Origin of the sequence: Paenibacillus sp. FSL L8-0644 (assembly GCF_038008165.1) — a bacterium.
Lineage (GTDB): Bacteria > Bacillota > Bacilli > Paenibacillales > Paenibacillaceae > Paenibacillus > Paenibacillus polymyxa_D.
The window spans coordinates 5317532-5432874 of record NZ_JBBOYN010000001.1 but is presented as its reverse complement, the minus strand read 5'-3'; the positions used below and the strand labels follow the sequence as shown (position 1 = coordinate 5432874).

The following is a 115343-nucleotide window of genomic DNA, read 5'->3' as shown; positions in this document are numbered from 1 at the left end:
AAAAGGGGCAACCCCGGAGATGGTGCAGCAATTGGATGCCAATCTTGCCCATTACGCCGATGTGGTGAAGCAGCAACTAGGCAAGGATGTGCGCGATCTCCCAGGCGCAGGCGCAGCAGGTGGATTGGGTGCGGGCTTATTGATTTTCACTCAAGCGGCGCTGCAAAAAGGCATTGAAATTGTGATTGAATACACCGGTTTAAAACAAAAGCTTGCCACGGCCGATATCGTTTTGACGGGGGAAGGCGGTATTGATTTTCAGACTAAATTCGGTAAAACTCCTTATGGAGTAGCTCAGGCGGCCAAACAGTCTGGCAAAAAGGTTATTGCGGTTGCAGGTTATATCGGGGAAGGGATCGACACGTTGTACAAGGAAGGAATAGATGCGGTGTTCGGCATCGTACCGGGAGCCTCGGAGCTCGGTAATCTGCTGGCCGAAGGGCCGCAAAACGTAGAGCGTACGTGCGAGAATATCGCAAGAGTACTTCAATTCAGCGAGAAGTGAACCGAATAATACGAGCGCTCGCCTGTAATCCCGAGCTTAGCTAAAGCCGGATTGACTGAGAAATTGGGAGTGCGGCGAGCGGATACATGATATTTCTGGCGTATGGTCAGGGGCGTGAAACAGCTGTTCATTGATACAGTGCCAATAAGCCGTGCGTAAGCTCAAAAAGCTGAAGGAGATTCCGGGGATCTTTACCAGTTAAGGTATGGATGCGCTTCAGGCGGTATTGCAGCGTATTTCGGTGAATGTTTAATTCATCTGCCGTAAAGGAGACACTGCCGTTATGGTTAATAAAGCTTCGCAGCGTATCCAGCAAATCCACGGTATCCTCCAGCTTGCTCACCAGATAGATCGTGTTCGTCAGGTTCGTTTGACTCAATTTGACCAGAAATTCGACTTCCGCAAAAGAAATTTTTTGCACAGGCGGGCGCAAAGCCAGTAAAACATTCATAGCTGACTTGGCTTGCATATAAACATCCGCAATGTTGTGCTCTTGTCTGCTGACCGTAATCAGCACATCGGGATGGCTGCGCACAAGTGGCTCTAGCAGTTTGTCTGTCGGTTCCTGATTTTGTATTAGGACGAGATAACAATCTTCCTCCATACGAAAGGATGGATGCTGCATGAATATATTGGACAACTCGGCTAAATGAGCTGGATCAGCAGGCAGATACTTTACATATACAGCCGAAGTTTTTAGAAGCAAATCAATGTGATATTGAGCTGCTTCTTTTTTTATTTTTTGCGTATAGGCTCCCTGATGATTCAATAACATTTCCAGCACAGATTTTTTGCGATTGGCTTCATAGGCCAGATGCTCCAATGAGATGCGCTGTTCGATCAGGAGAGATACTGTAGTTTTAACAATATTGCAAAAAGGACGCACTTCATCAGGATTGCCTGAAATACCAATCACGCCAACTAACTCATGATGAATGACAATCGGTTCGTTGGTTCCCTTTTTCTCATAGTGGCCGTCCTGCCACACTTCAATCATTTTCCCGGTTTCGAGCGCCTGAACAGCTCCTTGGTGAATGGTTCCGATTCGTTCACTCTCGCCGCTGCCAATGATGATGCCTCGTTCATTCATAATATTGATATTGTATGGAATATCCTTCATCATTTTGTCTACGATGTCTTGGGCTTGTTTTTCGGAGAGCTGAAACAAATCCGGATTCCCCCTTTATCTATCGTGATATAGTGTACCTTAATGTATTACCTTTATGAAAGGGTTTCCAATTTATTGTGCATCTGAACAATATGATAAGGCAGGTCGCCGAGCATGTCAGTCCATTTTATCATAGATGTGAAGAATCGTTGTACGCAAAAAAACAGGGCTCTAAGGAGCACCTGCTTTTTGTGTCTATCCTTTTTATTGCCAGCCACGCTGACTAATGACGAACCTCGCGGAAGCTATAGATAATGTCGTGCAGTTCTTTCTTTAAACGGCCGTCTTTAGACGCTGGGGCATATCCTAGCACCTGGTAGTAATCCTTTTCGGTCTCTATAATCGCTACGTGGGTGATATATTTATCCACATCTTTTTTACCTTTAATCGCGAACTCAAGGGCAGGATATCCATGAATGGTTGTATTAGAGACAGGTCCTACACTGGACAGGTTCCACTCTTTGGTTAAGTTATTTTCAGCTTTCTTACCATACTGTTGGAGAGTTATATTGCCCAATTGCTTTTTCGAGTGGGATAGTACCACAACGGACTTTTGAATGTACGGATTAAATATCGCAATCTCTGCTTTTCCTTCACGGTCCGGATCTGTTGACCAGTCCAGTGGGGCTGTGATTTGAAATCGTCCATCTTTACTCACATAGCTTTGCTCTTTCTTGCTCACTGGAGCTTCAGGAGGCACGTAACTATTTGCCAGTATAAAAATAGCATTTACAAACGAGGCTCCCAAGATCACTATGGCGGTAAAAAATATAAACAGCGAACGTTTCATTGTCTTTTTGCTAATCGGCTCTAAATCCCGTACCTTTACAACATATGTACCTGCAGCTAAATCACCAATTCGTTGTCTAGATGCAGTTACTAACACGCTGATACCAGCAGGTATCCCACCCATTAGCAACGGATTGGTATCGATTAGCCTGAGCAGCGTACGAATGAGTGATTTAAGAAAACCAGGAGGCTTACCTTCCCCGTTAACCACCTTAATACGAAAGACGAACTTACCCAGCGTATAGCCTGTGTAACCTTCCAAAAGCAAATAATAGCTGAAGAAAGCAATAAGCAGAATACAACGGGATGCAATCGCTAAAGGCCAAAACCATCTATCCGTTATTTGAATGACAGAAATAAAGAAACAAATATACCCAAGATAAAAAAATATGCAATCAAAAACTGTTGCTCCCCACCGTCTAAACAGAGTAGAGTTCCCGTATGTTTTTGATAACGCCGCCATCCTGTTTGGATCTACCCCATAATTTTGACCATGCCGAATGTACATCTGTCTTGAAGATTCCTGCGGGTTGTGTGGTACGTGCTGTTCGTCCAAAAAATACACCTCTTCTTAATAATTAAAAACACACTCCTTATATTAACGGTCATTTTACAATCCATGTTTAGGAAAACATTCTATAAACAAAGAAATTATTATAAATATCCCTTCCTCTCATTTACTCTATAATTGGAAGAAGAAAGTAACGATAGACTCGGGAGGTATGGGTATGCAAGAAGAGCTGGCAAAAGCGAACAAGGCAGCAAGAGGTGAGAATGTGAAAGGTGAGTTTCCGGTTATAACGACCGAACGTCTCGTATTACGAAAAATGGTAGCGACGGACAGCAAGGACATGTTGGAATACTTTTCAGATGAGCAGGTTATGAAGTTTTATGGACTGAGCCCGTTTGAGTCTGAACAGGATGTACTGGATGAGATCAGTTGGTATGATCGGATTTTTGAGACAGATCAGGGAATACGCTGGGCTCTTCAAACGAATGAAGGTAAAATCGTCGGTTCTTGCGGGTTTCATAACTGGGACCAACGTCATCACCGGGCAGAAATGGGCTATGAATTGTCCAGAGACTATTGGGGCCAAGGGTTAATGTTGGAGGTACTTGCAGCTGTAATCGACTATGGGTTTAATACCCTCTCATTGAACCGCATTCAGGCGCTAGTAGAGCCAGAGAATGCACAATCCTTGCGTTTGCTCGAAAAAGCAGGCTTTCGGCAGGAAGGGCTCCTCTCCCAATATGAATTTACGTCCGGGAAATATGATGATCTTTACATGTGCGCGTTGGTCAAATCAGAGTATATCAATCGTTCTCAGTAATGATAGATGTAGGTAAATCAAGCAGGGGAGCATGGATAGGAAGAAGGTTGATCATTGTACAACATGATCGACCTTCTTTTTGGATAAAGCAATAAAAAACCCCTTAAAGAAGGGGATTGGTGCTGGGTGTTGTAGGGTTACAATTCGTGTCGCTAAGATCAGGATTGGTAGAGAGGTCGCGATAATGGCTGAGCTTATATTTAATAATTTTTTGGGTCTCCATCAGTCTGGAGATTTCTTGTTGAATCTTCTGATTATGTTTTTCAAGTAAGGAGTGTCTAATCGGAATGGTGCTGTTGCCTTGCATCGAAAGTTCTCGATAATGCTTCATTTCCTCTATGGTCATTCCAGTGGCTTTTAATCGGGTTAAAAAGATAATCCCCAGAATCTGATCTCTACTGTAGAACCTGTGTCCGTTAGCCTTTCGTTCTGCATAAGGCAGCAAGCCAATTCGCTCATAATAGCGTATGGTATCCTCTGTTAAACCTGTTAGTTCTGCCGCTTGACGAATAGAGGTTATGGTCTCCGGAATTTCCTGCAAAGTATCCCACTCCTTAATTGTAACGATTACCAAGGCACTTCTCCATTCGCGTCGAAAAACCCTCCTGACGGCCCGTCATTATTTAAAGTTGCTAAACGAACAACGACAGCAGCAGCTTGTTGTACCGAACCCGGTCCTGTAAAGCCATTTAAGTCAGTGGCGGTAAAGCCAGGATCAGCCGAATTAACTTTGAGAGGTGAGTCTTTGAGTTCCTTGGCAAGGGTGACGGTGAACATATTAACCGCTGCTTTGCTGCTATTGTAGGCAAGCAAATTAAATTGGGCATGCTCATGTTCAGGATCGCTATTATAGGTTAATGAACCAAGGCCACTCGACAAGTTAACGATTCTACCGCATGGAGATTCTTGCAATAAAGGCAGCATGGCTTGCGTCACGGCGACCAAACCGAAAAAGTTTGTTTCATACGTTTCTCTTAAATCGTCCAAAGAAAACTGACTTGGAGGAGTGGCTCCTCCCAAAGATATGCCGGCATTGTTGATGAGTACATCAAGGGAACCGGATTCTTGTTTGATCTGATGGGCTGCGGAATCAATCGTACTGTGATTCGTCACGTCTAACAAAATCAATCGGGCTTTTACTCCCTCATTAGCCAACTTAGCCACCGCTTCCCGGCCGCTCTGCTCATTCCGTGAGCCAACCAGGATTGTAAAACCCATACCGCCCAATTGTCTGGCTGTTTCATACCCGATGCCTTTGTTGGCCCCAGTAATAAGAACTGTTTTTCCAATGGTCATGAGTGATTCCTCTTTTCATTATTCTTGAATTTGGCGGCCACCATGCTTTAAATGTACTACTTGGAGTATACTTAAAGTCAACACAAAACCAGCAAAAATATAGCTCGAAATGCCCTGGACATTCTTTAACTTGGAAGATGGGAGAATGGAATGAATAAAAGGCAAATGGAAATTTTACGCATGTTGTTAACTGAACCGGACCGGTTGTGGTTAGCGCAGGATCTGGCGGATCTGACCGACTGCTCTGAAAAGACGATCCGCAACGATCTGAAAGTAATTGAAGATTATATCGTCAAGCATTCTGATGCCAATCTGGTGAGAAGGCCGGGACGCGGCATTTATCTGGAGATGGGTGAAGCGGATCAGAATGAATTATTCCATCGACTGTATGCGGACGAGAGTACGGCCCAACATGAGTCAGATGAGGAAAGGGTACTGCATCTCGCCTATCGGCTCTTGATGAATGCCAAGCCTGTGACCATCCAGGATCTAGCTTCACAGTATTATGTGAACAAGACGGTAATTCGTAGAGATATGGAGAAGATTGATGGCTGGCTACACAGCTTTGATCTGGCCTTAATTACCAAGCAGCGCGTAGGCTTGACCATCCTAGGCTCTGAGAAAAATAAGCGCATCGCTTTGGCGCGGATGAACCAGCTGATTGACAGTCCTGAGTTAACAGGACAGTTGATGCGCAAACAGTTTGAATCGCACGAGATTACAACCATAAATCATGAATTAAAAGCATTGCAAAAACGCAATGAGCTCAGCTTTACTGACGAAGCTTTCGAAGCTCTAATGCTGCATATCCTCTTAATGGTCAAACGAACCAAGATGGGACAACCCATTTCCCTCTCCAAGCAGGACATTGCCTTTTTGCAGGAGAGACGCGAATTTACATGGGCTATGTCTTTTTTGCAGCAGTTGCAAAAGTTGTTTGCCGTGCCTTTTTCCAAGGAAGAGACAGCGTATTTAACTCTGCACCTGCTTAGCGGGAAGTTCCGTTACCAGCAGGAGGAAAGAACAGGAAAACAAGGTGAGCTGGCAGATAGCCACCCGCTTTTGCCTGAGTTGATTGAGCAGTTAGTCCGGCGGATGTCCGAGCTGAATATGATTGCCTTTTCCAAGGACAAGATGTTGCTGAAAGGGTTGAATGTCCATTTATATACGACCCTGAACCGTCTTCAATATGGGTTGACCGTGTCCAATCCTATGCTGGCCGAGATCAAGAAGATGTACCCCTACATGTTCGACCGAGTTATTATTACGCTGGAAGAGGTGGGGAGATGGGTCCGGCTATCATTCCCCGAGGAGGAAGCGGCGTATTTAACGCTGCATTTTCAGGCTTCTGTGGAGCGATTGCACCGGAAAGAGAGTCATCCCCAGAGAGCCATTATCGTGTGTCACATGGGCATCGGTATGTCCCAACTGCTGCGCACCAAGGTGGAACGTAAATTTCCGGCTGTACATGTGGAGACCACCCTTTCCAAAGCAGAAGTCCAGGACTATCTGGCAGCCCAGGAGGTGGATCTCGTCATTACCACTGTAGATCTCCCAGAGATGAACATTCCGCACATTCTCGTCTCTCCCTTGCTGGATGCCAAGGACGAACGTCGACTGGAGCAAGTGATCCGACGACTGGATGAGCCGGAACATAGGGCAGCAGAAGAATCGGTATTTTTTAAATATACAACACCTTTTTTGGTCTTTCCCCAGCAGGAAGTGCAGCATCCGGAACAATTGATCTCCAAGCTGGCGCAAATACTGGAGGACAAAGGATATGTGGAGCCCGGTTATGTGGACAGCGTACTGGCGCGTGAGAAAATGTCGGCTACGACGATTGGAGGAGGCATAGCTATCCCGCATGGCAGTTCTGAATGGATAAGGCAGTCCTCTATTGTAATCGCTACCTTGAAGCAGCCGCTTACCTGGGGGACCGAGAAAGTAGAGCTTGTGTTCTTGCTTGCGGTTAAACAAGATGGGCGGGAAGAGATGCGCCAGTTATTCAAGGAATTGTCCCTGATCAGTGAGCAACCTGCTTTAGTTCATGCCTTATCTAAGGAGACCGATGCGATGAGATTATTAGGGAGAATGAAGGGATAAACTAAAATCAAAAAGCTGTGCTCTGGAGCAGGACTTATAGTTAAGTCCTGTTTTTTGTCGGTATAATTCCGTTTTTCCGAAAGTTCCGGTAAAAAGTTCGTCCGATAACAGCAAGATAGGCGTTTATACTATCAATGTAAGCGGAAACACCAGAGAGAAGGGGAATGAACATGAAGATATTGGCGATTACCTCATGTCCTAACGGAATTGCACATACGTATATGGCAGCTGAGAATCTGCAAAAGGCAGCAGCAAAGCTGGGCATTGAGATGAAAGTTGAGACACAAGGTTCCATTGGAGTCGAAAATCAACTGACCGAGCAGGAGATCCGTGAGGCAGATGGCATTATTATTGCAGCGGATAAAACGGTGGTTAAAGACCGTTTCGTCGGTAAGAAACTGCTGGTCGTAGGCGTACAGGATGGCATTCGCCGTCCGGAAGAATTGATCCAGCGGGTGATGAAGGGGAATGTACCTGTGTACCAAGCAGAGTCACGTTCTGCCGAGGGTAGCTCACAGGAGAACAAACCGAAACAAAATCCCATCTACCGACACTTGATGAACGGTGTATCCTATATGGTACCCTTTATCGTCATTGGAGGATTGCTCATTGCTATTGCGTTGACGATTGGCGGTGAGAAGACACCAGGCGGTCTGGTTATACCGGACGGCTCATTCTGGAAGACGGTTCAGAATATCGGCTCGGCTTCGTTTACTTTTATGATACCGATCCTCGCCGGATTTATCGCGATGAGTATTGCGGATAGACCGGGGCTTGCACCGGGTATGGTTGGCGGATTCATTGCTGCGAACGGCAGCTTTTATGGAAGTGAGGCGGGGGCTGGATTTATCGGCGGCATTATCGCCGGTTTCCTGGCGGGTTATGTTGCACTTGGGATTCGGAAAATTAAAGTTGGCCGAGCGTTACAGCCGATCATGCCTATTATTATTATCCCTGTATTGGCATCTTTAATTGTTGGACTAATCTTTGTCTTTGTGATCGGTGCTCCAGTCGCACAATTGTTTGAAGCTTTAACGGGTTGGCTTGCAGGCATGCAAGGTACAAGTTCAATTCTACTGGCATTGATTCTAGGTGCGATGATCTCCTTTGATATGGGCGGTCCTGTGAACAAAGTCGCATTCTTATTCGGTTCGGCCATGATCGGCGAAGGGAATTATGAAATTATGGGGCCAATCGCCGTTGCGATTTGTATTCCGCCGATTGGGATGGGACTTGCAGCGATGATCAACAAACGTAAATTTGCACCTGCGGAACGCGAGGCCGGGAAGGCAACATTCACGATGGGGTTGTTCGGGATTACCGAAGGTGCGATTCCATTCGCGGCGCAAGATCCACTGCGTGTTATTCCCAGTATTATGGTAGGGTCCATGGTCGGTTCTGTCATCGCCATGTTGGGAAATGTAGGTGATAAGGTAGCTCACGGTGGACCGATTGTAGCTGTACTTGGTGCAGTGGACCATGTGCTTATGTTCTTCATTGCCGTTATTGTCGGCGTAGCCGTATCGGTTGTCCTGGTGAGCTTGCTGAAAAAAGATATTGCAGCAACTGTAACTCCGGATGCTGCTGGGGAAGCGATGCCTGGACATTCTACCGCAGGAGCTGGGCAATCTGCGATTACTACAACGACTGCTGCGGCGGAGTCATCTGCATCAACAACTGTCACAAATAACGGGCCAGCAGTGTCTTCGCAAGCCATGCACATTGAGAAACTGACGGATATTGTAACGATGGATCTGATTAATTTGGATCTGGAAGGAACGACACGAGATGCTGTGGTTGATGAAATGATCGGAGCACTTGAGAGAACTGGAGCCGTAAGCTCTGCCAGTGATTTCAAACAGGCGATATTAGCCAGAGAGGAAGAAGGCTCCACAGGCATTGGAATGAATATTGCCATTCCTCATGGCAAATCGGAAGCTGTCCTGAAGCCAAGCGTGGTCTTTGGCATCAAGCAAGGCGGTGTTGACTGGAATAGTGCAGACGGAAGTGAAGCAAAACTGATCTTTATGATTGCCGTACCGCGCAACAGCAAGGAAAATACACATCTAAAAGTGCTGCAAATGTTATCGCGTAAGCTGATGGACGATCACTTCCGAGAGGCGCTCCTGGCGGTTAAAACGAAGGAAGAAGCATATCAATTGCTGGATCAGGTGCATTAATTCAATGCGATAAGAACCTAAATTAAAGAAAAGAGGCTCCCGAAGTTTCAGTCGGGAGCCTCTTTTTTGAGAAGGTCTTTGCATGAGTCAGCGGCGTTCACCGCGTGATATAAGTATGATGCCGAGAAATACAAAGCCTGCACCAGCCAGATGAGCAAATGAGAAGGATTCACGGAGGATGATATAGGACAGCAGCAGTGTGCTGACGGGAATACAACCCGTGTATACAGCTGCTGTACTAGCCGGTACTCTTGATACACCCCTAAACCATAATACGTAGCCTAATGCGGTGACAAAGATACCATAATATAAGACTAGCCCAATCTCCCCTACACCAACGTGGTTAAAGTTGAACTGTTGGGCCTCCACAAAGGAACAAGCCAGGAACATGAGGAATGAAAAGAGTGTTATATACATGGTTCCAAGCAGGGAAGAGACATGGCTGGATAGCATCTTGCGTAACACTGTCAGTGCCGCTTCTCCGAACACAGCAGACAGAACAAGCAGCGGGCCAATGAACGAGGTTGCGTTAGGAGCATTGAACCAGAGCGCCGATATGTGAGGTACTTGTAGTGCCAAAACACCGAGCAGTGAACAGGCAATCCCTAGTCCGGGGCGGAGCGTAATCTTTTCTCTCAGCAGCACATACGAAAGAAGTGCAACAATAGCTGGGGTTAAGCTAGTTAAAATTCCGCTTTCAGAAGCAGAGGCGTAGGCCAGCCCGTACAGCATTAGGACACGGAAGAGAAACATGCCGACCAGTGCTTGAATGAACAGGATTAAGGCATCCCGTTTGCTGATCCTTAATGAATACTTCTTGATGAATACAATGGGTACCAAGAACAGAAGGGCAACAGCCAGACTGGCAGATTGCGATAAAAAAACAGGCAGCTGCATCACGACCAGTTTGCCGACTACCACAGAACTGCCGACAATGGAAGTGGCGATCACTAATTCCATGTAAGTCGAAAAGGTTGGTTTGTTCATTTTATCTCACCTCTTGTACAGATATTGATATATACTGTAGCAATAGAAACTGGGCACTTGTAGATCCAGTTGAAGAGGTTTTCGACAGTACCGCTTGGGGGGTAGCTATGTGGTTATCTATCGATAAGAATGTGACAGTTCCGATGCTGCGTCAGGTATATCAAGCAATACGGGACCGTATTTTAGCTGGAGAACTGAATGCAGGGTATAAACTTCCTTCGACCCGGGTGCTGGCCTTACAGTTGAACGTTTCCCGGAATGTTATCCTCGAAGCTTATGAAATGCTGCTAGCCGAAGGCTTAGCCATTGCGCGCTCAGGTTCAGGAACCTATGTAGCCGAAGGGGCCGTCCTTCCAGGTTATGTATCCGCACCGCCTATCGAGGCGTCTGCGTCTGCAGTGGAATCTGCATATTCAAATGAGATGTCGGTAATTTCCTTCCGGACAGGCCTTCCTGCATTGGAATTATTTCCGCGCAAATCATGGGCTGACTTGCTTCAGAGCGTATGCAAAGAGGCTCCTGATCTGGCACTAGGTTATGGCGATCCTGCTGGAGAGCCTGAGTTACGCAGGGAGCTAGCCGACTATTTGAGTCACACCAGAGGAGTGAAAGTCAGCCCGGAACATATTGTAATCACTAGCGGAGCAGTACAAGCGATTCAGCTTGTCACCCGTCTGTTACTGTCAGCTGGAGATGAAGCCCTGGTAGAGGAACCGACAAATGAAGATTTAAAAAGCATTCTGGCGGCCACAGGAGCCACACTTCGGAGTATGACTGTTGATGATTCGGGAGTTATAACAGCCGATCTGCCGCAAAAGAAACACCCCAAACTGGCATATCTGACACCCTCGCACCAGTTCCCGCTGGGGGGTATCTTGCCGATCCAAAGGCGGATCGAGCTAATTCAGTATGCAGCCCGGACAGGATGTCTTCTGCTCGAAGATGATTATGACAGTGAGTTCCGGTATGACGGGGCGCCCGTCCACTCCTTGCAGAGTCTGGACCCAGAACGGGTGCTATATGTCGGGACGTTTAGCAAAATATTATTCCCCGCGCTGCGGATCGGCTATATCGTTCTTCCCTCGTCACGAGTCGCTGATTTTATCCGTTTAAAGCAACTGGCGGATTACCAGACGGCGAGCCTGGAGCAAATTGTGTTGAGTAGGTATATCAGGAAGCGACTCCTTCATAAACATGTACATAAGATGAAGAAAGTGTATGCCAAGCGTCGTCAAGTCCTGCTTGATAGCCTTGAGCAGCATTTTACAGGGCAATATCGGGTGTGTGGCCGATCGGCGGGTTTACATTTGGTAGCAGAGTTTCAGTTCCCGTTCCGAGAGGATTTGCCGAAATGTCTCCATAGTCAAAATGTATTTGCGGCACAGCTTGAAGGGAACCGGCTGCTCATGGGCTATGGGCATCTAAAGGAAAATGAAATTCGTGAAGGGGTTCGCAGAATCAGGAACGCACTGCAACGGTAGTAAACGCGAAAGCAGCCTATCCTTAGGTGAGGATAGGCTGCCCTTTTCATAGCAAGATATTGTGTTCCATGATCACTATTCATACGAGGTTTGAGCCACGCGTACTAGCATATGGGCAAGCGCATGCTGCTGCTCCTTGTCCCCCGCTTTCCACAGCTCCTGGAGGAGCTTCTCCTCGCGATTTCGCGGTTCTTCTTTGGCTGCCAGATATCCAGCTATCTTCTCAGCTGCTTTTGCGATCAATTCTTCATTCAAACCGATTTTTTGAGCCATTTCAATCTTGTCGCTCAAATAACTTTTGAATGAATCAAAGCTGCCCAGAATGTCATCCTTTTTGCTGTCGTCTATCCGATTTAATACGTCATCTACCTTGTTCAAGGCCACTTCGCCTTCCTTATTCACAACATGATTGTGTTCTGCCATTTCTAATGCCTCCTCAAGATCGTTTTCTAGGATAAGGACTGCTTACGGTACGGTAGTACTTACCCCGGCTAACCAAAATGAAACCGATGAGAAGCGGAGTATTGCGGAGGTAATCGCTACATAAAGTCAAAAAAATAACGAATTACGTGGAAAAAGACGGGTGAGGTGTAGGTCAAACTATCCACCCGGCTTAAATAGCTTTTTTTCAAAGCATCGAACTTATCATCATCGCCGATTAATAAATCCCGCTTCAGCACGGAAACCGTTAAGCTGCCGAAGAAACCGCTCAAGCTGATCAGCATGCCGAAAATAATCCCAAATTTCAGGTCAAACGGCGTCAGATAGGGATAGATGAAATAGGAAGCTGCTATAGTTACGGGAAAAGCGAATGCAAAGCCTTCCCAAGTTATATTGGGATTGGATGTCGGGACGATTTTCCGTTTTCCGAAATAGAGTGATGCTAGATAGTGTACGACATCATTGAGCTGCGTCAGTACCACTAGAAAAAGTACAAGTTTCGCTCCGTATTGTGGCGTAGCAAACTGAAAATAGGCCAGATGACTCAACCCGAAAACCATCAGCATGAGTCCCCACTGGGTCGAGCTGACACTGCGCAGAAAACCAACCGTTCCTTTGTTGATCAATCGTGGGAGCGGTAGCAGTAAGAATACATAGATAGGAATAAAAACAATAAACATTCCGTACCACCCGATATAAATCCAATAAAATTGTACGGGAATCGCCAAGTACGCCCATAGAAACAATCTGCGATCAGCTTTTCTGGATCTAATCATGGAAAAGTATTCTTTTAGCGCAAAAAAGGTGAGTGCCATCAGGGAAAGCAGTGAAACAATCGGATTGAAAAGAGTTGCCAAGCAAAAGATAAAGAACATACCCCACCATGTCTTGATGCGAAGCCCAATCCCTGCATAGTCTTTGTCTGGCTGTGTTTTGACTACTACTATGTAAATCAGATGGATGACCAATAAGGCTGTAAAAATAAGGATTAACGTTAATATCGAACTGTCCATTACCACTCACCAACTTATCGCGAAATAGGGTTCCATTAGGATTCCTATGTTATTATGAAGGAATAATTCCAACTTGATAAGGGGAAATTTCGTAAATGGTAGCAGATCAATCCGTCTTTATCTTGCTTACGAATACGGGAACGTTTCTTACGAGAGTCATTAAAAGCTATACGAGAGCGCCATACAATCACGCCTCCATTTCCTTCAACCGGGAACTTTCGGAGTTATACAGCTTCGGCAGAAAGACCCCTAATAACCCTCTGGATGGTGGTTTCGTGAAAGAGGATATTAAGACAGGTACATACAGCAGATTTCCGAATACAACATGTGTTATCTACCAGCTTCAAGTAACCGACCGTGAAGTTGAAAAAATGAAGCGAGTTTTACATGTATTTATCCGAAGTCGTCAAAAATATATGTATAACTTACTGGGTTTGATTGGTATTGCACTCAAAGAACCAGTCGAGTTCAGCAATTCTTATTTTTGTTCGCAATTCGTCGCGGAAATTTTACAGCGATCCGGCATAAAAATATGGAACAAACTGCCCGCTCTTGTTACGCCAGACGATTTTCGGCAAAGTGATCGATTCCATTTGATCTACGAGGGGAAATTGAGCGAGTATGATCCTCAAGCTTGAGGACCAGCACCGCATGACCTAGACCCCTTCCGGCACAATTACCTCGATATGACGCGGTAAAATACCAAGCTCGATAGGCAAAGACGGCCCTTCCTCACCATCTACATTCGTACTGACCGGTTCTGCGGAGCTGACACTTACATGCTTTGCAGTAAAGTAAACGATATCACTATGATCCTTCAGGTTGCCTAAAAATAAGGATATGCTGGCCGTCACGGTGTTCAATATATTGAGGTTTTTAAAAATAAAGCAGTGAAGCAGACCATCGTCAACAGTCGCATCGGGTGCCAGTTTCTCGAATCCGCCAACTGAATTGGTTAACGTGGCCAAAAAGAGTGGGGACTTTCCTTCCCAGGTCTTGTCATCATAGCGGACGATAAGTGAGTGGGCTGGATGGCTGATAAGCTCTTTCATGCCTTCTTTGAAGTAGGCAAATGTGCCAAACATGGATTTATCGTCTGACGATACAGCTGATAGCGATTCAGCAAGCGAACCTGTAGCAACAACATTGGCAAACATTCGGCCGTTTAAGAGGCCCATATCTACGTTTTTCACGCGGGCAGAAGTCAGTGTACGGATCGCCAGCTCGGGACTTAGCGGAATTTGCAAGGCACGGGCAAAATCATTGACTGTCCCAAGGGGGATAATCCCCAGTCTTGGACGGTGGTCTTGATCCATGAAACCGTTGATGGTTTCGTGAAGTGTGCCATCTCCACCGATGGAAACGACTAGGTCACAAGCTTCCTCACACGCATTAACGCAAAAACGGGTGGCGTCCAGTTCCTTCTCTGTCTCTTTAACCGTAACAACGTATCCTTGATCACGTAGAGTTTCTTCTACGTTTCTGACATGTTGGAGGGATTCCTCTTTGCCGGAAGAGGGATTTACAATGATCATAGCTTTCTTCATATACATGTTCCTTTCTCTAGGGGAAAGTTTGGGTTACCCACTCTTACCCGCAAAGCAGACCTTTAGACTCTAGATTAGACATGTGTTATATTTTTAGTTACTATATAAAAGTAAATAAAATCTGAATGGAGGATTTCATATGAAAATCGCATTAACAGGAGCAACAGGGCAACTGGGTTCCATCGTGGTAGATACGTTGCTTACATCTGTCTCCGCAAACGATCTTATTGTTAGCGTAAGAAATCCAGAAAAAGCAGAGAACTTACGGTCTCGTGGCGTTGACGTTCGTCACGGTGATTTTGATAAACCGGAGACGCTGGATCAAGCGTTTGCTGGAGTAGATCGACTGCTGATTATATCCGCAGACGGGGATAATGATACTAGAATTCGTCAGCATAAAGCGGCTGTTGATGCTGCTGTGCGTGCTGGAGTAGGCTTCATCGCTTATACTAGCGCTGCCAATGCCGCTGACAGCACTCTATTTCTTGCGCCCGTACATCGCATTACGGAGGAGTTCATTCGCGAGTCAGGTATTCCTTATTCCTTCTTGCGTAATAATTGGTATCTGGAGAATGAGACAGGCACGATCCGATCCGTACTCGCGGGTGCTCCTTGGCTAACCTCGGCAGGGTCCGGTAAAGTAGGTTGGGCTACCCGCGCAGATTATGCGCAAGCAGCTGCAAATGTTTTGTCTGGTGAAGGACATGAGAATACAATATACGAGCTCTCCGGTAAGCCGATTACCCAAGAAGAGTTTGCAGCGGTACTTGCTGAGGTTCTGGGCAAAAACGTTCCTGTCCAGCAGGTGGATGATGCTACGTATGCCGAGGTTATGCTCGGTGCGGGAGTCCCAGAAGGAGCAATCCCTATTGTGGTTGGTATTCAACAAGCGATTCGTGAAGGAGCCTTGGATGTCGTAAGCAGCGATTTTGAGAAGCTGTTGAAACGCCCCCTTACACCGCTTAGCCAAGGAATTAGTGAACTAATCAAGCAAATCCAAGCATAATAAACGTGCCGTAAAACGGATGCTGCCTACCTAGGCAACATCCGTTTTTAGTTATATGTTCACCTATGGACATTTTCAGCAGACAGAACGCTTACATATGAGGTGCAACAATACTCAGATTAGTTTCATCCATGAGTGGAATCGTGACGGATTATCCAATATACTTGTAGGGAACTCCAAGGAAGACTTGGAGCAAGCTTGGTCTATCCAGGGAAGCTTAGCACAGCAGTAGAATTTGAAAATGAATGGAGTACATAATACCATGTCTAATTTACCAAATTGTCCTGAATGTAATTCAGAGTACACTTATGAGGATCGCAGTCTTTTCATTTGTCCGGAATGCGCTCATGAGTGGTCTACCGAGTCAGAAGCGGTAAGCAGTGAAGACATTAAGATCGTCAAAGATGCGAATGGTAACATTCTGCAGGATGGTGACTCTGTAACTGTCATTAAAGACCTTAAAGTGAAGGGAAGCTCATCCGTCTTAAAAATCGGCACCAAAGTAAAAAACATCCGTCTGGTGGATGGCGATCACGATATTGACTGCAAAATTGATGGTTTTGGAGCAATGAAGCTAAAATCGGAGTTTGTAAAAAAGAATTAAAATGTAAGAAAGGAGAAGCCGAGGGCTTCTCCTTTTTTTGTTTATAAGGGCGCTAACCATACGGTTCCTGTTCCCCTGTACACATTTACCAGCCCTTCGCCGGAAGCAGCCGAGCCCATTTTGGTTTTTCCAGATTTTTCGACGGTGAACTGTAAGGTATTGGACCACATGAGGGCAAAGTTACCATCCACCTTCAGCACATCATTTTGCAATTCTATAACGACCGCTTCCTCGGAAGGGATTGGCGCTTGAAGTGCCAGAACTCCTTTTCCGCGGGCGCTTAAATTAAATAACCCTTCTCCACCCAGTGCGGCAGAGGAAAGATTACTACGTGCAACGACGGATATGTCCAGCGTCGTGTCACAAGCCAAAAACAAGCCGTCTTCGATGGCAATATCATCATTGTCGACATCAATAAGCCAAATATATTGGTAGGTAGGCTCCAGCATAATGGTACCCGTGCCTTTATAGTGCGGTTTAATGGCACCTGTCCCTGTTACAGCGCCGGACACCAAGTTTCGCATTAAGCCTCCCACGCCTTTTACACCGGTAGTCATTTCCATGCTACCCACAGTATATTGCATGGCTCCCGCCTTCATCATAATCTCACTATTGTTGATTTCGATCATGAGTTGCTTGCGGCGCATGTTACTTTTGCTCATATAGTAATTGTCTTGCGCAGCCGCAACCGAGGTGCAGCTCAAATCTGTTATGTATTCCAGTACCGTAAATCCGCCTAATTGGTCAGTGATAGCAACATTGCTGTTATCCTTTAAATTATTAATAACAAAAGCCATAAATGTAAGTGCCTCCTTGTTGTATTCATGGTGTGGGGATGGGAAACTTCTTTGTTCCATACAATATTCGACAAAGAGACTTCTTTTCCTGCGGCGAATCTTGACACTTCCCTTGGCTGATTTTCAGACTCCAAAAAGGAGAGCTTGAAAAAGATGCGAAAAAGGTTCAATATAAAGATATCGGTTTTTAAAATGATTGGCTTCGAAAGCAGCCGAATGAGAATGAAACATGAAAATAGGGGGTAGAGCAAGTGGAGATAGGGATAAGCACGTTTGTAGAAACAACGCCGGATCCCCAAACGGGGGAGGTTATCAGTCACGCACAACGAATACGTGAAGTGGTCGAGGAGATTGTGCTTGCAGATCAGGTAGGGCTGGATGTGTACGGCGTCGGGGAGCATCATCGTAAAGATTATGCAGCATCTGCACCTGCTGTTATCCTCGCTGCTGCTGCTGCACAGACCCAACGGATTCGGTTAACCAGTGCAGTTACGGTACTTTCATCGGATGATCCCGTACGTGTGTTTCAGGATTTTGCTACACTGGACGGCATTTCGAATGGACGAGCTGAGATTATGGCAGGCCGGGGCTCTTTTATCGAATCGTTCCCGTTATTTGGGTATGATTTGGATAACTACGATGAGTTATTTGATGAAAAACTGGAGCTGTTATTGAAAATCCGAGAATCCGAGAAAGTCACCTGGAAGGGCGGACATCGGCCTGCAATTCACAATTTGGGCGTGTATCCGCGTCCAGTTCAAAATCCGTTGCCCGTATGGATTGGGAGTGGGGGGAATCAGGAATCTGTGGTTCGTGCAGGATTGCTCGGTTTGCCATTGGTTCTGGCGATTATCGGGGGTAGCCCTGTACAGTTTGCCCCGTTGGTGGAACTATATAAAAAAGCCGCGAGGCATGCCGGTCATGATGCATCGCTGCTTCCGGTTGCATCACACTCACATGGTTTTATCGCAGAGACTACTGAGCTGGCAGCGGATAAGTTCTTCCCTTCCACTCAGCAGAGCATGAATGTGCTTGGGCGTGAACGCGGTTGGGGCCCTTACACTCGCTCCAGCTTCGATGCCGCACGCAGCTTTGAAGGAGCGTTATATGTAGGTGATTCAGACACGGTTGCCAAGAAAATCATTCATCTCCGTAAACAGGTAGGCATTACACGTTTTCTGTTGCACGTGCCCGTCGGTACGATGCCGCATGACGATGTCATGAGAGCTATTGAGCTATTGGGAACAGAGGTAGCACCACGGGTTCGTGAAGAGATATCCAAGTGGGAATCCGAGAGTAAATAGGTGGATTGATCTCAGTAGACAAAGGAGAAAGGGGCAGACCATGAGCGATATGGCCGCTCCTTTCTTAACTCTAAAATAATCTATATATGAGCTGATCAGATCATTTTTTATTTTGTCCGTTTTTTATGCGTGATGCGCTTTTGCAACAGGGTTTTACCTTGTTTTAGTCTCTTAGGTTTAGCAGGGACTCTGCGCAGGATAGGTTTCTCTTGGATTGCCTTGGAAGGCAATGTCATGCGGAGTGTGGATGATGCAGGTTTTCTTTGACTGCTGCTTGTTACAAAGTTGATGGTGTAGTCCAAGACGAATGGACTAACTGCGATTCTCCGCAGTCCCACGCTTCTACAAGTGGTACAACCTGTATCCCAGCACCAATTGAAGGCATTCTCAGGAACTTGAGTGAAATATGAACCCCGCCATTCGCGTCCAAAATCATCTTCAGCGTAATAAAAGAACGTATTCCCTCCTGCGAAGCCGCTCCAAACCTGAATAGTCTGTCCAGGGTTAACACGGTACCAGCCTGCTTTAGAATAGTTAACAGGAGTACAGCTGAAGTCCGGATAGGCAAAGACCACAAAGATAGCCGCATTGGTACTGTTGCGAAAATTGAGACCCATTTGTCGTCACTTCTTTCCTCATATAGTAATCCTACAGAGTATTCTATGAGAGTTTTGAAAGAAGGGAACGGACACGAGTCTCTTAATCGCTAAAATTGAACCATTTGCTGATGTCTATTTTGTTATGTTCATTTATAGATCTCCATTCGTTTGATTCTGGTTGATAGGTATAATCTTTTTGCCAGGTCACGATGTTTTCCACGATTGCCCGTATGGAAGAGGCGATATAGGAGACTTCCTGATTCGTCATCATGGGATGGAGCGACAGACGCACCCAGCCCGGTTTTCGAGATAAGTCTCCCGCATGGATCAGGTCTGTCATTTGTTTGGATGTTTGTGGGTCAATGCCCAGCAAATAATGTCCGTAGGGGCCTGCACAAGAGCAGCCGCCCCGGACCTGAATGCCAAACCGATCATTCAATAGTTTTACGATCAGGTTATAGTGAATAGGACCGACAACAAAAGAAACGATTCCCATTCGTTCTTGGCTGCTTCCTCCTAAAATGTGTAGTCCTGGTATGGTACTCAAGCTTTTTAGTAATAATGATGTCAGTTCCTTTTTTCGCTCCAACATGCGGTTGTATCCCATTTGTTCTTTCAGCCGAATGCAGAGCGCCGTTCGAACGGCCTGTAGAAAGGCAGGGGTTCCTCCATCCTCACGGGCTTCAGTATTATCTTTATACTCGTATCCACCCCAAGGATTGGTCCAGCTAACTGTACCCCCTCCGGGCTGATCCGGAGCACAACTAAGGCATAGTCTCGAATCCATAATTAAAACGCCGCTTGTACCGGGACCCCCAAGAAATTTGTGGGGTGAAAATACAATCCCGTCCAGTTTCTCGAGAGGATCTGTGGGGTGCATGTTAATCTCGGCATAAGGTGCGCTTGCTGAAAAATCAATGAAACAAACGCCGCCATGTTCGTGCATTTTGCGAGATAGCTGGTAAATCGGTACTTCGAACCCTGTAACATTAGAGCAGGCGGTAAAGGCGCCGATTTTGACAGGGCGATGCCGGAATTGAAGCAGCAGTCGTTCGAGATGAGTTGGATCGACAATCCCGCCGGGACCCGGAGGAAGACATACAACGTCTCCAACGGTTTCTGCCCAGGAAATATGATTGGAATGATGCTCCATATGTGTAACGAAAATAACGGGGCGCTCTTTTTTGGCGATGGGGTAGAGGGGCTTTAATTTTTCATGTATTTTCAATCCTAATAGCCGCTGAAGCTTATTCACTGCACCTGTCATACCTGACCCGGCGAACAGGATGATATCATGTTCATTGGCATGAACGTGGCCCTTAATGATTTGTTTCGCTTCTTCATAGGCTTGGGTCATCAGAGTTCCTGTCAAATTAGACTCCGTATGCGTATTCGCCACAAAAGGGCCTAATTCATGAGCTATTTTCGACTCGATGGGTCCATACAGACGGCCACTGGCTGCCCAATCCGCATAAATCAGCTTTTTTTGTCCATATGGAGATTCAAAGGTCTGGTGATATCCGATTGTACTTTCACGATACCTTTGGAAATAAGCCTCGTTAGAAGGCTGATACCTACAATTACTGCTTCCAATTCGAGCCATGAGCATACGGCGCCTCCCAAGTCGTTCTGTCTTCTTAGGGTACGTAAGTAGGTCCGAATGGGTTAAAAAAAATAGGCGAGTGTCATCATTTAGTCACAATAAAAGCCTCATCCAACAGCCGGATAAGGCGCAAGTCTATGCTATATAAACAACTGCATATCGGATTCGAGCGCATCTTTTAGATACGTTTTGGCCTCGATAATTTCCAGTTCAGGTATAAATTCTTCCGGTTTAAAACCCATAATATCCACCGATAGCTTACAGGCATAAAATTTGACGTTTTTCTTCCGGGCACCTTTTAGGAAGTGGATCAGCTTTGGGGCTTCATTGTCTTCCAACATTTCCGTTAGCATCAGTTTGCCCAGACCACTAAAATTCATATGGGACAGCGGTAAGGATTCAGGCCCTTTGGGCGTCATCAAGTCCATGAGTTTCTCGTAAATCGTCTTATCCTCAAGCGTCATCTTCTCGGGATCACGAACCAGTGATAATCCCCAGAACGCAAAAAACATCGTCACATCCACATCCAATTCCCGCGCTGTATTTGCCAGAATCAGTCCAGCCATTGCCTTATCATAATCGCCGCTGAACATAAGCAGATTCATTCTTTTATCCACAATTCCCGCCTCCATTACCAACAGATATATTCAGTATGGATTTGGGAATGAAAACTATGCATGGTTCACTGTGTTGTCTGAAGCCGCAAATTTTTCTCACGGCACACTCGACAACTCAGCAAAAGATATCCTGTCTACAATATCAAAACCGTTTCCCTGTCCTTTTGGCTTCACAACTACAGTACCCAAGTTCGGAATCTCGCCCAAACCAATGCCTTGAGGGAAACTGTGAGCAATGATAACTTTGTTGGTCCCAGAAGGTGGAACTTTCTCTATCACAGAAGTCAGTTCGGCTAATGTACTTTCCTTCTCTGCTGCGGTTACATCACCACTTAGATTGTAAATTCTAACCCAGAAGGGATCTACATGAACATTTTCTGCTCCAAAAGCTAATTCTGCCGTTTCCCTTGTTCGACAAAAGGGACTTGCTATAACTGGGGTTTGAATGGGGATTTGTAAGCTCTTTATCCTTTCCCCAAAAAGTAAGGCTTGTCTTTTACCTTCCTCGGAAAGATTCCTTTGGAGTGAGCAATCGCCGAAGACGAGATTAGGTTGATCTTCTCCTAGCGTTGCTTCACCGTGCCTAACGAACAGAATGTATCCACCCTGACGAAGAGAACTTAGTAACTCTGGTTTAACTGGTCTAGCTTCCGCTGTATTTATAGCTGCTCCCACGATTTGTATCGGAGTCATAAGAAGTAAAGAAAGCATGCATGCATAAACTAACCTTTTCATCTTCGCATCTCTCCCCCTAAGAATACAATTTTGAGATATAGTATATGTATTGAGGGAAGAAAAAAAACGGGGAATAGTATAAGTTACTGTTTCCATAGGCTAGGCGGTTGTAACCCTCTAACATTGAGTTTTTTACTATTTAACAATATGCTGCCAATCCTTTTCTGCGCTTTTTCTGCAGTTCCCTACCCAAAACATGACGCTACTTATGCAACGGTTCGCCGTTACCAATGTCATATCTACAAACCGTCCCATTCTGTATAATCTCAAGGGGAATTCAAGACACAAGCCTGAGATCGGGAGGATCATGAGAAAGTGAGTATAGAGAACAAATATAAAGCACTTGAACTGGAAAAGCCGGGCATCTACGAGCTGGAGGGACTGGAAGTCGGGGTCACCTCTAATTGCAACTTCAAGTGTGATTACTGCTGCGCATATCAGCGGAACGATGGGCAATGCATTAGCAGCAAAGAGGTCATTGATATTATTGATGACATTCCAACGTTAAAACGTGTGCGACTGTCCGGGGGAGAAGTGACCCTGAAGTATGAGGATTGTCTGGACATTGTGGCTCACTGTTCGAGCAAAGGAATCGCTACCCAGCTCAACACCAATGCCAGCTTGCTCAGCCCTGAACGAATTGAGAAACTGCGTGATGCAGGTCTTTCCAACATTCATATCTCCTTCAACTTCACGGATGCTGATAAATATGCAGCATATTATCATGTTCATCCTCGCATGTATGAGAAAATTGTTCAAAATATCCGGTTATGTACCGAGGCCAAGCTGGAAACGGTGTTGGAGACGTTGCTGTTTGCGGAGACACAAAACAACATGCCAGCTATTAGCGAAATGGTATATGATCTCGGTGTGCGCATCCATGAAATCCAAAACAGCATTGTGATGGATCATACCAACTGGAACGCTATTTCCACCAAGGAAGCGCTCGTCCGTTCCGTTCATGACCTGATTGCACATAAAAAAGATGATACTGTATTGTATTTCACCTGTATGGACCGTTTCGCAGAAGCACTGGGTTTCAAGGAACAGCCGGGTGTGTATTTTTCCAATTGTGTTGATGGTAAAAAACAGCTCCATCTGCACGGGAACGGGGACATTCTGATCTGTGAGCTATGCCATCCTGTGGTCATCGGCAATATTTATGATGGAACATCCTTAAAGGATATTTACAAAAATAAACCGAAGCAGCTTCAGGAGTTTCTCGACAAACTGCCTTGTCCTGCATATGATGCGCTTTTTCCTGTAGGAAGCAAGTAGACATGATTTGAAATTGTGAAACTAAAGCATCTACCACCCTAACAGTCAGGGTGGTAGATATCCTTCATGTAACTCCATGAATCCTTTATCAATGATTTTAATGAAAGGGTTTACATGTTAAAATATAAAAATATAATTCTCTTATGAAAGAAGGAGTAGATATGAAATATAGAAATGTAGGCAACAGTGGTCTTAAAATTAGTGAAATCGGCTTGGGGAGCTGGTTGACGTACGGTACAGCCGCCGAGCAGGAAGCAGCTCATACCTGTATTGCCAAAGCCTTTGAACTCGGGATTAATTTCTTTGATACCGCGAACGCGTATAACCGGGGAGAAGGCGAAAAGGCTATGGGAGCTGCCTTGAAGTCTTATCGAAGAGATAGCTATGTATTATCTACTAAGGTGTACTTCCCTATGGATTCCGGTCCCAATGACAGGGGACTGTCACGCAAGCACATTATGGAGCAATGTGAAGCGAGTCTGAAGCGTCTGGGTACGGATTATATCGACATGTACTTTTGTCATCGTTATGATCCGGACACTCCTTTGGAAGAGACGCTGCGAGCGCTCGATGACCTTCAGGCTCAGGGTAAGATTCTGTACGCTGCTGTCAGCGAATGGAGTGCTGCCCAGCTCATGGATGCTTATGGGATTGGAAAAAGGCTGAATCTGCGCCCGCTGATTGCCAATCAGCCGATCTATAATATGTTCGAACGTTACATCGAGCATGAGGTACTTCCGGTATCCGGGCAGGTAGGCATCGGCCAAATTGTATTTTCGCCTCTGGCCCAAGGGGTCCTCACGGGGAAATACAAGCCTGGACAACCTTTACCGACGGGTAGCCGCGGGGCTGATGCCTCTGTCAATAATGTCATCAGCAGTTACATGAACGATACCGTTCTGAACTGTGTCCAGGAGCTGGATAAGCTGGCGAAGAATTTGGGTGTTACCCTGTCACAGCTCGCGCTTGCTTGGATTCTGAGAGAACCGGGTATCAGCGCTGCACTTATTGGGGCTACTAAACCGGCACAAATTGAGGAAAATGTAAAAGCAGTCGAAGTGACGCTGCAACCGGAGACATGCGCGGAAATTGAGCGGATTCTTAAGCAAGCAGAGGGTTTTGAACCTTTGCGTTAAGCATTCACACGAGCCTCTGTAGAGGCGAACCATTAACTAGCTCCAAGTATGGCATAAATTCCTGAACCCACACTAAATACAATCCCGCTCACTAGAACGAGGATTTGCTTCTTACTGAGATCCAGCGGATCAAAAAAGATGGGTAATAGCCATTTTAGGGTGATGACAGACCATAAGCCCTCCAGTAACCCTAGCATCAACACCTTTTGTCCCCAGTGAAACTTCATTTGCGGTGTTAGCGGACCTGCTAGCATCAAATCACCTGAGGCACGGATATTCCAGAAAACGATAACCATGAATACAACAAGGGTTAACAATGTGGACATAATATAGGCGATATCTTTTTTAGCCTTTTTCGTAAGTTTCGGCGATTTTTTAAACTCAGGCAAGCCAATCAGGAAAAAAACGATTCCCATAAAAATAGCTGCGCCTATAAAGGAACCGAGTATGATATTGGCCACGATGCCGATGCCATTGATGATTAATAATAAAATAAGCTCTCCCCCTTTGGGGTTACGATGATAGTTATTTTATTGTACATGTAGGAACGAAAATGCTCAAATATTTGGAAAAGCCCCAGCACTTTCGCCTGGGGCTTTTTTGCTTTTTGCCGATTATAATGCTGATTTAATGACCTTTTTATAATACAGGATGGATAGTATCCCGAAAATGGAATATAAGGCGGTGTACAGCACCATAACGATGATCATAGGCATCCAAATTTCGGTTCCAAACAAGAACCAGCCGGATTGAACGGCGAAATAGCTGTGTGATAGGCCAATCACTAATGGAATGCCGAAGTTAAAGAGCTGTTTTATTTTAATGCCTCGAAGCAGGTCACTTTGGGTGAACCCTAACTTTCTTAACACCGTATAATTGGCTTTTTCATCTTCGCTCTCATCCATTTGCTTAAAGTAAAGGATACAGCCTGATGTAATGAGAAAGGTGAGTCCCAAAAAGCCAACTACAAACATGATCACTCCCATGTTCCGCTTCTGATTGCTGCTCATTTCAAGGCGGGATGTTTGTTGATCATTAAAATTCGCAGCTGCAAAGAGACGATTGGCTTCTTCAATCTGTTCTGCATTTATCATATCAATTCCAATATATAAGGATGATTTCTTTTGAATCTCAGGATTTACATCTTTCTTTAACCGCTCAAAGATGGTTTCGTCTACAATGACAGTAGGTACTCCCCCGGCTGCAAAATAGTAGGGAATGACATAATCCTTTTTTAGACCCACATATTGTTGAGGTATGACTTCTGTTTTCCCCTCCAAATCCAAGGGGCCAAAGTCTTTCAAGGACATGAATTTCTGTAACATATCATTATAGCCCGTTAAAACCGCTTGGCCTGGAGTTACATCCGTACCCTCCACAGATTGGTCGCTTACGACAGGCAGTGTCATGGAATCCGTACCATCATTTAATTGTTCCATAGGAGTCTCCATAATTTGCGCTGTCTTCACACTGACTTGAATCACTTCAATTTTCTTTTCACGATACTTTATATCATGCTCATGAAGTAACGCTTTGAATTTCTCCGCATCCGGTACATTCGTCATGGCAAAATGGGAAGGTACATTGTCCTCAGCTGCTTGATCCGCAGAATAATAGGCGATATAGCTTAAGGATAGTAAACCGATGGCAAGTGCCGATACTGTCGTAATAATGGTCAACAACAAAGCATTGGACTTCATGCGGAACATAATGGACGAGAGGGACAGCACCTCATGGATGTTTAAATATCCGCCTTTACTCTTTCTGATGATATTGGAAATAAAGCGGATAGATCCTTTATAAAAAAGGAGTGTTCCGATGATGACAGTGCCCAAAATAAACACCATAGCCATAAACAATTCATTTATGGATGTAAAGTCTCCACCAAATAATTTGGAGGAAACATAGTAACCTAAAGCGATGAGAGAGATGCCAATGATCCCGATGATCATCTCAAAGATCGATATTTTCTTGATTTTCCCTTCGGTGGTTGAGGTCACTCTGAACAAGGACAAAATACTTTGTCTTTTGATAAAAGAATAATTCATGAGCATGATCAGCAGGTAGATGACAACAAAAACGATGAGTGTTTGAGTCAGTGCTTGGTTAGAGAAATATAGAGTGGCAATGGCTTCGACGCCCGTCGTCTTAAATAAAATCATAATCACTAATTTGGAAAAGGAGAATCCAACCCCAATCCCAATGAAGAGGGAACTAAAGTATAAAATTAGGTTTTCAGCACTCAGGATGCGAAAAATTTTACTTTTAGTCATTCCGATCAATTGAAATAGGCCAATTTCTTTGCTTCGCCTTTTTATAAAAATATTATTGGCATACATAAGAAAAATGCAGACAATAGCGACCAGTAAAATGGAAGCTGCCCGTATGGAAGCTGCACCTTTAACAGACCCCTTCACTTCGTCCATGGAGGGATCGTACTGTAGTGTGACAAAAGCGAAATAGAGTGCAACACTGAAAATGAGGGCAAAAACATAAAGGTAATAATTTTTCAGGTTTTTTTTCAAATTTTTTAGAATGAGCAGATTAATGTTCATATTGGACCCCGCCTAAGACCCCTTGGGTTTTCATGATATCCTGGAAGAAGCTTTGTCTTTCCTGCTCGCCTTTGTGAAGCTGCGTATACATTTGCCCATCCTTAATAAAAATAACCCGACTGCAATGGCTGGCAGCGACAGGATCATGCGTGACCATAATAATGGTTGCTTTGCGTTTTTGGTTCAACTGGCCCAGCTTGTTTAATAAATCGGAAGCCGACTTGGAATCCAGTGCACCCGTAGGTTCATCGGCAAAAATAATACTGGGCTCATGAATAAACGCTCTGGCCGCTGATGTACGCTGTTTCTGTCCACCCGAAATTTCATTGGGATACTTATCTTTCAACTCATAAATCCCCAATTCTGTAGCCACTTCCTGAAATCTTCGGTTGGCTTCTTTCTTAGGCGTTTTGGTGATGGATAACGGTAAGAGGATGTTCTCCTTCACCGTTAGCGTATCCAGCAGATTATACTCCTGAAAAATAAAGCCTAAATGCTCTTTTCGAAATTCAGCCAGTTGCTTTTCCTTCATTTTCGTCATTTCGATATCATTGATTCTAATGGAACCTTGGCTCACTTTATCAATAGAGGAAAGAACATTCAGCAATGTGGTTTTACCTGAACCGGAGGCTCCCATAATACTGACAAATTCCCCTTCTTCAATAAGGATATCTATTCCCTTCAAAACCTCCTGCATATTGAACTTATTACCGTAGCTTTTACGGATTTTATGAGCTTCTAAAATGTTCACTTCGATGCACTCCTTATTGTTCTTGTAGCCTTATTATAAAAATAGAGCCGATGTTTTTCCTTTGATTGGGCGAACAATACATAAAAGCATGTGACATCTCTGTCACATGCTTACCACACTCACGAAATCATTTCGTTTGGGAAAAATTAAAGTGAAGGTTGTACCTACGTTCGGTTTGGAGTGCACATCTATATGTATGAGCAAGGTTTGTGCTGCCTTTTTCGTTAAATATAACCCCATACCCGTTGAAGTGTGATCAGAATGTTGGGTTGTGGAGGTAAAACCTTTCTCGAAGATACGCGGTATATCCTTCGGATCAATACCGCGTCCAAAGTCTTGAACCTCAAGCTGTATTCGATCCCTTTGTTCATAGCTGTGAATGATAATATCACTGGCATCGCTATATTTGATGGCATTGGTTAAGAGCTGTCTGATGATAAAAGCCAGCCATTTGGCATCACTCAGCACTTCCATGTGCTCAAGTTGGATGTCAAAACCGATCCCCTTTTGGATGCACCATGACTGTAATGCTTTGATCTCTTTAAAAACCAGAGATTTTAAATCCACTTGCTCGACATACAGATCATTTTCAATAAAAGATATTCGTTTGTGATGGAGCTGCTGATCCAGCAGTAAGTGAATTCGTAGCCATTCATAGGTTAACTGAGCTTTTAGGGACTTGTCGTCCAACCGCTCAATCATCAAATGCATGGTGGTCAAAGGTGTTTTTACCTCATGAATCCAGGATAATAGTTCATCTTTTTCATGTTCAAGTGTCAATTGATTTTGCGAGATGATCTGTTGTAACCGTTCGTTCTGGCCCGTGATTTTTTGTTCAATGATTTGCTCAAACGGACTCTCCGGTTCGCCTATACCCGTTAGTTCAAGAGAACTCTCCCATTTTTCTAGTGTGGTATAGAACTTGGTTTCCTTGGGATAACGAATGATTAAAAAAACCAAGAAAATCATCATAGATAAGAAGACGATATAAAGAATCGGCATTAACGGAATTGCTGCATCCACATAAGCAATGAACAGGATCAGGAATTGCTGACACACAAACAGTAGAATCCAGCTCCGCCTCTCTATAAGGTATTTTTTAATCATAGGCAGGTGCCTCTTCTGTAGCCATGTAGCCTTGCCCGACTTTCGTTTCAATGAAACGGCCCAAATCCAGCTCGTCCAATTTTTTGCGCAGGCGGTTCAAGTTGACGGTCAGGGTATTGTCGCTGACAAAACGTTCATCATCCCAGAGGCTTTTAATTAATTCCTCACGTGCAACAATTTTATTTTTTTGTTCGATCAGCAGCTTCAAAATAAAAATCTCGTTCTTGGTTAATTCGATGGAGCCAGTCTCATTGGCTACTACATTTTTTTCATAGTCGACCGTTGCGCCACACCATGTTTTAAGGGAGACAGGTTCTGTATTGTAATTATATACGCGGCGGAGTGTCGCCTGTAATTTGGCAATGAGTACATCAAAATGAAACGGTTTTTGGATAAAATCATCCGCTCCAAGCTGCATCGACATCACCATATCCGTAGGATGATCCCGTGAAGATAAGAAGAGGATGGGGACGTTAGAGTGGGATCGAATCATTCGACACCAATGAAACCCATCAAATTTCGGCAATTGAATATCTATCACGACCAGATCAGGCTTTATCGTTGTGAATTCCTGAATGACTTTATTAAAGTCCTGGATGCCATACACATCATAGTTCCATTGAGTTAACCGATCCTTCATTTCATGGAACAAAGTTTCATCATCTTCAATTAATAAGATTTTGAACAACGAATTCACCACTTTATATTTTTTTCAGGATTTTGCAAATTCCTCTTTTATAAAGTGTATAGCAAAAATTGTGTATATGCTACATGTGTGAATTCCACTTGATATTGCGATAATCTGCTGTTAATAGTTGAGGTTTATAGTGGGATTTAGATTAACTATCTCATATATATATTAAAGGATGGATGCAATGATGGGGATTCACACGTATTTTCGGTCGCTAAATGAGCTGGAAAGAATCATCCGTTGTCCGGGTAAGTTTAAATTCGAGGAACACAGCGTATCGGCACATTCTTGGAAAGTCGTACAATACGCCAAAACGCTGGCTGATATTGAAGAGAGAAATGGTGTCCGTATTGACTGGAAAAAGCTATACGAGATTACGAGCAGTCACGATTACGGGGAGATTTTTATTGGAGACATCAAAACGCCAGTTAAGCACTCCTCTAAGGAACTACGATTATTAATCCAACAGGTCGAAGAGGGTATGATTGAGTATTTTATTGAAGAGAATATTCCCGAGGATTTTAAGGCTATTTTTCGCAAACAGCTAAGGGAAGGTAAAGATGATTCTGTAGAAGGTTTAATCCTTGAAGTTGCGGACAAGATGGATCAGGTATACGAAGCATTTGCAGAACTTCAGCGGGGAAATACGGAAAAAGAATTTATAGTCATGTACCGTAATGCACTTGTAAAAATCAAGAATATTCAATTACACTGCGTTGAGTATTTTTTGGAAAATATCCTGCCCGATATGGTCAAGGAAGAAACGCCTTCATCCATTGATATCAAGAAGATTACGGAAGAGGCTTTAGCTCTGTAAGTGAATCTCCCTACCGTCCAGAAGCTACCGACCGCTTCTGTTCATACATAATAATTCTCGTTTCAAAACGAGACAATGCTTGACTTCAAGTTAACTTTAAGTAGTAACATACGGAATGTGACGTGGTGCTTAGGAAATACGATGACTATTCTGACAATTTAGGAGTGATAGAAATTGAAAAAGAAACAACTGGGTAACAGTGACCTTCAAGTATCTGCACTGGGTCTGGGCTGCATGGGAATGTCCGAATATTACGGTGAGTTGAATGAGCAGGAGTCGATCAAAACACTTCATCGTGCGCTGGAGCTAGGGATAAACTTTTGGGATACTGCCGATGTCTATGGTGTGGGGGAAAATGAAAAACTGATTAGCCAAGTCCTGCGGAGCCGCCGCGACGAAGTCGTATTAGCCACTAAATTTTCCATTATGCGTGGGGAAGATGGCGCATTTATGGGTGTAAGTGGCCGTCCCGAATACGTAAAAGAGGCATGTGATCGCAGCCTGCAAAGACTGGGTGTAGATGTGATTGATCTGTACTACCAGCATCGTGTTGATCCGAATGTGCCTATCGAGGAAACAGTTGGTGCGATGAGTGACTTGGTTCAAGCGGGAAAAGTCCGCTATTTGGGGCTGTCCGAAGCTTCTCCTGGGCTCATTCGACGCGCTCACAAGGTACATCCGATTACAGCGCTGCAAACGGAATACTCCTTATGGAGCCGAGAAGCAGAAGATGAAGTTATACCGGCGTGTAAGGAACTAGGCATCGAGTTTGTGGCCTACAGTCCACTTGGACGCGGCTTTTTGAGCGGACAAATCCAGAAGTTTGATGATTTTGCAGAAGATGATTTCCGTCGCTCTGTGCCACGTTTTCAACCTGAGAATTTCCAGAAAAATCTGGATCTCGTGCAGCATGTTAAGGACCTTGCCGCCCAAAAAGGGGTCAAACCTTCTCAACTGGCGTTGGCATGGCTGCTTGCGCAAGAGGGAATTGTACCGATTCCAGGAACCAAGCGGGTTACGTATTTAGAGGAAAATGCAGGATCCGTCGATGTTGTTTTATCCGCACAGGAAATGGAAGCTATTAACGCAATTATTCCAAAAGGAATGGCAGCGGGTCTTCGTTATCCTGCAGAACGGATGCCGAATTGGCAAGCCGAATAATTAAGATAACATGTTAATCCCAAAAGCCGCCCTTAACGCGTATCGACGTGAAAGGCGGCTTTGTGGGTTTACATATACTGCTAAGGATGTGCTTTTAAAATTCCCAAGGGACGTCCTACGGTCAGGAATGTACGACCGAAGTGAGCGTCCTATCTTTATAAAACAGGGGCTTGCAATGCAGTATTGATATTTTGTAGATCCATCGTAAGCTGCTCTTTTACGTTCCATGGGTGATACCAGCCACGTTCGATCATGTATGTTGAAATCTGCTCATGCATATCAATAGCCTCATCCAGTTGCTTCGTAAGAATTGCCTTAATTTCTGGAGTTCCCGCTTCTGTTACGGCCATAGCGTAATTTCTCACACCGCTTTTGGCCGCGTTCAGAAAATCGGCTGCAATGACTTGGTCCGTTAAGGTATGCAGTCCGGTCAAATGCTCCAACAGTGTATTCATGGCTTAACCTCCTGTGAGATGGCTTGATCTAAGAGGGTACCGAGTTCTTGTAATTGGCGGGTCGATAAGTCAACATCCTGCTGTAATATAGCTTTGAGAGTTGGATCAGAGATTAATGCTTGCATGGTTTTAGACTTGGTAAGACACACTGTTTTGAACGCTGACAATTCATGGACTTCAAGTGTTTCGTGCAGGCCATACACCATATGACGTTTACCTCCAATGCTCCAATATATAGTTAAGGTTTAAGTACAACTTTGATGCAATTGTCCTGTCTGGTATCAAAAATTTCATATCCACGTTTGGCGTCGCTTAACGGAATGACGTGTGTAACAACGTCTCCTGGGTCCACCTTTCCCGTATCAATCAGCTCATACATATATGGCATATAGTGAATAACGGGAGCCTGTCCCGTACGTAAATTAACATTTCGCTGAAAAATGTCTCCCAAAGGAAAACCGTTATATCGTCCGCCGTAGACTCCGGTAACTTGAATGGTGCCACCTTTGCGCACAGCCTGTGTAGCTATGACTAGTCCTCCTAAAGCTCCGCCGTGAAGCTTGAGACCGGAAGCGAGAGATTCCAGCGGAGACATTTTACCGCTCATGCCGGAGCAGTCAATAACTACGTCTGCGCCTCCTTTGGTTATCTCTTTGAGGTAGTTGCCGACGTTTTCTTGCGATTCTACATTAACAATTTCCACATGATTTGTACGCTTCGCATGTTGCAGACGATAATCCAGGTAGTCTGCCGCAATGACTCGTTTTGCCCCTTTGAACCAGGCGAACTTCTGGGCTAGCAGACCTACCGGTCCACAGCCAATAACAATGACAGTATCCCCCTTCTTTACTCCGGCATTATCGACGCTCCAAAATGCAGTAGTCATGGCATCAGCAATCAGGCAAAGCTTCTCGTCAGGATGTTCACAACTCTCCGGAATTTTGAAGTGAGTGAAGTTGGCAAAAGGCACACGTAAATATTCAGCTTGTCCACCCGGATATCCACCAGTTGTTCCTGAATAGCCGAAAAAACCGCCCATTTCTCCATGCTCATTAGAATGATCACATTGACTTTCCAATTGGTTTTTACAATAAAAGCATTCACCGCACGCTATGTTGAACGGAATGATCACGCGGTCTCCCTTTTTTAAGTTGGTTACGCCGCTGCCAACTTCCTCTACAACCCCCATCGGCTCATGACCAATTACATAATCTTCCTGTAGATTCGGAATCATTCCATGAATGAGATGCAGATCTGAACCACAAATAGCGGTTGTCGTCAGTCTGACAATCGCATCGTCGGCTTTTTGAATACTTGGGTCCGGAACCTCTTTAACCACAACGTTTTTGATACCTTGGTAGGTCACTGCTTTCATGCCTGGTTTCCTCCCATATGTTCGTCCGGCGTGCGATCAAACATACCCTTGCGGGTGGTATCGTCTGGGAACAGTTTCATTTTACTGATGTCCACCGTCTTGTTGGCTGATAGTTGATCCAATTGATACTGCTTTTGCAGATCATAGGGATGAAACCATTTTTTTCGTACCATAAGATCAGTAATTTCCTGATGAAGAGCGATGCCTTGATGCAGTTGATTGCGCAACAGAGTTCTGGCATCTGGAGAGACGGTTTCCGTCAAGGCTACGGCTGTATTTCGAACTCCTTCCTTGACGCGAATCAGAAAATCCATCGCTAAGGTCGTGTCTGCCATTTCTGGCATGTTTAATGAGTTTTTTGGATCCACATAATCCATTTTAGCGGACTGGGTCTGATCTAATGTCACATCATTCACCTCAATTTAAGATTGGTGTTGGTCGGAATTCTGGAACAGGTGCCTGAAACGGTGCTTTAACATACAATGCTTGCAAATCGGCAATAGCTTGTATAGATTGCTGAACATCTTTTTCCATTAAATCCTTTAGCTCTTGATCGAATACCAAGCCCTGCATTAATTTGGACTTGGCTAAGCATAACGTTTTAAAATTAAGCGCTTCGTGGATTTCTAAGGACTCATGCGCCGCTAATGTAGACTGTTGGTTTATCATCGGATCACCTTTCTTTTATGTTTCTCAAAGGTATGTTATCCAGCCTAACTAGGTTTATTCGAAAGGATCGTGCTATTCGGCTTCAACCTTGCCAAGTGCTTTTTTGGCCGGTCCTTCAATGACTTCGCCTTGATATGAAAAGCGAGAGCCATGACAAGGGCAATCCCATGTTCTTTCCGCTTCATTCCACTCGACTTCGCAACCCATATGGGTGCATGTCGTGTCCACTAGGTGCAATGCTCCTTGTGGGTCTCGGTATGCGCCTGCTCTTTTGCCGTTTACCCGGATGACCGACCCTTCGTCGTGTTCCAGTTCTTCGGCTTTTTTGTAGCTGATGTCTAACTTTCCAGCAATCAAATGTTTAGCCACATTTGCATTTTGAGTTACAAATGTTTTAATGTCGGGGTCCATATGAAACCTTGAAGGGGAGAAAAGATCCTGGTAGGGGCTTTCCTCTCTGGTAATCAGATTCGTATTTAATAAGGCTGCCGCTACACTTGTGGTCATCCCCCATTTTCTATAACCCGTAGCAACGAGGATGTTAGAGGTGTTGGATAGTTCCTGCCCAATATAAGGGAGCTTGTCTAGCGTATACAAGTCTTGGGCCGACCAGCGATAAACGATCTCCTTTAATCCAAATGTTTGCTCCGCGAACTTTTGTAAAGCTTCATAGTACTGGAAAGTACAGATTCCTTGTCCTGTTTTGTGACCTTCCCCACCGACGATAACCATTGGTTCTCCGTTTACCATTACGGAGCGAAGTGAACGTTTTGGGGTTTCTGCACTTAGATACATACCACCTGGATAGATTTTATCGGTTTTGACCGCGAGTACATAAGACCGCTCGGCATGCAATCGCGCAAAATAAAGACCGTTGGGATCATTGAATGGAAAATGTGAGGAGGATACGACATGGTTGCAGGTAATTTTCTTTCCGTCGCTGGTTGTAATGATGGCAGGGTTTCCTTTTTCCACATCTACAACGGTGGTTTGCTCATAAATTTCCCCGCCCTGACGGATGACTTGGTTTGCCAAATATCTTAAGAAAGGTACAGGATTAAACTGGGCCTGGTTTTTCATCTTAATAGCTGCTTTAGTTGAAAACGGCAGAGGCGTTTGTTCGACATAACTTCCCGGGATGCCAAGTTGCTCGTAAGCTTTATATTCGTCGTCGATTTTTCCAACGTACGTATCTTCACATGTATAAACGTAGGCATCTTCTTCTGTAAATTGACAATCAATATTAAACTCTTCTACCGTTTGTTTGATAAATTGAAGAGCGTTGTGGTTGGCTTCGTAATAGAGCCGGGTTTTTTCCTTGCCAAAATGGGAAATAAACTCGCTGTAGATCAAATCATGCTGTGCGGTAATTTTGGCGGTAGTATGACCGGTTGTCCCATGAAGTATCCGCCCTGCGTCGACGACGGCGACGTTTAATCCTTTTTTAGAAAGTAAATAAGCAGTGGTAATACCGGTAATCCCCGCACCTACAATGGCAACATCCACCTGAATATCCTCACTAAGTTTGGGGAAGTTAGGGATGTCAGTGGAAGCTAACCAATACGATTCGGGAAATTGCGGAAATGCGATACGAGATTTGCTTTGTGTCATTTTTACAAAAACCCCTTTGAATACAATTTATGTATATTGTTATCATTGTGGGGTTTTATATTCACTAAACGACTCTCTTTAGTATTTTTTTGATACAGGAGGGAGTGATGGAAAGGAAACAAAGCCGTCCTTAACGCGGATCGGCGCGAAAGGAGGCTTTGTGGGTTTAAATATGCAGCTAAGGACGTGGTTTAAAAATGCCGAAAGGACGTCCTACGGGCAGAAATGTTCGGCCAAAATGTGCATTCAGAACGGCAGCTCCTGTACCGTACAGCGAGAGTAGACCAATGCCCATTTCAGCATAAGCGGCGATGGTATGGAACACCTCTGGGGCGATGCCGAATGCATCGAAGCTAAGGCCGAGGAATAGAAAATCAATCAACACAAAAATAAAAAATAGGACCTTGTGCGTCTCCATGGCTCCAATGGTCATGAAGAGCGTGAAGATGAGATAGCCGGCAAAGGCAAAGCCGAGCTGTTTGCCATCTACAGCAGATGCCAGCTCTGAGCCGAATACGCCCATTTTAATCATCCAGCTACTAGCTACGGCTAACCAGAAGAAGGCGTAAGCACCAAATGCCGTCATGCCAAAGGTATTGTTATGCTTTGCATCCTGAATGCAGGCAAACAGCTGTGCAAAGGCACCAAGGAAAATAGCCCAAGGGATAATAAAGCTCAAGCCTTCAGTGAGACCAAGCTTTTGGGATGAAGCTACAAGTGTTACAATAGCCAAGCCAAACAGGCCGATCGCACTCGGATCGGCCGTTATGATTTTTACGTTAGCATGAGATTCATTTTGCATGAAAAAATAGAAGCCTCCAATAATGTTCAAATACGCGTCAATCTGCCGATGCCAGAATCACACTGACATATTGTAACGGAAACCGGCGTGCTCGCATAGTAGGGAATTCATAGATTTCTATCTATTACGGTGCCTGTATTAACGTTATTACGACCATCCTCGATACTGACTGAGGTAAAAGGAATACTTTCAGCTTGCTTTAATCTTGTTTTAAGCTTGACCAGGTACACTCAAGGCAATTTTCCTAGGAAGGATGTATAACAAATGAAGACGAAAAGGGCCGTTTGGATTCCAGCTATGATTGCAGTTACGGTAGCAGTTCTACTCGTCATCTACTATTACTACATGTCATCGCTCTCCGGCGGTGGACCTGGCCCACGGCTATCAGAAGGTGGGTCTACAGGGCCTGTGGGCGTACATCCTCGTGGAGAAGGGCGTGGGGGCAACGGGGAAATATTCAAGACTTTGGGTACGATTTCCGTATTTCTTGGTGCGGCCGCTTTCTCTTGGTTCTGGTTTAAGAAGAAGCTAAGATCGCCATCAATGTTGGTTAGAAGAGCCGGGCGGTTGTTACATTCCCTCCATAAACTTCTGGGTTGGGCGACCTTGATCCTGATTGCCGCTCATGGTATTTATTTTTTGATAACCAAGCTTCAAGATAACAAAACCTATACCGGGATTGCGGGATTTGTCATTCTGCTGGCGATCGCCGGGTATGGCTTCTTCATTAACAAAGTTCGTAACAAGTGGATGCGGACCGTACATCGTTTGCTCGGATTGCTTTGGGTTCCCGTGTTGCTGCTACATGCTGGCGGATCGGCGATTATGGCGGTCATCGCCAGCCTTGCAGTGGGGGTACTTGTCTGGGTACTGGAAAGAATCGTTGAGAAAACGACGAAGCCTGTTCCAGGGGACACTCCCTGATTATCTTGAATGGTGTTACCGCAGGATTTGTGATAATATTTACACCTATATAGAATGAGGAAGTGACATAGTGATTAATATAACAATTCCAACTCCGGATATCACGATTACCAAACAGGTTAACCCTGAGCTCAGCCATATTTACGGGTTTACCGACTTTCACCTGATCCCTAGAGATAAGGCGGGTATCTTTATGTTTTACAATGCGCAGGAGGAACTGCTGTTCGTTGGTAAAGCAAGAAAGCTAAGACCAAGAATCAAAAAGCATTTTGAAGATAACGTATCGCCGATCAAGGACAAGCGGAATGAGGTTGCGATTATCGAGGTTTGTATTGTAGAAGATGCGGTAGAGCGAGAAATTTATGAAACCTACATTATCAATTCACAAAAGGCTAAATATAACGTTGAAAAAGTATTTTTTAAGTAATGGAGTAACTTCCGTATGAAAAAAAGAGCAATAAGTCGCAGTGACTGTACTGCCCTTATTGCTTTTTTGTATTTCTGCATTTTAGATCCTTCCAGAGAGGGGCCATGGTATGAACAAAACAGATCGTTTGCTAGCGATCTTGCTAGAGTTGCAGCGTAAGGATATTTTACGAGCTGAGGATTTGGCAGCTATATTCGAAACGAGTGTGAGAACCATCTATCGGGATATTCAGGCTCTAAGCGAATCGGGCGTACCGATTGTAGGAGCACCGGGCATTGGATATTCCTTGATGGAGGGGTATTTCCTGCCCCCAGTGAGCTTTACCGCAGAAGAGGCTGTGGCGTTGCTAATCGGGACGGATTTTATCGAACAAAAATTTGATACAGACTACGGTATCAAGGCGCAAACCTCCCGCAGGAAAATTGAAGCCATTTTACCAGAGAGCGTCCGCAGGGAAGTTTCCCGGGTGCGTACAACCATGAGATTACTCGCTGTGGGTGAAGGGGCAAACCATAGAGAGAAAACCTACTTGGAAACGCTGCGTCTTGCTGTATTGGAAAAACGAATGGTACGGTTTGGTTACTCCAAAAGAATGCCAGAGGCTGACGGGAATCGTCAAAGTGTGCGTGTGGTCGCTCCCTATGGTCTGGTATTGCTTCGTGGTTCGTGGGTATTAATCGGGCAATGTGAATTGCGGCAGCAGCTTCGCCATTTCCGTCTGTCACGTATGGACGAGCTTATGGTACTGGAGGACAGGTTTCATTTGCCTGTCGATTTTCATTTGCAGGATTATAAGCAAACCGATGACCGTCATGTGACTGTTCGCATACTAGCACGCTCCGATATCGCAGATAAGGTGAAGGAAGCGAACAACTTTTATATGGAGGCTATAGAGGAGCGTGCAGATGGATTGCATATACTTTTCCGCGTTAGACAGCCGGAGGAATTACTGCAATGGATACTTGGATGGGGCGCGGATATGGTTGTGCTGGAGCCTGAGTCGCTCCGGGAGCTGATACGTGCGGAAGTGGAAAAAATGTTGAAATGCTACTGACATAATGCTGTCAGTAGCATTTTTGTATAGTAAAGCTACTTTAATAGAGAGGGGCAGTCACTAATATATGAATACAACCGAAACATTGCAGCGTTTTGAAGAAACGGCACAACACTATCTTCTTGAATTGGACAGCTTTAGCTTGGAGCAATTGCAGTACACACCGCAGGAGGACCAATGGTCGCTTGGACAAATGTATCTTCATTTGGTGAACTCTGCTCTGTATATGCACCTGAAGAACATTGATGTTTGTCTACAGCCTAATGGGGAGACAGGGGTTAAAACGGAGGCGGGTACGGCCGTTTTTAATCTAGGAGGGTTTCCGCCCATACGTATCCAAGTTCCACCATCTCCGCAGTATACTCCCCCACAACCGACGAGCAAAGAAGAAATTGTGGAGGGTTTAAATGCTGTGATCCGTAAAATGAGAGAGATTGAGCCGATCGTTGGGAAATCAACAGGGCTTTCTACCGTCTCTCATCCCAGATTCGGCGCGTTGAATGCTGGAGAGTGGTTTTCGCTCATCGAGATGCATTATCGTCATCATCTTTTGCAGAAGGAGCGCTTGAAGCACGCAATAGCCGATTAATCGTCTCCCGGCGTAGCCCGATAAACTGGCCGATTTCCTCCTGCGTCAGCACGTCCGTTAACGTGGCGGGTGCGATGTAGGAGTGGAACCAGCGTTGAAGCTTCCGAAGCTTTTCGGCAGGTGACACCTCGGTGAGCTGGTCAATTCGTTGCTGCATCATGCGCAACTTATCCTGTAGCTGTAAAGCGATAGCCCGACATTGAGTCGGGTCTTGCTCCAGCGCCTGATACCATTCTTTTTGTGACAGAACCTCAACCTCAGAGGTTACCAGCGCGACTGCTGTACCATAATAAGGATTGGGGCTGATCAGGGAGTGGTGCGGGATGATTTCATCGGGCACAATCACATTAACTAAAATTTGCGAGCCGTCTTCATGGACTCGGACAATTTTTAACAAGCCGCTCTTGAGGTGATATAAAGGGCCAGATTCTCCTTGTCGAAATAAGGTCTCACCTTTGTGTAACATCATGAACGTAATAACCTCCATTCCATGTATTCCAGCTTTTTAGATGAACCCGCCATTGACGCGGATTGTCTGCCCGGTAACCCACTGTGATTTGGCGCTGACCAGAAACTCAATCACATCAGCGATATCTTCCGGTTCGCCGAGCCGACCCATAGCATTCATTTTTTTCATGCCTTCGATTTGCTGCTCGGTTTTTCCAGCTTGGAAAAGCTCGGTGTTCACAGGACCGGGAGCCACGGCGTTGATCGTAATTTGTTTGCTTCCGAATTCCTTGGCTAGCTGACGGGTAAATTGCTCCACTGCGCCCTTGGTACCTGCGTATACGCTATAGGTCGGGAACATTTGTCCGATCACGGATGTGGACAGGTTCACGATTCTTCCGTAATTCTCCATATATTTCATGGCTTGCTGACAGGCAAAGAAGGTGCCCTTTACATTCAGTGCGAATTGTTTGTCAAAATCAGCTTCGGTTACCTCAGCCAGAGGTTGGGTGATCATCAGCCCAGCGTTGTTAACCAGAATATCCACTTTACCGAATTCAGAAATCGTATTTGTAAATAATGCTTCAATATCACTCATTTTGCCCAGATCAGCGTGAAGTGCTATGGCTTTGCCGCCTTTTTGAATAATCCTCTCCACGACTTTTTGAGCTTTGTCCGGACTGCTGGCATAATTGATGACTACATTAGCGCCCAGATCAGCCAGTTGCTCGGCAATGGCACGTCCAATTCCTCTAGAGGACCCGGTGATAATTGCTGTTTTTCCGTCCAAATGCTTCATATGTGTTTGGACCTTCCTTCCATATCTATTTTAAGTGATTCCTTTTTCTAAAAGCATCCACACATCCGAAAACTCCCGATTAATCACGGGATTCTTCCATTCGTAAGCATGAGCGGGATGATGAAAACGGGCTGTGGCATAGAAAAGGGTACGCGCCAGTTGGGCTGGCTGATCCGATGTGATGTCTCCGCGTATAATGATATCAGCGAGCTGATCCACAATGTGGGCGATATGCTGGTCGATTAAGTCAGCCGCTTGCTCGGTGACCCTCGTATACATCTCAAACATTTCCTCGTCGTCGCGGGCATAATACTGCTTAAGTTCGACCAAGGTCTGTATATATCGTTTTAAATGTGGCGTTCCCAGTATAGATGAATTCTGACAGACCTCCGTTAATGGGCCGATAATCTTTTCATTCAGCCATTTTTCGGTCACACCTTCAAGAAGCTCGGCTTTACTTTTAAAGTGTCGGTAAATGGTGCCATGACTTACTCCCAATACTTTGGCAACATCGGTCACGGAGGTTTTGGCTATACCAAAACGCCTAAGTGTGTCTTCTGTAGCGATAAGAATCTGTTCCTTGGTTAGCACATCTGAGGATTTTTCCATAGAGACACGGTCAAGTGCCGTGTGAGTCACCTCCTTAAAGTCAGAATAACATAAAGGGTATCAAATGACAAATATACGTTTTTGTCATTTGATACCCTTTTTTTAAAGAATCCAAAGAAGTGAACAGAAATACTACAATAACGATTCGATGACGGGATCAATGGCCCAGGGCTCCGTTGTTACTTCAAATCTCCCTTGCACATGGCCATCGCGATCGACCAAGAATTTAGAAAAATTCCACTTGATACCGTCGCCAGCGTATATATCCGGATACTTATCCCGCAGGAAATCCTCCATCCATTGACCGTCTTTGGTCTGGATATCGAAGCCTTGAAACGGTGCCTGTTGGGTCAGATATTGAAATAAAGGATGAAGAGATAAGCCTCTTACATCCGTCTTCTCAAATAGTGGGAAGGTTACTCCATGGTTAATTTGGCAAATTCCCTGAACCTCCGAATGGCTACCCGGCTCTTTTTTATTGAATTGGTTACAAGGAAATGCAAGGATTTCAAAACCTTGTTCCCTCCGTTTTTCGTAGAGCTTTTGCAGATCAGTGAATTGACTGGAGAAGCTACACATGCTGGCAGTGTTTACAATAAGGAGAATCTTACCTCTATAGTCTGAGAGTTCAATCGGTTCCCCATTAATTGAGGTTGCTTGAAAATCATAAATAGACATGTTAACGTTCCTCCTCACGTTATTTTTTAATACATCATATATCCAGAATTGTTATTGGTCTAATATATTATTGGAATCAACCTTATAGGTATTTGCAATAATCTTGTCATGTAAAGACACATTGTCCATCTCTCTCTTGAAACCAAAGAAGACTCGACTTGAGAAAGTGGGAGATTTGCCTCTTCATAGCAAACTGTGGCATTCGCCGTTACCAAGATAGAATATAGATGCATATTCATGTAGTGTGTGCAAAAACCCAACAGAATCGAGGGATATTCGTGCCCATTGGAAAGATGATTCAATACAAGGAAATGCGACAACATCCCATTTTACGTTCTCACTTGCCCGAAACCCGCTGGATCAGTAATGCAAGGACTTTACGGATGCTGGATACCTATCGCACAGTCTTCATCAAGCCTAATTATGGGAGTGGAGGGACTGGCATCATACGTGCGAAAAAGCTGGGGAGGAAATATGAGGTTCGTTGTGGCTCCAGTCGCAGAATCGTTAGATCTCACGCCGTAAGAAGAGCAGTTAGAACCTATCGAAGACCTCATCGCCGTTATTTGGTACAGCAAGGACTTAAGTTAGCCAAGTACAAAGGTTCGATTTTTGATGCCAGAGTGTATATGCAGAAGCCGGAATCGGAATGGGTCATTTCAGGAATAACCGGCCGTGTCGCTGCACCTCGAAAAGTCGTTACCAACTATCGGAAGGGAGGACATGCGGCGCCGTTGTCCAAAGTGCTTTTAAGGGTCTTTAAAAATGACAGAACAAAAATGAAAGAGATTCTGGACCAGGTCACCGAGCTTTCTAGAATCATTGCCGACACGATAGATAAAAATCATCCGGTTCGCGAGTTGGGCATCGATCTTGCTATTGAGAAGAGCGGCCAAATTTGGATTATCGAGGCCAATCCGCATCCCGGACATATGTTGTTCAGGCAGCTCCCCAATCACAAGATGATTCGCAACATCTTGAGAAACAAACGTCGTATACATCATTAGGATAAAGTTTGTGAAATCATTCATGGATAAGAAAAGGAGGAGAACGCCCAAGCCAAGGTGCGGGAGCGTTCTCCGTTTTTTTTGGTAAATGACTGACAGATTTAGGACGAAGCTTTTATGTTAAAATGTGTCCGCCATCCACATGAAGGACTGTTCCGGTCACAAACTGATTTTGAATCAAATAAAGTACGCCTCGTGCAACATCCTCCGCAAGTCCAACTCGCTTCACAGGGAGCTTATGCGCGACCGTATCATAGAATTGATTGCGTGTATTTTCAGGCATTTTGCTACGGGAAGGTGTGTCAATAATGCCGGGTGAGACGACATTCACGCGGATGGGAGCAAGCTCTAACGCCAAGGTTTGACCAAGATTCGCAACGGCTGCATTCACAGCACCGAGCGCAGAGGAGCCGATCATCGGCTTGTAAGCCACCACTCCTGAAAATAAGGTAATGGAACCCTCGGCTGAGAGTTGGGAAGCCCCGTATTTAGCTGCATAATACTGTCCCCAAAATTTGTTTTCGAATAGCTTGCGGGCTTGATCTGTCTCCGACTGAAGGAATGACCCACCTGATGTTTCTGCCGCGCTAACGATAAGATGATCATAGGGGCCGACTTTTTCGAAGAAAGATTTTACCTGCTGCTCATCTGACGTGTCCAGCACATGTATTACAGCACGAGGGCCCAGCATTTCCTTGGCCTTGTGCAATTTATCCTCCGAGCGGCTGGCGATTACCACTTCCGCTCCAAGCGAAATGACTTGCTTAGCTGTTTCTAAACCAATACCTGAGCTTCCACCAATAATGACAATCTTTTGGTTTTGCAAATGGATTCCCTCCTAGTATTCATCTGGATTTGTTAATCATGTAATACGGCTTGTAGATGTGTATCAAGATCAGCAATAAATTTGGGTATATTTGGATTTTTAATAACATCGTAGCATGCAAAGCTTTTCAAGGGCTTCATACCGAGAAATGTATGCGCAGAATGCAAATGACGGAGTGCAGCTTCTAGACTAGCCCCATTAAAAAATTGAGTTGGATCATTAAAGGCTTTTTCCGGAGCATTCCAAGTTGTGGAGAACATATATTTCTTGTCGGTTAATAAATCTCCGCTCCCATATTCATGAGCACCCGTGAAGAATATACCGTAAGCATAGACTTCATCCATATAAGTCTTTAATAATCCAGGAACGCTGAACCAGTAGATGGGGGTTTGGTAAATGACTACATCCGCCCATAAAAATTTTTCTTGTTCTTCGCTGAGGGTATAGCCGTCTTGAACAGACGTTATTTTGATTTTGTTCTCTTCACTTAAGAGACGCACCATATTGTCTATCAATGTTTGGTTCAATTTCCCTTCAGACGAATCATATTTTTGATGACCGTTAATGATTAGTATATTTTTCATCTCTTCACCTCCTTGTATTAGAGAAAACGTTAGTTGCTACAGCGATATTGTATATGTAGTAAGTTTATTTAGGGAAGTAGTGATATTTAATTCATATAGTTTCCCTAAAGGAACTATTGTGATATCATTGGATTTAACAGATAATTTTTGGGGGAGTTCCTATGCACGACCAAGAACCTATTGAATTGACCAAAGGAATACCCGGCAAGCCGTGCCCTATTGCCCAAACACTTGATTTGATCGGAACGAAATGGACTTTTTTAATCATCCGTGACCTGCTTATCGAAGGAACACTGAGATTCAGCCAACTTCAGAAGTCCATGAAGGGGATTAGTCCCAAAACGCTTTCCCTACGCCTGAAAGAGCTTGAAGATAACGGTCTGTTAGAGAGAAAGGTATATGCCGAGGTTCCCCCGCGTGTTGAATATTCGTTAACGGAAAAAGGGAAGCGACTTGAAGGTGTTTTTATTGAGCTGAAGAGATTTGGCTTAGATTTAAAAGCAGATCATTGAGGGATATGAACTGCAACATTCCAAGGTATCGTTGAGCTGAACGATGCCTATTTCTTATATTCTAAAAAAGAAAACGTTTGCCAAAAAGTTCACAGAAAGTTCACTTATGTGGAGGTTTCGACTATTTATATAATTACCAAGGTACACAGAAGGGATGATGGAATTGCCAACGACGAAGAAAGAAGATTTTTACTTTGGTTTCATGATGTGCTTGGGGATGGTCGTATTCATGACATTTTATAATCTATATACAAATGACTTGATTGGCACAATCTCTCTAAAAGTAATGGTTTTTCAATTTATTTTATGTTTTATCATTGCTTTCGTATTGGAACTATTTATTGTCGGTCCATTAGCAAAGAAAATAGCCTTCTCATTACCATACGATAAATCCAAAAAGGTATTTGTGATTCTGTCCCTTTCATGCTGTATGGTCATTGGAATGGTTCTCTGTATGTCACTTTATGGATTGGGGACAGCTTACTTTTTTAATGGTCTTTCGGGAGATTCATTATTTAAAAATTACTTATCTTTAGTTTTTAAGAATTTTATTTTTGCTTTCCCTCTGCAGCTCTTAATTGTAGGGCCGCTTGTTCGGTACTTATTTGCTAAATTCGTGAAAGGTACACGAATTGCGGTATCTTTAAGCTAAAACGTAGTTTAACGACGGTATACGATAGCTCAAAAGCCGCCTTCTGTCTGAGAAGGCGGCTTGTTTTTACTCAGAAGTCCCAATATCTTTACAGTGTTTGTCCGCTGTCTACCGTAATAATCTGGCCTGTCATGGCTTCCTGTTCCAAAGCAGAGCAGATCATGCTGGCGATATCTTCGGGCGTGGAAATGCGCTGTAGGAGTAAATGAGGAGCCAATGTTTTCATTTGCTCTTCCCTGCCTGACCACCATCTTGTCGCTACAGCTCCCGGCACGATGCAATTGACGCGAATATCCGGCGCAAGTGCCCGTGCTAAAGATTTGGTCAGCCCGTGGACGGCCGCTTTGGATACCGCATAGGGAAGCGAAGAACCTAGCCCTGTTTGCCCTGCTATACTTCCCAGATTGACGATAGCTCCTTGTTTACTACGCTTCATAAAAGGAGCTACGGCTCTGGCACAGTAAAACATGCCTTTTACATTTACATCAAATAGATCATCCCATACCTCTTCCGTGGCTGCCTCCAGATCATCCATCGGAATGTGATGTGTAATGCTAGCGTTATTCACGAGTATATTAATCGTACCGAATTGCTGGACAATCTGGTCAACCATAGTTCGAACTTCCTGATCTCGGGAAACATCTGCCTGTAATGCGATAGCACGTCCGCCCTTTTCAAGGATCATACGTACAGTTTCCTCTGCATCGTTTTTAGAGCGGGAATAGTTTACGACTACCGTAGCTTTTCGATCTGCCAAGGCCATACACACGGCTCTCCCAATTCCTGTACCTCCACCTGTAACCAATGCTACTTTTTGATGTAAATCCATGTAAATTCGCTCCTTCTCCATCCAGTTCATTTGCGTCTGAAAAATAATAAGATCTGATATGTATCATTGTAGAGGAGGTATTGTATTCTGTATAATTGAATTAAATGAATTTACAATTCAATAAAATTGAATCAATTGTTTATACAGGAGTCTGATAATGGACATTAAAACACTCAAAACATTTCAAATGATTGTGAATTACGGAAGTTTTATGCGTGCAGCGGAAGAGTTGAATTATGCACAATCTACCGTGACGATGCAAATACAGAAGCTGGAGTCCGATATGGGAATTCAACTGATCGAACGGGGCAAGAAAATAAAGTTAACTGAAGCGGGCAGGATGTTTTACGAGCAAAGTCTACATATTGTAAAGGATATGGAGCAATTGCAGGAAAATATGGACAATCTGCAAAGAGGGACCGCAGGCGACATTCGTATAGGAGTGACCGAACCGACTGCCAGTTATCGACTACCAGGAATTTTAAAACGTTTCTTAACCCATTATCCGAACATTCGGGTTTCTGTTGAGTTTGGAAATACCCCTACCTTAAGCGAGCGTATTCTCAAGGGGGATATTGACTTAGCGCTGTGTTCCACACCAGATTTGGGCACAGAGCTATATTTTGAGCCTTTATTTAGGGAGAACTTTGTAGTTTTAATGCCTGAAAATCACTGGCTTGCGGAAAAAGAAAACATTGGGCCGGAGGATTTACAGGGGCAGCGGTTGCTTATTACGTCGGCTACTTGTCCCTATCGTCGCAAACTTGAAATGGTCATGAAGGAATATGGAATAACCACGTTAAATACAATGGAAATTGGCAGCATGACGGCTCTGAAATTTTATGTGGAAAGCGATTTAGGGATTGCACTTGTGCCACAAATTCTGGTCAGTTCTGTCCCAGCAGGAACAACGGTGAGGGAATTAAGCGGCAGCCTGATTGATATGACCTTCGGACTTCTCTGCAAAGCAACAGACTATCCGCTAAAGCCGGCAGGTTCAAGGCTATATTCTGTGTTGAAGCAGGAGCTTGGGGGATTGCATGCGACCATTAAGCTAGAGTAACGAGTATTAGGGAATTGTGTTTTCTGTCACCATATGATGTAAATGCAGTACAGCAGAAAACCGACTGCCGTGGGCAATCGGTTCATGGTTTACTTTTTATTAATCGGAACCCATACCTCGCACCGGTAGTCTTCAGCATGTGAATCTCCCATAGTATACACTTCCAGTTCCGGGCCGCCTGAATGCTCATAATTGCTGGCAGGGAACCATTCCTGAAAAATTCTTTGCCATACCTTTTGGATCGAGTGAGGCATAGGGCCGATGGATGTAAACACTGCCCAGGTTGAAGCCGGAATGGTTCTGGATTCCAGCCCATTCGCGGTCGCTACTTCTTCGCTGCCTTCTGCGGCGATTAAGTACGTGAATTTTTCTTCCCCATGCTTGAAATCCAAACAAATACCGAGTATATCGTCGCCTATTCCCAAGGCATGAATCCGATCCGATGTACCATCCGCATTCAGTTCGTTCCAGAATTTTGGGATTTCTCGAAGATTATCGCCGTTCTTAGTGGTGACTTGAATGGACTTGCCAATGACCGTAAAGGCCGCTTTCTCTACAATTTTGTAATCCATTTCCTGATCTCCCTTCAACGATAGATGGAAGGTGATGCGTGGAAAGGCTTTCAGGTTCACCCCAGGGCTTCTGGCCTCAGAGGGAGAAATACCGTGTACCTTTCGGAACGCTTTAGAAAAAGATTCGGGGGAATCATATCCGTATTTGAACGCTACATCCAGCACCTTGGCGGAAGAAAGACTCAATTCCTGAGCAGCCAAGGTCAATCGACGTTTGCGCACATATTCTGCTACCGTGACGCCAGTTAGCATATGAAACATACGCTGAAAATGAAAAGGAGACGAATAGGCTGCCTTTGCAATTTCATCGATATCGAGTGGCTGCTGCATTCTCTCTTCCATCAGATCCAGTGCGTTCTTGATCCGAAGCAACCATTCCAACCGCATCACCTCCTTGGTTGTAATCATATCATTAGGAGTATCTGTAATCCTGTCTTTGCGTGCTCTTATTGAACAGGAAAAACAATGTGCCTGCCCCCTTGTGTTCATAATTAAAATTTGGGACAATGAAAGAGGCGTTTAAATAGCGCAGACTGCTTAAACATGCTATGATGCAATGATCGTTGAGACGAGTCGTGATGGCTAGGGTTTATATATAGAAATACGAATTTGATTGTTTTGAAAAGAGGATCGAACATGAAAAAAGAATCCATTTATGGATTAACGCTAGATCAATTGACAGCATGGCTCATCGAGCATGGGCATAAGAAATCCCGGGCATTGCAGGTATGGGACGCATTGTATCGGAAGCGGGTTACTGATTTTGCAGCGATGGCAGATGTTCATGAAGATTGTACTCGCCTGTTGGCAGAGCACTTTTCCATTGAAACACTTGAAGAACACGTGAAGCAACAGTCGGCAGATGGGACGGTCAAGTTCTTGTTCCGGCTTCAAGATGGTAATTTAATTGAGACCGTATTGATGCGGCATAAGTTTGGCTTATCCGTATGTGTGACTACCCAGGTAGGATGTAACATTGGGTGCAGCTTCTGTGCGAGCGGACTGTTGAAGAAGAGCCGTGACCTGTCTAGTGGTGAAATTGTAGAGCAAATTATGAAGGTCCAGCTGTATCTGGATCAGGAACGTCCGGGCGATCAGGTCAGTCATGTTGTTGTGATGGGAATTGGCGAACCGTTTGATAACTTCGTGAACCTGTCCGATTTCATTCGGGTCATTAAGGATCACAAAGGGCTAGCGATTGGGCCACGGCATATTACCGTTTCCACAAGCGGATTGGCTGATAAAATCATTGAATTTGCAGATTCAGACCTGCATGTCAATCTGGCGATCTCCCTCCACGCCCCGAATAATGAGATTCGTACTCGCATTATGAAGATCAACCGGGCGATTCCGATTGAGAAACTCATGCAGGCGATTGATTATTATTTGGACAAAACAAATCGTCGAATTACGCTGGAGTACATCTTGCTGAAGGATGTTAATGACGGTAAGGAGCATGCGCTCGAACTGGCTGAGCTGGTGGGCCATCGTCGTAATCTGGCCAATGTCAACCTCATTCCGTACAATCCAGTGGATGAGCATAGCCAATACCAGCGGAGTGAGTCGGAGTCGATTACGGGCTTCTATGATGTGCTGAAGAAACAAGGTATTAGCTGTAGTGTTCGGCTGGAGCATGGAGTCGATATTGACGCAGCCTGCGGACAGCTACGCAGCAAACAAATCCGCAAGGATGCCAAGGGTAGCCGCAATGCGGAGCGCGAAGCCATTAGTTAAATACACAAGCGTACTCTCTAACAGGAGTACGCTTTTTTATATCACGAGCCCAAGGGCGAAACGTTACCCAGAAATGTGAAAATAGTCACGTAATAGTTGCTGCTTTTACGTTATAGTGAGTGGTTAGTGGAGGGGTTATATGGCTAACGTAATTTCGAATGTGGCGCTCGTTCCGGGCATTTATGTGATGAAAATAGAGGGAAAGTTTAAAGGGAACATGGGGCAGTTTTACATGCTGCGCAGCGGGACAGGTTACCCACTGCTGCCCAGACCCATCAGCATTTATGATATCGGGGAAGAGAGTATTTCCTTTTTGTATCGGGTTGTTGGAGAGGGGACAAATTTGTTTTCCCAATTACAGCCTGATCAGGAAATTCAGTTAGAAGGACCTTTCGGAAACGGTTTTCCGCAGGTAGAGGGTAGTTTGGCTTTAATCGGCGGTGGCATGGGTACAGCTCCGTTGCTGTTGGCTGCAAAGTATTACCCGCATGCGCATGTTTATCTAGGGTTTGCACAGCAAGCCTTCGGGGTTGAAGCGTTCGAAGCTGTGGCGGCATCTGTACAGGTCAAGGTAGGGGGAAGTATCGTCGAACAGATCGATCCGACGCTCTATGCAAATATGTTTTCCTGCGGGCCAACTCCGATGTTACAAGCACTCGCTATAAAAACGGTGGATACGTCGTCCCGCTTATATATTTCAACTGAAAGACACATGGCCTGTGGTATTGGCGCATGTTTGGGCTGTACGATGCGTACCCGTGGAGGCAATCGGAGGGTATGTAAAGAAGGGCCTGTATTCCCGGTGGAGGAGGTGGAGTTCGATGATCTCCATGGCGTGTAATATTGCGGGTGTACCGTTCAAGAACCCGATCATCATGGCTTCCGGTACGTTTGGATTCGGACGGGAGTATGCGGAATTTTATTCTCCTGAATTATTGGGCGGCATCGTCGGCAAGGGACTAACCCTGCATCCGAAGGCTGGTAATACGGGATCACGAATACATGAGACAGCATCCGGCATGCTCAATAGTGTGGGGCTGGAGAATCCGGGTGTTGCCGCCTTTTTGAAGGATGAACTGGATGACATGACTCACTGGAACACGGCTGTTATTGTCAACGTGGGCGGTTCCAATCTGGAGGAATATGTTCAGGCCGTAGCGATGATTACGGAAAATGCACAAAAGCGTCGCACGATGAACCGCAGAGGCGTTGATATGCTGGAATTGAACATTTCATGTCCCAACGTGAAGCAGGGTGGAATGCAATTTGGTATCCAGACGGAGGTAGCGCGGGAGGTTGTGCGTCAGGTGCGCAATGTGACGGCACTTCCGTTGGTTGTCAAGCTGTCTCCCAACGCAGAGAATATCACGCAGATGGCGGTTATGTGCGAGGAAGAAGGCGCAGACGGAGTTTCGTTGATCAATACATTTTCTGCGATGAAAATTGATATACGTCGGCGTCGTAGTGTTTTTGCCAATACGTATGCGGGTCTTTCCGGCCCGGCAATTAAGCCGATTGCTTTGCGTATGGTTCACCAGGTGGCACAGGCGGTGTCGATTCCGGTGATCGGGATGGGCGGGATTAGCTCAGTGGAAGATATTATTGAATTCACCATGGCAGGTGCCGCTGCCATTCAGGTAGGAACGTACAACTTTGTCCATTTACATGCAGGGGCCGAGCTGGTACATGGCCTTGAACAATGGATGCAGCGGGAAAAGGTGCAGTCATTGGATGAGATACGGGGAATTTTGTGAATTTGGAACCTTTTTGCATACACTAATTCATATAAAACCGGCTTGTCTTTAAAAGACAAGCCGGTTTTGTTTTTTATTTGACCAAACAGCAAACGCCATTAGTGGTTAATATCGCACTTGTTCAAGATGAACGAAATTTGATTTTCCAGCCGATGAATGGCTTCCTCGGACGCCTGGTCGTTTGCACCTTGTTCCTGAAGCGCAGCGAGTTCCTGCTTGAGCTGATGAAGGTCTTGTCCTGCATTAGCGCAGTTGTAATTGCTTTCGAGATTGTCAATCATCCGTGATCCTCCCTTTCGTTAGGTATACGTCCTTATTATGGAGATTTGATCTTTCCTTATTCAGCATAAAGTTTTATTTCAGGTAAAGGATCATGAGGCGCGTAAAGCTTGCGAAATAAGAAGGAAATTGTCAAACGATGTCGAATAACAAGGGATTATAGGGAAAGAAATAGGCTCTTATTCCTAATGGAGAGCTTAACAAAAAAGCTAGGTGATGGGGTTGCGGTCAAAAAGTAAATCGAAACCGAGACGACAATTCAAAGTTTCGCTACAATTCATGATTATTATTTTGGTTGTTTTAGTTATCATTATTTCCTTAATTATATCCTTGCTTCTCATTCGTAATTTTGTGATTAACAAGCATTTTGATAATACGAAGGAAAAACTTTCGGGTGTTGCCAAGATGGTTGCCAGTGACAACGATGTTATTCGTAATGTCGAGCAGGGAATTCCTGTGAAGCAGATTCAAGACTACTCGCTTGGAGTCATGCATAACGTTAATGTGGATTTTGTTGTCATTCTGAACCACGATTTAATTCGGCTATCTCATCCGAATGCAACGATGGTTGGCAAACCGTTCTCGGATTTAAATGATGCCAGAAGAGCGCTATCCGGTCAGGGACATTTTTCTGAGAATATAGGTATTTTGGGCAAAGGTTACCGATATTTTACGCCGATATTTAATCAACAGCATGAGATCATTGGCATTGTATGTGTAGGGCTGACCATGAGAACCCTAAATCACGATTTGATGCAGGCGCAGTATACCATTTTTGGGGGGCTGATGCTGGGGCTCTTTAGTGGAGTTCTAGGCGCGATCATTCTGGCTCAGAAAATCAAAACCATTTTATTTGGGCTTGAGCCGCAAGAGATAGCAACACGATTGCGCGAAAAAGAAATTATTGAAAATGAGGTCGCTGAAGGAATTATAGCCATTTCGGCTGACAAGAAAATTATGCTTATGAACAAAGAAGCTCAGGCCAAGTATCAACTGGCAAACCAAGAAATGAAGGCCCCGATTGGCGAGCAGCTAGATACCAACTTTTATAACGTGCTTTTCAAGAGAGTGTTCGATGATAAAAGGAAAATCAAGGATCGCTCATTTTATGTGAATGGTATAGAGGTCATTGCGACAGTAACCCCTATATATATTGAAAATGAGTTTTTTGGGGCAGTTGCAACGCTGCGCGACCAATCCGAGATGATCCATCTTAGCAACCAGTTAAGTGGTACAAAATATTATATTAACTCCCTTCGCGGACAGACCCATGAATTTATGAACAAAATGCACGTAATATCCGGGCTGATTGAAATGAGGAAATATGCGGAGGTCAGTCAATATATTCATCAGTTAAATCACCGGTATCAAGATGAGGTAGGCTTTTTGACGGAGAGAATTAAAGTACCAGCATTAGCAGGTTTTATTATGGGTAAAATCAACGAAGCACGCGAACAGAATATTTCGGTTCTTCTTGCAGAAAGCTCGGATGTCTCTAATGTGGAGATGCAGGATATCGTTCATGATGTCATACACATCCTGGGCAATTTTTTTGACAACGCCATAGATTCCATCTTACAAAAAAAAGAACCCGGCAAAATTGAGCTTAAATTGAACTATGAGTGTGAGGGTAATGTATTCATTCTGAAAGTAAAAGATAATGGGTTGGGGATTGATTTTGAGATGCAAAAAAGGATATTCGAGCATGGCTTTTCAACCAAAGGAGAAGACAGAGGCTACGGCTTGAATCTGGTTAAAACCATGGTGGAAAATCATCAAGGAATCATTGAGCTTGATAGCCAACCGGGTCTGGGAACAAGTATATATGTAGAGTTGCCCTGTACATTGGAGGTGACAAATAATGAAAGTTCTAATCGTTGAGGATGATCCGATGGTTGCTGAGCTCAATCAACAGTTTATCGAGCGCATGGACAATTTGGATGTTGTATGTAAGGCAGATACCGTCAAGAAAGCACAGGACTGTCTTCAAAAATGGTCACCGGATCTGGTATTACTGGACGTTTATTTACCTGGAAAAAGCGGATTAACTTTATTATCTCATATGCAGGAGCATCAATATCATGCTTCAGTTATTTTAATTACGGCTGCAAAAGATATTCAGACGGTGAAGGAAGCTGTTTTTTATGGTGTTGCAGACTATTTAATTAAACCCTTTACATTCGAACGCTTTAGACTGGCTGTTGAGAAAATCCAGCGTCTGGCCACGGTGATGGAGGAAGGGAACGGAATTAATCAAGCTGTTATTGACCATTATTTTAATAAAGAAGAGCACACGGGTGTGGAAAATAAAAAACCTGTTGAACATCCACCGCATAATGTATCGAAAAACCTGTCTAAAAATTTGTCCAAACTGACCATGACCACAATACTGAAGAGTATTCAAGAGCTGGACGGACCCTTCTCAGTTGAAACGTTAGCTAGAGAAGTGGACTTGTCCCGTATCACGGTCAAAAAATATATTCAGTTCCTGGTGGACGATGGCTTTCTCGTTGAATCGATAGAATACCACAAGGTTGGCAGACCGCTAATGCTCTATCAGTTGAATCCTGATATAAAAGAACCGCCATTTCCATTGTAATCTGGAAATAGCGGTTCTTTTTTTGTTCAACAAGAGTACCGAGCTTCCTAATTATTTCATAGAGAGGACAGGAAGTGGGACCAGGTTATCCGAAGAATGAGTTGTAACGATATCATGGAAGTTGTCGTAGCTAGTTTCAATCATGTTGGATAACGCCGTAACGGTATTCGAGCCAGCATGAGGCGTTACCAAAACTCTTGGATACAGCTCCACAAGCTTCTGGATCGTTGGGTCTGGGAGCATTTGCCATGGTTCAAACGCTTTGAAAAATAGTTCTTCCTCTTTAGGGAAGACATCTGTCCCAAATCCCTCCAAATGATTACTGAGTAAAGCGTCTAGAATGGCTTGATTATCTTGTAATTCTCCACGTGAGGTATTGATGAGGATAGATCCCTTTTTCATTTTTGCTAAAAAGCCAGCATTAATCATTTGGTCGTTCTGTCCCGGCAGATAAGGAACATGCACACTAACAATATCGCTCTCTGCCAGTAGCTCATCCAAGGTTGTGAATGGAATGACTTCCTTGGCTGCGTCGGATTGGTACACATCATAGCCGATAACAGAAGCTCCTAATCCTTTAAACAATTTAGCCTCTGTCAGACCAATGCGTCCAACCCCGATAATCCCAACTTTACAGTTATGGATCTCTTTGCTGAATGTATGCTCATCCACAATAAAATTTTTGAAAGAGCTTTTGGTAGTCATATAAGCGGTGTGGCGGAACAGCATCATAGCCAAAGTTAAGGAGAGCTCAGCGATGGCATTCGGAGAGTAGGATGGCACGCGTGCCACCTTCATTCCGAATTCGCTACAGGCATCCAAATCAATGTGGTTGATTCCGACTGTTCTGGTGAAAATATATTGAATGCCGTATTCATTGAATTTTGTGATATTTTCCCGATTGGCAGCACAGTTTCCTCTTAGCAAAACGGCATCGTGATGCTGCGCCAATTCTGCATTGCTGGTGGTTAACAACTCTTCTACCAGCGTTAGTTGGAAGTTATATTTATTGAGATCCTGGAAATAGGGTTTCTCATAAGAACGGACACCATAGCAAATGATTTTTAACATGTTGTTTACCCCCTGATTTAGAAAATTCCAATTTTATCAATGACATTGAGCGTAATGATCCACACTGGAATCATGACGACAGAAGTGATAGTAGATAGAAGCGATGCATTAGAAGTCAATATGGCTTCCTTATCAAAACTGATGGCATAGGCTGCGGCTACGGTAGCTGTAGGAGTAGCCATCATGATGACAATAGTGGCTAAAGCGACAGAATCGACTGACAGAATATGAGATACAGTCAACAAAGCCAGCAAGACGATGTTAACAATAGGTACAAGCCAGACCTTAACGATGCTGTAATACCAAGAGGTCTTATCCGTAGCTGCCGACTTGAAGCTGATCTCCCCCAATGTCGAGCCAATCGATAACCAGGCTAATGGAGAAGCTAGTCCAGCTAGGTAGGTCATGGGCTTGAACAGCCAGACAGCCGTTTGATCAATTCTTAGAAAGGCGAACTGCTGAATGGCCCCATCCTCTGTAGCTACACTCATCTGTGGCAAATAACCTTGAAACAACCAAACAAACAAGCCTAGAAACGTGGCGATAACAATGGGATTCATAAACATGGTTTTGAGATTTTTAAGCTCCATTTTCAGACCGCTCATTTTGATATAGCCATAGGAGTATAAGAAAATGCGGTACCCTATGTTAAAAATGGAACTGTACATCACTCCGGTAGGGCCGTAAATGGCTCCGACAATTGGAATTCCGAAGAAAGTCGTAGAACCGAAAATGGTTAACACCCGCAAAACATCCTGTTTATCCTTGTTGTAGCTCAGGAAGAACGGTTTAGATATAAAGATGAGAATAATATAAATTAGAACTCCCCATATTAAAACATTCATTCCTTGTTTTAACATTGTAGGATTGATATCCTGCATGAAAGAATTAAAGGCTAGCGCTGGTAGAGCCACGGTTAGAACAACCTTGGATAACATCTTTCCTACTGCTGCGTTAAAAATCCCCTTTTTGCGGCAAAAGAAACCAAGAAGAATAATAAAAACGGTGGAAGCGATAGAACTGACAATTTTGTTATCTGTTAAGGTCGCTGTAATCATTTCTAGTAAAGACATAGATAAAACCCTCTCTTGTACCTTTTTTCACATATATACCGATGCAAAATGTGACGATGCAATTCCCTGATCTTTTGGCCAAAGTGTTGGTTTGCACCTTTATAGTAAAATGACTTTGTGAAAAAAAGAACAATATCTAATTAATTTAACTTATGAAACTAATTTAAAAAATTTATACGTTACATCAGATCGCAAATGAAACGGGAGGGGACGTCTTCACTTCACGGAATGATTATTTCTTGGCTTTGTGAGTGCTCATCAACATTCGTGCTATAATGTAAATCATTAAACCCTACTTGATTAGTGGGTTAAATAGAAAAGACGAGCAGGAGGGGCCGCATGAATCCGATACAACATATACTGAACGAATTTCAGCTGATCGTGCTGGATGGCGCAATGGCGACCGAGCTGGAGCGTCATGGACATGATCTGAACGATAGCTTATGGTCAGCTAAAATCCTCCATGAGCATCCGGAGTCGATCAAGCGTGTACATAGGGATTATTTTGAGGCTGGGGCAGACTGTGCGATTACTGCGAGCTATCAGGCTACCGTTGAAGGCTATGTTAAACGAGGCTTAAGCGAAGCTGAGGCGCTGGAACTGATTCAATTATCGGTGCGGATTGCTGTGCAGGCACGAGATGAGTTTTGGGCTGACGTGACGGCTACTGCAAGTCAGCGACATCGTCCCAAGCCGCTAGTTGCGGCCTCCGTCGGCCCTTACGGGGCGTTTTTGGCAGATGGATCAGAGTATCGCGGCGATTACAAGCTGAGCGAGGAACAGCTTGTGGAGTTTCACAGGCCGCGTATGAAAGCTCTGATTGAGGCGGGTGCAGATATTTTAGCTTGTGAAACGATACCCTGTCTGGTTGAAGCCAAGGCCATCGCCCGATTGCTGAAGGAATTCCCTGGTACGTATGCCTGGATCAGCTTTAGCGCAAAGGATGGGCAGCATATCAGCAATGGTGAGTCTGCCGCTGCATGTGCTGAGTGGCTGAATGGGCATGAGCAAGTGGCTGCTGTAGGAATCAATTGCACTTTGCCGAAATTCGTTCCATCGCTTATTCACGAAATACGCAGCCACACGGATAAGCCTGTGGTGGTATATCCCAATCTGGGAGAGGAATATGACCCGGTCACCAAGACATGGCACGGTAGCACTTGTACAGAGACGTTCGGACAAAGTGCCCGCCAATGGTATGAAGCGGGAGCTCGTCTGATTGGTGGTTGTTGCCGGACTCAGCCGCAGGATATTGAGGAAATAGCATCATGGACGAGAGATGTATAAACGAGGATAAGCGTAGCGTAGGGATAAAGGTTATCTATAAGAGGGTAACTCGATGACCCGAAAAAACAAGCAGGCTGAACCAAGTGGTGCTCCAGCAATGGAGCAGCTTGGTTCAGCCTGCTTCGTTAACTATCTGCGCCGATCCGGTCAGCTTTCTGCCAAACGTTCCAGCAGTGCGTCTCCATTGCGGCTCACCCGAATATGGGCAAAATGTGCGTTCTGTTCTACAGTACGTCCGGTTCCCTCAGGGATGAAATAATTCTCAATACCGTACACAATACGAGAACCATACCACTGTCCATTTAGAATGACCTCATGACTGGCAAGTTTTTCGCCATCTTGATAGAGGCGGTCTGCGACGTATACTCCTTGGTTATCTGGTGTGAGAACGACTTTGACCTTGCCTCGGCTCCATTCTTCCTCCTGAAGAGGGGTCTTGGAAGGAGGGGTAGATATGTCGTAATTCAGTGCCACATAATCGCCTTGTAGCAGGGAGCGCGGGTCTATAGGAGCCAGTTTGAGCTTAATGGAAGCCCCTGTGGCGAGCAGGGTTTCGCTTCTCACCGTCTGATACCCGATGATCCCCAGCTGTAGCACGATGACAATGGCAATGAGTAACGGGCTTAAGCGCATAAAGCTAAAGCTGCGGTGATCGGCATCGAATGCTGCTTTTCCGCTATGGGCCATTCGCCGATCCGCCCACCAAGTAATTCCGAGCGCAATGATCCCCAGTAACGCCAGCGTAAAAGATTTATACAGTAGCGTCCACAATAAATCATAGTATTTGAAGCCGATAAAAATAAACCAGAAGACAACGCCCATGATGGCCTCCGATTTTTGTTTCACACGGGCAAAGGCAAAGACCATCCCGGTAACGATAACAAAATAAAAAATGTTAATGAACATATAAGAGTGTGGAACGACATCCTCGAAAAACGTCGCCCAAAACAGGAACAGCAAGCTGAAAAATAATGAGCTATTCCGCAGATGTTCTTTTAACTCCGTCTTGGATATAAAGTAACTTACCCCATATAACACGGCATTGACGATGAAAAGAGAGAAGATGATGAACTTATAGGTCCAGTTCCAACCATCCCACTCCTGATACTGCTGAAATAAAATGGTCGCCAGATTCAGGTTTACAAAGGTGTAGGCAAAAAACAACTGCCTTTTCCCCTTGGAGCGAAACCATCCAGCGATGGAAACGATCAGAAATAATACCGAAAGCAGCGACTGATCTGACCATAGAATGGCCGCCAAGCCTGTAATATAGCTGATGGTTAGCAGGGTATAACGTATGACTGAATCCAGCTTGGATTCCGGTATGACAATCATCAAAATCATAAGTAGCAACGACACAACCAACAGTACATATTCGGTGTGGTTTACATTCGTGCTAATCATAATCAATCCGATGAGAGATATACTTCCGATCAGCACCCCAACCACTTTGATTACACGGGATACGGTTTTGCTGATCCATTCACTGCCACGTTCCTCGGGAACGATTGTTTCCACATCGGTTTTCGCGATATCCCCGTTTTCCCCATTGAATATCTCCCCTGTTTCCGGCGGTGTTTTCCCCAAACGATTCAAATAACGGAAAAACCACACGTTACCGGTCAGCAGCAGCGCCACAAAAATCAAACCAAAAACAAAAAACAGAGATGAGTAGTAAGCCTCTGCTAGCTCTATAAATTTAAAGACAGCAAACGCTGAGAGCGCCAATGCATTCAAGGTCAGTAGTGTTTTATTCAGCCGTACCTTGATAAATATATAAAATCCTAAAGCAATCACAGCGATATACGGTATATTCATGACCAGGCCATAGCCATCAAATGCAAAAGAATTAGTCATCGCTAACATGGCTATATGAAAAACAGTAAAGCTCATATATTGTAGTGGAGCAGAATGTATACGATGAAGGAACGTCAATAGAAACAGCACCAGATTGACCAGTGCGAACACTCCGGCAATGGACAACGATTCCAGTTCGCTATAAGACGGACTTTGCATCGTAGGGTAAAAATAAAACCACAAACCAAGATGAATCAGTACATACGACAGCATATAAAAAGGATTGTAGCGAGTAATCCAGCTAAGCAGTAGAGCTGGCACCGACCAAATGAAAAACAACCCGTAGCTGTCCGCATGGGAATTGTAAATTTGACCGAGCAATGCCACAGAAACGCCAAAGGCTATACAGCCAGCCACCAAAAACATATTTGACAGAAAAGCTTGTTGACCGGGAACAGCACGTATCCGTGCAAATACAAAAGACAAGCCATAGAACAGAACAATAAGCGCAGCAGCCAGTACAATTTTGACTGTCCGATCCAGTCCGCCCCAATTGGAGGCGAAAAAATAAATAATCGCGGCAAGTACCAGTGAGATGCCCAGCAGATAGCCCGTACGTATCGCATTGAATCGCAGCATGGATTTCACGTACCTTTCCTGTTGGTTTGATGCTTATTATAACGTTGAAAGGTCTCAGAACCAAGTACTAATTAGGATCAGGTCATAAAAAAAGAGAGCCACCGTATACGGCGGCTCTCTTGAACGTTACTGGATTCCAGCTAGGCATTGACGGTACGAATCTCTTGCCGGGACTGATGTCGGAAGCGATACTCACGCGGTGGAATCCCTGCTGTTTTCTTAAATGCTTTGGAAAAGGTGGACATATCGGTATAGCCGATGGACTGGGCTATGATCGACAAATTGTAAGTTGTCTGCTCCAGTAATCTTTTGGCTTCGTTAATCTTAAGGTTTTGCAAATACTTGGCGGGAGAGATGAGGAAGGTGGAATGGAACTTACGTGAAAAGTGGGCACGATCCACACCTACATGCTCGGCAATTTGCTCAATCGTAACACGGTCACAATAATGCATTTCAATGTAGTCTTTCCCCTGCTGGAGCCAATAATCAGAGCATACAAAGTTGCGCAGCACGTCAGATGTGTTGCGGGATAACTCCTCGAAGATCTGGTGCAGTGTAATCAAGCGGGCCAGATCGCTGCCCTGTCTGCTGTTGTCGTGTACGATGGAAAACAGGTTGGAGATAAGTCCGAGGATTTCCTCGCTCACTGCGTTAGCCATAAATGGCGTGGAGGGATTAATTCCGATCCGCTCCAGTAGCGCGAGGGATTTGGGTCCCTCAAAGGCAATCCATACCTTTTGCAAAGGGTGCTGGTGATCGGTGTAATATTCATGGGCAACATGCGGAAAAAAACAGAATAAATCAGACTTTTGGGCACGGTACTTCTGTTGCTTATAAATAAACTCAGCCTGACCTTCAAGCACAAAAATCAAATAAAAATAAGGAACAGCCTTGGGACCGACATGGCAGCTTGTTTTCGAAATATCCATACCCAGTCTGACAGGCCAAATGGCGCTGGACTTTTCCAATTCGGTAGCTGTGAAATAATGGTCTTCCACGATGTCGAAGTGATCTTCATTTTTTGCTCTTTTCATAACTTGTCACCTCTCCTTTGGTGGAGATAAGGGAATTTTGATTTTATTGTATATAAAGGAAAGCACAATTACAAGTTAATTCATTGGAATTGAGGGTTATATAATTAAAACTGCGTATGCCAAAGGCTCCATGGCCGGTTTGAGATGACCCGTGGAGCCTTTTAAGTTCTGTATTATGAGATGGGGATTAGCCTATATTTATACGTTCAAGATTCCTTCTTTTGGAGTAACGTTGAAGGCTTTGGCTAGATCGGCCAATTCCTGATCTGTAATCCGTTGCTGGATATCATGGTGAGCAATGAGCATGTAAATTTGCGCCGCTTTTTCAATCGTCTCAATGAGACCAAACGCTTCATCAATGGAGCTGCCTGTTCCGAAAATGCCATGATGAGGCCATAATACAGCGTGATGATCCTTCATTTTTTTTGCCGTTTCGCGGCCGATTTCGCTGGAACCCGGTACCATCCAAGGGATTACACCGATACCGTCTGGAAAGACGACAATACATTCGGTACACATTTCCCACAGCGTTTTGGTGAATTGGTTTTCGTCCAGACTATGAATGAAGGTCATGGCAATAACATGGGTGGCATGATTATGAATCACCACACGATGGTTAGGATCGACCTTCAAGCGCTCAATGTGGCTCATAAAATGGGAAGGCAACTCACTGGTAGGCACTGCGCCATGTTTGAGGCCCCACAAGACTTCCAATTGCTCGCCATCCTGGGAGACACGAAGGACTCCTAAGTTAGCTTCTGGATCTGCAATTACATTTTTAAAATATTTTCCTGATCCGGTGACGATAAAATATTTACCAGCCAGTTCATTTACCGGGAAAGCAGGTTTAATCGTCCGAATGACCTGATGAATATCTATATATTTTGCAACCTCGGCTTCATCCAGAATATAGCTTACATTACCTCCATTGCGTTCATCCCAGCCGAATTTCCACATGTTTTGTGTAATTTCCGCCATCTCGCGAACAAATGGGATATCCAGTCCCGATTTGCGTTCTTTTTGATTCTCCAGCACAGTAGTCATGGATGATCTCTCCCTTTGGATGATATGAATATAAGCATTATCAGTGCAGTAGTTACCGTTTCAGCAGTTATCGTTTCAACAGTACTTGTTGTTCATAGTTTTTTACTTCGGCCAGCCATTCCTCACGAACGGGAACGCTGTTTTGAGCGCAATAGTAATCCCATATCGCACCAAACGGATACGATTTGAACTCTTCGACTAAAGCAAGACGAGTGGTGAAGTCCCGTTCATCTTCCGCCTGCTTTAATGCTTCAATCGGTTCGAGCATAGCGCGAAGTAGCGCTTTGATCGTGTTGCGTGTTCCGATTACCCATGCTGCCACATGGTTGATACTGCCATCAAAGAAATCAAGACCGATATGGGTGCGGGAAAGCAATTCACCGCGAACCAGCTCACGGGCAATGTCTAGCAATTCGTCGTCCATCGTCACGACATGATCACTGTCCCAGCGAACTGGTCTGCTGACATGGAGCAATAATTGATCGGTGAACATCAGCACAGAGGACAGTTTGTTCGAAATGACTTCGGTTGGATGGAAGTGACCCGCATCGAGACAGATAGATTTACCGCGTGTCAGGGCGTAGCCCATATAAAATTCATGGGAGCCCACGACATAGCTTTCCGAGCCAATGCCAAACAGCTTGCTTTCAACCGCATCGATGTTGTATTCCTCGCTGATTTCCTCGCTGAAAATGTCGTCCAGCGCATCACGCAGACGTTCTCTTGGAGCCAACCGATCAACCGGAGTATCTTTATAGCCGTCCGGCATCCAGTGGTTTGTGACACAGGGCTGACCGAGTTCTTTGCCAAAATACTCGGCAATCCTGCGTGATTTTTTGCAGTGTGTGATCCAGAAATCACGGATTTCCGAATCCTTGTGACTCAGTGTGAAGCCGTCTTCCGCTTTAGGATGGGAGAACAGGGTTGGATTAAAATCAAGCCCGAGCCCTTGCTGTTTGGCCCAGTCTACCCAATTCTGAAAATGGCGTGGCTCCAGTTGATCGAGATCCACTTGTTCAGTGGTGTCCGCATAGATGGCGTGCAGATTGACCTTGTGTTTACCCGGAATGAGTGATAGAGCTTTTTCTAAATCCTGACGTAACTCATGCGGCGTGCCGGCTCTGCCCGGGTAGCTGCCCGTTACGGCAATCCCCCCGCTAAGCTGTTTGTCTTTGAACAGGAACCCCTGAACGTCATCTCCTTGCCAGCAGTGTAGTGATATTTTGATCTCTGAAAGCTTGCGTAAAATGTCGTCAACTTGAATACCGTGGCGGGCATACAGCTTTTTCGCTTCGTTATAACTGGCTTCAATGGCTTCGTTCATGGCTTTACTCCTTTATTGAGATATGTGAATAGAGGATGTTGCTTGTATCTTAAGCTGCTCCCAGCGATCCAAAAGTTCTTGCACGCCTTCCACCGATTGTGGCTCATATAGCCGAGTAGGAAAGGAGCGGGCGATGGTTCGGCCAGCAGCCTTGAGATTCTCAAGAACACCAGAGCTAATTAATTGCACGACAATATTGCCGATGGCCGTAGATTCGGAAGGACCTGCCTGAACTTCAATTCCCAAGAGATCGGCGGTTAGCTGACATAGTAATTCGTTGTTAGCGCCTCCGCCGACAATGTGCAATCTGGTAATCGTTTCGTCTGTTAGACGTTGCAGTTCGTGTAAGGCATCGTGGTAGCTTAAGGCCAGACTGTCAAAAATACAGCGGGCGAGTGAGCCCGGCGTCCTGGGGATGGGCTGGCCTGTTTCTTCACAGAATCGCTGGATTTCAAGGGTCATACTATCCGGGTTTAAGAAGGATGAATGGTTACAGAGGACAAGACTGACAAACGGTGCCTCTGCTGAGGCCAGTTGGGCCAATTCGGCAAAGCTATGTGCACAGCCCCCTTCTCTTCTGACCTCCTGAATCATCCACAATCCCATAATATTTTTCAGAAAACGGTACGTACCGTAAGCGCCCCACTCATTGGTGTAGTTCGCCTGCATGGCTGCCTTCGTATTCAAGGCTTCGGATCGTTCCATTCCCAGTAGTGACCACGTGCCGCTGCTAATATAAGCCCAAGATTCTTCCCGCTGTGACGGAACACCTGCAACGGCCGATGCAGTATCGTGAGTAGGCGCAAGAATGATCTGACAGTCCGGAAGATCATATTTATGAACAAGCTCCGGCAAAAGAGAACCCAGAACCCGCCCAGGCTCGGCAAGCTCTGAAAACTGATTGCGCCGCAGTTGGAGCAGGGACAGCAGGTCTTCATCAAACTCTCGGGTGTTCACGTTGAGAAGCTGCATCGTGGACGCATTCGTGATTTCATTGGTCATGATGCCTGTCAGGCGATAGTACAGATAATCAGGGACCATCAATATTTTATCCGCCTGGGCAAGCTGTTCCCGATCATGGACAAACAGTTGATACAGGGTATTAAAGTTTAGTTCCTGAATGCCTGTTTTCTCATACACAGCCTCTCGACTGATGAGCTGGTGCAGCCTGTCGGGTGCGTGGAGGGTACGTGCATCCCGGTAAGCGTATACCTCATGAATGCGGTTACCTTTCTGATCAAGCAGCACGTAATCTACAGCCCATGTATCAATGCCGAGCGTACAGGAATGAATCCCCTTCTGCTTAGCTTTTTGTAAGCCTTGAATAATCTCATTCAATAGTTCTTCGATATTCCAGTAATCGTGCCCGTCCTTTTCGGTAAAGGAGTTGTTGAAACGGTGAAGCTCTTGTAAGTGTAGCTGGTCACCTTGCAGAGTTGCCCCTACGAGCCTACCGCTTGAAGCTCCAATATCAACAGCAAGATAATTATTCATATCCAATCTCCTTGCATGGATAAAATACGGGCAGCCTGAAAGTCTGCCTTTTGTTTTCTTAACTAACTCCATACTACTTCCGTTTTTCTTTGTAGTCAACAGAAACGGAAGTCTATTTTGTGGTTTTATTTTTGTATTTGAAATAATAATTAAAATTAAGTGTTGTTTTGTATGTATTTTTGTTTTTTAACATCTGTTTTCTACTATATATATACCTTCAACAAAGGTCGATGTGATTTTACGATATTCCAATTGTGGAAGGTTCTCCAAAAGCCGCTGTCTGTATGAAAAATAATCTTGAAACCGTCCGCCAGAGGGTGTAGTATACAAGATATCAATTTCATATGACTCGTATAATATTGGGGATATGGCCCAAAAGTTTCTACCGGATGACCACTGTAATCGTCCGACTATGAGTGATAGCGCATCGGCTTCGGATGAATGCGGGCATTTATTTGTGCGCCAATCCGTCAGGGATTATAACCCCAAGGACAGGCTTCACTTGAGAAACAACTCAAGGGAGCCTGTCCTTTTTTGGTTTTGGCAGGTTTTACTGTTCAGGATTTTGCAAAATCCTCACTATTTTAAAGTACAGAAGGAGCGATACTCGCATAATGAAAGTTTTGGAGGAACGTATTCGTCAAGAAGGACAAATTTTATCTGACACCGTATTAAAGGTGGATTCATTTTTGAATCATCAGGTAGATACAGCATTAGCATTAGAGATTGGTAAGGAGTTTGCACGCCTGTTCGGCAGTGCTCCGATCACCAAGGTGCTTACCATTGAAGCTAGTGGTATTCAATTTGCAATGGCTACTGCTATTGCCTTGGGGGTCCCGTTCATTTATGCGAAGAAAAAGAAGGCCATCACGCTGAATGAGCAGGTATACTTCGCAGAGGTTCATTCGTTCACTCGGCAGGAAACCTATCAGGTGAGTATCTCCCAAAAATACCTTGATGCCAGCGACCATGTGCTGATCGTAGATGATTTTTTGGCAACTGGTGCAGCATTGGTCGGACTTACGGATATTGTAAAGGAAGCAGGAGCGGAGCTGGCCGGGGTTGGCTGTGTGATTGAGAAGAGCTTCCAGGAAGGCCGTGGACTGTTGGAGCAAAGAGGCATCGCCGTACGTTCTCTTGCGCGTATCGCTTCCATGGCACCAGGCGAGGTCGATTTTATAGAGGAAGCTGGCGTAGTAATTGCTCCTGTTAAGGAGAATGTGGGATGTTAAGTAAACAAAAGTTATTCGCACTGGGCTTCCAGCATGTCATGGCGATGTACGCTGGAGCCATTGCTGTACCTCTAATTGTAGGGGGAGCATTGCACCTGACTCCAGCCCAGATGGCTTATTTGGTGGCTGCCGATCTGTTCACTTGCGGGATTGCTACGTTATTACAAATTATGGGCACACGCTTTTTCGGTAGTAGACTGCCTGTCATTTTAGGCTGTACGTTTACGGCAGTAGGGCCTATCATCGCGATTGCTTCGACCTCAAATTTGGCGACAGCGTACGGTGCCATTATTTTGTCTGGTATATTCGTGGTGCTTGCGGCACCGCTGTATGGCAAGCTGCTACGCTTTTTCCCGACGGTCGTTACGGGTTCGGTCGTTACAATTATCGGTCTATCCCTTATTCCGGTGGCGATGAACAATGTAGCAGGTGGCCAGGGCAGCGCGGATTTTGGACAGCCGCGTAATTTGCTGCTGGCGCTGGTTACATTATTGGTTATTCTGCTTGTGAATCGGTTGGCAAAGGGCTTTATGCGCTCGATTTCCGTGCTCATCGGTCTGTTTGCAGGCACGGTGGTTGCTTATGCGATGGGAATGGTGCATTTTGCTCCCGTGGCAGATGCGTCATGGGTGAGTGTTGCGCAGCCATTTTATTTTGGTAAGCCAGAGTTTAGCATTATGGCAGTTTGTACGATGATTATCGTCAATATTGTCAGCATGGTCGAGTCTACGGGTGTTTATCTGGCAGTAGGCAAGGCGATTGATCAAAAGGTAGAGCAAAAGCAGATCGTCAATGGACTCCGTTCGGAAGGACTTGCGATTATGCTTGGGGGTATTTTTAACGCGTTTCCTTATACAGCCTTCTCGCAAAATGTGGGTCTGATCTCGCTCACACGCGTCAAATCGCGGAACGTTATTTTTGCTGCGGGCGGTATCATGGTTGTTCTCGGTTTGCTGCCTAAGCTGGCTGCTTTAACGACAGTGATTCCTAACGCTGTGCTGGGCGGGGCGATGATCGTCATGTTTGGCTCGGTCGCTGCATCAGGCATGTCTATTTTGTCAGAAGTGGATCTGCGAAAGGAAAGCAATCTGCTGATCGCAGCATGCAGTATTGCTGTGGGCCTAGGTTCTGCCGTTCTGCCACAAATGTTCGACCAGCTGCCGAGCTTTGCCAAAATGTTGTTGCAAAATGGTATTGTTTCGGGCTCGATTACAGCGATTGTCTTGAACATCGTTTTGACGAGAAAACAAGGGGAATCGGTCAAAAGCGTGACGATTCAGGAGGTTCCACAGAAGGTTTAAGGATTGGAATCAGATAAAGAAAGCCGGAGAGAAAGCGTAAGCTTCTTTCCGGCTTTTTGGCATGGAGTTACCCAGAATGGGTTATTTATTAAGCAGCATGAAGTTATTGATGAAACCCTCTTCCTGTATAAAGATCGGGGTTTGGATTTTCGAAGTAAAGTCATAATAGTACACGCCGCGTCCTTCCTCCTGATTTTTCTGAGAGGCGCTGCCTAAATAGTAGATCCCCTTGCCGTCTGGGGACATATAGATAAAGCTGCGGGATGAAATGGGTAGCTCTAATTTGGTGCGTTTTCCAGTCGCAATATCAACAAGGCTATACTCGGGGTTGCCGTGATTAATGAAACGGGCAGTTACTAGGAGCAACTGATCATTACTGCTGGACATTGATAAGATTTGTTCGTTCTTTAGTGTAATGACAGACCGCTCTTGTTTAGTGGCGTTGTTGATCTCTGTAACCTTGTAGCTTGCTGGCATAGTAAAAGTATTGTTTTTTGACGCAATATCTGACCGTTTATCTTGCTCTTTCTCTGAAAACTGTGTAGTATAAATTGTTTTTTTTGCCGGATTATAGGCTATAGACCAGGTGTGTTTATCTTGGTTTTCATCATGTAAGAACTGCATTGTATGAGTCGATTTATTGTAGAAAATTGTTTTAAGTGTACGCTCTCCTTTTTTGACTGCAGCTAGTATAAGTGGACCTTCTGGAGTAGTTGGCACTATACGATTAATGGCAAATAAATTATCGGATAATTGTTCAGTTTTTTTTGAATTTAAGTCGTACGAAAATAGTTGGTCTCCCTTATCATCCACATCGGCAGAGTAATAAATTTTGTGATCAGGTAAGGACACCAGGGAAAGCGGGTATTGAGAGGTATAAGGAACATCGGCCAGTTTGGTAATTTTTTTACTGCTTAAGTCATATGTCATGACTCGCATAACCATACCTTTATCTGTATTTTTCCCATTCACATATTCTGTATAGGTCATGGATAGATATTGGCCTTGTTCTGAAGGAACTGTTTTTTTTCCTGATAGAACTTCTTTATATGGGACTGATTGCGTTGATGGAGCAGAAGATGGTGAGCAGGCAGACAATAGAGTTGGAACGAGCAAGTAAATTATAATGAAGCGAAAGCTGCTTGTTTTCAAAAGCGAACATCCTTTCTAAAGATGAGAAATTTACTAAATCGATTATGTTAAGAAAAAAGGGAAAAGGACAGGGTGTAGGCCCTATCCTTGTTTCACATGAAGAAATTAGAACGTATAAAAATATCGCCCCGAAAATGAGAGAGACGAACTCCATGTCAAGCCCAAATCCTGTACACCTGTTTTCCAAATATCAACAACAGCATCTGGCAGACTCCCATTGTCAGCCTTAGTGAAATCATGGACATTATTGTTGTCAATATTTCTTACGGAGATTTTTGTTCCAAACTCAGGGTTATCAATAGCCCCTTTTGTTGCACAGTCGCCTCTTTTTAGTGAATTGGAATTCTCACCAGTTGAGTCCGTAAAATTTGTCCCTCTACCTGTGCCTTGAACCCTGCCATTCGAAGTTCCGGTAATGACAATTTCATTATTATGCGCTCCGTATGTATAAGTCCCAGGTGCTTTGCGTGTACCGCGTGGTAATGCCTGAAGTGAAACACTATTAGTTGTAATCGCATTTTCCTTTTGATCAGGTAAGATAATATCTTTGATGTAACCTTCACCATCATAAATTACTTTTAAACCAGGCTGAGGTTCAGGGTTGTCAATATGATATACCGGCAGTGATTTGGCTTCTTCTTTGATTTCCTTAATTAGTGCCTCTTCTTTTTGTAGCTCAATTTGTTGTTCAGCAGTAAGTGGAGCAACAGCAGCTAGAGATTTTTGTGGTTCAGGTACAGGAGTTCCTTTTTCCAATACAACCATGTTATTGTTCTCGTCATATTGGATGATTGTACCCGCCAACATTTGGTCAGGGATTTTTTCCCCTTTCTCAGCATGAGAGATTGCTGGACTGACGACTCCCCAAGAAATGAGTAGCGTTACAGCTAGAAAAGCTTGTGGTAGATACTTTACTTTCATACAAAGCGCCTCCTCGAAAAATTTGTAAATCCATAGATAGCATAAATGAGCTCACATACTATATCAACCTTTTAATGGAATATATGAATATATTTATCTATATTTTTATAAGCAAGAGTTCATTATCCTGACATATACGACATTTAATGACAGTTTTATAACAGCAGATTTGATAGTCCAGTAGGAGTAAGAAGCTAAAGGAGTTCTCCAAATGAACATTAGGAGCTTATTAATCTACTAGAACAATTTGCTAGAGTGATGGGTGATATCATGGTATAATTTACCTTATGGATTTTGAATAGTGGTGGATGTTTTCGGACCACGGTGTAGCTTCCTGAAAGGGGGTGAAGCCGATGGTCAACCTTGTGTCGTGCTACGATGTGTTGCGTTGGATGGTTACGTTACTAAGCCTGGTGTTTAGTATTCGTAAACTTTATCGCTGGCTACGTCGGAAATTTCGGAACAAGCGAAAACCCACCGCGTAATTAGGTTGGCCCCTAACGGTGGGTTTCGTTTGCATTAACCATTAGTTATGCAGCGCGCCGTGGGTGATCCACAGCCTTTCAAGTCCTAAGAGTCTTTGCCGTTGGCGCGGCGAAGACTCTTTTTAGTATACGGACACGGTGGTTTACTCTATACCTAATTTTAACACTTCAATTGCGTACACGCAATTGGAGGTTAGGTCTTGTTTCTACCTTATCGTTCAAATTTAAATTATTGTGCAGCCTTTATTGACAAGCCTGTGACAACAAAATAAGATCGTAATGAAAAGAAATAAAGGAAGAAAACAGGTGTGAGCCGGACAACTCTATGTATGGGGTTTCGTAGAGACGATGTACATAGTTGTTGAGCATGTTCACTTAAAAGGGAAGTTCGGTTGATTCCGACACGGGCCCGCCACTGTATACAGGCATCAGCAGGATACTGCTGGAGCTTTCAGAACAGCCACTGGAATTGTGAAGAACCGGGAAGGCCTGAAAGATACGCCTGGAGTCAGGAGACCTGCCTGTTTTGACATCACTGTCAGACCCACGGGATTGCTGGGGAGGTGGTTAGGCGTGCTGCATACGGAATGTCTGAAACCGATCCCTTCTATATTATTAGAGTTGGCTTCGAGGTGAGTTTTGGCATTTTATATTGAAGGCATTTCTGACTGCTAATCAAGTGGTCCGGAATGCTTTTTTTGGCGTTTTACGTTAGGTTTATATGTTTTTACAAGATAGAGGGGGACTCATGAAATGATTAGCAATCGTAGTAGGCGTTCATGGTTCGTATGTACAGGGGTGATGCTGCTGCTAGCAGTTATGGCTCTTTCGGGATGTGCCAGCAATAAGACGGCGGATAGCTCCGGCAAGGGGGAGAACGCGTCAGCACAACAAACAGCGACAGATAAAAAGCTAGTAATGGCGTATACGTGGAAACCGTCAGGCGTTGACCCGCACGGAGATAATAGCTGGGATGTAATGCGATCCGGTGCAGGCGAGACGCTGGTACGTTTGAATGAAAAGCTGGAACCTATGGCTTGGTTGGCAAAGGAGTGGAAGCAGGACAGCCCTACAGTTTGGACGTTCAGCTTGCAGGATAAAGTCACTTTTCATAATGGAAAAAGTATGGATGCAGCAAGTGTAAAAGCGTCTTTGTTACGCTCTATTGAGAAAAGCCATCTGGCGAAGGATTTACTGAATGTGAAGTCCATTGATGTAAGCGGCCCGCTGGCCTTGAAGATCACGACAAACCAGCCGAATGCGGCGTTGGTGTCTAATCTAGCTGATCCATCGACGATTGTACTGGATGTGGCATCGATGAAAGATGAACAGAGTCACCCAGCGATGACAGGCGCCTTTAAAGTCAAAGCGTTCAACAAGGACCAATCGTTGGTCGTAGAGCGTTATGACGGATACTGGGGCGAGAAGGCACGATTGGCTGAAGCGACGATGAAGTTCATTACGGACGGGAATTCGCGCCTGATGGCACTGCAATCCGGTGAGGTGGACGTAGCGACGGATATTCCGGTTGATAACGCAGAGGTACTGAAAAAGAACGGCAAGCTGCAAGTGCTGTCAGCTCCGTCCTTGCGCACCCATATGATCGTGTACAATATGGAATCGCCAGTATTCAAGGATGTGGCGAACCGTAAGGTGGTGGACAGCCTGATTCCACGCGCATCGATTGTGAGCGCCGTCATGAGGGACTTCGGTACGGAGGCAAGCAGCCCGTTCCCGAGCATTCTTCCCTTCGGTAAAGTTGAGCGTAAAGCGCTGGACGGAACGGCAGAGCAACTTTTGACGAAGGATGGCTGGCAGAAGGACGCCCAAGGGACATGGACTAAGCAAGGCAAGCCGTTCGAGGTTACGCTGCTGACTTTCCCTCAGCGTCCGGAGCTCTCTGTTATGGCTGAGGTCATCCAAAGCCAATTGCTGAAAGAGGGAATCCAGGTCAAGATTCGCAAGGTGGAAAATATCGACGAGGCGTTGACCAAAAACGATTGGGATTTTGCTATGTACAGTATGCTTACTGCTCATACAGGAGAGCCGCAATATTTTATGGACATGTTTTATTCTTTGAAAAGCGAAGCCAATGTAAGCCGTTATAGTTCCAAACCGCTAGAGAGTATTCTGAACAGCCTGAAGCTGGCGAAGGATACAGCGCAGCGTAATGCCATGACACTACAAGCGCTGGATATCATCAATACGGATTTGCCACAGTCGTTCATTGTGCATCCTGATAATGTGTTTGGCGTGAAAAAAGGGGTGGAGGGTTTTACACCCCATCCGATCGAGTATTACTACATTACGACGCAATCCGATATTGCGGAATAACGAGCTGCGTATCCTATGATTCGTTTTATACTGGAACGTGTGGCGCAGCTGCTTATCATTGTATTCGTGGTATCCACGCTGACTTTTGTACTGATGCGGCTGGCCCCTGGAGACCCTGCTACCATTTTGCTCACCGCGCATAATATCCCTGCCTCTGAGGAAGCCTTGACGACGCTACGAAAGGAACTGGGCTTAAACGAACCGCTTCATATTCAATATGTGAACTGGCTGCGGGATGTGTCCACAGGGCATTGGGGCACTTCGTATGTATCCAAGGAGTCGGTGCTAGCCGAACTGTGGAACAGACTGCCCGCTACTGTGGAGCTAGCTGCTGCGGGCTTCGCCGTCATGACGGTGCTTACGCTGGGGCTGGGGCTGGCTGCCTCGCTAAAAATCAGCGGCCCACTGGATCGTCTGGGCAGGCTGTTCGCCCTGCTGGGATCGTCGATCCCCTCTTTTTGGTTTGGTTTTCTGTTGATCTATCTATTCTCCGTTCGCTTGGGCTGGCTCCCATCCATGGGAAGGGAGGACTGGACACATCTAGTGCTCCCAGCGCTGACTCTTGGCGCAGGTTTGGGAGCTGTGCAAGCACGCGTACTGCGCGCTCAAATGCTGGAGCTGGGTGACCGGAATTTTGTGAAAGCAGCGAAGGCTCGAGGCTTTTCACGTTTGCATATCCTGTTTTTTGAGATATTTAGGCATGCGGTTCTGCCTATAATTACACTGCTAGGTACCAATCTATCATTTATGCTGGCAGGTAATGTGATTGTAGAGACCATTTTTTCATGGCCGGGGTTGGGCAAGTATTTTATAGATGCGATTACACAGCGAGATTATCCGGTGATTCAGGGGTATGTTATTTTTGCCGTATTTTTAATTGTAGGAGTTCAGTGTTTGGTGGATGTGGTCCAGACGGCGATAGATCCGAGGCTGCGTTTGCGTTAAGGGGGAAGCTGAAAATGAAAAAGATACGGCTTTCCTTTCAAGGGAGCTTGCTGGCAGGAGGCGTACTGTTTGGTCTGATCGTGCTGCTTGGGTTATTGGCTCCATGGGTCGCTCCTCATGATCCTCTCCAAGTGGACCTTTTGAACCGTCTGGCACCACCCAGCCGGAAATATCCTTTCGGTACGGATCATCTGGGCCGGGATGTGCTATCACGGCTAATTTACGGGATTCGGATGAGCGTGCTAATCGCATGTGCGATTACTGTAGCTACGTTGTGCTTCAGTCTGCCTATAGGGTTGCTTATTGGTTATGTGCGTGGACGCGTGGACCAGCTGGTTATGCGAGGAATCGACGGGGTACTGGCTTTTCCTGATATTATTTTAACGGTGGCGATTGTGGGCATTTTGGGCCCAGGTTTTGTTAACATGACCCTTGCGATTATTGCGGTAAGGTGGGCGGGCTATGTCCGGTATATCCGTAGTCTGGTTCAAAAAGCCTGTCAGGAGGACTACGTTCGGTATGCCCGTTTATCCGGCAATTCACACGTACGTATACTGAGCCGTTATGTATTGCCACAAGCGTTGCCGCAGTTGTTGGTTTATGCGATATGGGATATCGGACGCGTGGTGCTGATGATCGCTGGGCTGTCCTTTCTTGGACTGGGTGTACAGCCGCCCAGGCCAGAATGGGGCGTGATGCTGCATGATGCCACCTCATATTTTCAGGTGGCTCCGCATGTCATAATTTTCCCAGGCTTGGCGATTATGCTATTCGTACTTGCCTGCCAGCTTTTGGGCGACCGTTTTTCGGAAAAGGAGGCGGCCAAATAGTGGAGGATCAAACAGCCCTTGGGGGCAAGGATACGATAGAACAAGTGGCAGGTCGAAAACCGTTGTTACACGTGGAACATTTGGAAATCTGCCGCACAGGCGCAGGAGCAAGCAGAAGTGGGAGCAAACCACTGCTGCGTGATGTGAGCTTTTCCATATATTCAGGGGAGATTGTGGCCCTGACCGGACCGAGCGGATGCGGCAAGAGCCTGACCGCACACGCAATCGCAGGCATGCTGGAGCCAGGTATCGGTGTTACGCATGGGCGTATCTACTATAACGGGGAAGACATTCTCCCGTTCCAGGAACGGCGCTGGCAAAGGCTGCGACGAGAGGATATTGCCCTGCTCATTCAACAATCGCTGAGCGGGTTAAACCCAATCCGGACTGTCCGCGCCCAGCTGATGGATACGCTTAGACTGCACGGGCGGCGTTGGATGCCGCATGACCAGATGGAGCCGGAGCACGCTGGTGCTGCATTATCCCACAATGCACCGCAGCAAGTCCACCCACTGGGCGTGCTGCCACGGATACGGCAGATGCTGAGCCGTGTCTCGGAGATAGCCAGAGGAGGCGCTAATCCAGTGCGGGAGGCCTATTTGCGCTCTCTGCTCTGCAAGGTAGGGTTTGAAGATCCTGAGCATATTTTGTCGTCGTATCCTTTTGAACTAAGCGGAGGCATGTGTCAAAGGGTGCTGCTGGCTGCCATGCTAAGCTCCGGTCCGAGCCTCTTTATTGCCGACGAGCCGACTACGGCGCTGGATGTGATCAACCGCGACAAGGTCTTGGCATTGCTGCAACAGTTGAGAGAAGACTTTGATCTCACCATATTGTTGATCTCACATGATCGCCAGGGTATGAGTCGCATAGCAGATCGAGTGTTGGAGATGAGCCCGGAAGGAAGGATGCACCAGTGATGCTGGAATTGAAGAATGTGACAAAAGCATACCCTGTCCGCAAACGGAGAAAAGGTTGGTTCAGCACGCAAGATAGCGAACAGGCCGTGAAGAAGGTGAGTCTGGAGCTACGACAAGGAGAATGTCTTGGACTGGTTGGAGAAAGTGGAAGTGGCAAAAGCACGCTGGCACAATGTATTCTGGGGCTGGAGTCGTTGACCTCAGGAGAGATTTGGCTGGATGAACAGCCCATTCACACCGGAAAGATGAAGGATGTTCAGCTGTACAAGCGAATCCAGTTGGTTGCACAGGATTCGTCCTCCTCGCTACATCCCCGTATGACCATTCGAGATATTTTAATGGAGCCAATCCACAACTATTTCCCTGAGCGAAAAGCGCAGGCGCTGGATATTTGTCTGTCTCTATTGGAATCGGTAGGATTAGAGGCTGACAGTCTGGAAAAATACCCAGCTCAGCTGAGTGGCGGACAAAAGCAGCGGGTATGTATTGCCCGAGCTTTGGCGGTGGAGCCAAATATTATCTTGTTCGATGAATCGATCGCCAATCTGGATACGACAACGCAGTCTTCTGTATTGGACATGCTCAAGAGAATGCAGGTGGAACGTCAGTTGTCCTACCTATTTATCACTCACGATCTCCCATCTACTCGTCAGTTTTGTGACCGCGTTGCCGTCATGGTTCAGGGGGAGATTGTGGAAATATTTAAGGAATGGGATGAAGAATTGTTACAGCATGAGTACACGCGTACTCTATTTCAAACGTTGGCGAATTAAGCCATAAGTTTAGGATTTTTCAAAATCCTCATTTCACAAATTTAAAAGAAATAAGAGGGTTGCTTGTCGAATAGTGTTGACAAAATTGAGCGTGATACCTATTCTAAATATGATTATGATAATCATTATCACATATATAGAAAAGGGGAAATACATTGATGTCCGTTCGACACCGCAAGACTGCTACCCTTATGTTGGTGGCGCTCCTCTTATTATCCGTTGTTTTGGGCTGCGCAAAGCAGGAGAACACACCTGCATCCACCTCTACTGACGGAGCTGCCAATGAAAAGTCGATCACGCTATCGTGGCCGCGTGACATTGGCACGATGAATCCTCATGTATACAATCCTTCCCAACTTTTTGCACAATCCATGGTTTATGAGCCGTTAGTCAGCTACAAGCAAGGAGGCAAGCTGGAACCTGCTTTGGCTGAATCCTGGACTATTTCCAAGGACGGTAAGACATATACGTTTAAGCTGCGCAAAGATGTGAAATTTTCGGATGGTACGCTATTTAATGCGGCCATTGTCAAAAAGAACTTTGACGCTATCATGAAAAATGAGAAGACGCACAGCTGGCTTGGTATAGTAGGCGTTCTCGACAAAACTGAAGCCGTAGATGACAGCACCTTCCGAATGACGCTCAAAGAGCCATACTACCCAGTGCTTCAGGATTTGTCTGTCGTTCGCCCGTTCCGTTTTCTGGGTGAAGCCGGGTTCCCGGATGATGGAGATACGTCCAAAGGAATCAAGAAACCTGTAGGTACAGGACCTTGGATGCTGGATGAATACAAGCAAGATGAGTATGCAACCTTTAAGCGTAATCCGAACTATTGGGGTACTGCACCGAAGGTGGATAAAATTACGGTAAAAATCATTCCCGATGGCGAAACCCGTGTGATGGCCTTTGAAAAAGGCGACCTGGATCTGATTTATGGAGAGGGTGTCATTAGTCTGGATGCCTTCAAACAGCTTCGCGACACGAATCAGTATGTTACCACGCTGTCCGAGCCTGTCGGAACAAGAAGTCTGTTGCTCAACTCGTCCAATCCCAAGCTGGCAGACCTTCGGGTACGTCTGGCGCTCCAGCATGGCTTTAACAAGCAGGCAATGGTGGAAGGTGTGACTTCAGGGCTGGAGGAAAAAGCGGATACGGTTTTATCCAAAAACTATCCGTATACGAATGTAAACCTACAGCCTGTTGGCTATGATGTGGAAAAATCCAAAGCGTTGCTGGATGAGGCTGGCTGGAAGCTGCCCGCAGGCGGTACAGTACGGGAAAAAGACGGACAACAGCTGGATTTTGAGCTGATTTTTGATAAAACCGATCCAATCCAAAAGGCGATGGCTGAAACCATTCAGGCTGAATGGGGAGAACTGGGTGTCAAAGTGAACCTGACCGGACTGGAGCTGACGGTTCAAATTAAGCGCCTTAGATCCAACCAGTTTGATCTGTACTTCTGGTATAACTATGGTGCGCCTTATGATCCGCATTCCTTTATTAACGTCATTGCCAAGAAGAGCTTCGGAATTTCCGAGACGCTGAGCGCCCTTCCGATGAAGAAAGATCTGGATCAGCAAGTACACGAGGCGCTCTCATCGACAGATGAAACCAAGCGCCAAGAGCTGTATGCTTCGATTCTGAAGACGCTTCAGGAGCAATCTGCCATTGTGCCTATTTCGTATATTAAGAAAACGGCAGTGTATCAGAAAAAGATTACGAACTTTGTATTCCCGGCCAACCGGGATGAAAATCCGTTTGGTGGGCTTGAAATCGGGAAGTAGTTAAAACCGAAGGGTAACGTTCGTTTACAGGATAGGAGGACAACTCATGATCAGCTATATCGGGAAGCGAATGGTAGCGGTCATTCCTATTGTTCTCTTTGCCACCCTCGTTACCTTTGCACTGATTCATATTTCACCAGTTGATCCGGCCGAGGCCTATTTGACGGCTGCTCATATTTATCCTACTCCAGAGATTCTGGAGCAGAAAAGACATGAGTTCGGGCTGGATCAGCCTTTGCTGACGCAGTATATGCATACACTTCAAAGAATCAGTCAATTGGACTTTGGTACTTCGTATCTGACCAACAAGCCGGTATGGGATGAGGTCAAAGTTCGGCTGCCCGCCACTTTTGAATTGGCTGTGAGCAGTATGGTGCTATCTATTCTAGTGAGTATCCCGTTGGGCGTGCTAGCGGCGATGCGTAAAAATGGCTGGATCGACATGCTTAGTCGAGGAATTTCATATTTTGGGGCGTCTATTCCCCAGTTCTGGCTGGGATATTTGTTAATCTTCTTTTTCTCTGTCCGATTGGATTGGCTCCCTGTAGAGGGGCGAGGAACGTGGCAGCATCTGGTGCTGCCCACGTTAACCCTGTCGCTGGTTCTGATTGCTTTATATACGCGCCTGCTGCGTTCCAGTGTGTTGGAGCAGCTGCAGGAAACGTATGTGCAGTATGCCAGAACTAGAGGACTCCGTGAGCGGGTGATCATGCTCAAGCATGTACTGAAAATTGCCATTGCTCCACTGATTACAAGTATGGGTATGAACCTGGGCAAACTTTTGACCGGAACGATTATTGTGGAGCAGGTGTTTTCATGGCCCGGGTTTGGCCGTTATTTTGTGGAGGCGATTTTTAACCGGGATATTCCCGTCATACAATGCTATGTGTTTTTGGCGGCATGCCTGTTCATCGTATGCAATTTGCTCGTTGATCTGGTGCATTTGTATATGGACCCCCGAATTCCATCGAAGGGACGAGCAGAGCAGTGATGATAAGATTGCGTACAATGTTCAAAGGTCAAAAGGTAATCGTGGTCTGCTCTGTCGTACTGGCTGCTCTTTTTATTATTATGGCGCTAGCTCCTTGGCTGGCTCCCCATGATCCGGTTAAAGTCAGTTTACTGCACAAGCTGGAGGGACCTTCCAAAGAGTACTGGTTGGGAACTGATCATTTGGGTCGGTGCAATTTATCCCGGTTGCTGTATGGCGCACGGATTTCGCTAGGCTTTGCAACCTTAATTTTCCTGTCCTCGCTTAGCATCGGCGTTGTGGTCGGGTCGCTTGCGGGTTATGTGGGCGGCTGGGTCGATAGTGTGCTGATGCGGTTTTGTGAAGGTATTATGGCGTTTCCGAATTTGGTGCTTGTGCTGGGCATTGTCGGTATTTTTGGACCGGGCCTCATGCAGGTGCTGCTTGCATTAATGATGGTGCAGTGGGTGTATTATGCCAGAATGTGCCGCAATATGGTCGTCAGTCTGAAAGAACGGAATTTTATAGCTGCCGCAAGGATCAGCGGGTCCTCCTCAGGAGCCATTATCCGGCGGCATATTATTCCGAATGTGCTGCGGCCGATTGTGGTCATTGGTACGCTGGAAATGGGCTGGGCGATCATGGATATTTCCGCGTTGTCGTTCCTCGGTTTGGGCATCCAACCGCCGACTCCCGAATGGGGAGCGATGATTCATGAGGGAACGGGATACATCCGCAGCCATCCGGAATTAATGATCTATCCGGGGGTTATGATTCTGGTGGTGGTGATGGCCTTCAATATATTGGGGGAGGCGCTGTCCGACCGATACGGAATTGCCAAACGTCAGTAAAACAGGAGTGAGTTACAACGATGGACGACAGGGCGAAGGTGCTGGAGGTCAGCGACTTACAGGTGAAGCTCAAAACCGATGCAGGAGCGGTGTCTCTGCTGGAGCCAATTCATTTTGAGCTGAGAAGGGGACAAGTTCTGGGTCTTGTCGGCGAGAGTGGAAGCGGTAAAACCGTGACTTGTAAAGCGTTGCTCCAATTGCTGGATCGCCAGACGATGGACGTGGAAGGTAGTGTCCGTCTGAACGGGCGTGAGCTGAACGGAATGGCGGCCGAGGAGATGCGCCGTATTCGGGGCAAGGAAATCGCGTTTATTATGCAAAATCCGATGAGTGCCTTTACGCCAGTGTATACGATCGGAGCTCAGTTTATGGAAACGGTCCGCACGCACACCGGATTAACCAAACGACAGGCCCGTGATCTTGCCATAACGGCTCTGGAAAATATGAATTTGCCCGATCCAGCCAAGCTGATGAAGCGTTATTCATTTCAGTTGAGCGGAGGGATGCTGCAACGGGTCATGATCGCCATTTCCATGTGCCTGCGGCCAGCAGTGGTTATTGCTGATGAACCAACGACGGCGCTTGATGTGGTCAATCAGCTACAGGTGCTAAGAGAGCTGGATCGCTTGCGTACGGAATACAATACGTCCATTTTGCTGATCTCGCATGATCTGGGCGTCATTTCCCAATTGGCGGATGAAGTGGCTGTCATGCAGCAGGGTCGTATTGTTGAGCAGGCTGAGGTCCATCAGTTGTTCGATCACCCGCAGGATGAATATACGAAAATGCTGCTGCATGTCAGACCCAAGTTGTCTCTTCGGGGCATAAATCAGGTAGGTGGTTAGTCGCCTGTTCGACGGTCACACTTTCAAAAGGGGAGCGAATGCGCATGCTACAAGTGAAGGAAGTAACCCATAGCTATGGAAGGCGCAAATGGCTGGGCCGCTCTGAACCACGTCCCCCTGTGTTGGCTAACGTTTCGCTTACTATAGAGAGTGGATTTTGCCTGGGCTTACTTGGAACCAGTGGAGCTGGTAAAAGCACGCTGGGCAAGATTATTCTAGGGCTGGAGAAGCCGCAGGAGGGTCAGGTTCTGTTCCAGGGACAGGACATTTATAATGCGAGTCCCCAGGTCCTCAGGGGACTGCGACGGGATATGCAAGTCGTATTTCAGGACTGCCACTCTGCTGTAAACCCCCGAATGACCGCTGGGCAGATTATTGGGGAGCCTTTGGACAATTACGAACGGTTATCGGCGCAGGAACAAAAAAGAACAGTCGAAAGCCTACTGGAACGGGTTGGCCTCAAGCCAGAGGATCGGATTAAATATCCGCATCAGTTCAGTGGCGGACAATTGCAGCGGATCAACATTGCACGGGCGATTGCGCTTAAACCAAAGCTGATCGTGCTGGATGAGTCCGTCAGCAGTCTGGATATGGTTCACCAGATGCACATTTTAACCCTGCTGGGAGAACTGAAATCTTCGTTTGGATTGTCATATCTGTTCATCACGCATGATATTCGGGCGGCATACGCCGTCTGCGATGGCATTGCTGTGATGGAGCACGGGAGATTGATCGAGCGCTGTGATGAGAAGGATCAGATTTTGGACTCTGCTCATCCCGCTGTACGACGGTTGATCTCGTCCATTTTGCCAGAGCATCCAGCAGAACGTTTTCCGCTTCATGGATAACAGTGGACCCGCAAGGGTCCTTTTTTGTGCAACATATAGCTAAATAATCAATATGAAATTTACTTGTTGTATTATTTGAATAACCCGTTATAATATAAAATCATAGTAAATTACTTGGATATTAAAAAGGGGATGTCATAATATGAAGAAATCTGCTTTGGTAGCAGCGATTGGCCTATCTCTGGTGTTATTAACGGGTGCCTTGAGTGGATGTTCCTCGAAGGATGCGGCATTGGGGGAAAAGGTCATCTATGTTGGCACACAAAATGACTACCCACCGTTTGCCTTTACGAATGATAAAAATGAGCTGACCGGATACGATGTGGAAGTAGTCAAGGAGATCGACAAGAAGCTGGACGGGTATAAGATTGAATTTGTACCTTCGGGTTGGGATGCGATATTCCTTGCCCTGGATTCGAATAAAGTTCAGATGATCGCAGATGAAGTTGCCAAAAATCCTGAACGTGAGAAGAAGTATTTGTTCTCGGATGAGTCCTATTTCTCGGCTCAGTCGGTTATTATTGTGAAAAAGGGTAGAACGGATATTCATTCCCTCAAGGATTTGGAAGGCAAGAAGGTAGCAGCCTCGGTAGGCGACTCCTACACACAGTTGCTGGAACAGTATAATGCGAAGAACGGGAATAAAATTATTTTAAAATACAATGATACAGGCACTTCGTCCGATAACCTTCAAGACGTGCAAAATGGCCGAGTGGACGCTTATGTGAATGATCCGGTTATGGCGGCGGCAACGATCAAGAAGGAAGGTTTGCAGGTGGAAGCTGTGGGCGAGCCGGTGCAAAGTGATAACATCAACCTGGTGTTTAAAAAGGATAAGCAGGGCGAAGAGCTGAAAGCTAAAATCGACCCGATCATTAAAGAGCTGAAAACGGACGGAACACTGAAAAAATTGTCTGAACAGTGGACAGGTGGAGAATTTATTCCTCAGTAATAACAATGTAAAGGGTAAAGTGGGGTTCCTATGGAAAAGCTGTTTGATCTTGATTATATGTTGAAAAGCCTTCCCCAGATCGTCGAGTATCTCCCCGTGACCTTATGGATTGCGTTTGTGTCCATGCTGCTGGGTGGGATCATCGGGTTAGCTACGGCTTTAATCCGGATATACAAGGTGCCTGTCTTGGCGCCATTGTCTACGTTGTATGTCTCGTACATTCGGGGAACACCGCTCATTGTGCAGCTGTTTCTCGTATATTACGGAATACCCAAGTTTCTGTATTATTTCCAGAGCGAATATGGATTCTTACAGCAATTCAATGTCTATGTCATTCCGCCCGAGCTGTTTGCGTTGCTCTCATTTTCATTGAACCTCGGGGGATATTTGTCGGAGACGTTCCGGGCGGCGATTCATTCCGTCGACCGGGGACAATTTGAGGCTGCCAATTCCATTGGTATGAGCCAAACACAGATTATGCTCAAAATTGTACTGCCACAAGCGCTAACGGTGGCTTTACCCAATTTGGGAAACACGCTGATTAGTACGGTGAAGGATACGTCCTTTATTTTTATGATCGGTGTCGTCGATATGATGGGACAGGCTAAAATTATGGGCGCGCGGGCGCTGGCCTTTTTTGAGGTATATGTTGCGGTGTCTCTGATTTACTGGTTGGTATGTATTATTATTGAGCGCGGGCTTGTCGTGCTGGAGAAGCGTATTCGAATTTACGAAAGAAGTGAGTAAGGGTATGATTCAACTTCATCAAATTCATAAGCATTTTGGACAGCATCACGTGTTGAAGGGTATAGACCTGACGGTGGGCAAGGGAGAAGTCGTAGTGATCCTGGGCCCAAGCGGATCGGGGAAGTCCACGCTGCTGCGCAGCATTAATTTTTTGGAACAGCCGACCAGTGGTGTCATTGAAATTGACGGTGTAAAGGTAGACGCGGCCAAGGCGGGAAAAAAGGACATTCTCGGACTACGGATGGCAACGGCAATGGTATTTCAGCAATATCAGTTGTTTAAAAATTTGAATGCACTCCACAATGTGATGATTGGTCTGACCAGTGTGAAAAAGCTGGATCGTAAGCAGGCGAGGGAGATCAGTGAAGGCATTCTGGAAAAGGTCGGGTTAAAGGATCGTATGACTTACTATCCTGCCCAGCTTTCGGGTGGACAGCAGCAGCGAGTTGCGATTGCCCGTGCTTTGGCACTAAATCCGCAGGTGTTGTTGTTCGATGAACCGACATCTTCACTTGATCCTGAACTGGTGGATGAAGTGCTGTCCGTGATTCAAAAGGTGGCGAGTGAAGGCAATACGATGATTATTGTCACGCATGAGCTTGGTTTTGCGAGAGATGTAGCGGATCGGGTTGTGCTGATGGAGCATGGCGTGATCGTGGAGCAGGGACCCGTGGAGCAGTTTTTCACCAATCCGAAGGAAGAACGGACACGGCAGTTTCTGGGCAAAGCGTTGGTACAGAGAGCGCCACAGGAGCAGCCTGTATCCCCATAAGAAGTACGTGGATAGCTTATAGGTATGTGCAGCGCTGTGGACTTATTGCACCTATGTAAAAAGCACGTTAGACAAGTCGCAGGAGGAAGGAAAGCCCGCGCTTGTTTGTCGTGCTTTTTTGGCCCCTCATATCTCCGATTCTTTTCCATTGCAAAGTAGCTTATCACACTTATTCATGATAAATTCTAAGAACAATACAGTGAAGATGTAATCGGGAAGGAACATTGGATATGAAAAAGGTTTTGTTCATTAATACCGGAGGGACCATTTCTTCCTCCTATCAGGAAAACGGCCTGACACCGACCCAATCGGCTGAAAATATTTTGGCGGAAATTCCGGAACTGAAGGAGATTTGCGAGATTGATGCCCATAATCTGATGAGCATTGATAGCACAAATACACAACCTGAGGATTGGGCTTCCATCGCCCGGATGGTACATCGTTCGCTCGATCAATACGACGGTATTGTCATTGCACACGGCACGGATACAATGGCTTATACGGCTTCAGTCTTGAGCTTCATGTTGGGAACTGTAGACAAACCCGTCGTCGTGACAGGTTCGCAGGTTTCTATTTTGGCGGAGCACAGCGATTCCAAAAAAAATGTAATCGACTCATTCCTGACCGCATGTGGCGAGGTGGCCGGGGTTTTTGTCGTGTTTAACGGCAAAATTATCAACGGTAGCCGCAGTTCGAAGATCAGAACACGCAGCTATAATGCTTTTGAGAGTATTAACTATCCGTATATCGGACTCGTGGAGAACGGTAAGGTGATCTATACGGAGGGCGTATTTGCAAATCGCGGTACCGCTCGTCACCCATACAACGACGGGTATGCTTCGGAGGTATTTCTGCTCAGGCTGATTCCGGGTACGAATCCGGCGATTTTCGATGCCATTCAGGGCTTGGGCTATAAAGGTATCGTCATTGAGGGCTTTGGTATGGGCGGCGTCCCGTTTAAAGAAAGGAGCCTAATCAGCAAAATCGAGGAATTGATGAAGGACGGTATGAGTATTGTCGTGACTACTCAATGTCCTTATGAGGGCGGGGATTTGACGATTTACGAGGTGGGGCAAAAGGTACTGGAGAAGGGTGTTATTCCGGGGTATGACATGACAACGGAAGCGCTGGTGACGAAAATGATGTGGGCGTTGGGGCAGACGACCGATCCGGCAGGGGTAGCCAAGATTATGGCAACGAACTACGCGGACGAAGTTTCCTTGCCTGCGGATACAGCTTCCTTATAGGAAGCTGATTTCCGTAGATGAGGATTTTGCAAAAATACCGGGTTAACGCTGGGCTTGCCCCAGTCTGCTTTTAATCTCAATAGCTACTTTCAGCGCTTGTACAGCCGATTCCAGTGGAATCAGGCTTTCCGGATGTCCACCAAAGCATTCAAGTGCATGATCCAAGCTTTTTTCATATGGATTGGCAGATTCGAGGTTGATTTCTTGCTGTCCTGATACGGTATACTCATATAATGCGGTAGGTATAAGATCGTTTTCGTCGCTTTCATGAAATACCAGCTTGGCCTTTTCAAAATAAGCCTCATAGGCCACTGTGAATGGGTAGCTTCCCGGCAAGTGGGATGAGGCGATGACTTCTGTGAAAGTATCCCGATGCTGAAAGTAAGCCCGAATCTGTGCTTGTTCAGGATGAGTAACTTCTGTACCCCAGACTGTACAAGGATCACAGGGGCCTAATAGCCAGGTCAATAAATCCAGTTCATGAATCATGAACTGAGTAGGAATGGAGCTTAGTCCAAGATCCCCCCACAGAGGAGGCGTTTCTCTTTTCAAAGATAAGGAGATGAGCTTCCCGTATTTCTGTTGGCGGTATGCTTCATACAGATAGGTATAGGCAGGGTCAAACTTAATGAACTGGTTGACCAGAATCTTTTTGTCATATTGCTTCTCAGCTTGTTGCATAAGAAGAGCGTCTTCGAGATCAAAGCAAACGGGTGTTTCACAAAATACATGCTTACCGTGCTTCAGCGCGTCCACCGCATATGACCTATGCAGGTGGGAAGGCAGGCATAGATCGACGATATCCACGTCTGGATCCAGCAGAATATCCTCTATATTTTGTGTGACTTCTACGTTTAGCTCCTCTTTCAGCTTTTGCAGCTTGGCTTCGTTCCTTCCAAATACCATGATTCTGTTTACCTTGGGATGGTTGTTTAACAGTGAGGCATGATACGCGCCGAATCCCGTCCCCAATATTCCAATATTCATCATCCATCACACCTCTTTACTTCTATGATACACACCTATTACTGCCAACAGGGTGTCAACAATCTTTGCATTATCTTTTCAATTCGGGTTAACCATCTATTGTGGAGGAATGATTGTGAGACTGCATCGTTTAATCGCGATTTTATTATGTATCGAATCTAGAGGGAGAATGAAAGCCAAGGAATTGGCGTTGGCACTGGAAACCTCTGTACGCTCCATCTACAGGGATATCGACCTCCTGGCTGAAGCCGGCGTTCCGATTGTTACCGCTTCCGGCCCGAAGGGCGGAATTTATTTAATGGAGGGTTATACGGCGAACCTGAAACAGTTGAATGGCGGGGATGTCATTCAGTTGTATTTAACAGGGATGGGCATTTATACAGGCGGGCCCACGGAATCGGGTTTGAAGTTAAAGAATGCTCTGCTCAAACTGGAACAGACGATGCCAGACTCGTATCAGTCCGATATTAAGAAAGCCAAAGCGCGGTTTTATTTTGATGATACGCCGTGGTGGACGGAACGTATAGCCATTCCTTGTCTTGAGTCCGTAAGAGCTGCGGTGTGGGGGTCCCATAAAATAAACATTCAATATGAAAAAGCTGACGGAATCTGTTCTTCCCGTCATGTGCATCCCTACGGACTTGTGGTGAAAAAAGGAGATTGGTACCTCATTGCCTTCTGTGAAGTTGGGCGGGAGGTTCGGACCTTTAAGTGTGAGCGAATCAAGGAGGTTCAGCCGTCTGCGGAAGTCTTTGAGGTTCCGGAGGATTTTTCGCTGGAGCATCATTGGATGAGACAAGAAACCGCGTTTAAGCAGCTTTGTGCAGAGAAAGAATACTATCCCGTTCTGATCCGAACGAATAAGAAGCAAGCGGAAATCATAGCGAAAAGGATGGAAATCATCCAGTCTGTACAGGAAGGCACTCATTTCATTCTAACGGTCAACATGTATAGTTATGAAGCGGCCTGCCGCGATGCTATGGATTGGATTGGCAGGGTTGAAGTTGTGGAGCCTGTAATACTCCGACAGTTTGTGAAGGAAGAAATTAACCGACTTCAGAGGATATATGGATAAATCATTAAAAAAGCACCTGCCTAGGGCAGATGCTTTTGCTTGTTAAGTCCAGGCCCAGAGAAATCCGTCACGATCCCAGGCGATTCTGCCACCATGAAGCTTGCGAAATGCTTTTTTGATTTCTTTTTCCAGAGATACATGACCATGCTCGCTTATAAACACATACTGCTCTCCATACTTAGAGCGTACATATGCAATTGCATCTTCTTGTTTCAGGGTGCCCACTTCACGGATCTGCGCGACCATCCATTGTGCAATTTCTTGTTCTGCTGTAGGGGTGTTGTCCATTTGTCGTATCCTTTCCTGCGTACCGATTGGGTGTAGCTGCTCGGCTCACCTCCCCGTAGTATACGGCAATTCGGAGAATTATTGAATTTTTTGATATAAATTTACTGGAGCGGTTGGCTAAGCGAGCTTTCTTTTGTATAATTAAGGGAATATTCACGGGAATTTTCTTTTTTTGTATTGTAATCATGCAAGTAATCCCTGGGGGTGCCTGGTTTGAAGGAAACAACCACAATTCGCGCAGAGCTGGAACAGTACATCAGACGAGAAGGAATTACGATTAGTAAGTTTGGGGAGAACACAGGTATTAATGCAGGAACGATCAGTGCCATTATTAACGGTAATCGTCCGATTGCGATGCTGCTGTTGGATAGGATTGGTGCAGGCATGGGGCTTGAAGAAGGGAGCCTCTATGAGTTATACATTGATGAATTTATACGGAATACGGCACCGAATTGGCGACGGGTTCGTCCCTTTTTGCATCGCTGTGCAGAGCTGAACAAACTGGATTGTATTAAGCAAGTCGTGGAGTTTATGATGGACTATCTCATATACGCCCCAGCTTTGTTTGAGACAGCAGAAGAATTATTCAGCGAAGGTAAGCTCGAGGCTGCTGCAATTATTTATAAAAATGTTTCGGAAAGTGAGAAGTACCAACATTCAGAGCGTCTGGCGCTCTGCCAATACCGTTTATTTACGATTGCCGTTGGTGATGACCAGGACGAAAATTTATGGGCAGCCACACATTTCGAAAGCTTTGTGGACCGACTGGGTGAAGCAGACCAACTGGATGCCTTAAGAGACTTGGCTAATACCTATGCCTCCTTGCGGCGTTGGGATAAAGTAGAATGGTATGCTGAAAAAATGGCTCAAAAAGCCAAGGTACAATACGAGCAAAAATACGGAAATACCAGAAGACCGGAGCGTGGCAAGGAACCTAAGGGTCCTTTGTTTATGTATATTGTATATTCTTACGTGCTGCGTGCCGGGGTGTGGGATGAGCGCGGGGATTATCAGAAGGCACTGGAATTTGTATCCCTATACTCTGATTTGAGCTGGGTGCAAGAGGATACGGAAGAAGCTCGGCGTTTGAAGGCCCTTTGTAGCAACTGGGCTGAGGCCAACGGGTATTTATACCAGTTGATGTCCGGCAGTCTGGATGTGATTCCACAGTATGTAGATTATTTGGAAAAAAACGAAGGCGAAATTCTCGTGGGGTTACATAAAATTATGGTAGCGGCCAACCGTTATGATTTTAATGTAGACCATGTACTGCAACGTTTTGAAAAACAAATTGAGGCATTTGCAGATCAGCATGTTAAGGTAGGCACTTATACGGAGCAAATGTCAGCAGATCTCTATGCACGATTTTTGGCAGAGATGGCTTGTTATGATCTCAACAAACACCGTTATACCAAAGGTATGAAATTCTTGCTTGAGAGCCTTTCTTATTCCGTCGTGCTGAATGGTAATCCTGTCACCATCAAATGTGTAGGATTATTTGAAAAGTATCGGCATACTGCCACTTCTCAGGACAAAGAGGAATATAAAAACTTACTTGGAGAGGTAGAGTACATCCATGATAAAAAAGATCGTTTTTTCTCTGCTCGCATTTAATGTTTTTATCCTGTTGAATTTTCCACCCGTTACCCCTCCTATGGAAGATCCTAGCGATGTCCACAGTCATGGGTTGGGGGGATGGGCGCTTTCATCCCTTGAACCATCTACTTGAAAAGGTCTGGATTGTCGTAACCCAAAAGGTATCCTCTTGTGAAAAGAGGATACCTTTTTTTGGTCATCCGATGCGCTTGAATGGACCGCTTGGCTCAAGGCTTGGATGATGGAGGTACAGCAGGTGGAAACCAGACATGACGCAGATCCACCCAGCCCTGACTGTTAAAAGATACGCCGCGCACAGAAGGGAGATAGGCCGTCTGAACGGGTTTTTCATATAAAATATGCAGCTGGTGCTCATCCATGAGCCGAGTTTCGATATGTTCAAATTGCTGCGCCCTAACAGTGTGATCGGCCTCCCGTGCAATTTCACGCAGCAGTCTTTCGATATCCACACGGCTATGAGGCTCAACATGTCCGGATACATTCAGATACAAGTCAAACAGGCGTAATTGCTCATCACGGTCACGAAAGAGAGAAAAGATGATTAAGTCTGACTCCATACGGATAGATGAGCTTTTGAATTCATTCATAGATGCGGCCACGATGTTACAGGTATACCCACAGGATTCGAGCTGAGCCGCAACCCGGTCTGCGTCCGCTTTATACTCGGGAATGGTAGCAATTTGCAGTGCCGCCAGTGGTTCAAAAGAATCGTTAGATGAATTTACTGCTGGAGGAAGGGAGCGATGATCCAGACATGCTACAATGCGGGCACGTATTTCTGGGTTACGCAGCGGTCCATCCTTGTGTGTATTACATGTGATAAATTTGCGTACCGAAGCCGCCGAGTGAATCTGGCTCCATGCGGTATCCGTATCTCCCGCCGATACGGGATTATGGATAATGTGAAAAGAAGAAGCGGTGTCTTCCGTATCCGACGATTCCAGCTTAGTCGCCCACGGGAGTTGGACAATTTCCACTCGGTCCAGATGAGCTCGGCCTTGAAAATAAGGTGCGAAAGCCTCCAGTGTACACAGGCTCTCGTTCATTTCCGTGACTTTGAATGCCCCTGTACCGACAGGGTGGATGCCAAAGGCGGCTTCACCCACCTGATTAAGCTCACGCGGCACAATCGCAGCCCGGCTGGTACACAGGAAGGATAGAAATAGCTCGTTTGGCTCCTTTAGTACGAAGCGTACCATCGTCGGACTTAAAGCCTGGACGTGCTGAATTTGCCGGACGATAAAATGGTAAAGTCTCCTTCCCGGGGCCCGACTCAGTCGCTCAAAGGTATAGACGACGTCTTCAGCGGTGAGTATTTTTCCGTTATGAAACAGCACTTCTTTACGCAGGAAAAAAGTCCACTGTGTACGAGTGGTGTCCACCTCCCAAGCGTGCGCCAATCCCGGCAAAATCTCGCCGCTTTCGTTCGCCCGACGGGCCAGGCCATCAAAGACGTGGCTGGATACGAAGGACTCGGCAAGCCAGTTCAAGTACAACGGGTCCAGCGTATAAAGTTGCTGGCGAATAGGCAGACGCAGCGTGTCGATCTGCTGCTGATCACTGCGCACCTCCGCGTGGTGCCCAAAATAATTTAGCAGCCAGCCTTGCAAATGCTCTTGCATGGTGGAGGAGCGCGAATGAACTCGGATCTCATCCAGCGCGCGTTTGATATCATGGCGGTCTATGGCTTGCATCATGGATTGCACGGCAATGTCTTCCGGCTGAATAAGGAAGCGCAGACTGGAGCGGCGGCCTCTGCCTCGGCGGGGAGTCCATTGTATCCAGTCATGCTGCTCCATTTTCTGAATGATCATCAAGGCGTTGCGGTGAGTACAGTCAAAAATAGCTGCCAGCTCATCCAGCGTCGTCTCTATAGTATGGTTTTCGTCCTTGTCGTCAGCTGCGTGTGAGTGAAGTCGTAAAAATTGGGCATGGAGTTTCATTCAAGGTTGCTCCGTTTCCCCTATATTTGATTAAAAGCGTAGCCACTTTTATAAAATAGGAAATTTTGTTTGAATTAATTTCTCTTTATCTTCTTATTTTATCATCTACAATAAGGGTTATAAAGCATATTTGCGGAGGTATTTATCATGCATGACAAGATGAATGGAACGTCTTTGCCGAAAACGTCGTTTCTGTCTGCCTTTGCTGGCGCAATTGTGTTGGCGCTGGTTCATCAATATCTGTTCTTCGGACATGGGCTGGGCGTGTCTATGCCAATTTTTGTTATTGGGTTTTACGCCTATATGTATGCCTTTAATCGAGATCGTTTCCAGCTCAAATCATGGATAGGGCGTTTGCTGTTTGTGATCATTTTCATGCTGGCATTGACATACGTGCTGTTCAATAATCCGATCCTATATGTGTTAAATGCGCTGGCGATACCTGCTCTGATTAGCGTACATATGGTGCTGCTGTTCGGGGAGAAAAGGCATGGCTGGTCAGAACCCGGTATTATCGGTCAGGCGCTAAGCCATTGGTTTTATCAAAATTTCCGCCATATCGTGACTCCGTTTCGAATGTTTAAGACGGCAGCCTTTCGGAATGTAAAGGATGAGCGTAAGCGTGTATTGGGTAAAGTGATAATCGGTCTACTTATTGCCTTGCCGTTGCTACTCATTATTATATCTCTGCTGGCTTCGGCAGACGGGATGTTCGAAAAGTTGTTATCTGGCATACCCGAATGGATTGGCACATTGACCTTTGGGAGTGGTTTGCCGCGGCTGATCTGGATCTGCTTTTTCACCTTCTGTTTCTTCTGTTACTTGTGGGGATTTGTACAGCCTGCTCCGCGTAATACGCAGAGAGAAACTCAGTCATCAACAGTACCTTACCACGAGCCGGTTGCGATCAAGTTTGATCCTGTAATTACCGCTACGGTGCTGATTGTCATGAATTTGGTGTATGTTGTGTTCGTCGTGTTGCAGTTCGGATATTTGTTTGGTGCATGGGAAGGTGCTCTGCCCGAAGGAACCTCGTATGCCGAATATGCGAGAAGAGGATTCGGGGAGCTGGTTATGGTAACAGGTATCAACTTTGTGCTGATGATCAGTGTATTGAAGTGGACTGAATTTGGCTCAGGTATAGTGCAAAAAATGAACAGCGGCCTGCTGTACATACTCGTGGGTTGTTCGGGTGTGATGCTGTATTCGGGATATACCCGGCTGGTTATGTACGAAGAAGCATACGGCTATACGTACACCCGCTATTTGGTACACGCGTTTATGATTTTTCTGGGCTTGCTACTGCTTATTGCAGCAATGCGCATTCATTTCCGTCAACTGCCGTTGGCGAAATATTATATTGTACTCGCTCTGGTCGCCTATGTCGTCGTGAACTATGTGGGCATTGATATACGGATTGCTGAAAATAATCTCGAACGGTATCGCACGACATCGGTGATAGATAAGGAATATTTGAGTGAGCTATCGGCGGACGCGATTCCGCTGCTGATTGACTTTAGCCGTAAGGAACATGGAGCGCTGGATGAGTTTTTACAAGCCCGTTTGACGAGCATGACGAGAGAAGAATCGGCTTGGTCTGAATTCAATTGGGCAAAGTATCGAGCGCAACGAGAATTGCACAACTATATTTTGGAATGAGAGGTGTTTGGGAATGATCGGAACAGATACAGTGGAGGGTATGGTATTGGAGCTACAGGATGAGATGTCACAGTATCAGCATCAATTTGGTGTAAGACGAAACCATTTTCTTGCGGAGGCGATGTCCTACGGAATGAGTGAGGAGGAAGCTCGGTCTTATGCTATCCAGAGTATCGGTCCGGTCGTTCCCGTCGCCTATATGCCTACGTTGGCCCCGGGTAAAACCCGACTGCTCAGTCCGATGCTGGCAGCGCGGTACCGATATGCGGGGGATTGGAAGGACATCGACGAGCACCTGCTCCTGCCGGATGAGGTGCTGCGGATCGCAGGTACAGAGCAGTTTCGCAGCTGGATCAGCGATATGCGGAATTACTGGGTGGAATCGGCTCCATACCGATTCGGGGATGATCGTCTTTCGCTGCTGTCGGTTGCAAGCGAGGAAGAGGGTCACTTTTCCATGCTCGTCTGGAAGGAACCCGGTGAAGAGCCTGAAGTATGGACGTATGCTTTGCAGCATGAATACCGATTCAGTCATCTGCTCCATTGGTTCAAGTGGCTGAACGGGCGAAGTGAAGAATGAGAGGTACAGATGATAAAAAAGAATCGTAATTGGATCGTGCTATTTATCGGCATCGCTCTGATGGTGGGGGCAGCAGACTATTTAACACAAGCTAAGCCTACGACTACTCCTGAGCTTATCGTTCCAACCGTAATCAGTGAAGAAAGCCTTCAGTTAAGTGATGATTAACGAGAAAGGCGTTTTATTTTCTCAACCTAATGGATCAGAAGGCCGTGCCATCACTGTAGATGGAATTTAAATTTAAATAGAAAAATAAAAATAAGTTAATTTTTCCGTGGTATTGCGTTGTTAAAGTAAGGCGGAAATCACCCTAATAGTTGAGAGGGAATGGAGGCCAACATCAATTGAATGTGGAGCCATTCAGATGTTCAAGCGACTCCGTTCATTTCCTCTACAACTTATATTCAGGGGGAATTTCAATGGCTAGAAGTGCAAGTACTTACGCATCTGTAATTGACGGTTTTAAGGTAGAAACGAACAAGAAGTATTCGCCAGTAGGTGGAACGAAATGTAATATTTTCGCTCAAGACGTGATGTCTGCGATGTCAGCACCCTTGCCAAGCGGCTTAGCCAATCAAATGGCTGATGCTTTACTGAATAAAAAAGCGCCGGGCTGGTACTCTGTAACCTTTCAGGATGCTCAAAAAAGAGCTAATCTCGGGTATCCTACGATCGGGATCAAAAAAGAGGATGGACATGGTCATGTAGTCGTTGTCAGACCGAAGGGTTCATCGATTACGATTTTGAAAGAAGTACAGGTTGCTCAGGCGGGGACCAAGAATTATAACAGTAACACCATTAACTATTCGTGGGTGGCAGCAGATCTGCCTGGAGTGAAATTCTACACACACGACTAATTATATTCGATATACTGGAAATTTAATGACCCCGGAAGCAGATCCACTCGATCTGTTTCCGGGGTCGTCTTTTTTATTTTGAAACGGAATGTTTAGATACAATGAAAGCTTTGCCTGGCTTGATAAAAGCAACAGCATAGCCATTGGAGAAGGAGGAGGATTCCGCTCTGTACTCAAGTTTAGTCAGCAGTTGCCCTTGACGATTGATGTAGCCAAATTTGCCGTCTGAGACGGATGATTGTGTTTGTTTACCGACTAAAGCAAAGCCTTCTTTGAACGGAGAGGTAACATCATATTTAAGTTGATATTTAATGACCAGCGTTCCGTTTTTATCAATAAATCCGATTTCGTTTTTTGCATTTTTCACACTCGCCAGGCCTTCACTAAAATTCTGAGCATCCGTAAATTTAAAGGGAATCACGACTTTCCCCTGTTTATTGATGAATCCCCATTTCCCCTTGGTATTTTGCACCGGGGCCAATCCCTCCGAGAAGTCTCCGCCAGATTTATATTGAAGAGGAATGACTTCTTTCCCTGCTGTATTGATATACCCGTAGAGCTCTTTGCTATTTTGAACAATAGCCAAGCCATCCGAGAAACCACGACTGTATTTGTATTTATAAGGAATCGCTAGTTGACCAGAGGCATTCACAAAACCGATCTTGCCAGTGTTGGGGGCGTAGGCAAGAGCCAGACCGTCCGTAAATATATATTCTGAATCCACATTTTCTTTAAAATGAGAAAGGATTTTTCCCGTTCGATCTATAATTGCATTTTCTTTGGTGTCTGCTATGGTGACCTTGGCTTTTCCTTCCGAAAAGAAATTGGCTTCGGTATATTGGCAAGGGATGACTAGTGTTCCTTTGGTGTTCATGTACCCATAGAGATTGGTTTTTGTATTTTTGACGACGGCTCGCTGCTCATGAAAATCGCCAACGGGTTTAAGCTCGGCGGGAAGTGAGAAAGCTTTTGCTCCTTTGGTATTGTAATACACAAGGTTTCCAGCGGATGTTTCAGCGGCCAATAAGCCATCATGAAAAGCACCATCGCTCAGCGGGCGAGCAATGTTGTAATCCAGAGCAGTTTTAGAAACTTCAATGGTTGTTGTGCTGGATGCGGCCCAGCCTGTTCCAATAACGGAGAGGCTAGTAACCAGAATCAATGCAGCTAATCCTAACTTTTTTAACATGCATAAGCTCCTTTATGAGTTGATTTGATTTTTTAACTTTGGGCTTCGGAAAATCTTACCCCCATACGTAAGGTCTTCCATAATATAGACGATAAAAATGTAGGAATGTTTCTTGATATTCTAAATTTTTCTAATTTTCAGCTATTACTGAGAGATTAAAGATAAGAGATCACGTTCATTTTCAAGAAAAAAAGTGGAGAAGTCGTGTCATTTTAAAAAAAGTCTATACATATAACCTAAATGTATAGACAAATCAAAAGACTGGATTTATAATTACGCTGTAAACGTTTTCTAGTACTTAACATCCAATAATACCTTGAAGGGAAGGAATAATCATGAAAAAAATTTTACTGGCGTGCAGCTCAGGTATGTCTACAAGTTTGCTGGTTACTAAGATGCAGGAATATGCTAAGTCCATTGGGGACGAGGCTGAAATTTGGGCAGTAGGTCAAGATCAGGCGGCAGAAGACATGGCTAAGGCTGACGCGGTATTGATTGGACCACAAATGAGTTTTCTGAAAGGACAACTGGAAAAGGAAGCAGCTCCATATGGTATTCACGTAGAAGTGATCGACATGATGGCCTACGGAATGGTTGACGGTAAGAAAGCCTATGAACAGGCCGTGAAGCTGGTGGAACGCAAAAATGGATAAAGTCAATATAGCTGAACTGACGGAAGAACAGATTAGTTTCCAACTTATTCTTCATAGTGGAAGCGCTCGCAGTAAAGTAATTCAGGCGCTGACCGAATACCGAAATGAGAATGTAGAAGGTGCGGACGAACTGCTCAAACAAGCCAAGCAGGATTTACGTGCTGCACATGATATCCATTTTCAAATGGTTAAGAAGGAAGCGGGAGGTACCCAAACTCCCTTCTCGCTCCTTCTGATGCATGCCGAGGATCATCTGATGTCCACGGTTACCATGAAAGACCTGGTTCTAGAATTGCTGGAGCTGTTCAAATCCAGAAATTTATAGCGAAACATATAAGTATGTGAAATTTAGGACATAAAAAGCTTGCAACCCTATTGATGCAAGTCACTTCGCGGGGAGGAATAGGCTTTGTTTGAGAAATTAAGCCGGATACTGATACCTATTGCCGGTAAACTGAACAACAACCGCTATCTTACTGTACTACGTGATGCATTTATGTTGTCATTTCCATTAACAGTTTTTGGCTCCATCATCGTCGTTATTATCAATCTGCCGTTTCTAAAAGGGTGGATGGGCGACGGCAATTATACAACTTTTAACAGTCTGCTGAACATTGCGCCGAGTGCCACACTGAACATCATGACCTTATTCGTGGTTGTCGGGATCGGCTATTATTTATCCCGAAGTTATAAGGTCGAGCCCATATTCGGCGGCATGATCGCGTTGGTCAGCTTCTTGATGCTCACCCCGTTTGTGCTGACACAAGAAAGCGGTGCCACGATTGCTGGTGTCATTCCGTTGGATCGGATTGGGGCCAAAGGCATGTTCCTTGGCATGATCGTTGCTTTTATAGCTGGTGAAATTTACCGAAGAGTGACACAGCGGAACATTATTATCAAAATGCCTCCAGGCGTTCCGCCGGCAGTTGCCAAGTCATTTGCCGCTTTGCTTCCGGCATGTATTACATTGGGCATATTTTTGATCATTAATGTTGTAGTTACACTGACCCTTCATAATAACCTGCATGATCTGATTTATCATGCCGTACAGGCACCGCTGGTACATTTGGGCAGTGGCATTATCCCTACATTGATTGCTATTTTCTTTGTTCAGCTTTTATGGTTCTTTGGTCTTCATGGTCAAATCATTATCAACTCGGTTATGGAGCCGATCTGGAATACGCTGGCACTTGAAAACTATGAAGCATACTCCAAAGGAGCGGAACTGCCGCATATTATCACCAAGCAGTTTGTGGATATTTATACCGTAGGTATCGGTGGTACAGGTATGACACTGGCAGTCGTGCTCACGATTCTGATCTTCCTGAAGAGCAAGCAATTGAAGCAGGTCAGTAAGTTGGCCATTGGACCAGGTCTGTTCAATGTCAATGAACCCGTCATTTTCGGTTTGCCGATTGTGATGAATCCGCTTATTTTTGTCCCATGGGTCATTGCTCCAATGATCGTTACGCTGATTACTTACTTCGCGATGTCCACCGGGCTTGTACCACCGCCTAACGGAATACAGGTCCCTTGGACGATGCCGTTGTTCTTTAGTGGAATGATGGCTACGGGATCTCTAATGGGAGGCGTACTGCAGTTGTTTAATATGGCTGTCGTTTTTGTCATTTGGTTCCCATTCCTGAAATTTATTGATCGGATGAACGTTCGTAAAGAGCAGGAAGAGGAGCTTAACCAAGCAGCCATTGCAGGTAAGGATCAAACTGTTGGAATGTAATGTGAATAAGCTGCTGGATTAGCAGCTTATTCATGCAAAAGAGAGAGGAGTAGAGCTGTGAATCATACCGAAATGAAAGATATCGAGCAGCAAACCATTCAATACCGTTTTCCATCCGACTTCTGGTGGGGCTCATCGGCCTCGGCTACCCAGACAGAAGGAACCATGGAGGGAGACGGCAAAGGACCGAACATTTGGGATTATTGGTTTGAGCAGGAGCCGAACCGTTTTTATGACGGGGTTGGACCTGGCGAAACGTCCCGTTTCTATACCCGTTACAAAGAAGATATTGCACTCATGAAAGAGCTTGGTCACAACTCCTTCCGGTTCTCTATTTCCTGGTCGCGTCTGTTTCCAGCGGGAAGGGGTGCGATGAACCAGAAGGCGGTTGATTTCTATAATGCCGTCATTGCAGAGTTGCATCAGGCGGGGATTGAGCCATTTGTGAGTTTGTATCATTTTGATTTGCCGATGGCTTTACAGGAAAAAGGAGGATGGGTGAACCGGGAGACGGTCGAAGCTTACGTAGATTACGCTAACACTTGCTTTGGGCTATTCGGAGATCGTGTGGCCAAATGGTTTACGCATAATGAGCCGATTGTCCCAGTGGAAGGCGGCTATCTGTACGATTTCCATTATCCGAATGAAGTGGATTTCGGTAAAGCTGTACAGGTGGGATACCATACCCTGTTATCGAGCGCGAGTGCCATTAAGGCATACAAAGAGGGAGGCTACAAGGGCAAAATCGGAATTATTTTGAACCTGACGCCGACCTATCCGCGTAGTCAGCACCCGGCAGACGTGCAGGCTGCTGAAATATGCGATGCGTTCTTTAACCGTTCCTTTTTAGACCCATCTGTGACGGGAGAATTTAACCCTTTGCTCGTGGAACTGTTGCGCCAAGAGGGCTTTGTACCGCTGATGGAAGACGGGGACCGGGAGATTATACGTCAAGGCACGGTGGGCCTGCTGGGGATTAACTATTATCAGCCTCGCAGAGTCAAGGCTCGCGAAAGTCTGCCGAATCCAGATGCGCCTTTTGTGCCGGAACGATTCTTCGATTATTACGCTATGCCTGGCCGTAAGATGAATGAGATGCGGGGCTGGGAGATTTATGAGAAGGGCATTTACGACATTCTGACCAATGTCAGACTGAATTACGGCAACATTGAATGCTTCATTTCAGAAAATGGGATGGGTGTTCAAGGCGAGGAAAAATTCAGGGATGAGCACGGCATGATCCATGATGACTATCGCATTGATTTTATCCGTGAGCATCTCAAATGGGTTCAACGGGCCATCTTGGAGGGCTCCAATGTGAAAGGCTATCACTTATGGACGTTTATGGACAACTGGTCCTGGACGAATGCTTATAAGAATCGCTATGGTTTTGTGTCTGTCGATCTTCAGGACGGCGGCAAAAGATCCGTTAAACAGAGTGGGCACTGGTTCAAACAAGTGATCGAAAATAACGGATTCTAAGGTGGTGGGTGGTCCTCTGGACCGCCTTTTTTTTATCACCGTGCCAAGTTACTCTGTATACTGCTGGTGAGAAAGTATATTGTTCGGTATACTTACTTATACCGTAATACCTCGATGTCCCCGCCTGCAGAACCAAAAGAACCAGCGCTACCGATTTTTTTGGTAAAATGCTGACATAAAACAAATTTTAGTACAGGTGGTAGACAGATGAATAAATACGAACGGATTGCACAAGAGGTCAAGAAGCGTATTATAGATAAGACCTATAGCAGTGATGATCCGATTCCCGATGAAATTTCACTGGCCAGTGAGTTCCGGGTAAGTCGGATGACGATTAAGCGGGCATTGGATACGTTGGTGTCGGAAGGGCTGTTGAATCGTAAAAGAGGACACGGAACCTTTATCGTCAAATCGGTCTACAATGTCCCGGTTAATGTCGTTGTGAATGAAATGCTGGGGCTGACAAACGTACTGCGCGGGAAAGAAATCAAAAGTAAAATCATAGCGTTTGACGTTCAATTTCCATCTGAAGAGGTAGCGGCGCATCTATTTATTGATGCCAATTCTCCTGTGTATCATGTCGTCCGTCTGCGTATTGTAGAGGGCGAGCCCTATGTGATAGAGCGCACATACATGCCTACCAAGCTGATCAGCGGTATTACCGAGCAGGTGTTGCACGGCTCAGTGTACAAACATATTAAGGAGGAGCTGGGCCTTAATATTGTCAGTTCACATCGTACCATCCGCGCGTCCAAGTCGACTGAGCTAGATTGGGAGTATTTGGACTGTGGTGTGGATGATCCGGTTTTAGAAATTGAGCAGGTAGGTTATCTGGATACGGGTATACCGTTTGAATACTCATTCTCACGGCATCGGTATGATAAATTTGTGTTTACCACAGTAAATCGGATACGTTGAGCGAATGAGTACGAAACAGGTGGTAAAGCAAGCATGGCAGAAGAAGCCTATTTGATATGGGATTCTCCTGTCATGTTCTTTTTAATGAAGCAAGTTAATTGCCAAGCAATCTGACTTCATGCACTGTCGGGGTATACCAGTTGTTCGGATTATTGAATAGCACTGCATTTACAAGGTTGATTCGCACGTAGCGAGCTTGAAAATTGACTTTGTCACAGGTAAAACCATATGTGGTATTACCTGTGCGATCAATCGTGGAGTAGTTGACTCCATCCATGCTGTATTCAATTTTGTATTTGTAATACGCTTCAGATCCTTTGTACATAAACCATGAAATACCCACTTCGCGGATGGTCTTGGAACTGCCCAAATCGACCTGCCACCATGCAGGCCAGGATGCGGAAGTAGCCTTCCACGAGGTTTGGGCGTTGCCATCGTTCGCCAGTGAAGCTGGAGAACCGGATGCGGCTGAGCTAGCAGTCGCTGTTTTGCCCTGTGCATGATTCACAAGGGACGGTAGAATTACTGCGCCTGTCGCAGCATCCAGATCCCAGCTACTGTACCAGTTCAGGGTTGCTGTTTTGTTGGCGTCATTCAGAGTTAGTGGCAACCAGATGAATTTGTGGTCGCTCAGATTGAGCGGGTTCCAGCGGTCGCCCATATAGATGTAGCTGGTTCCCGCGCTACCCGTAACCGTGGCGATGGAGTGGATTTGCGATCCATAAGCCGCCGGATCACCGAAGGGCGATAGAGCAGACCAGCTTCCCGTCATGGAACTGGCGGTTGCGTAAGCGCCCTGATTCGGATACCAGCCGGATGCCTGCGAGGTGAACAGGTAGTAGGTGTTGTTCTTTTTCACAACAGCAGGAGCTTCGCGATAGCCATTTTCAAAAATCCAGCCAACAAACGACTGCACGCCCGTATAATCAGCTGTCAGCTTGAAGATCGCCATCGTATCGTTGGCGCCGCCATTTTTACGGGAAGCTGTAATAAGGTAGCCGCTACCGTCAGTATCCGTGAACACCGTCATATCACGAGATTCGTAATTCAGCGGGCGAAAGCTGCCTTGGTAGGCAAAATTTCCGTCGGGTGTATCGCTGGTAGCGACGGCTACACGACCTAGGGAGTAGTCCGTGCCATTTTCATAGTGCGCCCATAATACATATTTTCCGGTGGTTTTGTTGTAGATGACTTTGGGACGCTCGATTTTGCTCGAATTTAGCTCAGGGGCGGAATCCTTGGTGAGAATAGTGCTGCGGAAGGACCAATTTTTCAAATCGGTTGAGGTATACACGTTCACTTTTTCAAATTTCCAGTTTTCGGCGTGCTCGCCGTACCAATAATAAGTGGAACCTACTTTTAGGATATTACCGCTGTTCGCCTGAATGGGGTTACCTGCGGTGTCTTTCCAATCCGTTCCGTTCGTAATGGCCGTGCTTGCTGTTGCGCTCAGGGATAGTTCGGCATTGGCGACGTCCAAACCATTCAGCGCCTGGTTCACTTCGGTCCCGTAGGTTGCTTGCGTAACTCCTGTTGTATGGGCATGGGCTACGTCGGGTTGAAGACCCGCACTGGACACTGCGAACAGGATACAAATCCATGCGGCTAACCATTTGCTGCTGTGGATCCACTTCACGATATCATCTGCCTCCTTTAACACGAATAGGATGGGCCGTAACGGCTTGTCCGGCACCTCATCTTCGATTTTATCCCAATTGGAAGCGTTTACAAGTGGAATAAATTGAAGTCTTTAGAATGGTGAAACTGTTGTTAGGGGAAAGTGCGTTCGTTATATCGGAATTGTTTTTAAATGTGCGTTTTGTCATTGACATGTTCGAATAATTCAAATTTAAAGTGACTAGAATCACATAAACGGTTACTTTAGTTGGGTATACTTGCTTTAAATTGAGGATTAACAAATGGGGCATATGTTGATACACCCTTTGTTGATCTTATTTTGGAGAGAAGAGGGATACAAAGATGCTAAGTGAGCAAACCATTGCAACGATCAAATCGACTGTACCTGTTTTGGAGGTACATGGAACTACAATCACCAAGCGTTTTTACCAGATGATGTTTGAGGCCCATCCCGAGCTTCTCAATATATTCAATCACGCGAATCAGAAGCAAGGACGTCAACAAGGGGCGCTGGCCAATGCTGTATACGCAGCTGCACAGCACATTGACCGTCTGGAGGAAATTATTCCGGTGGTACGTCAGATTGCACATAAGCATCGCAGTTTGGGAATTAAGCCCGAGCATTATCCAATTGTCGGAAAATATCTGCTCGCTGCGATCAAAGACGTACTGGGAGATGCGGCTACAGACGAGATCATTGCCGCATGGGCTGAGGCCTATGGTGTGATCGCTAATGTATTTATAGACATGGAAGCTGAAATGTACAAGGAGGCTGGACAGCAGCAGGGAGGCTGGTCAGACTTTAAGAGCTTTGTTGTGCAGAAAAAGGTTAAGGAAAGCGACCAAATTACGTCCTTTTATTTGGTGCCGCAGGATGGACAGGTGCTGCCTGAATTCGAGCCTGGGCAATATATCAGCTTAAAAATGGAAATTCCGGGCGAACATAATACCCATATTCGTCAATACAGCCTTTCGGATGCACCGGGCCAATCCCACTACCGGATATCTGTAAAGCGCGAGGATGCCGTAGAGTCACGTCCGGCAGGTAAAGTATCCGTATATCTGCATGAGCAGGTACAAGAGGGCGATGTGCTTCAGGTATCTGCACCGGCGGGTGATTTTACGCTGGATCGGGCAGATCGCAGACCTGTCGTGCTGATCAGCGGCGGGGTCGGGCTAACCCCAATGGTCAGTATGCTGGCTTCCTTGGTGAAATCTGCTCCGCATCGGCCTGTCACCTTTGTCCACGCAGCAGTCAACGGAGATAACCATGCTCTGCGCAATGAGGTGGAAAAGCTGGTCGCCACACATGCACAGGCTGCAGTTCGTTGGTGTTACAGCAGACCAACGGAGCAAGATCGGCTGGCACAGGCTTTTCACAAGGAAGGTCGTTTGGATCTGGCCTGGTTGCAATCCGTGATACCGGAACGTAACGCACAATATTACTTTTGCGGCCCTGAGGGATTCATGCAATCGGTATACGGCCTGTTGAAGGAGTGGAATATCCCTGCTTCGGATATCCACTATGAATTCTTTGGCCCTGCCAGCGCTTGGGAAGCAGAAGCACAATGACACAATGAAACATCAAAAAGACGAAGGATATTTGTCCTTCGTCTTTTTTGCGATGATACAATGGGAAATCCTGCTCATGGGGTACTACTTTTCAAAGTGCACTCCTGTTTTCATAACAAGGGAGTACGCAAAAATTCCATACCTCGCGGCATATATGGACGTAAAGCCTCCGGAATACGGATCGAACCGTCCTCTTGCTGGTGATGCTCCAGCAACGGAATCAAAATCCGGGGCGAAGCAACCGCTGTGTTGTTGAGCGTGTAACAATATCGCAGCTTGCCGTCCGCATTACGGTAGCGGATGTTGGAACGACGCGCCTGAAAATCAAGCAGTTGCGACGACGAATGTGTCTCGCCGTAAGCTTGACGGCTAGGCATCCATGTCTCAATGTCCACCTGCTTGTAGGTTTTTTGCGCCATGTCGCCTGTACAGACAGCCATCTTACGGTAGGGCAGTTCCAGCAGTTGAAGCAGGTCCTCCGCATTGCGCGTAATCTCCTGAAACATCTGCTCTGAAGCGTCCAGGCTGGCTTCACAGATGATGACCTGCTCGACCTTGGCAAACTGGTGCACACGATACAGTCCGTGCACATCTCTTCCGGCCGAGCCGACCTCATTGCGGAAGCATACGGACACGGCTGCCAGCCGAATCGGGTCCGTAACATCCACGATCTCACCGCTGTAATACGAGACCAGCGGCACTTCCGAAGTGCCTACAAGCCACTGATCCTCTCCTGTGATGCGATACGTCTGATCCAGTCCGAGCGGGAAGAAACCAGTGCTGCGCATCGCCTCTGCACGTACCATCAGCGGAACATCCAGCAACTGAAATCCGCGTTCAGTCAGCAGATCCACCGCAAGCTGCTGCACAGCCCGATGCAATGCAACCCCTGCTCCCGTCAGATAGTAGTTACGGGTACCGGCTGTTTTGACACCCCGAGGGACATCGATAAGCTTGTGAAGCTCACCAAGCGCCATATGATCCTTTGGCTCAAATCCGAAGTTCGGAACCGTTCCAACCCTCTCCAGCTCTACATTATCCTCATCTGATCTCCCCCGTGGTGTATCTGGCGATACGATATTAGGCATCAGAAGCAAAAGCTGTTGAAACTGTTCTTCTACTTCCTGTTGCGGGGCCTCCAGAAGATCTAGCTGTCCGTTAATTTCTTTGACCTGATGCTTTGCTCCTTCGGCCTGCTCACTCTTACCAGCATGGATTAGCGCACCAATATCCTGACTACACTGATTTCGCTTCTGCCGAAGCTGTTCCACTTCCTGAAGCAGCTGTTTTCTCCGCTCATCCAGAGTCAACAGCTCTGCGACCGATACTTGTATTCCTTTGCCGTCTGCTGCCGTCTGAACCTGTTCTTGATGCTCTCTGATCCATTTGATATCCAACATGACACCGCACTCCTTTTCGGATAAAAATACAAAAAGCGCCCTCATCCATAAGGGACGAGGAGCGCTTTGATCTCGCGGTGCCACCCAAATTGACCGGACAGCATGACAGATGTCATGACTCTCCAATCCACTTTGCTCCGCTGTAACGGGCGGGTCCGGTTTACTTAGGTACATATCGCCATATCCTACGCTAACGTATGGTCCTTGGCGTAAACGCCTCCGAGTTGGATGCTCTTCACAGGCATAATATCGTTTGCTTTTTTGTTAGTATACTGATTTTCGGCAGGGTAATCAAGGGCATGACTCTGCAACACATCCATGCGGGTTTCATGTTTGCGAAGGGAAAAGGTAGGCTTTATTTCTTATGTATATTCGTCCTGCTTTTTTTGTGATGATGAAACTGGAAGAAAATTTAAGTAAAAGCACCAATTTAACGCTCAAAATAGGCTATAGTCTCTATAATGCCTTTTTAATTTCATGTAAAATGTAATGATTACCAAAATGGACAGCGATGGAGGAGAACATGGAGGATTTTAAAGATCGTTTACATACGATCCGCCAAGAACAGAACAAGCTGCTCAAGGAGTATCAAACATTAATCGCAGACTATGAAGCCTCAGATATCATTTTGGAGAATGAGGTTCTGCGAAAAAAGTTCGAGGATTATCAGGCTCGCTGCATTCACTTGGAAGAGCGAGTACGACATATTGAGCAGGAAAATGGAAAATTGCGCACTGCGCTGACGGAGCAAATGCTGAGCGAAAAGGCGAATATGATTCGCATTTCGCGTGAAAAGCTGGAGACCTATTTTGCTTCCAGAACCACAGAAGGGGAAAATCGGCTGACATCCTTTGAATATGGGGCTAAAAACCGAGTGGACCAGCTTATTCAGCAAACTACGCATGAGCTTAAAGAAGATCAGGACGAGATCGTCGCCCGATTACGACTGTTCTCAGAGGAGATTCGAGACCGAATCATGGAGCAACGCAGGCGGTTTCAGGAGGCCGAGCGCAAATTGCTTCATCAGACGGCAAGCGAGTTCCAGCAGTTCGGAGAAGAAGAGATCAGCGAAGAAACGATGCAGAAGCGCATGAAGCAAAATCAGTTTGAAATGAAGTTAGGCTTGAACTGGATCAACAAGCTGGGGATTTTGCTCATTATATTGGGTGTAGGAGCCGCATTTAAATACTCATACTCGAACTGGTTTACAGGAAATATGAAGGGCGTTGCCTTCTTTCTGCTAGGAGCGCTGATGCTGGGCGGCGGCGAATGGCTGTACCGCAAGCAGAAGCAGACCTTTGCGCTCGGTATTTTGGGCGGCGGTATTTCTGTACTGTACGGATCGATTTTTTACAGCTACTTTTTGTTAGAAATCATAGGAATGTATACAGGCATAGGCTTGTCCGTACTCGTTACAGTGACCGCTGTGCTACTGTCATTAAGGTATGAATCCCGAACGATATGCTCTTTTGGTTTAGTAGGGGGATATCTTCCGCTCTTTTCCTATATGGCAGCGAACGGGCTGGAAGGGAACGCCGTGTATATCGCCATGGGCTATTTGTTCCTGTTAAACTTGCTGATTCTGCTTGTATCCTTCCGCAAACGGTGGGTCGTCGTGCAATATATCAGCTTTTTGCTTAATACGCCCTTGATGATTGTGCTGGCGTGGTTATCGGAAAGCGCCGTAGCGAGCATGCTGTATGCAGTCATTACATTTGCGATGTACCTCGGGATGACACTGTGGGTGCCGTTCCGTTTAAAAACAAAACTGTCATGGCTGGATTTCTCCCTATTGGCTCTGAATACAGTCGTGAGCTGTTCCGTTCTGTATTCTCTGTTCGGTGATGCAGGCCTGGATGATTATAAAGGCTTGTTGGCTCTCGTCTTTTGCTTGGTGTACGGGGGTCTGGGACAATGGGTCCGTCGATATATTCCAGAGGAGAAACAAACCAAAATATTATTTTATGCGACTTCGTTGACCTTTGCCATCCTTATGATTCCGTTCCAGTTTGGAGTTAGATGGTTATCCATGGGGTGGTTGATTGAAGCGGTTCTTCTTACATTATATGGCCACCGTTACCGGTTGAAGGAATTGGAACGAGCTGGCTGGGGCATTTTATTACTGTGTCTGGGCGCATTCTTTTTCGTCGATTTCCCTATATATCTGTTGTCAGGATTTGAGACGGATTATTTTGGACTCAAATATACGCTCATTACACTGGGAATGTTGGTCGTTACCGTCTTCTATGCGATTGAATTCAGCCGTCCGAATGCTTTCAAAAACAATCGGTTGTACGAAATGCATATCATGCAAGGATTTAAATATGTAGCTTTGGTGAACGTGTATTTCTACCTTTTGTATGAAGCCGGGCATTGGTATAACATCGTTGTATCCGACGAGTTTGCCCATTACACCTTGTACAAAGTATTGTTGTACACCTGCGTATCGCTGGTGTTGGCTTATTTCCTGCCTAAAGTGAAGCTGCTGTACGATCGGGTGATTAAATACTACAGCTTGGCGTTGTACGTCATAGGCTATGCGCTGGCACTGGTGGCCACCGTAGCGATTCCAACTTTGCATGAAAATTATGCGCAAAATACGGCTGCTGATGATGTGGCGTTGGTGGTACTTGCAGCCTTTAATGTGCTGGTATTCTTCAGCAGTAGGGATTTCCTGAACGCACTGATGACCCGACATTATAGAAGTAATGAGCTGTATCCGGTCATTATGGGTGTATATTTGCTGGGCATCATAACCGCCTTCCTCGGAGTTCAGTTCCGCCTGGGGGATGCTGGTCTTGTGTTCAGTCTGGTGTATTTACTGCTGGCCATTTTGTATATTGTATACGGCTTCCTCAAGCGAGTGGTCTACATTCGCAGATTTGGATTGGGCTTGACCTTGCTGTCGACAGGTAAGCTGCTGTTGTATGATCTGCATCTATTAACGACAGGAAGCACGATTGTAGCCTACTTCTCTTTTGGTGTTGTACTGTTGGCGATTTCGTATATTTATCAAAAAGTATCTAATCGCATGGGAGAGACCATAATAAAGAAGGATGTTGAAGAAAATATGTAGTTTTCTGTTGTATTTTGTAGATACCGAACATTATGAAAATAAATCCGGTAATAGTGAAAAATTATGCATGACCTTACATCCTACTTACGCTATAATGAGTAAAAATTATTTATGTACGCATGCTCATGTTTATGCGTAAGTAGAGAGAATGAGGGGGATATAATGAATTTGAGCAAGGGGCAGAATAGCCTGTCTGATAAAAATGAACGCTTCTCGTCAGCTGGATTTATATTGGCGGCGATCGGAAGTGCGGCAGGACTAGGTAATATTTGGAAATTTCCGTATATTACAGGACAATATGGCGGAGCTGCATTTTTCTTATTGTTTATTGTCTGCCTGTTGCTTGTTGGTTTGCCTGTACTTTTAGCAGAGCTTGCGCTTGGTCGTGCAGGTCGAGGAAGTGCTGCTTCTGCAATGGTAAAAGTAGGCGGTCATCCGATTTGGGGCAAGATGAGCATCATGTTTGTTATCGTGCCGTTTGTTATCTTGTCGTTCTATGCCATTGTAGGAGGCTGGACACTGCATTATGCCGTAGAGGCATTTAGCGGAAATCTGTTTTCAAATAATGATTTTGCTGGACAGTTCGCTTCTTTTTCCTCCGGCTATGCGCCGTTGGTTTGGCTGTTAGTTGTTTTTGCATTTACAGCAGTCGTGGTTACGCTTGGGGTATCGAACGGGATTGAAAAGTTTAATAAAATTTTGATTCCTGCCAAGGTCATCCTGCTGCTCGTGTTGATGATTAACGCTCTTATGCTGCCAGGCTCTGGTGCGGGCGTATCCTTCTTTCTGAATCCTGACTTCTCTAAGCTAAGTATAGAGTCTGCATTGGTTGCTTTGGGACATGCCTTCTTCTCACTCTCACTTGGGATGGGGATTATGATCACGTACGGTGCATATGTGGATCGCCGTCAATCCCTGGGTGGAGCCATGCTGGCCGTTGGTGGTGGAGATTTAATCTATGCGTTTATCGCAGGTATGATTATTTTCCCTACAACCTTCTCCTTCGGAATTAATCCAGCTCAAGGACCATCGCTGGTTTTCATTGCTTTACCGGCTGCATTCTCGGCAATGCCTTTTGGTGCATTCTTCGGCGGTTTGTTCTTCGTACTGCTGGCGGTTGCTGCGTTAGGTTCTATGGTATCCTTGCTGGAAGTTCCAGTAGCCTATGTCATGGAGCGTATGCGTTGGAGCCGGGTTCGCTCGGTTATCGTCGTATCGGTCCTGTGCTTGATGCTGGGCGTCCCTTCTGCATTGTCCATGGGGCTGGTGCCAGAGTTAAAAGTAGGGGATAAATCATTCTTTGATTTCGTAGACTTCACCGCGTCCAACATCTTCTTACCGTTAGGCGGTTTGTTGATTGTTATATTCACAGGTTACTACTGGAAGACTGCGGCTGAGCATGCGAACATCAAACCCTTCTGGTTCAATGTATGGTTATTCGGTCTTCGGTATGTTGCACCGATCCTGATGTTGTTGGTCTTCCTTCATACCTCAGGTATCATCAAATTTTAAGAGAATAGAATACGAATAAAAAGGCATTTTCTTCCTAAGGGAAGAGATGCCTTTTTTTGTATATCTATCAGTGGTTACCTAACTGTGGAAAGGAATGATATAATAAAAACATTGTCATTAATTTTAACTTCAATGAAATCATTACGATTATGAAGTTTTATATAATGAATGAAAAGGCTACAGGGCATCGCACAGACGATGTGCAGGAGAGGGAAAGGGCAGAAGAGCATTGAAACAGACAGGGAGCTTGAATTTGCAAGAAGGACGGCGGCTGAAATGAAGTCTAATCGGTTGTCGTCACAACGTCGTTATATGCCAGGTTTGGATGGTTTAAGAGCGCTGGCGGTCATCGCAGTCATTGTGTATCATCTGAATCCGGATTGGTTGCCGGGCGGTTTGTTGGGTGTAGGCGTGTTTTTTACGTTGTCGGGGTATCTGATTACAGATATTTTGGTTAGTCAGTGGGATACATATCATAGTTTTAAAATGAAAGATTTCTGGCTGCGTCGTGCCAGAAGGTTGCTGCCTGCCATGTTGACGGTTGTGGCTGTCATCGTCCTGTGCTCGTTGCTCTTCGATCCGTCACGGCTAACGGCCTTGCGCGGAGATGTTCCTGCCGCATTGGTGTATATGAGTAATTGGTGGTTTATTTTCCATCAGGTTTCGTATTTTGAAAGTTTCGGCCCCCCTTCTCCGCTTGGGCATCTGTGGTCGCTGGCGGTGGAGGAGCAGTTTTATATCCTGTGGCCTTTACTGCTGGCGCTCGGGCTAAAATTCATGCCCAAGCGTATTGTGCTTGCAGGCTGGGTGATTTGTCTGGCGTTAATATCTGCACTCCTGATGGCCGTGATTTACGTACCGGGAAGCGACCCGAGCCGGGTGTATTACGGCACGGATACGCGTGGATTTGCTTTACTAATTGGTGCAGCGCTGGCCTTGGTGTGGCCAAGCGGCAAGCTGAAAGAGCAAGCTTCTGCTAAGGCGCGTATGCTTCTGGACAGCATCGGTGCGATAAGCTTGCTGCTGCTTTGTCACTGGGCGTGGGCCTCGAATGAATACGACCCATCTCTGTACCGGGGCGGCCTGCTGGGCATAGCCTTGGTCACTGCTATTGTGGTCGCAGCGTTGGCTCATCCGGTAAGCCACCTTGGTCGTCTCCTTGGAATCAAGCCGCTACGCTGGATTGGAGCCCGTTCCTACGGTCTGTATCTGTGGCATTTTCCGGTTATTACGCTAACGACGCCTCAAGTAGATACCGATGGCGTACATATGACGCGTATCATTTTACAATTGCTAGCTACCGTATTGCTGGCATCTCTCTCGTTTAAATATATCGAGGAGCCAATTCGCCATGGAGGATTCCGCCACTGGATTACAGAAATCCGTTCAGCGGTTCGTAGACAGGCGCGGTGGAGATGGATGCCTACAACTACAGCGGCTGTGCTTTTTGCAGGTATTCTCATGGGTACCGTCCACCTGTACGTGGCTTCTCCTGATGCAACGATTCAGGCGGCATCAAGTGATGAGAAGCCAGTCGCAAAGGCAAAGGCGATGCCGCCACTTCACGGAACGGTATCCGTGGCTTCCAAGGAGCCCCAAGCCACCAAGCTGCAAGGATCCGAGGGCAGCAAGGCGCAGACCCCAGCCCTGTCTCAAGCCCAGACGCCTAAAAACACGGCGGTCCAGGTGGGTACTACGGATGATGTTACGAAACCGTCGGAACCTTCGGACAAACCCAAAGAAGATACGCCTATGACAGGTGATGGGTCGAGTGTGACCGCCATTGGAGACTCTGTCATGTTAGATGTACAGTCGTACCTTCAGGAATCCTTCCCGGGAGCTGTTGTAGATGGGCGGATCGGTCGTCAGATGGCCGAAGCGCCTGCCGTACTGGAGCAGCTAAGACAGAACGGACAGCTAGGTAAGACAGTTATCATTGAGCTGGGCACGAACGGCGCTTTCACCAAGGATCAGTTGGCGAATTTGCTCGCCAGTCTGAAGGATACGAAGCGTATTATACTCGTGAATACCCGTGTGCCTCGGCCATGGGAGAGTATTGTGAACAAGCATCTTGCCGAAGCTGCATCCCAAGACCCACGAATTACAATGATTGACTGGTATGCAGCAAGCTCTGGTAAAAATTCATATTTCGAGCATGACGGAGTACATTTAAAACCTAAAGGTGCTAAAGCTTATGCGTCCTTGTTAGCTCAGGTCCTAACGAAACAATCGTAATAAACTGCAATGATACTCGTAATTATGCAAATGCAAGACAAGAAAGCCACCAGGAGTAGGTTGTCCTCTGGTTGAAGTGCATCCCTAAATTTTCACCGGCTTAAACCTAAGGGTTTTTCCAATGTCCATTCTAAGGTGTGTACATCCACCCTGATCCGGTGGTTTTTCTTATTTTAGTGTGGAGGTACATAAGCTAATGGAAAAGGGCTATTCACATAGTAGAACAAGTGAGCACCGCTTGAAGAGGAACAGAAGAAGGCTGATACTGATTGCTATTATATTATTTGTGGCAGGTTGCATTACTTTCATTGCGATAAAGGTTTCGGATAGTAAGCCACACGCGCCGACCCAGGAGCTTGCTAAAAAAACGGATTCCGGATCATCAAACGTTAAATCCAGCGCAGGGGCAAAGGGTAAAGCGGCCTCTCCAAAAAATGATCCCGATGTAGAAGACGGTGCCTTTGTTGAAAAATATTTAAATCAGCAAATGCTAGGACAAATGCCCGATGGAGCTGATGGTAAAAAAGTGGCCTACTTATCCTTTGATGACGGACCATCCGTGACGGTCACACCTCAGATATTAGATATTCTGAAAAAGCAGAAGGTCAAGGCAACTTTTTTTATTGTAGGTAAAGAAGCCAATGAAAATGAGCATACCAGGAATCTTATCAAAAGAATTGTCAAAGAGGGTCACGCGATAGGAAACCATACGTACTCACATAATTATAAATATTTATATCCGAACAGACGAGTAAGTACGGATCATGTTATGCAGGAGATCGAGAAGAACAATCAGGTTCTAAAAAGTATTCTGGGGCCAGAATTCTCCACCAGAATGATCCGCTTCCCTGGGGGGCACATGACATGGAACAGAAGAGATCCACAGGGAATGGCTGCTCTGGATAAGGTTTTGCGTCAAAAGGATTACCATCAGGTGGACTGGAATGTATTAACGAAGGATGCAGAGGGAAGATCCAAGAAAGCACCGGCACTAATCAACCAGTTTATAAGGTCAGTCAAAGGTCGAGAAAAAGCAATTATACTCATGCATGACACCTATGGTAAAGAAGAAACAGCAAAAGCATTGCCGCAAATTATAGAATACCTGAAGAAACAGGGATATGAATTTAAGGTTATGAAGTAGGATATATAGGAGAAAAGGACGGGGCTGATCGCCACCGTCCTTTGTGCTATCTAAGAGTATATAGTCCGCATCGTTTAGATGCGCTCCGCTTCACCCATCGCCTGAATGAAAGCGCCAATACCTTTGGGATCGTTAGTTATAATCGGCTCACTGATATAGTAAGCGAAGGTACCGTCCCGACGATCTTTACCACCCAAACCGCTTACTTGCACCGTTTTGTTCAGATTCACGAGTCCTTCTTCAGTAATCGTGATAAATTCATCGATAATTCCCTTACGGATGATTTCTGCCTCTTGACGATATTGCTCTGGCAGATAGCCTTTGCGAACGCCCTTGGCAATAGCATAAAGAATCATGCAGGAAGCAGAGGCTTCCAGATAGTTGCCTTTCACATGGCCCAGGTTGAGCACTTGATAAAAGACTCCACTTTCTTTATCACGCACTTTCAGCAGGGCTTCCAGTGTTTCCGTCAGCATATCGATCAGGACAGGACGGTCTGCATGATCCTCTGGAATATAGTCCAGCACGTCAACGAGTGCCATAACGAACCAACCCATCGAGCGTCCCCAGAAATTTTTGGAACAGCCTGTTTCCGGGTTGCACCAATGCTGCTCACCCTTCTCATCCCAAGCATGGTAGAGCAGACCCGTTTCAGGATCACGCGTATGCTTGTAGCAAAGCTTGAATTGTAGGGTCACATCGTCAAACTCTGACGGATCTCCGAATTCGCGGATAAATTCAGCGTAGAACGGGGCACCCATGTACAAGCCGTCGAGCCAAATTTGATACGGATAAATTTGCTTATGCCAGAATGCGCCCTCGCTTGTGCGTGGGTGTTTTTCCAACTGACTGCGTAATTGGTAGGCTGCCTTTTTGTATCGTTCATCTCCTGTGGCACGATACAGCGAGAAGAGCAGCTTGCCGTTATTCACGTGGTCAATATTGTACTCATCTACTTTATAGCGCTGAATTACGCCATTATCGTCAACAAAATGATCCATATGTTTTTTTATAAATTCCATGTACTTGGGATCGCCTGTCAGTTCGCCAACCCATTCCAGACCTCTGTAAATCACGCCATGGTCATATTCCCATTTTTCGTAAAATTCCGGGCTCCGTTGTAGAACGGAATCGCTCATACGTACAGCCCAAGAATCTGTTTTTGTAGGACTGGTGGTTGGTTGTGATGTTGGATTTGCCATGATACAGTCACCTCTTTAGTAAATGTTTAATCTGTAATTGTTATTGTTGTTACATAGATGGAGTGTGTGTCTTAGGGTCAACGGGTTTGTTCTTGAAGCCCACGTTATTGTTACCCCAGCACCGATCGTAATGGAAACCTGTCAGTTCCTCGAATACCTTCCGGGCTTGCGGTTTAGCTGATTTCATGGAGCCACCGTTTTTGAGGCGGTCAATTTCGGCGATTAGCTTCTTGTGGCTGTCAATATCCAGCTTCATCACGACAGAAGCAATCATACCGATGATCGCGAGAACGATGGTACCGACCACGAGTACATAAAAGATGGCGTGCTGAGCAGCGACGGGCTGACTATCAGCCCCGGATACAAAGCCAAAGTGCTGTAACACCCAGCCGAGAATGAAGACGACAACGGCCCGCACCATTTTTCCGGCAAAAGTCATCATACCTGCATAAATTCCTTCCCGTCGACGGCCAGTCAACGCTTCATCCACATCGGCAAGGAACGTATATTGATTCCAAGGGATATAGTAGACGCCCCCTGTACCAAGTCCCATGAACAGTGTGATGACATATAGCCATACCATCGTATTAGAGGCTCCCGTTATATAGAGCAGGCCATAGCCTGCTACGCTAAAGCAAACGACAACGAGTGCAGCGATGAATGGCATACGGAATCCTTTACGCACACAGAATTGGATGAAGAAATAGGTAGAAATCAATTGAATGACAGAGTTAAAGCTATTCAGATTGGACACCATCTCCGAGCTTTGAAACAAGGAGAAGACAATAAAGTACGTAAAAGCAGAAGTAAACAGCCACTCAGCTGAAAAGCCGCCCAGGTACATCCCGAGATGATGACGGAACGTCTTGACCCGGAAGGTAGAGGAAATGTCGATAAACAACTTTTTCATCGAATCTATAAAGGAAAGCGGAGCTTCACCTTCCAGTTCCTTTTGCAGTTCCTCACTTGGACGTTCCCAGGAGTTTTTGTACAAGAATGCCATCGCAATCAGCAAAATAGCTGCAAAAACGAGACCGGTATAAAAGAAAGGCAATGGAGAGTCTTTGCCATACTCAGCAATAAAGCGACCAGGGATAAAGGCAGCGGCGAAATTGGCAATTTTGCCAAACATGGCCTTCCATCCAGTTAATCTGGAGCGTGCGCCGAAGTCGCGGGTCATCTCTGACGCTAGTGCTTCATACGGCACCATGACTGAGGTATACACCAGTTCAAACAGCACGTACGTACTCAGGTAATACCAGAAGCCCAACCCATCTACCCAAAGCATCGGATACACGAGCATCAGCGGGATACCCATCATGATGAAAAAGCGTCGTCTACCGAATTTACGGCCCAAGCGGGTCCGGTGAAAGTTATCGCTGATAAAGCCCATGACCGGATTGCTGACTGCATCTATGATGCTAGCAACAGAGAAAATGGCCGCGGCCTGAACGGGA

The 115343-nt window shown here is 45.7% G+C and carries 111 protein-coding genes and 2 riboswitches (2 of these 113 running past the window's edge); of the genes, 59 read left to right on the top strand and 52 right to left on the bottom strand.

The annotated features are described in order from the left end of the window. A protein-coding gene (locus NSS94_RS24635; RefSeq protein ID WP_341040348.1) for a glycerate kinase family protein crosses the window boundary here: on the top strand, positions 1 to 505 show its end. It extends 641 nt beyond the left edge of the window; only the last 505 of its 1146 coding nucleotides appear in the window; its start codon lies off the left edge, out of view; the stop codon is at positions 503 to 505. 127 nt (positions 506 to 632) lie between these two features. Here NSS94_RS24635 and NSS94_RS24630 read toward each other — a convergent pair whose 3' ends face one another. Next, the gene (locus NSS94_RS24630) at positions 633 to 1673 is read right to left on the bottom strand and encodes a CdaR family transcriptional regulator (protein ID WP_029518873.1); all 1041 of its coding nucleotides are present in this window, start codon (positions 1671 to 1673) and stop codon (positions 633 to 635) included. Between the two features lie 223 nt (positions 1674 to 1896). Then, positions 1897 to 3027, bottom strand: coding sequence for an RDD family protein (locus NSS94_RS24625; protein WP_239645251.1), 1131 nt, complete (start codon positions 3025 to 3027; stop codon positions 1897 to 1899). Between the two features lie 211 nt (positions 3028 to 3238). Between NSS94_RS24625 and NSS94_RS24620 the strand changes: the two genes are divergently transcribed. Beyond that, positions 3239 to 3793 carry a GNAT family N-acetyltransferase gene (locus NSS94_RS24620; RefSeq protein WP_341040435.1) on the top strand — a complete coding sequence of 185 codons (555 nt, stop codon included), beginning with the start codon at positions 3239 to 3241 and terminating at the stop codon, positions 3791 to 3793. A 103-nt stretch (positions 3794 to 3896) separates the two neighbouring features. Here the strand turns inward: NSS94_RS24620 and NSS94_RS24615 are convergent, their stop codons facing one another. Beyond that, the gene (locus NSS94_RS24615; RefSeq protein WP_341040346.1) at positions 3897 to 4367 is read right to left on the bottom strand and encodes a MerR family transcriptional regulator; all 471 of its coding nucleotides are present in this window, start codon (positions 4365 to 4367) and stop codon (positions 3897 to 3899) included. Further along, entirely contained in the window at positions 4361 to 5089 is a 729-nt protein-coding gene (locus NSS94_RS24610) for an SDR family oxidoreductase (protein ID WP_341040344.1), read from the bottom strand. Before NSS94_RS24610 ends, NSS94_RS24615 begins: the two co-directional genes overlap by 7 nt. Positions 5090 to 5239: 150 nt before the next feature. Here NSS94_RS24610 and NSS94_RS24605 point away from each other — a divergent pair, with 150 nt between their 5' ends. Together NSS94_RS24605 and NSS94_RS24600 are read left to right on the top strand one after the other, a co-directional pair. After that, a complete protein-coding gene (locus NSS94_RS24605; RefSeq protein ID WP_341040343.1) occupies positions 5240 to 7192 on the top strand; it encodes a BglG family transcription antiterminator in 1953 nt (650 codons plus the stop codon). A gap of 170 nt (positions 7193 to 7362) precedes the next feature. Then, positions 7363 to 9372, top strand: a complete 2010-nt coding sequence (locus NSS94_RS24600) for a PTS fructose transporter subunit IIABC (RefSeq protein WP_341040341.1) — start codon at positions 7363 to 7365, stop codon at positions 9370 to 9372. 87 nt (positions 9373 to 9459) lie between these two features. Here the strand turns inward: NSS94_RS24600 and NSS94_RS24595 are convergent, their stop codons facing one another. After that, complete coding sequence (locus NSS94_RS24595) at positions 9460 to 10359, bottom strand: DMT family transporter (protein ID WP_341040340.1); 900 nt, start codon at positions 10357 to 10359, stop codon at positions 9460 to 9462. Between the two features lie 107 nt (positions 10360 to 10466). On the opposite strand from NSS94_RS24595, the gene pdxR reads away from it, so the two are divergent. Next, positions 10467 to 11840, top strand: coding sequence for a MocR-like pyridoxine biosynthesis transcription factor PdxR (gene pdxR / locus NSS94_RS24590; RefSeq protein ID WP_069012305.1), 1374 nt, complete (start codon positions 10467 to 10469; stop codon positions 11838 to 11840). Positions 11841 to 11915: 75 nt separating this feature from the next. On the opposite strand, the gene NSS94_RS24585 is transcribed toward pdxR, so the two are convergent. Continuing rightward, positions 11916 to 12263 (bottom strand): DUF3243 domain-containing protein, encoded by a 348-nt coding sequence (locus NSS94_RS24585; RefSeq protein WP_250241021.1) that lies wholly within the window; start codon positions 12261 to 12263, stop codon positions 11916 to 11918. 116 nt (positions 12264 to 12379) lie between these two features. Continuing rightward, positions 12380 to 13294 carry a phosphatidate cytidylyltransferase gene (locus NSS94_RS24580; protein WP_165145549.1) on the bottom strand — a complete coding sequence of 305 codons (915 nt, stop codon included), beginning with the start codon at positions 13292 to 13294 and terminating at the stop codon, positions 12380 to 12382. A 95-nt stretch (positions 13295 to 13389) separates the two neighbouring features. Here NSS94_RS24580 and NSS94_RS24575 point away from each other — a divergent pair, with 95 nt between their 5' ends. Beyond that, on the top strand, positions 13390 to 13932 hold the full coding sequence (locus NSS94_RS24575) for a hypothetical protein (protein WP_039271982.1): 543 nt from the start codon (positions 13390 to 13392) through the stop codon (positions 13930 to 13932). Between the two features lie 18 nt (positions 13933 to 13950). On the opposite strand, the gene NSS94_RS24570 is transcribed toward NSS94_RS24575, so the two are convergent. Beyond that, positions 13951 to 14841: a diacylglycerol/lipid kinase family protein gene (locus NSS94_RS24570; RefSeq protein ID WP_209950084.1), complete on the bottom strand. Its 891-nt coding sequence runs from the start codon at positions 14839 to 14841 to the stop codon at positions 13951 to 13953. A 139-nt stretch (positions 14842 to 14980) separates the two neighbouring features. Here NSS94_RS24570 and NSS94_RS24565 point away from each other — a divergent pair, with 139 nt between their 5' ends. Together NSS94_RS24565 and NSS94_RS24560 are read left to right on the top strand one after the other, a co-directional pair. Further along, on the top strand, positions 14981 to 15847 hold the full coding sequence (locus NSS94_RS24565) for an SDR family oxidoreductase (protein WP_340957452.1): 867 nt from the start codon (positions 14981 to 14983) through the stop codon (positions 15845 to 15847). Positions 15848 to 16109: 262 nt separating this feature from the next. Beyond that, positions 16110 to 16451, top strand: coding sequence for a zinc ribbon domain-containing protein YjdM (locus tag NSS94_RS24560; RefSeq protein ID WP_029518861.1), 342 nt, complete (start codon positions 16110 to 16112; stop codon positions 16449 to 16451). A 41-nt stretch (positions 16452 to 16492) separates the two neighbouring features. Here NSS94_RS24560 and NSS94_RS24555 read toward each other — a convergent pair whose 3' ends face one another. Next, the gene (locus tag NSS94_RS24555) at positions 16493 to 17248 is read right to left on the bottom strand and encodes an AIM24 family protein (RefSeq protein ID WP_029518860.1); all 756 of its coding nucleotides are present in this window, start codon (positions 17246 to 17248) and stop codon (positions 16493 to 16495) included. 251 nt (positions 17249 to 17499) lie between these two features. On the opposite strand from NSS94_RS24555, the gene NSS94_RS24550 reads away from it, so the two are divergent. Next, positions 17500 to 18552, top strand: a complete 1053-nt coding sequence (locus NSS94_RS24550) for an LLM class flavin-dependent oxidoreductase (protein WP_069012299.1) — start codon at positions 17500 to 17502, stop codon at positions 18550 to 18552. 107 nt (positions 18553 to 18659) lie between these two features. Here the strand turns inward: NSS94_RS24550 and NSS94_RS24545 are convergent, their stop codons facing one another. The 4 genes from NSS94_RS24545 to NSS94_RS24530 all read right to left on the bottom strand — a co-directional run bounded on the left by NSS94_RS24545 (position 18660) and on the right by NSS94_RS24530 (position 22106). Continuing rightward, complete coding sequence (locus tag NSS94_RS24545) at positions 18660 to 19169, bottom strand: DUF1036 domain-containing protein (protein ID WP_029518858.1); 510 nt, start codon at positions 19167 to 19169, stop codon at positions 18660 to 18662. Positions 19170 to 19251: 82 nt separating this feature from the next. Continuing rightward, a complete protein-coding gene (locus NSS94_RS24540; RefSeq protein WP_341040338.1) occupies positions 19252 to 20760 on the bottom strand; it encodes an aminotransferase class V-fold PLP-dependent enzyme in 1509 nt (502 codons plus the stop codon). A gap of 134 nt (positions 20761 to 20894) precedes the next feature. After that, a complete protein-coding gene (locus tag NSS94_RS24535) occupies positions 20895 to 21371 on the bottom strand; it encodes a DsrE/DsrF/DrsH-like family protein (RefSeq protein ID WP_029518856.1) in 477 nt (158 codons plus the stop codon). A 96-nt stretch (positions 21372 to 21467) separates the two neighbouring features. Next, positions 21468 to 22106, bottom strand: a complete 639-nt coding sequence (locus NSS94_RS24530) for a histidine phosphatase family protein (RefSeq protein WP_341040337.1) — start codon at positions 22104 to 22106, stop codon at positions 21468 to 21470. A 315-nt stretch (positions 22107 to 22421) separates the two neighbouring features. Here NSS94_RS24530 and NSS94_RS24525 point away from each other — a divergent pair, with 315 nt between their 5' ends. Both NSS94_RS24525 and NSS94_RS24520 read left to right on the top strand, forming a co-directional pair. Continuing rightward, on the top strand, positions 22422 to 23384 hold the full coding sequence (locus NSS94_RS24525) for a radical SAM protein (protein WP_340957450.1): 963 nt from the start codon (positions 22422 to 22424) through the stop codon (positions 23382 to 23384). Positions 23385 to 23545: 161 nt separating this feature from the next. Continuing rightward, complete coding sequence (locus tag NSS94_RS24520; protein WP_029518853.1) at positions 23546 to 24520, top strand: aldo/keto reductase family protein; 975 nt, start codon at positions 23546 to 23548, stop codon at positions 24518 to 24520. A 32-nt stretch (positions 24521 to 24552) separates the two neighbouring features. Here NSS94_RS24520 and NSS94_RS24515 read toward each other — a convergent pair whose 3' ends face one another. From NSS94_RS24515 to NSS94_RS24495, 5 genes are all read right to left on the bottom strand, one after another. Next, positions 24553 to 24981 carry a hypothetical protein gene (locus NSS94_RS24515; RefSeq protein ID WP_340886881.1) on the bottom strand — a complete coding sequence of 143 codons (429 nt, stop codon included), beginning with the start codon at positions 24979 to 24981 and terminating at the stop codon, positions 24553 to 24555. Positions 24982 to 25134: 153 nt separating this feature from the next. Further along, positions 25135 to 27075 (bottom strand): ABC transporter permease, encoded by a 1941-nt coding sequence (locus NSS94_RS24510; protein ID WP_341040333.1) that lies wholly within the window; start codon positions 27073 to 27075, stop codon positions 25135 to 25137. Next, on the bottom strand, positions 27065 to 27826 hold the full coding sequence (locus NSS94_RS24505) for an ABC transporter ATP-binding protein (RefSeq protein WP_069012292.1): 762 nt from the start codon (positions 27824 to 27826) through the stop codon (positions 27065 to 27067). The genes NSS94_RS24510 and NSS94_RS24505 overlap by 11 nt, the downstream gene beginning before the upstream one ends. Positions 27827 to 27928: 102 nt before the next feature. Continuing rightward, entirely contained in the window at positions 27929 to 28933 is a 1005-nt protein-coding gene (locus NSS94_RS24500) for a sensor histidine kinase (RefSeq protein ID WP_029518849.1), read from the bottom strand. Continuing rightward, positions 28926 to 29621: a response regulator transcription factor gene (locus tag NSS94_RS24495; RefSeq protein ID WP_029518848.1), complete on the bottom strand. Its 696-nt coding sequence runs from the start codon at positions 29619 to 29621 to the stop codon at positions 28926 to 28928. The genes NSS94_RS24500 and NSS94_RS24495 overlap by 8 nt, the downstream gene beginning before the upstream one ends. A gap of 190 nt (positions 29622 to 29811) precedes the next feature. Between NSS94_RS24495 and NSS94_RS24490 the strand changes: the two genes are divergently transcribed. Together NSS94_RS24490 and NSS94_RS24485 are read left to right on the top strand one after the other, a co-directional pair. Further along, positions 29812 to 30441, top strand: a complete 630-nt coding sequence (locus NSS94_RS24490; RefSeq protein ID WP_029518847.1) for a YfbR-like 5'-deoxynucleotidase — start codon at positions 29812 to 29814, stop codon at positions 30439 to 30441. Positions 30442 to 30615: 174 nt separating this feature from the next. Next, the gene (locus NSS94_RS24485) at positions 30616 to 31602 is read left to right on the top strand and encodes an aldo/keto reductase (RefSeq protein WP_029518846.1); all 987 of its coding nucleotides are present in this window, start codon (positions 30616 to 30618) and stop codon (positions 31600 to 31602) included. A 155-nt stretch (positions 31603 to 31757) separates the two neighbouring features. On the opposite strand, the gene NSS94_RS24480 is transcribed toward NSS94_RS24485, so the two are convergent. The 7 genes from NSS94_RS24480 to NSS94_RS24450 form a co-directional block, all read right to left on the bottom strand. Continuing rightward, positions 31758 to 32057 carry a spore coat protein gene (locus NSS94_RS24480; protein ID WP_029518845.1) on the bottom strand — a complete coding sequence of 100 codons (300 nt, stop codon included), beginning with the start codon at positions 32055 to 32057 and terminating at the stop codon, positions 31758 to 31760. Beyond that, positions 32054 to 32263 (bottom strand): hypothetical protein, encoded by a 210-nt coding sequence (locus tag NSS94_RS24475; RefSeq protein ID WP_029518844.1) that lies wholly within the window; start codon positions 32261 to 32263, stop codon positions 32054 to 32056. Before NSS94_RS24475 ends, NSS94_RS24480 begins: the two co-directional genes overlap by 4 nt. 32 nt (positions 32264 to 32295) lie before the next feature. Beyond that, positions 32296 to 33432, bottom strand: coding sequence for a zinc-dependent alcohol dehydrogenase (locus NSS94_RS24470; RefSeq protein WP_029518843.1), 1137 nt, complete (start codon positions 33430 to 33432; stop codon positions 32296 to 32298). After that, the gene (locus tag NSS94_RS24465; protein WP_039272188.1) at positions 33429 to 33809 is read right to left on the bottom strand and encodes a spore coat protein; all 381 of its coding nucleotides are present in this window, start codon (positions 33807 to 33809) and stop codon (positions 33429 to 33431) included. The genes NSS94_RS24470 and NSS94_RS24465 overlap by 4 nt, the downstream gene beginning before the upstream one ends. Before the next feature lie 40 nt (positions 33810 to 33849). Then, a complete protein-coding gene (locus tag NSS94_RS24460) occupies positions 33850 to 34101 on the bottom strand; it encodes a hypothetical protein (protein ID WP_039271973.1) in 252 nt (83 codons plus the stop codon). 72 nt (positions 34102 to 34173) lie between these two features. Further along, positions 34174 to 35712: an FAD-dependent oxidoreductase gene (locus NSS94_RS24455; RefSeq protein WP_069012291.1), complete on the bottom strand. Its 1539-nt coding sequence runs from the start codon at positions 35710 to 35712 to the stop codon at positions 34174 to 34176. 178 nt (positions 35713 to 35890) lie between these two features. After that, the gene (locus NSS94_RS24450) at positions 35891 to 36514 is read right to left on the bottom strand and encodes an acetate uptake transporter (RefSeq protein WP_029518839.1); all 624 of its coding nucleotides are present in this window, start codon (positions 36512 to 36514) and stop codon (positions 35891 to 35893) included. Between the two features lie 264 nt (positions 36515 to 36778). Here NSS94_RS24450 and NSS94_RS24445 point away from each other — a divergent pair, with 264 nt between their 5' ends. The 4 genes from NSS94_RS24445 (at position 36779) to NSS94_RS24430 (ending at position 39508) form a co-directional block, all read left to right on the top strand. Then, positions 36779 to 37438 (top strand): hypothetical protein, encoded by a 660-nt coding sequence (locus tag NSS94_RS24445; RefSeq protein WP_029518838.1) that lies wholly within the window; start codon positions 36779 to 36781, stop codon positions 37436 to 37438. A 70-nt stretch (positions 37439 to 37508) separates the two neighbouring features. Next, a complete protein-coding gene (locus tag NSS94_RS24440; protein WP_069012290.1) occupies positions 37509 to 37865 on the top strand; it encodes a nucleotide excision repair endonuclease in 357 nt (118 codons plus the stop codon). 109 nt (positions 37866 to 37974) lie between these two features. After that, positions 37975 to 38919: a helix-turn-helix transcriptional regulator gene (locus NSS94_RS24435; protein ID WP_340933716.1), complete on the top strand. Its 945-nt coding sequence runs from the start codon at positions 37975 to 37977 to the stop codon at positions 38917 to 38919. Positions 38920 to 38986: 67 nt separating this feature from the next. Next, entirely contained in the window at positions 38987 to 39508 is a 522-nt protein-coding gene (locus NSS94_RS24430) for a DinB family protein (protein ID WP_080658672.1), read from the top strand. Here the strand turns inward: NSS94_RS24430 and NSS94_RS24425 are convergent. The 4 genes from NSS94_RS24425 to NSS94_RS24410 all read right to left on the bottom strand — a co-directional run bounded on the left by NSS94_RS24425 (position 39441) and on the right by NSS94_RS24410 (position 42041). Further along, complete coding sequence (locus NSS94_RS24425; RefSeq protein ID WP_029518835.1) at positions 39441 to 39977, bottom strand: Crp/Fnr family transcriptional regulator; 537 nt, start codon at positions 39975 to 39977, stop codon at positions 39441 to 39443. The genes NSS94_RS24430 and NSS94_RS24425 overlap by 68 nt on opposite strands. 36 nt (positions 39978 to 40013) lie before the next feature. Next, positions 40014 to 40754, bottom strand: coding sequence for an SDR family oxidoreductase (locus tag NSS94_RS24420; protein WP_341040332.1), 741 nt, complete (start codon positions 40752 to 40754; stop codon positions 40014 to 40016). A 30-nt stretch (positions 40755 to 40784) separates the two neighbouring features. Next, positions 40785 to 41363 (bottom strand): TetR/AcrR family transcriptional regulator, encoded by a 579-nt coding sequence (locus NSS94_RS24415; protein WP_029518833.1) that lies wholly within the window; start codon positions 41361 to 41363, stop codon positions 40785 to 40787. A 132-nt stretch (positions 41364 to 41495) separates the two neighbouring features. Then, the gene (locus NSS94_RS24410; protein ID WP_029518832.1) at positions 41496 to 42041 is read right to left on the bottom strand and encodes a glutathione peroxidase; all 546 of its coding nucleotides are present in this window, start codon (positions 42039 to 42041) and stop codon (positions 41496 to 41498) included. 278 nt (positions 42042 to 42319) lie between these two features. Here NSS94_RS24410 and NSS94_RS24405 point away from each other — a divergent pair, with 278 nt between their 5' ends. Beyond that, positions 42320 to 43048, top strand: a complete 729-nt coding sequence (locus NSS94_RS24405; protein ID WP_029518831.1) for a YheC/YheD family protein — start codon at positions 42320 to 42322, stop codon at positions 43046 to 43048. Between the two features lie 115 nt (positions 43049 to 43163). On the opposite strand, the gene NSS94_RS24400 is transcribed toward NSS94_RS24405, so the two are convergent. Together NSS94_RS24400 and NSS94_RS24395 are read right to left on the bottom strand one after the other, a co-directional pair. Beyond that, on the bottom strand, positions 43164 to 43874 hold the full coding sequence (locus NSS94_RS24400; protein ID WP_340886868.1) for an SDR family oxidoreductase: 711 nt from the start codon (positions 43872 to 43874) through the stop codon (positions 43164 to 43166). Between the two features lie 32 nt (positions 43875 to 43906). After that, a complete protein-coding gene (locus NSS94_RS24395) occupies positions 43907 to 44458 on the bottom strand; it encodes an NAD(P)H-dependent oxidoreductase (RefSeq protein ID WP_341040331.1) in 552 nt (183 codons plus the stop codon). A gap of 161 nt (positions 44459 to 44619) precedes the next feature. Between NSS94_RS24395 and NSS94_RS24390 the strand changes: the two genes are divergently transcribed. Together NSS94_RS24390 and NSS94_RS24385 are read left to right on the top strand one after the other, a co-directional pair. Continuing rightward, positions 44620 to 44970, top strand: a complete 351-nt coding sequence (locus NSS94_RS24390; protein ID WP_029518827.1) for a winged helix-turn-helix transcriptional regulator — start codon at positions 44620 to 44622, stop codon at positions 44968 to 44970. A gap of 163 nt (positions 44971 to 45133) precedes the next feature. Next, a complete protein-coding gene (locus tag NSS94_RS24385) occupies positions 45134 to 45622 on the top strand; it encodes a hypothetical protein (protein ID WP_069012370.1) in 489 nt (162 codons plus the stop codon). Between the two features lie 88 nt (positions 45623 to 45710). On the opposite strand, the gene NSS94_RS24380 is transcribed toward NSS94_RS24385, so the two are convergent. After that, positions 45711 to 46451 carry an SDR family NAD(P)-dependent oxidoreductase gene (locus tag NSS94_RS24380; RefSeq protein ID WP_029518825.1) on the bottom strand — a complete coding sequence of 247 codons (741 nt, stop codon included), beginning with the start codon at positions 46449 to 46451 and terminating at the stop codon, positions 45711 to 45713. Between the two features lie 157 nt (positions 46452 to 46608). Between NSS94_RS24380 and NSS94_RS24375 the strand changes: the two genes are divergently transcribed. Beyond that, complete coding sequence (locus NSS94_RS24375) at positions 46609 to 47514, top strand: LysR family transcriptional regulator (protein ID WP_341040330.1); 906 nt, start codon at positions 46609 to 46611, stop codon at positions 47512 to 47514. A gap of 89 nt (positions 47515 to 47603) precedes the next feature. Here the strand turns inward: NSS94_RS24375 and NSS94_RS24370 are convergent, their stop codons facing one another. Next, a complete protein-coding gene (locus tag NSS94_RS24370; protein ID WP_340957437.1) occupies positions 47604 to 48473 on the bottom strand; it encodes an AraC family transcriptional regulator in 870 nt (289 codons plus the stop codon). Between the two features lie 249 nt (positions 48474 to 48722). On the opposite strand from NSS94_RS24370, the gene rlmN reads away from it, so the two are divergent. From rlmN to NSS94_RS24355, 3 genes are all read left to right on the top strand, one after another. Then, on the top strand, positions 48723 to 49820 hold the full coding sequence (gene rlmN, locus NSS94_RS24365) for a 23S rRNA (adenine(2503)-C(2))-methyltransferase RlmN (protein ID WP_318627760.1): 1098 nt from the start codon (positions 48723 to 48725) through the stop codon (positions 49818 to 49820). A 139-nt stretch (positions 49821 to 49959) separates the two neighbouring features. Continuing rightward, complete coding sequence (locus NSS94_RS24360; protein ID WP_341040329.1) at positions 49960 to 50661, top strand: dihydroorotate dehydrogenase electron transfer subunit; 702 nt, start codon at positions 49960 to 49962, stop codon at positions 50659 to 50661. Next, the gene (locus tag NSS94_RS24355; protein WP_341040328.1) at positions 50642 to 51574 is read left to right on the top strand and encodes a dihydroorotate dehydrogenase; all 933 of its coding nucleotides are present in this window, start codon (positions 50642 to 50644) and stop codon (positions 51572 to 51574) included. Before NSS94_RS24360 ends, NSS94_RS24355 begins: the two co-directional genes overlap by 20 nt. Before the next feature lie 98 nt (positions 51575 to 51672). Here the strand turns inward: NSS94_RS24355 and NSS94_RS24350 are convergent, their stop codons facing one another. Further along, positions 51673 to 51855 (bottom strand): hypothetical protein, encoded by a 183-nt coding sequence (locus NSS94_RS24350; RefSeq protein ID WP_013312637.1) that lies wholly within the window; start codon positions 51853 to 51855, stop codon positions 51673 to 51675. A 277-nt stretch (positions 51856 to 52132) separates the two neighbouring features. Between NSS94_RS24350 and NSS94_RS24345 the strand changes: the two genes are divergently transcribed. Continuing rightward, positions 52133 to 53734 (top strand): ATP-binding protein, encoded by a 1602-nt coding sequence (locus NSS94_RS24345; protein WP_341040327.1) that lies wholly within the window; start codon positions 52133 to 52135, stop codon positions 53732 to 53734. Beyond that, on the top strand, positions 53715 to 54452 hold the full coding sequence (locus NSS94_RS24340) for a response regulator (RefSeq protein WP_069012284.1): 738 nt from the start codon (positions 53715 to 53717) through the stop codon (positions 54450 to 54452). Before NSS94_RS24345 ends, NSS94_RS24340 begins: the two co-directional genes overlap by 20 nt. Positions 54453 to 54503: 51 nt before the next feature. Here the strand turns inward: NSS94_RS24340 and NSS94_RS24335 are convergent, their stop codons facing one another. Both NSS94_RS24335 and NSS94_RS24330 read right to left on the bottom strand, forming a co-directional pair. Next, positions 54504 to 55523 carry a 2-hydroxyacid dehydrogenase gene (locus NSS94_RS24335; RefSeq protein WP_340957429.1) on the bottom strand — a complete coding sequence of 340 codons (1020 nt, stop codon included), beginning with the start codon at positions 55521 to 55523 and terminating at the stop codon, positions 54504 to 54506. Between the two features lie 17 nt (positions 55524 to 55540). After that, on the bottom strand, positions 55541 to 56596 hold the full coding sequence (locus NSS94_RS24330) for an AEC family transporter (protein ID WP_103047164.1): 1056 nt from the start codon (positions 56594 to 56596) through the stop codon (positions 55541 to 55543). 339 nt (positions 56597 to 56935) lie between these two features. Between NSS94_RS24330 and mmuM the strand changes: the two genes are divergently transcribed. Further along, entirely contained in the window at positions 56936 to 57883 is a 948-nt protein-coding gene (gene mmuM / locus NSS94_RS24325) for a homocysteine S-methyltransferase (protein WP_029518816.1), read from the top strand. 147 nt (positions 57884 to 58030) lie between these two features. On the opposite strand, the gene NSS94_RS24320 is transcribed toward mmuM, so the two are convergent. The 5 genes from NSS94_RS24320 to rhaB form a co-directional block, all read right to left on the bottom strand. Next, on the bottom strand, positions 58031 to 60319 hold the full coding sequence (locus NSS94_RS24320) for a GDYXXLXY domain-containing protein (RefSeq protein ID WP_341040434.1): 2289 nt from the start codon (positions 60317 to 60319) through the stop codon (positions 58031 to 58033). Positions 60320 to 60459: 140 nt separating this feature from the next. Beyond that, positions 60460 to 61353 carry an AraC family transcriptional regulator gene (locus NSS94_RS24315; RefSeq protein ID WP_341040325.1) on the bottom strand — a complete coding sequence of 298 codons (894 nt, stop codon included), beginning with the start codon at positions 61351 to 61353 and terminating at the stop codon, positions 60460 to 60462. 198 nt (positions 61354 to 61551) lie between these two features. Further along, positions 61552 to 62397, bottom strand: a complete 846-nt coding sequence (rhaD, locus tag NSS94_RS24310; protein ID WP_029518813.1) for a rhamnulose-1-phosphate aldolase — start codon at positions 62395 to 62397, stop codon at positions 61552 to 61554. 67 nt (positions 62398 to 62464) lie between these two features. After that, entirely contained in the window at positions 62465 to 63721 is a 1257-nt protein-coding gene (gene rhaA / locus NSS94_RS24305; RefSeq protein WP_341040323.1) for an L-rhamnose isomerase, read from the bottom strand. A gap of 12 nt (positions 63722 to 63733) precedes the next feature. After that, a complete protein-coding gene (gene rhaB, locus NSS94_RS24300; RefSeq protein WP_341040322.1) occupies positions 63734 to 65215 on the bottom strand; it encodes a rhamnulokinase in 1482 nt (493 codons plus the stop codon). Positions 65216 to 65544: 329 nt separating this feature from the next. Beyond that, positions 65545 to 65648: riboswitch (purine riboswitch) on the top strand. Between the two features lie 181 nt (positions 65649 to 65829). Here rhaB and NSS94_RS24295 point away from each other — a divergent pair. Together NSS94_RS24295 and NSS94_RS24290 are read left to right on the top strand one after the other, a co-directional pair. Next, positions 65830 to 66447 carry a xanthine phosphoribosyltransferase gene (locus NSS94_RS24295; RefSeq protein ID WP_069012276.1) on the top strand — a complete coding sequence of 206 codons (618 nt, stop codon included), beginning with the start codon at positions 65830 to 65832 and terminating at the stop codon, positions 66445 to 66447. Further along, positions 66441 to 67748 (top strand): nucleobase:cation symporter-2 family protein, encoded by a 1308-nt coding sequence (locus NSS94_RS24290; RefSeq protein WP_341040320.1) that lies wholly within the window; start codon positions 66441 to 66443, stop codon positions 67746 to 67748. Before NSS94_RS24295 ends, NSS94_RS24290 begins: the two co-directional genes overlap by 7 nt. Before the next feature lie 81 nt (positions 67749 to 67829). On the opposite strand, the gene NSS94_RS24285 is transcribed toward NSS94_RS24290, so the two are convergent. Together NSS94_RS24285 and NSS94_RS24280 are read right to left on the bottom strand one after the other, a co-directional pair. Further along, a complete protein-coding gene (locus tag NSS94_RS24285) occupies positions 67830 to 68900 on the bottom strand; it encodes a hypothetical protein (protein WP_341040319.1) in 1071 nt (356 codons plus the stop codon). A 105-nt stretch (positions 68901 to 69005) separates the two neighbouring features. After that, positions 69006 to 69821 (bottom strand): hypothetical protein, encoded by an 816-nt coding sequence (locus NSS94_RS24280; RefSeq protein WP_341040318.1) that lies wholly within the window; start codon positions 69819 to 69821, stop codon positions 69006 to 69008. 826 nt (positions 69822 to 70647) lie between these two features. Continuing rightward, a riboswitch (cobalamin riboswitch) is annotated at positions 70648 to 70845 on the top strand. Between the two features lie 214 nt (positions 70846 to 71059). Between NSS94_RS24280 and NSS94_RS24275 the strand changes: the two genes are divergently transcribed. The 14 genes from NSS94_RS24275 (at position 71060) to NSS94_RS24210 (ending at position 85121) form a co-directional block, all read left to right on the top strand. Then, positions 71060 to 72640, top strand: a complete 1581-nt coding sequence (locus tag NSS94_RS24275; protein ID WP_341040316.1) for an ABC transporter substrate-binding protein — start codon at positions 71060 to 71062, stop codon at positions 72638 to 72640. A 15-nt stretch (positions 72641 to 72655) separates the two neighbouring features. Continuing rightward, a complete protein-coding gene (gene nikB / locus NSS94_RS24270) occupies positions 72656 to 73585 on the top strand; it encodes a nickel ABC transporter permease (RefSeq protein ID WP_069012274.1) in 930 nt (309 codons plus the stop codon). A gap of 14 nt (positions 73586 to 73599) precedes the next feature. Next, on the top strand, positions 73600 to 74415 hold the full coding sequence (locus NSS94_RS24265) for an ABC transporter permease (protein ID WP_341040315.1): 816 nt from the start codon (positions 73600 to 73602) through the stop codon (positions 74413 to 74415). Continuing rightward, positions 74415 to 75332, top strand: coding sequence for an ATP-binding cassette domain-containing protein (locus NSS94_RS24260; RefSeq protein ID WP_341040314.1), 918 nt, complete (start codon positions 74415 to 74417; stop codon positions 75330 to 75332). The genes NSS94_RS24265 and NSS94_RS24260 overlap by 1 nt, the downstream gene beginning before the upstream one ends. Further along, positions 75329 to 76105 (top strand): ABC transporter ATP-binding protein, encoded by a 777-nt coding sequence (locus NSS94_RS24255; RefSeq protein ID WP_340886838.1) that lies wholly within the window; start codon positions 75329 to 75331, stop codon positions 76103 to 76105. The genes NSS94_RS24260 and NSS94_RS24255 overlap by 4 nt, the downstream gene beginning before the upstream one ends. A 158-nt stretch (positions 76106 to 76263) precedes the next feature. Then, positions 76264 to 77889 (top strand): nickel ABC transporter substrate-binding protein, encoded by a 1626-nt coding sequence (gene nikA / locus NSS94_RS24250; protein ID WP_069012270.1) that lies wholly within the window; start codon positions 76264 to 76266, stop codon positions 77887 to 77889. Positions 77890 to 77935: 46 nt separating this feature from the next. Further along, positions 77936 to 78880 carry a nickel ABC transporter permease subunit NikB gene (gene nikB, locus NSS94_RS24245; RefSeq protein ID WP_341040313.1) on the top strand — a complete coding sequence of 315 codons (945 nt, stop codon included), beginning with the start codon at positions 77936 to 77938 and terminating at the stop codon, positions 78878 to 78880. Further along, on the top strand, positions 78880 to 79710 hold the full coding sequence (nikC, locus tag NSS94_RS24240) for a nickel ABC transporter permease subunit NikC (RefSeq protein WP_080658671.1): 831 nt from the start codon (positions 78880 to 78882) through the stop codon (positions 79708 to 79710). The genes nikB (NSS94_RS24245) and nikC overlap by 1 nt, the downstream gene beginning before the upstream one ends. 20 nt (positions 79711 to 79730) lie before the next feature. Then, positions 79731 to 80555, top strand: coding sequence for an ABC transporter ATP-binding protein (locus NSS94_RS24235; RefSeq protein ID WP_069012267.1), 825 nt, complete (start codon positions 79731 to 79733; stop codon positions 80553 to 80555). 38 nt (positions 80556 to 80593) lie between these two features. Then, on the top strand, positions 80594 to 81403 hold the full coding sequence (gene nikE / locus NSS94_RS24230; RefSeq protein WP_341040312.1) for a nickel import ATP-binding protein NikE: 810 nt from the start codon (positions 80594 to 80596) through the stop codon (positions 81401 to 81403). A 142-nt stretch (positions 81404 to 81545) separates the two neighbouring features. Continuing rightward, positions 81546 to 82355, top strand: coding sequence for a transporter substrate-binding domain-containing protein (locus NSS94_RS24225; RefSeq protein WP_341040311.1), 810 nt, complete (start codon positions 81546 to 81548; stop codon positions 82353 to 82355). A 30-nt stretch (positions 82356 to 82385) separates the two neighbouring features. After that, complete coding sequence (locus tag NSS94_RS24220) at positions 82386 to 83102, top strand: amino acid ABC transporter permease (protein WP_013312615.1); 717 nt, start codon at positions 82386 to 82388, stop codon at positions 83100 to 83102. Between the two features lie 4 nt (positions 83103 to 83106). Next, entirely contained in the window at positions 83107 to 83874 is a 768-nt protein-coding gene (locus NSS94_RS24215; RefSeq protein ID WP_029518797.1) for an amino acid ABC transporter ATP-binding protein, read from the top strand. A 230-nt stretch (positions 83875 to 84104) separates the two neighbouring features. After that, positions 84105 to 85121, top strand: a complete 1017-nt coding sequence (locus NSS94_RS24210) for an asparaginase (RefSeq protein ID WP_341040309.1) — start codon at positions 84105 to 84107, stop codon at positions 85119 to 85121. Positions 85122 to 85163: 42 nt separating this feature from the next. Here NSS94_RS24210 and NSS94_RS24205 read toward each other — a convergent pair whose 3' ends face one another. Further along, the gene (locus NSS94_RS24205) at positions 85164 to 86111 is read right to left on the bottom strand and encodes a Gfo/Idh/MocA family protein (protein ID WP_341040308.1); all 948 of its coding nucleotides are present in this window, start codon (positions 86109 to 86111) and stop codon (positions 85164 to 85166) included. A 112-nt stretch (positions 86112 to 86223) separates the two neighbouring features. Here NSS94_RS24205 and NSS94_RS24200 point away from each other — a divergent pair, with 112 nt between their 5' ends. Further along, positions 86224 to 87183 (top strand): helix-turn-helix transcriptional regulator, encoded by a 960-nt coding sequence (locus NSS94_RS24200; protein WP_029518794.1) that lies wholly within the window; start codon positions 86224 to 86226, stop codon positions 87181 to 87183. A gap of 42 nt (positions 87184 to 87225) precedes the next feature. Here the strand turns inward: NSS94_RS24200 and NSS94_RS24195 are convergent, their stop codons facing one another. After that, the gene (locus NSS94_RS24195) at positions 87226 to 87471 is read right to left on the bottom strand and encodes a DUF6953 family protein (protein WP_340957405.1); all 246 of its coding nucleotides are present in this window, start codon (positions 87469 to 87471) and stop codon (positions 87226 to 87228) included. 213 nt (positions 87472 to 87684) lie between these two features. Between NSS94_RS24195 and NSS94_RS24190 the strand changes: the two genes are divergently transcribed. Next, positions 87685 to 89085: a transcriptional regulator gene (locus tag NSS94_RS24190; RefSeq protein ID WP_069012261.1), complete on the top strand. Its 1401-nt coding sequence runs from the start codon at positions 87685 to 87687 to the stop codon at positions 89083 to 89085. Positions 89086 to 89294: 209 nt separating this feature from the next. On the opposite strand, the gene NSS94_RS24185 is transcribed toward NSS94_RS24190, so the two are convergent. After that, a complete protein-coding gene (locus NSS94_RS24185; protein ID WP_341040306.1) occupies positions 89295 to 91031 on the bottom strand; it encodes an ABC transporter substrate-binding protein in 1737 nt (578 codons plus the stop codon). Positions 91032 to 91178: 147 nt separating this feature from the next. Here NSS94_RS24185 and NSS94_RS24180 point away from each other — a divergent pair, with 147 nt between their 5' ends. The 4 genes from NSS94_RS24180 (at position 91179) to NSS94_RS24165 (ending at position 94127) form a co-directional block, all read left to right on the top strand. Continuing rightward, entirely contained in the window at positions 91179 to 92690 is a 1512-nt protein-coding gene (locus tag NSS94_RS24180; protein WP_029518789.1) for a DUF4153 domain-containing protein, read from the top strand. Between the two features lie 13 nt (positions 92691 to 92703). Continuing rightward, positions 92704 to 93270, top strand: coding sequence for a hypothetical protein (locus tag NSS94_RS24175; RefSeq protein ID WP_341040304.1), 567 nt, complete (start codon positions 92704 to 92706; stop codon positions 93268 to 93270). Positions 93271 to 93279: 9 nt separating this feature from the next. Then, complete coding sequence (locus NSS94_RS24170; RefSeq protein ID WP_176715748.1) at positions 93280 to 93438, top strand: hypothetical protein; 159 nt, start codon at positions 93280 to 93282, stop codon at positions 93436 to 93438. 251 nt (positions 93439 to 93689) lie between these two features. Then, entirely contained in the window at positions 93690 to 94127 is a 438-nt protein-coding gene (locus tag NSS94_RS24165) for a hypothetical protein (protein ID WP_165145680.1), read from the top strand. A gap of 73 nt (positions 94128 to 94200) precedes the next feature. Here NSS94_RS24165 and NSS94_RS24160 read toward each other — a convergent pair whose 3' ends face one another. Beyond that, positions 94201 to 95316, bottom strand: a complete 1116-nt coding sequence (locus NSS94_RS24160) for a WG repeat-containing protein (protein WP_029518774.1) — start codon at positions 95314 to 95316, stop codon at positions 94201 to 94203. 335 nt (positions 95317 to 95651) lie between these two features. On the opposite strand from NSS94_RS24160, the gene NSS94_RS24155 reads away from it, so the two are divergent. The 5 genes from NSS94_RS24155 (at position 95652) to NSS94_RS24135 (ending at position 100107) form a co-directional block, all read left to right on the top strand. Next, a complete protein-coding gene (locus NSS94_RS24155; RefSeq protein WP_029518773.1) occupies positions 95652 to 95969 on the top strand; it encodes a PTS sugar transporter subunit IIB in 318 nt (105 codons plus the stop codon). Further along, entirely contained in the window at positions 95962 to 96294 is a 333-nt protein-coding gene (locus NSS94_RS24150; protein ID WP_013312602.1) for a PTS lactose/cellobiose transporter subunit IIA, read from the top strand. Before NSS94_RS24155 ends, NSS94_RS24150 begins: the two co-directional genes overlap by 8 nt. Positions 96295 to 96378: 84 nt before the next feature. Beyond that, positions 96379 to 97707, top strand: a complete 1329-nt coding sequence (gene celB / locus NSS94_RS24145) for a PTS cellobiose transporter subunit IIC (protein ID WP_340886811.1) — start codon at positions 96379 to 96381, stop codon at positions 97705 to 97707. 72 nt (positions 97708 to 97779) lie between these two features. Further along, positions 97780 to 99189, top strand: coding sequence for a glycoside hydrolase family 1 protein (locus tag NSS94_RS24140; RefSeq protein ID WP_049817047.1), 1410 nt, complete (start codon positions 97780 to 97782; stop codon positions 99187 to 99189). Between the two features lie 207 nt (positions 99190 to 99396). After that, positions 99397 to 100107 (top strand): GntR family transcriptional regulator, encoded by a 711-nt coding sequence (locus NSS94_RS24135; protein WP_029518770.1) that lies wholly within the window; start codon positions 99397 to 99399, stop codon positions 100105 to 100107. Between the two features lie 94 nt (positions 100108 to 100201). Here NSS94_RS24135 and NSS94_RS24130 read toward each other — a convergent pair whose 3' ends face one another. Continuing rightward, positions 100202 to 101743 carry a family 43 glycosylhydrolase gene (locus tag NSS94_RS24130; protein ID WP_341040302.1) on the bottom strand — a complete coding sequence of 514 codons (1542 nt, stop codon included), beginning with the start codon at positions 101741 to 101743 and terminating at the stop codon, positions 100202 to 100204. 344 nt (positions 101744 to 102087) lie between these two features. Here NSS94_RS24130 and hmpA point away from each other — a divergent pair, with 344 nt between their 5' ends. Further along, positions 102088 to 103317, top strand: a complete 1230-nt coding sequence (hmpA, locus tag NSS94_RS24125) for an NO-inducible flavohemoprotein (RefSeq protein WP_069012254.1) — start codon at positions 102088 to 102090, stop codon at positions 103315 to 103317. 110 nt (positions 103318 to 103427) lie between these two features. Here the strand turns inward: hmpA and serS are convergent, their stop codons facing one another. After that, the gene (gene serS, locus NSS94_RS24120) at positions 103428 to 104717 is read right to left on the bottom strand and encodes a serine--tRNA ligase (protein WP_069012253.1); all 1290 of its coding nucleotides are present in this window, start codon (positions 104715 to 104717) and stop codon (positions 103428 to 103430) included. 185 nt (positions 104718 to 104902) lie between these two features. Further along, positions 104903 to 105037, bottom strand: coding sequence for a hypothetical protein (locus tag NSS94_RS24115; protein ID WP_275041151.1), 135 nt, complete (start codon positions 105035 to 105037; stop codon positions 104903 to 104905). Positions 105038 to 105240: 203 nt separating this feature from the next. Between NSS94_RS24115 and NSS94_RS24110 the strand changes: the two genes are divergently transcribed. From NSS94_RS24110 to NSS94_RS24095, 4 genes are all read left to right on the top strand, one after another. Continuing rightward, a complete protein-coding gene (locus tag NSS94_RS24110) occupies positions 105241 to 107793 on the top strand; it encodes a DUF2339 domain-containing protein (RefSeq protein WP_341040301.1) in 2553 nt (850 codons plus the stop codon). A gap of 162 nt (positions 107794 to 107955) precedes the next feature. Further along, the gene (locus NSS94_RS24105) at positions 107956 to 109305 is read left to right on the top strand and encodes a sodium-dependent transporter (RefSeq protein ID WP_013312591.1); all 1350 of its coding nucleotides are present in this window, start codon (positions 107956 to 107958) and stop codon (positions 109303 to 109305) included. Positions 109306 to 109473: 168 nt separating this feature from the next. Then, the gene (locus NSS94_RS24100) at positions 109474 to 111540 is read left to right on the top strand and encodes an acyltransferase family protein (protein WP_341040300.1); all 2067 of its coding nucleotides are present in this window, start codon (positions 109474 to 109476) and stop codon (positions 111538 to 111540) included. A 196-nt stretch (positions 111541 to 111736) separates the two neighbouring features. After that, a complete protein-coding gene (locus NSS94_RS24095; protein WP_318627736.1) occupies positions 111737 to 112684 on the top strand; it encodes a polysaccharide deacetylase family protein in 948 nt (315 codons plus the stop codon). Between the two features lie 74 nt (positions 112685 to 112758). Here the strand turns inward: NSS94_RS24095 and NSS94_RS24090 are convergent, their stop codons facing one another. Next, the gene (locus NSS94_RS24090; protein WP_340886802.1) at positions 112759 to 113886 is read right to left on the bottom strand and encodes a glycoside hydrolase family 88/105 protein; all 1128 of its coding nucleotides are present in this window, start codon (positions 113884 to 113886) and stop codon (positions 112759 to 112761) included. 49 nt (positions 113887 to 113935) lie between these two features. Next, positions 113936 to 115343, bottom strand: partial view of an MFS transporter gene (locus tag NSS94_RS24085; RefSeq protein ID WP_341040298.1) — the 3' portion only. Its footprint extends 125 nt past the window's final position; only the last 1408 of its 1533 coding nucleotides appear in the window; its start codon lies beyond the right edge, outside the window — the gene reads right to left on this strand; its stop codon occupies positions 113936 to 113938.

What these genes read in the sequence shown, in the direction of transcription:
- NSS94_RS24610 (WP_341040344.1), bottom strand. Translation starts at nt 5,089, where the DNA reads ATGACCATTGGAAAAACAGTTCTTATTACTGGGGCCAACAAAGGCATC.
- NSS94_RS24605 (WP_341040343.1), top strand. Translation starts at nt 5,240, where the DNA reads ATGAATAAAAGGCAAATGGAAATTTTACGCATGTTGTTAACTGAACCG.
- NSS94_RS24600 (WP_341040341.1), top strand. Translation starts at nt 7,363, where the DNA reads ATGAAGATATTGGCGATTACCTCATGTCCTAACGGAATTGCACATACG.
- NSS94_RS24595 (WP_341040340.1), bottom strand. Translation starts at nt 10,359, where the DNA reads ATGAACAAACCAACCTTTTCGACTTACATGGAATTAGTGATCGCCACT.
- pdxR (WP_069012305.1), top strand. Translation starts at nt 10,467, where the DNA reads ATGTGGTTATCTATCGATAAGAATGTGACAGTTCCGATGCTGCGTCAG.
- NSS94_RS24585 (WP_250241021.1), bottom strand. Translation starts at nt 12,263, where the DNA reads ATGGCAGAACACAATCATGTTGTGAATAAGGAAGGCGAAGTGGCCTTG.
- NSS94_RS24580 (WP_165145549.1), bottom strand. Translation starts at nt 13,294, where the DNA reads ATGGACAGTTCGATATTAACGTTAATCCTTATTTTTACAGCCTTATTG.
- NSS94_RS24575 (WP_039271982.1), top strand. Translation starts at nt 13,390, where the DNA reads ATGGTAGCAGATCAATCCGTCTTTATCTTGCTTACGAATACGGGAACG.
- NSS94_RS24570 (WP_209950084.1), bottom strand. Translation starts at nt 14,841, where the DNA reads ATGAAGAAAGCTATGATCATTGTAAATCCCTCTTCCGGCAAAGAGGAA.
- NSS94_RS24565 (WP_340957452.1), top strand. Translation starts at nt 14,981, where the DNA reads ATGAAAATCGCATTAACAGGAGCAACAGGGCAACTGGGTTCCATCGTG.
- NSS94_RS24560 (WP_029518861.1), top strand. Translation starts at nt 16,110, where the DNA reads ATGTCTAATTTACCAAATTGTCCTGAATGTAATTCAGAGTACACTTAT.
- NSS94_RS24555 (WP_029518860.1), bottom strand. Translation starts at nt 17,248, where the DNA reads ATGGCTTTTGTTATTAATAATTTAAAGGATAACAGCAATGTTGCTATC.
- NSS94_RS24545 (WP_029518858.1), bottom strand. Translation starts at nt 19,169, where the DNA reads ATGGGTCTCAATTTTCGCAACAGTACCAATGCGGCTATCTTTGTGGTC.
- NSS94_RS24540 (WP_341040338.1), bottom strand. Translation starts at nt 20,760, where the DNA reads ATGCTCATGGCTCGAATTGGAAGCAGTAATTGTAGGTATCAGCCTTCT.
- NSS94_RS24530 (WP_341040337.1), bottom strand. Translation starts at nt 22,106, where the DNA reads ATGAAAAGGTTAGTTTATGCATGCATGCTTTCTTTACTTCTTATGACT.
- NSS94_RS24520 (WP_029518853.1), top strand. Translation starts at nt 23,546, where the DNA reads ATGAAATATAGAAATGTAGGCAACAGTGGTCTTAAAATTAGTGAAATC.
- NSS94_RS24510 (WP_341040333.1), bottom strand. Translation starts at nt 27,075, where the DNA reads ATGAACATTAATCTGCTCATTCTAAAAAATTTGAAAAAAAACCTGAAA.
- NSS94_RS24500 (WP_029518849.1), bottom strand. Translation starts at nt 28,933, where the DNA reads ATGATTAAAAAATACCTTATAGAGAGGCGGAGCTGGATTCTACTGTTT.
- NSS94_RS24490 (WP_029518847.1), top strand. Translation starts at nt 29,812, where the DNA reads ATGGGGATTCACACGTATTTTCGGTCGCTAAATGAGCTGGAAAGAATC.
- NSS94_RS24480 (WP_029518845.1), bottom strand. Translation starts at nt 32,057, where the DNA reads ATGAATACACTGTTGGAGCATTTGACCGGACTGCATACCTTAACGGAC.
- NSS94_RS24475 (WP_029518844.1), bottom strand. Translation starts at nt 32,263, where the DNA reads ATGGTGTATGGCCTGCACGAAACACTTGAAGTCCATGAATTGTCAGCG.
- NSS94_RS24470 (WP_029518843.1), bottom strand. Translation starts at nt 33,432, where the DNA reads ATGAAAGCAGTGACCTACCAAGGTATCAAAAACGTTGTGGTTAAAGAG.
- NSS94_RS24465 (WP_039272188.1), bottom strand. Translation starts at nt 33,809, where the DNA reads ATGGATTATGTGGATCCAAAAAACTCATTAAACATGCCAGAAATGGCA.
- NSS94_RS24460 (WP_039271973.1), bottom strand. Translation starts at nt 34,101, where the DNA reads ATGATAAACCAACAGTCTACATTAGCGGCGCATGAGTCCTTAGAAATC.
- NSS94_RS24455 (WP_069012291.1), bottom strand. Translation starts at nt 35,712, where the DNA reads ATGACACAAAGCAAATCTCGTATCGCATTTCCGCAATTTCCCGAATCG.
- NSS94_RS24450 (WP_029518839.1), bottom strand. Translation starts at nt 36,514, where the DNA reads ATGCAAAATGAATCTCATGCTAACGTAAAAATCATAACGGCCGATCCG.
- NSS94_RS24445 (WP_029518838.1), top strand. Translation starts at nt 36,779, where the DNA reads ATGAAGACGAAAAGGGCCGTTTGGATTCCAGCTATGATTGCAGTTACG.
- NSS94_RS24435 (WP_340933716.1), top strand. Translation starts at nt 37,975, where the DNA reads ATGAACAAAACAGATCGTTTGCTAGCGATCTTGCTAGAGTTGCAGCGT.
- NSS94_RS24430 (WP_080658672.1), top strand. Translation starts at nt 38,987, where the DNA reads ATGAATACAACCGAAACATTGCAGCGTTTTGAAGAAACGGCACAACAC.
- NSS94_RS24425 (WP_029518835.1), bottom strand. Translation starts at nt 39,977, where the DNA reads ATGATGTTACACAAAGGTGAGACCTTATTTCGACAAGGAGAATCTGGC.
- NSS94_RS24420 (WP_341040332.1), bottom strand. Translation starts at nt 40,754, where the DNA reads ATGAAGCATTTGGACGGAAAAACAGCAATTATCACCGGGTCCTCTAGA.
- NSS94_RS24415 (WP_029518833.1), bottom strand. Translation starts at nt 41,363, where the DNA reads ATGGAAAAATCCTCAGATGTGCTAACCAAGGAACAGATTCTTATCGCT.
- NSS94_RS24410 (WP_029518832.1), bottom strand. Translation starts at nt 42,041, where the DNA reads ATGTCTATTTATGATTTTCAAGCAACCTCAATTAATGGGGAACCGATT.
- NSS94_RS24395 (WP_341040331.1), bottom strand. Translation starts at nt 44,458, where the DNA reads ATGAAAAATATACTAATCATTAACGGTCATCAAAAATATGATTCGTCT.
- NSS94_RS24390 (WP_029518827.1), top strand. Translation starts at nt 44,620, where the DNA reads ATGCACGACCAAGAACCTATTGAATTGACCAAAGGAATACCCGGCAAG.
- NSS94_RS24380 (WP_029518825.1), bottom strand. Translation starts at nt 46,451, where the DNA reads ATGGATTTACATCAAAAAGTAGCATTGGTTACAGGTGGAGGTACAGGA.
- NSS94_RS24375 (WP_341040330.1), top strand. Translation starts at nt 46,609, where the DNA reads ATGGACATTAAAACACTCAAAACATTTCAAATGATTGTGAATTACGGA.
- NSS94_RS24370 (WP_340957437.1), bottom strand. Translation starts at nt 48,473, where the DNA reads ATGCGGTTGGAATGGTTGCTTCGGATCAAGAACGCACTGGATCTGATG.
- rlmN (WP_318627760.1), top strand. Translation starts at nt 48,723, where the DNA reads ATGAAAAAAGAATCCATTTATGGATTAACGCTAGATCAATTGACAGCA.
- NSS94_RS24360 (WP_341040329.1), top strand. Translation starts at nt 49,960, where the DNA reads ATGGCTAACGTAATTTCGAATGTGGCGCTCGTTCCGGGCATTTATGTG.
- NSS94_RS24355 (WP_341040328.1), top strand. Translation starts at nt 50,642, where the DNA reads ATGATCTCCATGGCGTGTAATATTGCGGGTGTACCGTTCAAGAACCCG.
- NSS94_RS24350 (WP_013312637.1), bottom strand. Translation starts at nt 51,855, where the DNA reads ATGATTGACAATCTCGAAAGCAATTACAACTGCGCTAATGCAGGACAA.
- NSS94_RS24345 (WP_341040327.1), top strand. Translation starts at nt 52,133, where the DNA reads ATGATTATTATTTTGGTTGTTTTAGTTATCATTATTTCCTTAATTATA.
- NSS94_RS24340 (WP_069012284.1), top strand. Translation starts at nt 53,715, where the DNA reads ATGAAAGTTCTAATCGTTGAGGATGATCCGATGGTTGCTGAGCTCAAT.
- NSS94_RS24335 (WP_340957429.1), bottom strand. Translation starts at nt 55,523, where the DNA reads ATGTTAAAAATCATTTGCTATGGTGTCCGTTCTTATGAGAAACCCTAT.
- NSS94_RS24330 (WP_103047164.1), bottom strand. Translation starts at nt 56,596, where the DNA reads ATGTCTTTACTAGAAATGATTACAGCGACCTTAACAGATAACAAAATT.
- mmuM (WP_029518816.1), top strand. Translation starts at nt 56,936, where the DNA reads ATGAATCCGATACAACATATACTGAACGAATTTCAGCTGATCGTGCTG.
- NSS94_RS24320 (WP_341040434.1), bottom strand. Translation starts at nt 60,319, where the DNA reads ATGCTGCGATTCAATGCGATACGTACGGGCTATCTGCTGGGCATCTCA.
- NSS94_RS24315 (WP_341040325.1), bottom strand. Translation starts at nt 61,353, where the DNA reads ATGAAAAGAGCAAAAAATGAAGATCACTTCGACATCGTGGAAGACCAT.
- rhaD (WP_029518813.1), bottom strand. Translation starts at nt 62,397, where the DNA reads ATGACTACTGTGCTGGAGAATCAAAAAGAACGCAAATCGGGACTGGAT.
- rhaA (WP_341040323.1), bottom strand. Translation starts at nt 63,721, where the DNA reads ATGAACGAAGCCATTGAAGCCAGTTATAACGAAGCGAAAAAGCTGTAT.
- rhaB (WP_341040322.1), bottom strand. Translation starts at nt 65,215, where the DNA reads ATGAATAATTATCTTGCTGTTGATATTGGAGCTTCAAGCGGTAGGCTC.
- NSS94_RS24295 (WP_069012276.1), top strand. Translation starts at nt 65,830, where the DNA reads ATGAAAGTTTTGGAGGAACGTATTCGTCAAGAAGGACAAATTTTATCT.
- NSS94_RS24290 (WP_341040320.1), top strand. Translation starts at nt 66,441, where the DNA reads ATGTTAAGTAAACAAAAGTTATTCGCACTGGGCTTCCAGCATGTCATG.
- NSS94_RS24280 (WP_341040318.1), bottom strand. Translation starts at nt 69,821, where the DNA reads ATGAAAGTAAAGTATCTACCACAAGCTTTTCTAGCTGTAACGCTACTC.
- NSS94_RS24275 (WP_341040316.1), top strand. Translation starts at nt 71,060, where the DNA reads ATGATTAGCAATCGTAGTAGGCGTTCATGGTTCGTATGTACAGGGGTG.
- nikB (WP_069012274.1), top strand. Translation starts at nt 72,656, where the DNA reads ATGATTCGTTTTATACTGGAACGTGTGGCGCAGCTGCTTATCATTGTA.
- NSS94_RS24265 (WP_341040315.1), top strand. Translation starts at nt 73,600, where the DNA reads ATGAAAAAGATACGGCTTTCCTTTCAAGGGAGCTTGCTGGCAGGAGGC.
- nikA (WP_069012270.1), top strand. Translation starts at nt 76,264, where the DNA reads ATGTCCGTTCGACACCGCAAGACTGCTACCCTTATGTTGGTGGCGCTC.
- nikB (WP_341040313.1), top strand. Translation starts at nt 77,936, where the DNA reads ATGATCAGCTATATCGGGAAGCGAATGGTAGCGGTCATTCCTATTGTT.
- nikC (WP_080658671.1), top strand. Translation starts at nt 78,880, where the DNA reads ATGATAAGATTGCGTACAATGTTCAAAGGTCAAAAGGTAATCGTGGTC.
- NSS94_RS24235 (WP_069012267.1), top strand. Translation starts at nt 79,731, where the DNA reads ATGGACGACAGGGCGAAGGTGCTGGAGGTCAGCGACTTACAGGTGAAG.
- nikE (WP_341040312.1), top strand. Translation starts at nt 80,594, where the DNA reads ATGCGCATGCTACAAGTGAAGGAAGTAACCCATAGCTATGGAAGGCGC.
- NSS94_RS24225 (WP_341040311.1), top strand. Translation starts at nt 81,546, where the DNA reads ATGAAGAAATCTGCTTTGGTAGCAGCGATTGGCCTATCTCTGGTGTTA.
- NSS94_RS24220 (WP_013312615.1), top strand. Translation starts at nt 82,386, where the DNA reads ATGGAAAAGCTGTTTGATCTTGATTATATGTTGAAAAGCCTTCCCCAG.
- NSS94_RS24215 (WP_029518797.1), top strand. Translation starts at nt 83,107, where the DNA reads ATGATTCAACTTCATCAAATTCATAAGCATTTTGGACAGCATCACGTG.
- NSS94_RS24210 (WP_341040309.1), top strand. Translation starts at nt 84,105, where the DNA reads ATGAAAAAGGTTTTGTTCATTAATACCGGAGGGACCATTTCTTCCTCC.
- NSS94_RS24205 (WP_341040308.1), bottom strand. Translation starts at nt 86,111, where the DNA reads ATGATGAATATTGGAATATTGGGGACGGGATTCGGCGCGTATCATGCC.
- NSS94_RS24195 (WP_340957405.1), bottom strand. Translation starts at nt 87,471, where the DNA reads ATGGACAACACCCCTACAGCAGAACAAGAAATTGCACAATGGATGGTC.
- NSS94_RS24185 (WP_341040306.1), bottom strand. Translation starts at nt 91,031, where the DNA reads ATGAAACTCCATGCCCAATTTTTACGACTTCACTCACACGCAGCTGAC.
- NSS94_RS24180 (WP_029518789.1), top strand. Translation starts at nt 91,179, where the DNA reads ATGCATGACAAGATGAATGGAACGTCTTTGCCGAAAACGTCGTTTCTG.
- NSS94_RS24175 (WP_341040304.1), top strand. Translation starts at nt 92,704, where the DNA reads ATGATCGGAACAGATACAGTGGAGGGTATGGTATTGGAGCTACAGGAT.
- NSS94_RS24170 (WP_176715748.1), top strand. Translation starts at nt 93,280, where the DNA reads ATGATAAAAAAGAATCGTAATTGGATCGTGCTATTTATCGGCATCGCT.
- NSS94_RS24165 (WP_165145680.1), top strand. Translation starts at nt 93,690, where the DNA reads ATGGCTAGAAGTGCAAGTACTTACGCATCTGTAATTGACGGTTTTAAG.
- NSS94_RS24160 (WP_029518774.1), bottom strand. Translation starts at nt 95,316, where the DNA reads ATGTTAAAAAAGTTAGGATTAGCTGCATTGATTCTGGTTACTAGCCTC.
- NSS94_RS24155 (WP_029518773.1), top strand. Translation starts at nt 95,652, where the DNA reads ATGAAAAAAATTTTACTGGCGTGCAGCTCAGGTATGTCTACAAGTTTG.
- NSS94_RS24150 (WP_013312602.1), top strand. Translation starts at nt 95,962, where the DNA reads ATGGATAAAGTCAATATAGCTGAACTGACGGAAGAACAGATTAGTTTC.
- NSS94_RS24140 (WP_049817047.1), top strand. Translation starts at nt 97,780, where the DNA reads ATGAAAGATATCGAGCAGCAAACCATTCAATACCGTTTTCCATCCGAC.
- NSS94_RS24135 (WP_029518770.1), top strand. Translation starts at nt 99,397, where the DNA reads ATGAATAAATACGAACGGATTGCACAAGAGGTCAAGAAGCGTATTATA.
- hmpA (WP_069012254.1), top strand. Translation starts at nt 102,088, where the DNA reads ATGCTAAGTGAGCAAACCATTGCAACGATCAAATCGACTGTACCTGTT.
- serS (WP_069012253.1), bottom strand. Translation starts at nt 104,717, where the DNA reads ATGTTGGATATCAAATGGATCAGAGAGCATCAAGAACAGGTTCAGACG.
- NSS94_RS24115 (WP_275041151.1), bottom strand. Translation starts at nt 105,037, where the DNA reads ATGGATGTGTTGCAGAGTCATGCCCTTGATTACCCTGCCGAAAATCAG.
- NSS94_RS24110 (WP_341040301.1), top strand. Translation starts at nt 105,241, where the DNA reads ATGGAGGATTTTAAAGATCGTTTACATACGATCCGCCAAGAACAGAAC.
- NSS94_RS24105 (WP_013312591.1), top strand. Translation starts at nt 107,956, where the DNA reads ATGAATTTGAGCAAGGGGCAGAATAGCCTGTCTGATAAAAATGAACGC.
- NSS94_RS24100 (WP_341040300.1), top strand. Translation starts at nt 109,474, where the DNA reads ATGAAAAGGCTACAGGGCATCGCACAGACGATGTGCAGGAGAGGGAAA.
- NSS94_RS24095 (WP_318627736.1), top strand. Translation starts at nt 111,737, where the DNA reads ATGGAAAAGGGCTATTCACATAGTAGAACAAGTGAGCACCGCTTGAAG.
- NSS94_RS24090 (WP_340886802.1), bottom strand. Translation starts at nt 113,886, where the DNA reads ATGGCAAATCCAACATCACAACCAACCACCAGTCCTACAAAAACAGAT.